Raw genomic sequence first — 111,725 nt, forward strand, 5'->3', positions numbered from 1 at the left:
GCACGAAACCGATCTTCATCGGCTGCCGGTGGGCTGTCAACAAGTTCCCGGATCGTCCAGGGTGGCCGCCGGCATCCTCCCGGCTGGTGGGAGCTAGTCCGCTCCGGCGAGGTGGGCGGTGTCGTTGACGGTGCGCACGGCGATGCCGCCGTCGGGCCACCGGTCCAGCACCGAGATGCCGGCGGCGTCCAGGAAGAGCCGGTGCAGGAAGGCGTCACCGGCCGCGAGCGCGTCGCGCAGCGCGAGCTTGATCGGCGAGACGTGCGAGACCACCACCACGGTCTCCCCCGGGTACGCCTCGACCAGCGCGTCCAACGCCCGGCGGGTGCGCTCGGCCACCGCCGCGAACGACTCCCCGTCCGGCGGAGCCACCCGGGTGGAGGCGAGCCAGGCGTCCATCTCGCCGGGCCACCCCTCGCGCACCTCGGCGAAGGTCCGCCCCTCCCAGGCGCCGAAGTCGCACTCGATCAGGTCGTCCGCGCGGCGTACCGGCACGCCGCCGAGCGCGGCGGCGATCGCCTCGGCGGTCGCCGTACACCGGGACAGCGGGGAACTGACCACTGCCGCGACCCTCGGCGCCAGCTCGGCCACCCGGGCGCCGGTGGCCCGGGCCTGGGCCCGGCCCCGGTCGGAGAGCGGCACGTCGCCACGACCGGAGTAGCGGCGCTGCTCGGTGTACTCGGTCTCGCCGTGCCGCACCAGGATCAACCGGGTGGCGGTGAAGCTCGGGCGCGGCTCCCAGGAGGCGGGGGCGGTGGCCGGGTCGGTGCCGGTGGTCCGCCCCGACGCGGCGCGGGCGGCCGCCTCGCGGGCCTGCTGCCGGCCCGCCGGCTCGGGGCCGGCCAGCTCGCGCGGGGGCTCCACCACACGTGGCGGCTCGACGGCCGGGGCCACCGGCGCGGCGCCGGCGGCGGCGTCCATCGCGGCGTTGGCCAGGGCGTCGGCGTGCCGGTTGCGCTCCCGCGGGATCCAGCTGAACCGCACCGCCGCGAACCGCTCGACCAGGCCCGCCGCCTGGGCGGCGAGCGGACGCAATCCGGGGTGCTTGATCTGCCAGCGGCCGCACATCTGCTCGACCACCAGCTTGGAGTCCATCCGGGCCTCCACCTCGGCGGCGCCCAGTTCGGCGGCGGCCGCCAGCCCGGCGATCAGCCCCCGGTACTCGGCCACGTTGTTGGTGGCCACCCCGATCGACTCGGAGCGCTCGGCGAGCACCTCGCCGGTGTCGGGGTCGCGGACCACCGCGCCGTAGCCGGCCGGGCCCGGGTTGCCCCTCGATCCACCGTCGGCCTCGACGACCACCACGCGCGGCGCCACGGGCTACAGACCGGACTCGTTGGTACGCACCATGATCCGCCGGCACTCCTCGCAGCGGACCACGTCGTCCGGGTCCGCCTTGCGGATCCGGGCCAGGTCGGCGCCGGAGAGTTCGAGCCGGCAGCCGCCGCACCGGCCGGCGGCGAGCAGCGCCGCGCCGAGCCCGGTGTCCTCGCGGATCTTGTCGTAGAGCTGCACCAGGTCGGCCGGGAGGTCGGCGGCGAGCGGCCGGCGGGCCGACTGCTTGAACTCCTCCTCCTTGCCGATCTCGGCCAGCGCCTCGTCCCGGCGCCGCTCGGTGGCGTCCCGCTGCTCCCGGGTCTCGGCCAGCCGGCGCTCCACGTCGTCGAGCACCGCCTGCGCGGTCTCCCGCTGCTCCATCAGCTCCAGCTCGGCGTCCTCCAGGTCACCCTGCCGGCGGTTGAGCGAGGCCAGCTCGTGCTGGAGCGCCTCCAGCTCGCGGGCCGGGCCGCTGCCGGCGGCGAGCCGCGCCTCGTCCTTGGCCTTGCGGGCCCGCACCTGGTCGATGTCCTTCTCCAGCCGGGCGATGTCCCGGTCCAGGTCGTCGACCGCCACCTGGGCGCGGACGCGCTCGTCCTCCAGCGCCGACAGCTGGCGGGCCAGCGCCTCCAGCTCGGCCCGCTCGGGCAGCGCGCGGCGGCGGTGGGCGAGCTGGGCGAGCGCGGTGTCGATCGCCTGGAGGTCGAGCAGGCGGCGCTGGACCTGGGGGTCAGCCTTCACGGTCGGGGCTCCTTGTCGTCCACCGCGGGTGGGGCGGCGTGTACGGTCCACGGGTCGGTGTCCAGGTCGGACACCAGCGTCTCGACACCCGGCGTCGCCCGCAGCAGGGCGGCCAGGTCGTCCAGCCACGGTCGTTCGGTCGCCCAGTGGGCGGCGTCCAGCAGCGCCGGCCCCTCGGCGGCGAGGTGCTCGCCGGCCGGGTGGTGGCGCAGGTCGGCGGTGAGGAACGCGTCCACCCCGGCGGCGGTCGCGTCGGCCAGGAAGGCGTCGCCCGAACCGCCGCTGACGGCGAGGGTACGCACCATCCGCCCGGGATCGCCCGCGGCGCGCACGCCCCAGGCGGTGACCGGGAGCACGGCGGCGGCGTGCCGGGCCAGCTCGGCCAGGGTCATCGGCTCCGGCAGCTCGCCGATCCGGCCGATCCCCCGCCCGGCGCCGTGCGCCGGTGACCCGGGCGCGGGCGGGTGCAGCGGGCGCAGCCCGGTCAGCCCGAACCGGGCGGCAAGCGCGTCGGAGACGCCCGGAGCGGCCACGTCGGCATTGGTGTGCGCGACGTACAGGGCAACGTCCGACTTGATCAACTGGTGGACGATCCGCCCCTTGTACGTGGTGGGCGCCACCGAGGAGACCCCGCGCAGCAGCAGCGGGTGATGGGCGACGATCATGTCGACGCCCGCGGCGAGCGCCTCGGCGACCGTCTCGGGCACCACGTCGACCACGCACAGCACCCGGCGTACGGGGGCGCAGGGCTCGCCCAGCACCAGCCCGACCCGGTCCCAGTCCTCCGCCCAGACCGGCGGGTAGCGCCGCTCCAGCTCGGCCACCACGTCGGCGACGGTCGGCGGAACTGCGGTTGTGCTCACGGCGGGCCAGCTTACCGGTACCCGGGCGGCCCGGGCGGATGCTCGGGCGCGGCGGTTGGTCAGGCCACTGCCGGGCCGACCCGGCAGAGCCGGTCGCGCACCGCGGCCAGCGGCAGCGCCCACGGGAAGGCGCTCAGGTGCCGCTCCCCGGTTCCGGGCGGGTGCAGCGGGACGACCTGGTCGCCGAAGAGCACCGTCACCCCCCACTCGGCGAGCCGCGCCAGGCCGCTGCGGAACGCCGGGTGGCGGGCCATCGCCGTGTTGGTGAACGGCACCGCGACCAGCGGCACCCCCAGGCCCTGCGCCTCGACCAGCAGGCCGAGCGCGAGGGTGTCGGTGATCCCGGCCGCCCACTTGTTGACCGTGTTGACAGTGGCCGGGCAGACGATCATGGCGTCGGCCGGCGGCAGGACGTCCGGGTCACCCGGGTTCTTGTAGTGGGTCCGCACCGGGTGACCGGTCTGCCGGGCCAGCGCGGCCCGGTCGACGAACTTCGCGCCGTCCGGCGTGGTGATCACGCAGACGTCCCAGCCGTCCTGCTGGGCCAGCTCGACGAGCCGGCCGACGTGGCGCGCCAGCGGCGATCCGCAGGCGATGACGTAGAGCACCTCGCGGCGCTCGGTGTGCTGCCGGCCGGTCATCAGACCGGCTCCGCGCTCATACCCCTACTCCCATGTGCTCAGCCAACTCCGCGATCGGAGAAGGCGGCGCACCACGTGTGCGACGCAGGATGTCGGACATCACCTCGTGGGCGATCGGCCGGCAGCGGATCTCGGACGGCGCCAGCCGGTCGCCGCGCAGCAGCATCTCCCCGGCGTTGGCCACGTCGCCGATCTGGGCGTAGCCGCGGGCGATGTCGAGCAGGTGGTGCGCCCGCCGCTCGGGCAGCAGCGCGTTGAACGCCGGTTCCGGGATGCGCTGGTGCACCTCGACCGCCCGGCCGCCGTCGCCCAGTTCGACGGCCGCCGCCGCCCGGTGCAGCTCGAGGTTGGTCGGCCCGAACGAGGTCCAGTAGTGGTTCTCGTCGCCACCGAGCAGCCGGGCCGCCTCCCCGGCGCCGTTGAGCAGGTCGTCGACGGTGGCCGAGTCGCCGATCCGGGACGCGGCCATGGCACCCTGCAGCAGCAGCATGCCGTAGACGGAGAGCCGTTCCGGGGAGGCGTCGTTGCTCCCGCCGGGGGCGAGCCGGTTGGCGATGGTGACGTTCAGCTCCAGCGCGGGACGGGACCGTCCCATCGCGGCCAGCGCGTTGCAGACCCGGGTGGTGGCGATGCCGGCGAGCAGTTGGTCGTCTGCGCGCTGGGCGACCGCCATGGACCGGTCGGCGGCGAGCCAGGCCAGGTCGCACTCGCCCAGCTTGCGCAGCACCGAGGAGGCGATCTGGTAGACCTGCCCGAGCAGGTGGGCCGCCTCGCGGGCCTGGTCGCCGCCGTAGCCGGCGTCCGCGGCCTGGGCGTCGCGCAGCAGCTTGGGCAGCGCCCGGGTGAGCATCCCGTAGCGGCCGTACTGGTAGGTGAGCCAGGCGTGGTTGACCGCCTTGCGCATGTCGGCCAGCGGCGGCGGGTGCGGCGCCGCGTCGAAGTAGGCGCTCATCGCGTCGTAGCGCTCCAGGGCGGCCCGGATCTCCTGGACCTCGACCTGGTCGATGCAGTTCAACGCGTCGGTACGCCGCTCCGGGTCCTTGCCGAGCAGCAGTTGCACGTCGACCTGGAGGATGTCGGCGATCTCGTAGACGACGGAGAACTTGTCGAGCCGGCGCACCCCGCGCTCGACCTTGTCCACCCAGCTCTTCGACTTGCCCAGCCGGTCCGCGAAGACCTGCTGCGACATCTTGCGCCGCCCGCGCCAGTAGGCCACCCGCCGCCCGATGGGTAACTCGTCCATCCCGTCCCTCCCCTGGTGCGACCCCCGGCCGTGGCCGGCTGACCCCCTCGCGGTTGCGGGCCCGCGGCAGGTCTCAGGTTTTCGCTGGTCGCACACTCTGTGCGTCAGCCGTACAGCCAGTCCTCGTAGTTTTCGTGCAACTTGCATCAGCCGTTCGTCAGCTCAACGATCGTGGGTTACGGCAGTGACGGTGTTCGACATGCGACCTGGGTGCCCGACCGGGCCCGCCGAGGGGAGATGGCACACATGTGGGGGAACGTCGGACCACGCGTCGTCCAACTGTCGCCGTTGGAACGGGTCCGGCTGCGCCGGGTGGCCGTCCGCTACGCACTGCACGGCTGGGAGGTGACCCCGGGCGCCTGCCTGGCGCGGAGCCGGTTCGTCTGCGGCCGCGCCGGCTGCCCCACGGTCGGCTGCCATCCCGCGCTGGAGAACTGGGAGCACGCGGCCAGCGCCGACCCGGCGCGGGTGGCCACCTGGTGGCGCACCCGGCCGCACGGCGTGCTGCTGCCCACCGGCCGGGCGTTCGACGTGCTGGAGGTCGCCGCGCACCTCGGCCGGCGGGTCCTCGACGCGGTGCAGACCCACCCGGCCGGCCTCGGCGTACGCGGGCCGGTGCTGGTGACCCCCACCGGCCGCTGGATGTTCCTGGTCCGCCCCGGCGACCCGTTGCGGCCGGAGCTGGACCACTGCTTCCAGGTGGTCCGGCACGGGCCCGGGTCGTGGATCCCCGCGCCGCCGACCCGGCTGCCCGAGGGCACCGTCCGCTGGGCCGTCGCCCCGGAACAGGCCCGCTGGCGGCTGCCCGACTCCTACCTGGTGCAGAACGCGCTGATCGACGCGCTGCGGGCCACCGGCGTGACGCTGACCTCGGAGCTGCTCCCCGGCCACCTCCCGTTGCCGCGCCGCGGGATGTGAACCCCGCCCGGGCAGCGTCGCCGGCCGGCCCGTCCTCGTTGCACAGGGCGACGGCGCAGACGCCAGGAGCGGGGGTTGCATGTCCACCGACGACACCACGCGCCAGCCGGACGGCACCGAGCCGCCCCGGCACAGCCGCCCGCGGTACCGCTGGGCGGGCACCCGGCCCGCCGGCGCCCGCCCGGGCCGGCCCCGGCCGGCCGGCTCCCGGCCCGCCGGCACCCACCGCCCGGCCCGCTGAGTCGCAGGCGGAGGCGGCGATCGCACCCGGCACCGGTCAGCCGGTCAGCCGGTCAGCGGGAGGCCGGCGGAGTGCAGCAGCCGGCCGTCCTCGGTGACGACCGCGTGCTGGTGCCCGGCGAGCCGGTCCAACCAGCCGATGCCGGCGACGCCCATCGCCACCGCCGCGGTGGCGTACGCGTCGGCGACGCCGAGGTCCGGCCCGACCACGGTGACCGAGCGCAGGCCGCTGGCCGGCACGCCCCGGCGGGGGTCCCGCACGTGCGCGCCGCGCTCGTACCCCCCGGAGGTGGCGACGGCCAGGTCGGTGCCGGTCAGCACCAGGCAGGTGGCCATCGGGTCCCACGGGTGCCGGACGCCGATCCGCCACGGCCGGCCGCTGGCCGAGCGCCCGCGCACCCGCACGTCCCCGCCGGCGTTCAGGCAGTGGTTCGCCGCGCCCGCGGCGAGCAGCCGGTCCGAGGCCACCTGCGCCGCCCAGCCCTTGACGTAGCCGGACGGGTCGAGCCGGCCGGTGGCGTACGCGTCGAAGAAGCCGTCGGTGGCGGCCCACAGGTCCGCGCAGCGCGCCAGCACGTCGCGCAGGTCGGCCGAGCCGTCGACGACCGCCAGCTCGCCCCGGTCCACCCGGCACACCTCGCTGTCCGGCCGGTACGTGCTGAACCGGGCGTCCACCTCGCGCAGCCAGCCGAACACCCCGTCGGCCAGCCCGGTCAGCTCGGCGGTGGGCAGGTCGTCGGCCAGGTCCAGGCTGATCGCCGTACCCATGACCTGCTCGACCCGGCGCAGCCCGGGCCGGGCCGGCGCGGCCGACACCTCAGCCGGCCCGGTCGAGGGCGGCCTGCAACGACCGCCGGTACGACTCGCTGGTGGCGGTGGCCCCGGAGACGGTGTCCAGGTCAGCGCTCTGCTGCTGCACCACCAGCCCGCCGGTGCCGCTGTACCGGTCGTCGACCTGCTCACTGCGCTGGTCGGACTGGGCCGTCTCCGCGGGCAGTTCCAGCGCCACCACGTTGACGATCCGCGACCCGGAGAGGGTGATCTGCACCTGGACGTTGCCGTACTCGTTCTCCACCACCGGCCCGGTCACCGTGCGGGTGCTCGGCTGCGCCGGCCTGCTGCTGGTCCGCGGCGCGGACGGGGTCCGGGTGCCGGCGCCGGGCCGGCTCGCGGGCGGGCGGGCGGTGGTGCGGGTGGGCCGGGGCGAGGCGGTGCCGCCGGCCGGTGTCGGTCGCGCTCCGGCCGTCGCCTCGGGGGGCGCCGAGCCGGCCCCGGGGGCCGCCGGCCGGCCGTCGACCGGCAGGCCCTGGGCGGCCACCTGGGTGGTGCCCGGCCCGCCCTTGAGCACCACCATCGCGGTGGTGCTGGCCGCCAGGCCGGTGATCGCGAGGAGTGCGCGGCGCATGGATGCCTCTCTACAGCTCGAACGTGGCGAGGTGGATCTGCCGGCTTGGCACGCCGGCCTGCCGGAGCACCCGGAGCGACTGCTCGACCAGGCCGGGCGGCCCGCAGAGGTAGACGTCCCGGCGGGCGACGTCGGGCACCAGCCGGCGCAGCCCGTCCGGGCTCATCACCTGCCGGGGGCCGGGGTCGTGGCGGGAGCCGATGACGTACCAGACGGAGACCTGCCGGGCCTGGGCCAGCCAGTCCAGCTCCCGGCCGAGCAGCACGTCGGCCGGGGTCCGGGCCCGGTAGATCAGCGCCGCGCCGGGCGGCAGCTCCTCCAGCATCGCCCGGATCGGGGTGATCCCGCTGCCGCCGGCGATCAGCAGGGCCCGCTCCCGGGTGCGGTGCGCGGCGGTGAAGGTGCCCGACGGCCCCTGCACCCAGACCCGGGTGCCCGGGTCGAGATCGCGCAGGTCGGCGGTGTGCGTGCCGACCACCTTGACGGTCAGCCGCAGCCACCGGCCGTTGGCCGCGGCGGAGACCGAGAACGGGTGGGACTGCCACCAGCAGCCCCGGGTGAGGAACCGCCAGCGGAAGAACTGGCCGCCGAGCAGCTCCATCCGGTCCAGCCGCCGGCCGGTCAGGTAGATCGAGATGGTGTCCGGGCTCTCCGCGACCACGTCGGCGACCTGCAACCGGTGCCGCAGGTTGAACGCCAGCGGGGCGAGCACCCGGCCCCCGAGCAGGGCGGCGACCACCAGCACGTACAGGGCGATCCAGAAGGTGCGCACCGGACCGGGGCGGAACAGCTGCGCGCCGTTGCTGAACTGGTGGCCGAAGCCGAGCAGCAGCACCGGATAGGCGGACAGGTGCAGGGCGTGCCACAGCTCGTACGGCAGGGCGGTGCGGATGGCCCGGATGCTGGTGAAGCCGACCAGCACCATGAGGCCGGCCGCGGCGAACGCGGACACCATGTCCTCGTAGTCGCGCAGCAGCACCCCCGCCTCGGTGAGCACCGAGTTGTCCTCCAGGCCGGCGTAGCCGACCAGGATCAGCGAGGTGTGCGCGAGCACCGCGACCAGCAGGGTGGCGCCGACGTCCCGGTGCCAGCGGGCCAGTTGCTCACCGCCGATCCACCGTTCCAGCACCGGCAGCCGGCTCATCATGAACACCTGCACCAGCAGCAGGTAGCCGGCGACCAGACCGGTGATCCGGCCGGCCGCGGTGAGCGCGGCGGCGGAGTCGCGCAGCGAGCCGGCCGGGGTGTCCAGCCACCAGGGCAGCACGCTGGCCAGCAGGCCGACCGCGAGCAGGGCGGCCAGCAGCCGCCGGCCGCCGGGTCCGCGCCGCGGCGGTACGTCCGCGGCCCGGCTCCCCGTCGTTCGCGACCGCGGGGCTCGCAGACCCGGCTCGCCCCTGGCGCTCACCGGCCGGCCGCCGTGCCGGGACGGGGTCCCGGTACGGCGGCCGGCGGCGTGCGGGCGGGCGTACGTCACGCGTACAGCTTCATCGGGGTGTACTTCTGCCGGGGGAAGATCTTCTCCACCTCCGCGTTGGTGAGCCCGAAGCGACCCTGCGCGACGGCTCCGTAGACGTTGAACATGTTGTTGTATTCGGGTACGTCGCCGGAGTCGAGATCGTTCAATCCGTTCCAGGTGCCGAGCAGCGAGCCGGCCAGCTTCCGTCCGGACAGGATGGTGACCACGCCGCCGTGGCCGTGGTCGGTGCCGCCGCCGTTGGAGGCGACCCGCCGGCCGAACTCGCTGGACACCATGATCGTCACGTCGTCGGCCTGGTCGCCGAGGTCGGTGAAGAACGCGGCCATCGCGTCGGCCAGCTCGGTCAGCCGCCGGTGCAGCTGGCCGCCGGCCCGGGTGCCCTGGTTCTCGTGGGTGTCGTAGCCACCCATCCCGACCGTGGCCACCCGGACGTTGGCGCCGCCCTTGATGAGCTGGGCGAGCTGCTGGAAGGCGCGGCCGACGCCCTCGTAGCGCACGCCCTCGGCCGGCTGGTACGGCTTGGCGGCCAGCTTCTGCGCGGTGGCCAGCGCGCCCAGGCCGGACTGCACGGCCTCCTCGACCGGGTGGTTGATCCCGGTGAACAGCCCCTTGATCGCCTTCTCGGTGGCGGCGCGGAACCGGTCGTCGCCGTTGAGCCGCAGCGAGCCGACGCTGTTCAGCGACAGCGCGCCGTTGGTGCCGACCAGCGAGCGGGGCAGCGTGCTGCCGATGCCGACGCTGCGGAACGCGGTGCCCTTGCCGAGCGCGTCGACCAGGCTGTCCAGCCAGCCCCGGCCACCGGTCTCGCCCGGCAGGCCGCCCAGGTTGCAGGCGTCCGCGGCCTGGAAGTGGCTGCGGGAGAGCCGCTCGTCGGAGACGGCCGGGACGAAGCCGAGCCGGCCGGACTTCAGCCACGGCTCCAGCGACTTGAACGCGCTGGTCAGCTTGAACCCGCGGCCCAGCGCCAGGGAGTCGTCGGCGAGCAGCAGGTCGGGGCGGGCCTTGGCGAGCACCGGATCGTCCGCCGGGGCCACCAGGCTCAGCCCGTCCAGCCCGCCGTAGAGGAAGACGTGGACCAGCGTGCCGGTCTTGGTGGCGGCGAACGACGCCGAGGTGGTGACGAACTGGGCGGTGGCCAGCGCGGTGGCGGTGGCGGCGGCGCCGGCGACGAAGGTGCGCCGGGTCACCCCCCGCCCGTCCTGCTGGGCCTCCTCCAGGTCCTCCAGCCGCCGGTAGCGGTCCCGCTCGGCGGCGTTCTCGGCGGCGACGACGTCGGCCTCCGCGCGCAGCAGCGCCTCGGCCGGGTTGTCGGCCAGCCGCCGCAGGTCGGGGCATTCGGGGTGCAGGGGGTACGAGTACACGGTCTTCTCCATCGAATGCCTCACCGGAGGTGGTGCTGGGGGGACGCGAGGATCGCCCGCGCGACGGCGGCGATGGCCCCGTTGAAGGTGGCGTCGACCCGGGTGCCGGCCGAGACGCCGGCCACGCCGAGGATCAGCGCCCTCTCCCGGGCCGAGAGCTTCTGCTGCACCAGCCGCTTGGCCAGCGCGTCCACGTACGCCCCGGCGGTGGCCGGCGGCTTGGCGACCAGCTTCTCCGGCCGGGTGTAGGTGAACGTGGTGCGGTAGCCGGCCAGCAGGTCGCCGGCCTCGTTCCAGCCGTTGACCATGGTGCCGGCGGAGGTCCACGCGACGTAGACGTCCGGGTAGCCGTCCGGGGTGGGCTGGCCCATCGGGTACTGGCCCAGCTCGCGCAGCTTGTCGTGGATCTGCCGCAGGCCGCGGGCGAACGGGGTGCGCTTGTTGTCGCCGTTGTCGTGCTTCGGCGACGCCTCCGGCGAGACGCCGAGGGTGCGGTAGGTGGCGACCAGGTACTCCATCGGCCGGCGCACCTTCTGCCCCACCGCCGCCCAGAACTCCGAGGAGCTGAACAGCGTCATCAGCACCGGCTTCACCATGCCCTTGTTGGCCGTGTACGTCTTGGCCAGCCGGTCCACCAGGGACTTGGGCGGGGTGTCCGAGACGAACCGGGTGGCCAGGCTCTGCGCCACGTACTTCGCGGTCGACGGGTGCAGCGCGAGGTAGGTCAGGTACGCGTCGATGGCCGCCTCGGCCTTCTTCGGGTCCTTCGAGTTGTTGGCGTGGGTGAAGCCGAGGATCTTCACCTTGCCGACGTAGTGCCGCTCCGGGCGGAAGACGTACTTGCCGTCGTTGACGCCCCGGCCGGTCTGGAGCAGGGCGGCCTGCCGGACGTCCTTCTCGGTGTAGCCGCCGTCCACGCCCACCGTGTACAGCTCGAGGTTCTCCCGGGCCAGGTTCTCGTTGACCGCGTCGGCCCGGGAGTCGTTCTGGTTCAGGTAGAGCAGCAGCGCGGGGTGCTTGTTGGCGGCCAGGAACATCTCCGGGTAGCTGCCCAGCGCGTGCGCCCGGACGACGTCCCGGTCGAACGAGGCCCGGTACACCTCGCCGCCGTCGAAGTCCGCCGCGACGTGCAGGAAGTCGTTCCAGAAGTCGACCATCACCTCGTACAGCTGGCGGTCGGACCAGATCTGCCGGGCGATGGTGGCCTCGACCACCTCCCGCTCCGGCTGGGCGCCCCGCTCGTTGAGCTGGTCGCGCTGGTCGCGCAGCTGCTCGGTGGAGAGCTTGAGGGTGGGCAGCTCGGCGAGCTTCAGCTCGGCCCGGGTCGGGGCGATCCTGTCGGGGTCGAGCTGCGCGCGCAGCCAGGCGTCGATGCCCTGCTCCCTGATGTCGGCGACCAGCTTGGGCGTGGCGCCGAAGGTGGCCCGCCGGGCGAGGTGCAGGACCGGGTCCTTGGCCAGCACCGTCTTGACGGTCACCGGGGTCTCCGCGGCGGCGGCCGCCGGCCCGGAGAAGGTCCGGCCGCCGGCCGGCGCGTTCCGCTTCAGCGCCTCGCCGGCCCGGGAGCCCATGTAGCTCTCGTTCTGCTCGGTGTAGGTGCGCACCGTGCTCGGCTGCTGGCCGCTGGGCCGGGCGGCGGTGCCGTCGGTGACCGCGGTGCCGGTCGCGTCGCCCACCGGCTCGTCGCCGAAGAGGCCGCGCACCTGCGGGGTCATCGCGAGGGCGGCGCCGCCGGCGACCACCGCGGCGGTGCCGCCGAGTGCGGCGAGCGCCTTGCGGCGACCGACCGGGCGACCGCGCTCCTCGTCGTCGTCCAGGTTGGGCAGTCCGCCGCCGCCGGTCTGCTGGCCGAAGCCGCCGTCGGGGCCGGTCGGCTGGCCGAGGCCGTCCGGACCGACCCACTGTGGTCCGCGCGGGGGGTACTCCGGTTGGAGGGAGCGGTGTCCGTGCGGGGTGGACGCGTCCGGCTCGCGGTATCCGGTGCTGGGGTGCTGTCGTGCGTCCCAGCCGCGGTCGTCCCACGGTCGCCGTGGTGGCACATTCTGGTCGGCCATGTACCAATCCCGATTTCTACCGTGCGCCGGCACGGCTGCGACCAGCGAGGGGTCGAGGTGCGGCGACTGTTGCCTGAGGGGGTTGCCCGGCAAGGTAGTGAAGGGGTCGGGCCGCCTCAAGGCGTGCCGTACGGCCCCAGGAGGGCACTTAAGACACCCCTCAGCGGCGCGCCGCCCGGCGGGTCCGGGGCCCGGCCGGTCCCGGAGGCCCGGAGCAGGGCCGACACGTCCCCCGCCGCCCCGGACGTAACGTTTCCGCCGTACGCGACGCTTTTAGCGCCGTTCAACGGCACAGGGAAACTTAAGGTCCGGATAAGCCTGTGCTGAGGTGTCCGGGAGGTGCTCGCCCGGGCGTCGGCTCCCCCCGCGTGACGGCCCCCGCGGTGCCCGCGCGGCGGGCCAAACTGGCAGCAGGAGGGGCGTGAGCCGCCGCCGCAACGGGTATGCCGCCGAACCGCTGAACGCGTGAGGGGAAGGCACATGCTCAGCAAAGAGGATCAGCGCAGGTTCGAGCAGATCACCCGTCACCTCCGGGAGAGCGACCCGGCGTTCTTCGCCCGGCTGGACAACCGGGCCCGGGCCCGCCGCAGCCGCTATCTGATGCTGTTGACCATCGTGCTGTGGGCCTCGCTGCCGGCGGCGACGGTGCTGGGCGGCCGGCTGGCCGGCGCGATCTGCGCGGTGGTGCTGCTGGCCAACGCCGCCGTGATGTGGCGGTACCGGCGCCGCTGGCTATGACCCGCCGAGGGCCCGGTAGGCCCGCCGCAGCCGTTCCACCAGCCCCGGCCCGCCGATGGCGGGCGCCGGCGGGCCGAGCTGGCGCAGCAACAGGTCCGGCCCGGTGGCCAGGCTCGGCGGCCGGTCGGGCAGCGGCACCGGCGGGAGCCAGAACCGGTCCACCGCCTCGGCCAGTGGGGTCGGCGGCAGGCCGGCCACCGCCCGGGCGGCGCCGACCGCCGGCACGTCCGCAGTGCCCGCCGCCGGTCCGGCCGGGGCCGGCGCGGCCACGCCGTCCGGCCTGGACGGTCGATCGCCGGCTGCGGCGTCGTCCGCTCCGCCGGCCGCGGCGCGCAGCGCACGCAGCCGGTCGAGCAGCTCGGCGCGGGCCCGGCCCCGCCAGTGCAGCAGCTGGAACGGATCGGCGTCGAACGCCTCGGCGAGCAGGTAGAAGGTCGCCGCCAGGTGCTTGCACGGCACGGCGAAGTCCGGGCAGCTGCAGCGCTGGTCCAGCTCGTCGATGCCGGCCGGGAAGAGCGGACGGCCGGCGGCGGTGAACAGCTCCTCCAGCTCGGCCGGCAGGTCACCGGCGAGCAGCCGGGCGCTGAAGAACGCCTGGGCGGCCAGGTCGTCCTCGATCCGGGCCCAGAGTGCGGCCGGGAACGGGGCCAGCGCGATGCGCACCTGGTACGGCTGCGCCCGGGAGCCCTGCACCACCGCGCTCACCACGCCGGGGGCGATGTCCAGGCTGACCACCTGGCCGGCCCGCGCGTACGACCGGCCGCGGGTCAGCCGGGTGCCGAGCGCGAACGACTCCAGCACCTCCAGGAAGCGCCGCGACCACCAGGACCGGCCGATGGCGCCCCGGGTGCTGCGGGCGCGCAGGCCGCCGTCGACCCGGCGGGGCCGGCCGTAGTCGGCGAACCGGCCCTGCGCTGTCTCGCTCACGGCACCGCTCCCCACCGCCGGGCGACGCCGTGCGGGGCGGTCACTGCTCCGCTCACTCCACCACCGCCCCGGCCTCCAGGCTGAACAGCTCGCGCAGCTGCGCGGTGGACAGTTCGGTGACCCACTGCTCGCCGGTGCCGACCACCCGCTCGGCCAGGCCGCGCTTGTCGGCGATCAGCGCGGCCACCTTCTCCTCCACCGTCCCGGCGCAGACGAACTTGCGTACCTGCACCCGGCGGCGCTGGCCGATCCGGAACGCCCGGTCGGTGGCCTGGTCCTCCACCGCCGGGTTCCACCACCGGTCGACGTGCACCACGTGGTTGGCGGCGGTCAGGGTGAGCCCGGTGCCGCCGGCCTTGAGCGAGAGCACGAACAGGGCGGGCCCGTCCGGCGACTGGAAGCGGGTGACCATCGCGTCCCGCTCGGCCTTGCCCACCCCACCGTGCAGGAACAGCACCTCCCGGCCGAACCGGGCGGCGAGCTGCCCGCGCAGCATGCCGCCGAACTCGGCGTACTGGGTGAACAGCAGGGCCTTCTCCCCCGCCGCGAGCACCTCGTCGAGGATCTCCTCCAGCCGGGCCAGCTTGCCGGAGCGCCCGGCCAGCGGCGAGCCGTCGCGCAGCAGCTGGGCGGGGTGGTTGCAGACCTGCTTGAGCCGGGTCATGGTGGCCAGCACCAGCCCGCGCCGTTCGATGCCGTCGCTGGACTCGATCCGGGCCATCATGTCGTCGACCACCGCCTGGTAGAGCGAGGCCTGCTCGGCGGTCAGGTTGCAGACCACCTCCATCTCCAGCTTCTCCGGCAGGTCGGAGATGATCGACGAGTCGGTCTTGAGCCGGCGCAGCACGAACGGGCCGGTGATCCGGCGCAGCCGCTCGGCGGCCTCGGCGTCGCCGTGCCGCTCGATGGGTTCGGCGAACCGCTTCTTGAAGGTGGCCGCCGGGCCGAGCAGCCCGGGGTTGACGAACTGCATGATCGACCAGAGGTCGGCGAGCCGGTTCTCCACCGGGGTGCCGGTGACTGCGATCCGGTGCCGGGCCGGCAGCGCGCGTACCGCCTCGGCCTGGCGGGTGGCGGCGTTCTTGATCGCCTGGGCCTCGTCCAGCACCACCCGGTGCCAGTCGATGCCGGCCAGGTCCACGGCGTCGCGGGCGGCCACCGAGTAGGTGGTGAGCACCAGGTCCGCGTCGTGCACGGCCGTGCCGAACCGCGCCCCCCGGGCCCGCTCGGCGCCGTGGTGCACGTGTACGCGCAGCCCGGGCGCGAACCGGGCGGCCTCCCGCTGCCAGTTGCCGACCAGCGACATCGGGCAGACCAGCAGGGTCGGACCGGCCTGCGGCGGGTCCCCGGCGAGCAGCGCGAGCAGTTGCACGGTCTTGCCCAGCCCCATGTCGTCGGCGAGCACCCCGCCCAGCCCGAGGGACTGGAGGAAGGCCAGCCAGGCCAACCCCCGCCGCTGGTACGGCCGCAGCGTGCCGTGGAAGGTCGGCGGCGGGTCGAGCGGGGTGAGCCGCCGCTCCACCGCGCCGGCGAGCAGGTCGCCCAGCGCGCCGTCGGCGGTCACCTCCAGCACCGGCAGCGCGTCGGGCTGCTCGGCGTCGGAGAGGCCGAGCCGGAGCAGGTCGGCCACGGTCAGCTCGCCGGCCGAGCGGAGCAGCCGCAGCCCGGCGGCGAGCCGCTTCGGGTCCAGCTCCACCCAGCGGCCGCGCAGCCGGACCAGCGGGGTCTTCAACGCGGCCAGCGACGCCAACTCGTCAGCGGTCAGCGGCTGGTCGCCGAGGGCCACCTCCCAGCGGTAGTCGACCAGGGCGTCCAGCCCGACCCCGCCGGCGGCGGTGGCCACCGTGCCGGGCGCGGTCCGGCTGCGCGCCTGCAACCGGGCGCCCAGCCGCGACGAGGGGCGCTGCCACCAGGAGGGCAGCAGCACGGCGAAGCCGGCGGCGTGCAGCACCGGGGCGCCCTCGCGGAGGAACCGGTGCGCCCCCTCCACGTCCAGCTCCAGCGCCTCCGGTGTGGCGGTGCGCAACGCGACGTCCAGCTCCGGCCAGAGCCGGCTGGCCCGGCCCAGCTCGGCCAGCAGGGTCTCCTGCGGGCTGTCCAGCCGGCCGGCCAGCCCGCCCACCGCCTGCTCGGCGCGCCAGACCTGCCCGGCCGCGACGTGCAGGCTCGGCTCGTCGGCCGCCTGGAGGCCGAACTCGACGCGCCAGTGGCCCTGCTGCGCCACGGTCGCCGCCGGGTCGGCGGGCACCACGACGACCGGCTCGGTGATCTCGTCGGCGGGCGGCTCGACCAGCCGGAAGCTGGCCCGCACCGAGCCACCGGCGGCGTCGCGCTGCCAGCTCTCCAGCTCGGTGCGGAGGGTGTCCAGGGCGGCCGGGTCGGCGGTGAAGTCCCGGCGCGGGCCGGTGAGCGCGGCCAGCCAGGCCGGCACCGCGCCGTTGCGGCGCACCCCCCGGGCCAGCGAGATCTCCCCGAGCGCCGCCCGGGCGGCCGCGTCGGTGAGCGCGTCGAGGGCCCGCGCGACCAGCTCGCCGGCCGGCAGCTCCGCCGTCTGGGGGCTCACCGGCCGGCGATCGGTGGCTCGCGGACCGTCCGGGGCGCGCGGGCCGGCGGGCGGGCGTACGGCCGGGTCGAGCCGGTCCACCCGGAGCACCGCGCGGGCGGCCGGGGGCAGGGCCAGCGCGAGCGCCCGGGCCCAGGCCGCGTCGGTGCCGGTGAGCAGCGGCCGCCACACCGCCCGGGCCCCGCTGCCGTCGCCGCCGGCGCGGTCGGGGCCGCCGGCCGGATCCGCCGCCCGGGCGGGCGGGTCGGCGAGGCCGGGCAGGACCCGGCCCCGGGTGACCAGGTCGGCGGCGAACTCGGCCAGCTCGGCGAGGTGCCGCAGGGTGGCGCCGGGCGCCGCGGCGGCCAGGTCGAGGCGGCGCAGCAGCGCCCAGGCGGCGTCCGGGGCGTACACCAGGACGGGGACCCGCCAGCCGGCGAGGGTGACCGCCCCGCGGGCCGGCGCCACGGCGGCGGTGCGGACCAGCTCCGGTGAGTCCAGCGGCGACCCGGCCCGGGTGGGCAGGGTGAGCAGTGCGGTGCCGAGGTCGGCGGGGTCGGCGCCCTCGGCCAGCGCGGCGGCCAGCGTGGCGTGGTCGGCGGCGAACGGGTGCGGGCGCTCCCGGGGGGCGCGGCCGGGCCGACGGGGCGCGTCGCCCGGCCGGGTGCTGTCCTCGGCCCAGACGGCGAGGCCGCCGTCCGGACCGTCGCCGGGCAGCCACGACCCGTGGATGACCAGCACTCGCTCCCCCTCGTCGACGCCCGGGCCCAGGATAGGCGGCCGGGGCAGGCTACCGTCGAACGCCATGTACGACCTGTTGGTGATCGGCGGCCTCGGGGTGGACGTGCGGGTGCGGGTGCCCGGGCTGCCGCTGCCGGCCGCCGACTCGGTGACCGTCGACCCGATCGACCTGCGGATCGGCAACACCGGCGCCGGGGTGGCCCTGGCCGCGCACGCGCTCGGCCTGCGGGTGGCGGTACTGGACGTGCTGGGCGCCGACCCGGCCGGGGACGTGGTCCGGGCCGCGCTGGCCCGCACCGGGGTGCACGCGGTGCTGGCCGACGCCCCGGCGGGCACCCGACGGTCGGTGAACCTGGTCGACCCGGCCGGCCGGCGGATGTCGCTCTACGACCCGCGGCCGTGGCGCGGGCCGGCCCCGTTCACCCCGGCCGAGCTGGCCGCGCTGGTGCGGGACGCCGCGCACGTCCACCTGTCGATCATGGATTGGACGCTCGACCTGCTGCCCGCGCTGCGCACCGGGCTCGCGCCGGGCGCCGCGGTCTCCACCGACCTGCACGACTGGGACGGCACCAACCCCTACCACCGCCCCTTCGCCGAGGCCGCCGACCTGGTCTTCGTCAGCGGCGTCCGGCTGGACGGGACCGCCGGTCCGGTCGCCGCCGCGCTGGCGCCGCGCACGGTGGTGGTGACCCGGGGCGCGGCCGGCGCCGAGCTGCACCCGGGGGCCCGGCCGGTGCCCCCCGCCGCGCCGCCGGCGCCGGTGCGGGACACCAACGGCGCGGGGGACGCCTTCGCGGCCGGCCTGATCGCCGCTCGGCTGCGCGGCGCGGCGCTGCCCGACGCGGCGGCGTACGCGGCCCGGGTTGCCGCCGCGGCCTGCACCCACGACGGCATGGAGTACCCGCCCGGCCTGCTGCCGTGCCCCTGACGGCCCGGCCACGCTGCTCCGGCCACGCTGCTCCGGCCACGTGGGCCGGGTCGCGGCCCGGGTCGCCGTCGACGGCGGCCCGGCTCAGAGCGCGCCGGTGCTGCCGTCGGTCAGCTCGCGCAGGACGTCGGCGTGCCCGGCGTGCCGGGCGGTCTCCTCGACCATGTGCACCAGGATCCAGCGCAGCGAGACCTCGCCCAGCTGCGGGTGCGGCACCACGTGGTCGAGCGGGAACCGGGCGGCCACCTCCCGGGAGCGGGCGCAGGCCCGCTCGTAGTCGGCGGCGAGCCGCTCGACGGTGTCCTCCCCGGTCAGCGTGAAGCTGGCCAGCGCCTCCTCCTCGGTGGTCAGGTAGACGTCCCCCGGGCCCGGCGCGAGCAGGCACGGGAACCAGTTCCGCTCCACCAGGGCGAGGTGTTTGAGCAGGCCGGCGAGGGTGGTCGCGGAGGGCACCAGCCGACGCGTGGCGTCGGCGTCGGAGAGGCCGCGCACCTTGCGCAGCAGCACGGCCCGGTGGAAGTCGAGGAAGGATTCCAGCACCGCCCGCTCGTCGCCCGTCCGGGCCAGCACCGGGCCGAGCGTGGGGTCGATCGAGATCTCCGCCATCGGCTGACGGTAGCCCCGCGACCGGCCGGTCCGCTGCCCCGCTATTCGCTGCGGGGGCGCGGTCGCCGGGGGCAGGATGGGCCCATGGCGACAACGGTAGAGATCCCCCTGGCGGGCGGGCCGGCCGACGGCGAGACGGTCACCGTCGAGCTGGACCCGAACGGCCGTCCCCCGCTGACCCACCACCACCTGGGTCCCGAGGGGTTGGCCCAGGCGGAGATCTACGAGTTGGAGACGGTCGGCGGCCGGGCCCGGGACTGGCGCTACTGCTGGCGCGGCCCGGCGGTGTGACGACCGCGACGCGCGGCCGGCGGCCGGCGGCGCTCAGGCGCCGACCCGGGCCAGGTTCCGGGCACGCAGGCTCTCCAGCACCGCGCGCGTGACCTGCGAGGTGCCCCGGGCCTGGTCGCACACCTCGGCCACCCGCCGGGCGGTGGCCTCGGACCGGTGTTCCCGCTCGTCCCAGAGCCGGTCCACCTCGGCCAGCAGCGGCCCCTCCACCTCCCGCTCCACACCGCGCAGCGCCGGCACGCCGAGCCGCTGGGCCAGGTCGAAGACCTTGCCGGCGTACGGCAGGGGCAGGAACGGCGTGCCCACCATGGCCGCGAAGATCAGGAAGTGCAGCCGCATGCCGACGGCCAGGTCGAAGTGGCGCATCAGGCCGAGCACCTGCTGGGGCGAGTAGGTGCCGTGCAGGATCCGGCCCCGCTCGGCGGCGATCATGTGGGACAGCACGCCGTGCGAGTGCCGGATGTCGTCCCGCTCCATCGGCACGAAGAGCACGTACGCGTCGACCCGGTGCACCAGGAAGTCGCCGATCTGGGCCAGCAGCCGGTGGTAGCCGTCCACGTCGAGCCGTTCCGCGGCCCGACCGGGCTCGCGCACGCTCATCCCGATCAGCCGCTTGCCGGCCGGCACCCCCTCCTCGCGCAGCAGGTGCGCCGGGAAGTCCTCCGGCTCCAGCAGGAACGCCGGGTCGGCGGTGACCGTGATCGGGTTGAGCAGGCCGGCCTCCTCCAGCACCATCCGGGACTCCTGGTCCCGGACGGTCACCTGGGTGGCGCTGGCCAGGGTCTCCCGCACCATCCCGGTGTCCACGCCCTCGCTGAGCGGCCCGACCCCGACCGCGTACGTCAGCAGCGGCAGGCCGCGCTCCTGGGCGACCCGGACCACCCGCAGGTAGCGGCGGGCCTCCTTGTCGTAGAGGATGCCGCCCCCGCCGAGGATCAGCAGGTCGAGCTGGGCCAGCACGAGCGCGGAGTCGGTGCGGCTGACCCCCTCCCACGGCACCGCCTCCACGTCCGGGTGGGCCACCCGGGTGTGTGCCGGGTTGCGGGAGAAGACGATGATCCGGGCGTTCGGCTCCTGCTCGCGCAGATCGGCGAGCAGCCCGGTGAGGATCGCCTCGTCGCCGAGGTTGCGACCGCCGTACGAGCCGAGCACACCGATGGTCAGTCCGGCGCCACGCGTCATCCGTCGCTCCTCCCCAGGTGCGTCCAGGGGGGTTTCCCGTTGCGCCCGGGAACAACCCTCGCCCGGTCAGCCCGCCGGGTCGATCGGCTTGGCCATCTGCCGCGGTGACCTGGAAGCCGAGGCTCTCGTGGACGGGACACCAAGGCGGAAACCACGCCGGCCGGGCCGAACCCGGCCGGCCGGGGTGGAGACACCAGACGAACGAGGCTGATACCTCTGAGTCATCAATATGCCGTGGAGGTATCGGGCTTGCGGGACGAGGTGCCCACCCGCGACGACACGCCGACCCGGCACGGCGCGACAGCGCGGCACGAGCGGCACCACATCGCGCGGAACCGGCACCGGGGATCGCGGAGGTGACGGTCCGCGCCGCCGGTAATCGGCTTGCCCGCCGGTCCCGATGTCGACCACGGTGGACCGGTGGAGAGCCTGACGAAGGGCCGGATCGGCTGGGCCGGCCTGCCCGACCACGTGCGCGCGGAGGTCGAGCGGATCCTCGGCGACCGGGTGGTCGAGGCGGTGTCGCAACCGGGCGGCTTCTCCCCCGGCACCGCCGACCGGGTGCGCACCGCCGGCGGCCGGCGCGCGTTCGTCAAGGCGGTGAGCCCGGCGCAGAACGACGTCAGCCCGCGGCTGCACCGCACCGAGGCCCGCAACACGGCGGCCCTGCCCGGACACGCCCCGACGCCACGGCTGCTCGGCCACTACGACGACGGCCACTGGGTCGCGCTGGTGCTCACCGACGTGGACGGCCGGCATCCGGTCACGCCGTGGCGGGCCGACGAGCTGGCCGTCGTGCTGGCCGCCGTGGAGACGCTGGCCGCCGCGCTCACCCCGAACCCGGTGCCACACGCGCCGACCGCCGCCGAGCACCTGGCGTACGACTTCACCGGCTGGCACCGGATCGCCGCCGACCCACCGCCGGGCCTGGACCCGTGGGTGGCGCAACGCCTGCCCGAGCTCTGCGCCGCAGCCGAGCGGGGCCTGGCCGCGCTGGACGGCGACACGCTCTGCCACGCCGACCTGCGCGCCGACAACCTGCTGCTCGACGCGGCCGGCCGGGTGACCGTGGTGGACTGGCCGTGGGCCTGCCGCGGGCCGGCCTGGCTGGACACCGCCCTGCTGCTGGTCAACGTCCGCCTGCACGGCGGGCACGACACCGAGGCGCTGCTGCGCCGGCTGCCGCTCACCGCCGACGTCGATCCGGCCGCCCTGACCGGCGTGTACGCCGGCCTGGCCGGCTTCTTCGCCGACGCCGCCCGCCGGCCGCCGCCGCCCGGGATCCCCACCGTCCGGGCGTTCCAGCAGGCCCAGGCCGACGCCCTGCTGCCCTGGCTGGCCCAGCGGATGCGCTGAACCTGTCGGTGGCCGGCGCTACCGTCCCCCCACCGGGCCGGCCGCGCGGACACCACCGGCGGCGGGGCAGACGGCACACGGCGAGGAGCCGACACGATGAGCGACGACGACATCCCGCGCGCGGCCGGCGCACCGGCCCGCGGCGCGTTGGCCGCGGCGGGCTGGACCCGCCTCTCCCAACTGACCGCGGTGACCGAGCGGGAGCTGCTGGCCCTGCACGGCGTGGGCCCCAAGGCGGTCCGGGTGCTGCGCGCGGCGCTGCGCGAGCGCGGCCTCGGCCTGGCCGGCGATCCACCCGGCACCGATCGCTGACCCGCCCGGCGTCGACCTCGCGGCGGACCTCCACCTGGTCAACCCCGGGCCGACCGACACCGACACCGACGCCAGCCCGGCGGACGGGCCGAACGCGGCGGCGGTCGGCGGCTTCACGGGCTGACCGGCGCGCCTGGCCCGCTGCGCCAGCCGGGCGTGGCGGTGCCGTGCCGCCGCGCCCGGCTCCGCCGGCGGATGTCCTGCCCGCGCTCGGCTCGGCGCCGTCAGCCGGGCGCGCCGGCCGGGTGGGTGAGGAACGGCAGCACGGCGGCCGGCAGCGCCGGTGAGCGGACGATGTCGTAGTGGGTCAGCCCGGGCAGCACCGCCAGCCGGGCCGCCGGCCGGCCGGCGCCGTCCCAGCCGGCGTCCCGGTGGCCGCCGCCGAGCAGCCCGAAGAACTCCGCCATGTGGGTCACCGGGATCGAGTCGGCGTCGGCGAAGACCAGCATCGTCGGCGCGGTCAGCGCGGCCACCTGCGCCGCCCAGTCGTACTCGCGCCGCAGCAGGGCGCCGGACTTCGCCCAGAGCGCCGGCCAGTCCTGCGGCCGGGGCGCGAGCCGCGCGTAGAGCAGGTGCGGCGGGGTGCCGCGCATCCGCTCGCCGACCTGCTCGTCGTGCTCCGCCATCGCGGCCAGCACCTCGGGATACCAGCCCCGCCGGCGGCACGGCGCGGAGACCACCACCAGCCGGCGGACCAGCGCCGGATGCTGGATCGCGGTACGCAGGGCGACCCCGCCGCCGAGCGAGTAGCCCATCAGGTCGGCCTCGGCCAGGCCGAGCCGACCGATCAGCGCGGCGACGTCGTCGGCCATCGACTCGTAGCGCAGCGGGCGGTCGATGTCGGCGGTGTGCCCGTGGCCCTGGAGGTCGACCCCGATCACCCGGCGTCGCTCGGCCAGCGCCGGCAGGATCTCGGCGAACGTCTCCACCGCGCCGTAGCTGCCGTGCAGCAGCACCAGCGGCCGCCCGGTGCCGTGCGACTCGTACCAGAGCCGCAGCCCGTTCACCTCCGCGTAGCTCACGCCGCCCCCGCCGTCGTCGGTCCCGATCCCACACCAGGGAAACGACGGCGACTACCGGTCGAGGTGCGCCAGCACCGCCCGGAGGGTCGCCGGGCCGGCGGGCAGCAGCGGCAGCCGTACCGCCGGGGTCGGGATGCGGCCCTGCGCGTGCAGGACGGCCTTGACCACCGCCGGGTTGGGCTCGGCGAACAATGCCCGTGACAGCGCCGCGAGGCGGTGTCCGAGGGGCCGGGCCCGGGCCACGTCGCCCGCCCGCCACGCGTCGATCAGCGCGGCGAACTCGGCGGTGGCGAGGTGGGCGGAGGCCAGGATGCCGCCGTGCGCGCCGAGGGCGAGCAGCGGCGCGACCACCGCGTCGTCGCCGCCGAGCACCGCGACGTCGGGTGGCAGGTCGGCGAGGAACTCGGAGGTGTCGGCGTCGATCCCGCCGGTTGCGTACTTGACCCCGGCGACGCCGGGCAGCCGGACCAGGCGGCGCAGCGCGTCCGCCGACAACGGCTGCCCGGTCCGGTACGGGACGTGGTAGGCGACCAGCGGCACCGGGCTCACCCGGGCCAGCTCGGCGAAGTGGGCGAGCACCCCCTCCGTACCGGGGCGGACGAACGGCGGCACCAGGCAGAGGGCGGCGGTCACCTCGGGCCGGTCGGCCAGCGCGCGCAGCGCCGCCACGCTGCTCGCGCCGACCAGCAGCGGCGCCGAGCGCTCCCGGCACACCCCGGCGACCACGTCGACCACCTCCCGGCGCTCCCGGTCGGTCAGCGCGCCGGGCTCCCCGGTGGTGCCGAGCGCGACCACCCCGGTGGCCCCGGCGTCCAGCACCTGGTGGGCGAGCGCGGCAAGCGCATCGGGGGCGACCGCCCCGGCGTCGTCGAACGGGGTGATCAGCGGAACGTACAGGCCGGTCAGTGTCATGCCTCCAGCCTGGGCCGGACAATTGTGCAGCACCAGTTCAGATTCCTGAACGGAAACGTAAGCTGAGCTGATGCTCGACGTCCGCCGTCTCCGCCTGCTGCGTGACCTGGCCCGGCTCGGCACCATCGCGGCCGTCGCCGAGGCCCACGCGTACACGCCCTCCGCGGTGTCCCAGCAGCTGGCGGCCCTGCAACGCCAGGCCGGCGTGCGGCTGCTGGAACGCGCCGGGCGGCGGGTCGCGCTCACCGCCACCGGGCAGGCGCTGGTCCGGCACACCGAGGCCGTCCTGGCCGCGCTGGAGGCGGCCGACGCCACCCTGGCCGCCGCGCGGGCGGGCCTGTCCGGCACCGTACGCATCGGCGCCTTCCCCAGCGCGGTACGCACCCTGCTGCCGGCGGCGCTGGTGACGCTGACCCGCGACCACCCGGCGCTCGACCTGATGGTCGCCGAACTGGATCCGGTCGCCGTGCCGGCCGCGCTGCGCGACCGTCGGCTCGACGTGGCACTGCTGCACGACTACGACATCGCGCCGGTCGAACCGGATCCGGCGCTCGAATCCACCCCGCTGCTGGACGAGACGGTGTACCTCGCGGTGCCGGCGGGGGCGGCCCCGGCCGGCGACGGTGACCCGGTGCGCGCCGCACAGGGGGCGGACTGGATCGTCGGCAGCCCCGGCACGCTGTGCCACACCGTGGCCCTGCACGCCTGCCAGCTGGCCGGGTTCCGCCCCACCGTGCGGCACCACGCCGACGACTTCACCGCCGTGCTCGCCCTGGTGGCCGCCGGTCAGGGCGTCGGTCTGGTGCCCGAACTCGCGGTCGGGCAGCCGGTGCCGCGGGTCCGCCTGCTGCCGCTGGCGGTCCGGCGGCGCACCCGGGTGGCGTACCGCAAGGGGGCGGGCGACCACCCGGCGGTCGCCGCCTGCGTACGCGCGCTGCGGGCCGCCACCGGCGACCTGCTGGCGGATCGGCCGGCACAATGACCGGCGGGACGCGACCAGCCGAGCAGCCGGAGGATCGGACGTGGACAGCGCGCCGTGGCGGACCGGGCCGGTGGCGGCCCTCGCCGAGGGCACCGGACCGGAACCGGTCCTGGACTACTACCTGATCCGCGCCCCGGCCGGCGGGATCGACGGGATCGTGGTCGAGGAGTTCGTCCGCGGCCCGGACCACTCGACCGTCGGCCTGGACAGCGCGGGCTGGACGGCCGCGGCCGGCCGCTGGTGGAGCTCCGCCGCGTTCAGCCAGCGCATGCGTGCCGACCCGGAGCTGCGCGCCCGGGTGACGCCGGTGCGCCGGGACACCGCGGCGGCGGTCCATCATCGGCTCGCCGGGGCACCGCTGCCCGCCGAAGCGGTGCTGCGCACCCGGTTCCGCGACCGCCAGCCGTTCGCCACGGCCGCGCCGCTGCGGCTCGGTCCGGCGGGCGCGCCCGACGGGTGCCACGAACGGCGGGTCTACCGGGTCCTGTTCGCCAAGGACCTGCCCGCGGACCGGCTGGCGGACCTGGCGACCCGTTGGGGGCCCGACGGCTGCCGCCCGGCCGGCCGGCAGCGGATCGGCGCGGACCGGTTCAGCTGGCAGCTCCGCCGGGTCGGCCGGGACATCGCCTGGGGTCTCGACCTGACCGTGCTGCTGGCGACCGCCGACGACACCGCCGTCGGGCCGGTGCTGCGCGAGCTGACCACCGCCGTACGCGAGCAGGGGCTCATCCCCGTGACTACCGAACGGTTCGCCTGACCGTCCCCGTACCGAGGAGTGCCCGTGCCGTACGTCTTCCTGCTCGCCGCCATCGCGGCCGAGGTCTTCGCCACCAGCACGCTCAAGGCGACCGAGGGGTTCAGCCGGCTCTGGCCGACGGTCGCCTGCCTGGCCGGCTACCTGGTCTCCTTCGCCGCGCTGTCACAGGCGGTCAAGGACATCCCGGTGGGCGTCGCGTACGCGCTCTGGTCGGCCCTGGGCACCGCGGCGATCGTGGCGATCGGCGCGGCGTTCCTGGGCGAGCCGATCACGCTGGTGAAGGTGGTCGGGGTCGGCCTCATCGTCGCCGGCGTGGTGACCCTCAACGTGGGCGGGGCGACGTCCCACTGACCGGGTGGGCTCGCCCGGCTAGGGGAGATCGAGGAGCTGCGGCGGGACCTCGCAGAGCAGCCCCACCGAATTCATCCGGTCGGTGAGCGGCTCGCCGTCGGCGGTCGGCGCCACGAAGTGCGGCCGGCCGCCGGCGGCGAGGTCGGCGGCGTACCGCTCGCGGGTCTGGACGAGCGTCTCCCAGTCGGCCAGCCACAGCGTGGTCGGGCGGTCGTCGGCGAGCAGGTCGGCGTCCAGTCCGCGTACCTGCGCCACCATGGCGGTCACCGCGGCGTTCTGCTCCCGGATCGAGCGCACCCGCGCGTCGACGGGGGCGCCGGGCGGCGCGGCCTTCGCCGCCACGGTGGCGCGCATCGTCGCGCACGCGCTCTCCGCCACCTCGCTGACCGGCGGATCGTCGATCAGCTCGGGCCGGTCGTGGTTCGCGTACGTCCAGAGACCGGCGCAGAACACGACGACGCCGCAGACCGCGCTCACGACGACCAGGCCGCCGCCGAGGACCCACCACCGCGCCGTGCCCCGCCTCGACCGCGGCGGCCCCGCGGCGGCCTCGGGCGGCGGGAAGACCGGCGGAAGGCTCACGCCTGCATCGTGTCGCTCCCTGCCGACGGCCGGTGTCAGTCGATCGGATCGACCCTGATGCTCACCTGGTCGCCGAGTTCGCGGAATCCGAGCCGGCGAGCGAGCCGGCGGGAGGGCTCGGGGCGGGCGCGCCACTGCGGCAGCAAGTCGTCGCCGAGGGCGTCCGCCACCGCCGCGGCGGCCACCGCGGCGGCGAGCCCTCGGCCCCGGAACCCCGCGCCGGTCAGCACGCCGAAATGGGCGACGGAGCCCGGCCACCGGCGGTAGCCGGCCGCCGCCACCACCCGGGAGCCCTCCCGTACGACGAAGACCGGCGAGGTCACGTCCCGGAGGCCGCTCTCCGCGGCCTCGTCAGCGGCGACCGCCGCGAGGAACGCGGCGAGATCCGGGTGCCCAGGCGGCAGCGGTGCCACGTCGGCCATGCCCGTCGCCGGCCGGAACTCGGGTTCGTCCAGGTAGGCCAGGGTGGCGGGACCGAGCACATCCCGAATTCCGGGGATGCCACGCCACCGCTGCGCAGCGACGGCGGACCGGGCGGACCGGTCGGCGAGCGAGTCGCGCAGGAAGCGGGCGGTGGCGGCGTCCGGCGCGGTGGCGAGGCCGGCGTCCCCCAGCACCACGACGCCCGCCCACCCGGGTGGGCACAGCCGCGAGTCGGCGGCCACCACCACCCGGACGCCGTCGGTGGGGAAGCCGGCCGGCACACCGGCCAGGTGCACCCAGAGGTCCTGCGCGCGACGCAGCAGGGTGGAACGCGCCATCGCCGCATCCTCCCCGGGCGCCGGCCCGCCGGCCACCGACTTTGTCGCACCGTTCACGGCGCGCCGCCCGGCGCTGGCAACATGCCTCCCGTGCGCACCGTCACCAGTGACCGTCTCGTGCTGCGCCCCTGGCGCGACGACGACGCCGACTTCCTGCTGGATCTGGAGTCGCGCTGGGAGGTCGTCCGCTTCCTGGGCGCGCATCCCACCACCATGACCACCCGCGACGACGCCCTCGCCTCGATCGGCCGGCTCGGCATGACCGGTCTCGGCCGTACGACCCGGTACTACGACGCCCCGCACGAACTCTTCGAGAAGCTGCCCGGCTGACCGGCGGGGCCGGGCGCCGCCCACCCGGGTCGGGGCGGGCAACGCTACGGCTTGTCGACCCACTGGACGTTGACCGGGCGCCGGCCGGTGCGGAGGAACCCGTGCCCCGCTCGCCGGGCCTCCTCCTCGGTGAGCTCGAAGGGTTCGGCGTCGTCGGTGGTGAACCACGGGTCGGCGTAGGCGTATTCGGCGTCGCCGGCCGTCTGGCCGGGTGGGGCGCCCGGCGGCACCGGCCCCCAGCTGAGCATGATCTCTTCCTCGTCCTCCCAGACCAGCGCGGAGCTGTCTCCCTGCAGGGTGATGTGCAGGCTCCGCACGCCGTCCTCGCTGACCAGCGTCACGCCGCCGGCCGGTGAGCCGTCGAGGAGGGCGTCGAGGTCGGCCGGGCCGGCCACGACACTCTGGGTGCCGTCGATCCAGGCGTGCAGCGGCGCGTTCACCGACCGGCCGGCGGTGGGGTCGCGCAGCCATTCCGGCAACCCGGTGAGCTGGTTGCCGGCCAGGTCCAACCGGGTGAGCGCGGTCAGGCCGCCGAGCGACTCCGGCAGCGCGGTGAGCTGGTTGCCGGTCAGCTCCAGCCGGGCGAGGGCGGTCAGCTCACCCAGCGACTCCGGCAGCACGGTGAGCCGGTTCTCGGTCAGGTCCAACCGGGTGAGAAAGGTCAGCTCGCCCACCCATCGCGGCAGCTCCGACAGCTGGTTGTGGGACAGGTCGAGCCAGGTGAGAGCGGTGAGCCGGGAGAGCGACTCCGGCAGCGCCCGCAGCTGGTTGCCGGACAGGCCCAGCCACGTGAGGGAGGTCAGGTTGCCGAGCGACTCCGGCACCCCGGTGAGCTGGTTGAAGCCCAGGCCCAGCCGGGTGAGGGCGGTGAGGTCACCCAACCAGTCCGGCAGTTCGGTGAGGTTGTTGCCGACCAGCAGCAGCTCGGTGAGGCCGGTCAGGCCGGCCAGCGACTCTGGCAGGGCCGCCAACGACAGGCGACTCAGATCCAGCGAGGTGGCGCCGCCGCGGCGGGCCGCCTCGATCCGGTCCTCAGCACTATGTTGCGGTTGCCCGGATGACGTCTCCACCACTCGTCAAGGTTCACATGAGCCCGACGGGCGACCGCCACGGGGGTCACCCACAGTGGATCGTCGCCGCCAGTGCCGCCGGCCGGCCGCTCTTCGACAGGTTGCATGCCGCCCTGCCGACGGAGGGGCCGGCTTCCAGCGCAGCGTGCCGGGGTTGAGCGGGTCGGTCATGTCGAGCACGATGTCTGCTCGGTCGAGCGGCCGTGCCTGCACGCGATACAACTCCTGCCCGGGCAGGTACCGGCCGCGGTACCGCTGCTCCACGGCAGCCGCCGAGCCGAACAGTTCGAGATCCCGTTCCAGGGCCCGCCGCACCGTCACCTCGGGCGCGACGTGTAGGTACAGCGCGACGTCCCAGTATTCGCGCAGTTCAGGGCGGAGCAGGAAGACGCCGTCGAAGACGACGATGGCATCCGCCGCGGCCCGCCGGTACGCCGGCGGCACTGGCTCGTCCGCTCGGTAGTCGTACGCGGCGGGACGGTAGCGCCCGTCGCCGCCGGGCCCCAGCGGGCGCAGGACCGAGCCGACGATGATGTCGTGGTCGAACGAGTCCAGGTAGTAGCCCTCGGCCGACAGGGAGCCGCGTTGCCGGCGCACGGCCTCCGGCCGATGGAAGCTGTCCACGCTCAGCCGGATCACTTCCCGCTGCTGGCTCAACAGGTGGGCCAGGTCATCGGAGAAGCGGGTCTTCCCGGCCGCGTCGGGACCGTCGACGGCCACCCGTAGTGGGTGTGCCACGCGGCGCCGCAGGAGGTGGTCCACCAGGCGCAGCAGCACCTGCTCACGTCGGTTCGGGCCCACCCGCCGCATGCTATGCCAGCGGTCCGGGCGGTCGCCGGCACGTCGCTCGCGGGGATAGCCACCCGCCGGGACGCGCCGTCGGTGTTCGTCAAGGCCGTCGACGGCGCTCCGGCCGAGGATGTCTTCGCCGCAGCGGAACTTTTGGGATGGTGTCGTATCAGAGCGCAGCCGTTCGTGGAACTGGTGTGCGGCGGCCGGCCGGACTGCCGCACGCGAGGAGTCGGGAGATGCCCCTCGTCCCGGACCGAGAGGAGACAATCATGACGGAGTACCTGATCACCTTCAACGATGAGTGGGTGCCCGAGCACACGGCGGAGCAGGTACGCGAGAAGAGCAGGGCCGGCCTGGCGGTGATCGAGGAGATGCAGGCCGACGGCGTCCTCATCTTCTCCAACGGTGGGCTCGACCGGTCTACCGCGGTGTGCAGTGTCGAGTCGGTCGACGGCAAGCCCGTCTTCACCGACGGCCCGTACGTCGAGACCAAGGAACACCTCGGCGGCTTCGCCGTGGTGGACGTGCCCGACGACGCGGCGGCGCGATACTGGGCCGGCCGGCTGGCGACCGCGCTCGACTGGCCGCAGGAGGTGCACCGGTTCCGAGGTCCCGGGCAGGCCCGGCGTAACGGCTCTGCGGAGAAGTGAGCGCGGTGCCCCGGTACCTGCTGTCCGTCTACGGACCGGCCGAGCGCACCGAGTCGAGCAGCCATGCCTCCCGGGACGCCATGGTGCAGGCGTTCGCTGGCACCGGCGCCTTCAACGAAAGACTCCAGCGCGACGGTCACCTCGTCTTCGCCGACGGCCTGGCGCCCGCGACGACCGCCACCACCGTCGACGGGCAGGGCGGGAAGCCGGCCCTCACGGACGGGCCGTACCTGGCGACGACGGAGCACCTCGACGCTTTCTGGGTGATCGAGGCGGCCGACCTCGACGTGGCCCTGGCGCTTGCCGCCGAAGGGTCGAGAGCGTGCCACGGCCCGGTCGAGGTGCGTCCCTTCCGGGCCGAGGAACCCCGTCGAGCACCGCTGAGGCCGTGAGCGATCCCACCGTCGAGCAGGTGATCACCCGGGTCCACCGCGAGGAGTGGGCGCGGGTGGTCGCCGGTCTCGCGCGCCGTTTCGGTGACCTCGACGTCGCCGAGGAAGCGACGGCAGAGGCGTTCCTGGCGGCGGCGGAGCGGTGGCCGCGCGAGGGCGTACCGCCCAACCCCGGCGGTTGGCTCGCCACCACCGCGACCCGCAAGGCGATCGATCGGCTCCGTCGCGAATCGCAGCGCGACGCCAAGCACCAGGCGGCCCGGATGGTGTACGACGACACCCCTCCTGAGCCGACCGGTCCGGTCGAGGACGACCGGCTCAGACTGGTCTTCACCTGCTGCCACCCCGCGCTCGCGATGGAGGCCCGGGTGGCGCTCACCCTGCGCCTGCTCGGCGGCCTCACCGTCCCCGAGATCGCCCGCGCCTTCCTGGTGCAGGAGACCACGATGGCGCGACGGATCACCCGCGCCAAGGCGAAGATCAAAGCGGCACACATTCCCTACCGGGTGCCCTCGGCCGACGACGTCCGCGAGCGGCTCGCCGGTGTGCTCGCGGTCGTCTATCTCGTCTTCAACGAGGGCTATCTCGCCAGCGCGGGAAACGACCCGGTGCGCGTCGACCTCACCGACGAGGCGATCCGCCTCGGCCGCCTGCTCCGAACTCTCCTCCCGGACGACGGCGAGGTGGCCGGCCTGCTTGCCCTGATGCTGCTCACCGACGCCCGGCGGCTGGCGCGCGTGTCCCGCACCGGAGAGCTGGTGACTCTCGGCGAGCAGGACCGCGTCGCATGGAACCGCACCCAGATCGCCGAGGGCGCCGCCCTGGTCCGCGAGCGGGTCAAGGCGGTGGCGGCCGGCGGTGACCCACCCGGGCGCTACCAGCTGCAGGCCGCGATCAACGTGGTCCACACGGCTGCCCCGTCCGCCCGGGACACCGACTGGTCCTCGATCGTCGCCCTCTACGGGCGCCTGGTGCGGCTCGACCCCTCACCGATCGTGCGGCTCAACCGGGCGGTCGCGGTCGCCGAGGTCGACGGTCCCGGGGTCGGGCTCGCCGAGATCGACCGGCTCGCCGCCGTCCTCGACGGCTACCACGCCTTCCACGCCGCGCGCGCCGACCTGCTGCGGCGGCTCGGGCGCGGCGGCGAGTCGCGGGCGGCCTACGACCGGGCCATCGGTCTTGCCGGCAACCCCGCCGAGCGGGCCTACCTCACCCGCCGCCGCGACCAGCTCGCCGGCTGATCGGCTCCGACGCGCGCTTGCGCTGTCGCAGCGCACGAGTTCTGCGGTGCGGTGTGCCGTCACCTGCTCCCGTCGGGCCCGTGCGGGGTCACCGCCGGGACCTCAGCACGGTGCGCAGCTGATCAGCGTCGATCTTAGGAAGACGTCGCCGACACGCAGGGTCGCGCGCTCGTCATGGGCGACGACGACCTCGACCTTCTCCACGTCGGCCATCGTCACGGGGAGGACCACCGACGTCACCCGGCTTGTCGCCCGCGCCCGGGCGGCTGACCGCAGCCCGCTGCCCGGCGGCCTCGTGCGCCGCCGACCGCTGACGGGTCGAGCGCCGCCTCGGTCCGCCGGGCCTCGGCACGCGGATCGTGGAGTCCGAGCGGCATGTCGTCGCGGTCGGTGACCTCCGTGGCCCGACTCCGTCAGGGTCGACGACGGAGCCGGGCGTTCACCTCAGTCTCCGGTGTCGGGCCGACCCTGACCGTCGTTCGCGCCCGGTCATCAGCGACCGCGCGCGCAGCGCCGCGTGATGCGGTCCGGGGCAGGGCCACCGTGCCCTCCGCCCCGGCTCGGGCCCGCGGCGGCGGCTCACCGCGGGACGAACGAGAAGTCCCGGTGCGTGCTGCGGTCGACCGGAATGCCGATCGTGACCCGGCGAGCGGTCTCCGCGTGGCTGGTGCCCAACCCTCTGGGCGAGGAGCCGTTCGGAACGAACGGGCACGGGCTGGCCGACGATGACCGGAGCCTGGACGGGCCAGGGGCTGTCGGGTGGGGTCGGGGCGAGCAGTTCCCGGCTCGGCTCCCACTTCAGCGCGAGCCGGTTGCGTTGGGCGATCAGCGGGTCGAGTAGGACGCGGGCGACGAGGGCAGCGGAGTTACGGAGGTAGCCGCACAGAAGGACCGGATCCAGGCACCGGACCGGGATGCGATCGTGGACGGTGACTCTGCTGGTGCGGTCGCAGGACACGCAGCCGACCAGGAGCCAGACGTCGACGAGTTTGCCGTTGGCACTGACCCGGAACGTCCCGTCGCCGGCGAGGCCGGAACGGCAGTGGACGCAGGCGAACGCGAGCAGGGGAAGGCGCGTGCGCCACACGGTCCAGGACAACACGATATGAGGACGCGTAGACATGATCTCTCTTCAGACCTGACGGAAGGCATGGGAAAGGAGTCGACGGCAACGTCGGCGACCGATGCGCGGGGAAGGTGTCAGTTCTAGAGAGCAGGCGGCGTCACGCGGGGTGAAGTCCTCTCGTGATGGGTCGGAGCAGCAGGTCCGGTGACAAGCTAGGGCGGGACGGCTCGGCGAGGCCACCGGTTTTCCTGGCGCCCAGCAGTGAGCGGCGGGTCTCGGGCCGGCGTGACAGCCCCCTGGTTAGCGGCCGAGCGAGCGGTAACGGAGGTGAAGGACGCCGTTTCGGAATCGACGCTCGTCGAGAAGCGCGAAGTCGGCGCGCACGCCAGTAGGCAGCCCCGGCTTGCCGCCTCCGACGGCCGCGGGCCAGACGAACAACTGGCACTCGTCAACCAGTCCAGCCCGCATGGCTTGCGCCGCCAGGTTGGCGCCGCCAATGGTGATGTCACTGCCGGCCGTCACCTTCAGCCGCTGTACGGCGGCCGGGTCGAAACGGCGCTCCAAGCTGGTGGCGGCCGTAGACACCGCGGTGAGAGTCGTGGAGTAGACGACCTTGTTCGCCGCCTGCCAGGCGCTCGCGAAGTCAGCCATGAGGCCGGACTGCGCGGCTAGCGCAGCGTCGGTTTCCCAGACGGCCATCGACTCGTACAGGCGCCGCCCGTAAAGGAAAGTACCCACCGACCGCAGGAGGTCGGTGGTGAACGCGAATACCTCCTCGTCGGGCGGGAACCAGTCGAAGGCTCCGCTGTCGTCCTCGATATAGCCGTCGAGCGACACATTGGTCACGTAGATCAGCTTTGCCATGCCTCTACCTTTCGGTCCCGATGGGGAGGTCACCTTCGCCCGCTGGCCGGTTGAGCAGCACGTCTGTTCCGGGATCGGGCAGGCGTCTCCCGCCTCTCGCCCGTTCCACGAACGACTCGGCCCGGATCCGACGCCATCCCGAGAAAAAGTTCCACGGGATCCTCGGCTGGCCGGTCGTCGAGCTGCTCGTCCGTAACGAACGCCCATTCCGCGAGCTCGCCGTCCCGGAAGGAGACGGCTGAGAGCTGGTGGGGCGGGAGTGTGCCGCGGGCTCTCGCGCTGCGCTACCTAGCCGCCGGGGATATACCAGTGCGACGAGCTGGGCGTTCCGCCGCACATCGTGCAGGCCATCGCCCGGCACGCCGATGTGACGATCACCCTGAAGGTCAACGCACGCCAGCCTCGACGCCATGCGTCAGGCACTGGCTGTCACGTGCCGCACCGTTAGTTTGGAAGGTGCCTTGATCTGCCGGCACGCGCTCGCGGCGGCACTGGTGATCGGGTGGCCTTCCTCCCGGACAGTCACGGCTCGGAGCTGGTAGGAGCTGCTGTTGACCCTTGTTGACCGACCTCACGGGCACGTAACGGGCATGACCGGCTCTCCGCCACCACCGACACCCTGTTCGTGATCGCCGCGGTTGTGCGGCCTACTGGTACGTCGGCGGCAGATACCGCTCCCGGCCGCTCTGCTCAATCGTCTTCGTGAACCCGGCCGCCTCCAGGATCGCAGCGAACTTAGCCCGTCTGCGTCGACGAATGGAGACCAAAAATAGGGTGACAGACATCAGCGCCGCCCAGGCGACGGCGGCGACAGCCGCGGCGGCGGTGGGGGGCGTCCCTCCTAGCCCGAGCCGCACACCGAGGATCGCGCACAGCACGGTGAGGACGACATAGAGGAGCCACGTTCGCTGCTTGTCGTCGTTCCAGCCCTCGAGGTCGTAGCTGATACGGGCCTTGAACAGATCCAGCACATCGGCAGGCACGGGGGGCAGTGCGCCCCCGGTGGAAGCATCCGGGTACTGCACTCGGTTCCGCTCGGCCCTTTCGCGGGCCTGCGGACGGGAGTCGGGTACGAAGAACAGCTGCGGTCCGTTGCGGTGTCGCTGCCGTGTGTCCGTGTACGCGTAACCGAATTGCTCGGCAACAGCGGCCATAAGGGCGAGTGAGCGCAACGTGGCCACCTGCTCGACCTCCACCGGCTGCCCGCCGGCCATCTTCCGCAACATTTTCCGCACGTGCCGCTGTCCCACCAGCGATCCCCCATCACATCGTTGATCAGACTCGCACAGCCTCTCGCCCGGGAAAGGCCGGAGGTCCATCCACCAGTGCCACGGTCTCGGTTTGAGCTGAGCCACCGTAGCGGGTTCGAGACGTGCCGCAGGGAAGCGGGCCGCCGGCGGCCACCCCTCCCCTCCCAGGTGAGCAGTTGACCTGACCCTGCTCCTATCGGCTACCCGCTGTTCCTGCTCATCGCCGCCGCCGGCCTCTCCCTCGCCGCGCAACTCGCGGTCGCCAAGCCCGGCATCTCCGGATGGCTGCTCTCGGCCGTTCCCGCCCTCGCCTTCATGGCCCTGGTCAAGCTCGTCCTCACCCCGGTCAAGGGCGACACCCCGCCGCCGGCTGCTGCACCGGCCGAACCGCTCCGCGCCCAGGTCACCGAGCCGGCACCGCCGGCCGCCATCACCGCACCCGAACCGACACCTATCGCCGCGCTGCGCGAGAAGGCCGGCTGCCCCGACGTCCGGCTACACGACCTGCGGCACACCGTCGTGTCCTTGCTGATGGGGCTGGGCGTTCCGGCGCACATCGTCCAGGCCATCGCCCGGCACGCCGATGCGAAGATCACTCTGAAGGTCTACTCGCACGCCAACCTAGACGCCATGCGTCAGGCACTCGGCAAGCTCGACGGGCGGCTCTCGTGAACACCGTTGCTGTCATCGGCCGGTTCTCTGATCTTGTGGCCGGCGTTGGTGCTGATGAGGTGGTGGGCGCGGCAGGTTTCGAACCTGCGACCCCTCGCTTGTAAGGCGAGTGCTCTCCCACTGAGCTACGCGCCCGGAACGCCCGTACGGGGCCGGAGGTTGGCAAGCTTACCCTGCCCGCCACCGGCCCGGTCGCACGGCGTGCCCGACCGGGTCAGGCCCCCGCGGCCTCGGCCAGTGCCTTGCGCCACGCCTGCTGGTCGCGCGCCTCGCCCGGGCCGTTGTGTTCGGCGAAGCGGACCACGCCGGCCTTGTCGATCACGAAAGTGCCCCGGTCGGCGAAGCCGGCGGTCTCGTTGAAGACGCCGTACGCCCGGGCGACCGCGCCGTGCGGCCAGAAGTCGGCCAGCAGCGGGAACTGGTAGCCCTCCCGGTCGGCCCAGACCTTGTGGCTGTAGACCGAGTCGACGCTGACGGTCAGCACCTGGATGTCGTCGTTGACGTAGTCGTCGAGGTTGTCCCGCACCTCGGCCAGTTCGCCCTGGCAGGTGCCGGTGAAGGCGAGCGGGTAGAAGACCACCAGCACGGTACGCCGGCCGCGGAAGTCCGCGAGCCGCACCTCCTGGTTGTTCTGGTCCTTCAGCACGAAGTCCGGCGCCTCGGCGCCCACCTCGATCGGCATGCCAGCTCCTGGGTTCGAAGTCGGGGTCGGCGCCCAGCCTGTCACACCCGGCGGCGGCCGGATCGGGCCGCCGGGCGGTGCCGCCGGCAGCCGCTGCCGGACGGGCGGGGTGTGCCTACTTCCGGCTCTTGGCGCCGCGACGCAGCACGAGCCGGGCGCCGCTCCAGTCCCGGCCGGCGTTGACGGTCGAGGTCTGCTGGAGGCCGGCGGTGGGTGCGGACTCGGCGATCTCGCTCGGCTCGACGTGCCCCTCGCGCCCCGCCTTGGGCGTGAGCAGCCACACGACACCGTTGTCGGCCAGCGGGCCGAGGGCGTCGACGAGGAGTTCGAAGAGATCACCGTCGCCGTCGCGGTACCAGACCAGCACCGCGTCGACCACCTCGTCGGTGTCCTCGTCGACCAGCTCTCCACAGCGGTCGGTCAGGGCGTCCCGGAGATCCTGGTCGACGTCGTCGTCGTACCCCATCTCCATGACGACCATCCCCGGCTCGATCCCGAACCGGTCCGCCAGGCTGCGTACCCCGTCGGCGGCCTGACCAGCGGTCGCGCTCACTGTCGCGTGCCTCCTCATCTCATCCCTGCCAGCGACGTCGGCGACGCCGTCAGGCAAAGTCCACACAGTTGTGGCTCCCCGCGCAAGTGGCGCACCGGGTGGAACGGAATTTACCGTGCCAGGAGCGTACGGGCACCCTGGGTAATGGCTTCCTCGGAGACCAGAACCTGACGTGCCGCCGGACCTAATGGTACAAACGAGTCAACTCCGGCAACTCGCCGCGCCGCCCCGACATATCCGGCATCGACCAGAGCGGCGATCACCCCCTCGCCGACCCCGCCGGAGCGGCGGGTCTCGTCCACCACCAGCACCCGGCCGGTCGCGGCCGCCTCCCGGATGATGTCCGCCACCGGCAGCGGCGCCAGCCAGCGCAGGTCCACCACCCGGGTGCCGATCCCCTCGTCCGCGAGCGTCGCGGCCGCGCGCAGCGACATCCGTACGCCGTTACCGAAGGTGATGATCGTGATGTCCTCGGCCGAGCCGACGCCGTAGACCCGGGCCCGCCCGATCGGCACGTGCCCGCTCACCCAGGCGCCCGGCTCGGGATAGCCGGCCAGCCACTCCCCGTCGCCCTCGGCGTAGAGGTCGCGGGTGTGGTAGAGCGCGATCGGCTCCAGGAAGACGCAGACGCTGCCGTCCACCGCCGCGCTGGCCAGGCAGGTCCGCAGCATGGGCGCGGCGTCGTCCGGCCGCGCCGGCACCGCGATCACCAGCCCCGGCACGTCCCGGAGTACGGCCACCGAGTTGTCGTTGTGGAAGTGCCCGCCGAAGCCCTCCTGGTACGCCAGCCCGGCCACCCGCACCACCATCGGATTGCGGAACGCCCCCTGCGAGAAGAACTGCATGGTGGCCGCCTCGCCGCGCAGCTGGTCCTCGGCGTTGTGCAGGTACGCCAGGTACTGGATCTCCGGCACCGGCAGCATCCCGGCCAGCCCGGCGCCCAGCCCGAGCCCGAGCACCGAGGTCTCGTCGAGCAGCGTGTCGAAGACCCGGGCCGCCCCGAACCGGTCCCGCAGCCCCTTGGTCACCCCGTACACCCCGCCCTTGGCGGCCACGTCCTCGCCGAAGACGGCCATCTGCGGGTGGTCGAGCATGCCGTCGGCGAGCGCGGCGTTGATGCTCTGCGCCAGCGTCAGCGGGCCGGCCAGCTCCGGCGGCTTGCCGCCGAACGACTCCGCCCGCGCGGCCGCGCCGGGGCCGCTGGCCCGGGCCGCCGCGTCGGCCACCGCCCGGGCCACCCGGACCGGCCGGCGGGGCGCGAGCGGGGCGACCACCTCGGCCGGGGCGGTCAGCTTCGGCTCGTCGAGCACCTCCTCGGCGATCCGCCGCACCCGCCAACCGATCTCGTCGTACCGGGCCAGCAGCTCCTCGCCGGTGGCCACGCCCGCCGAGACGAGCAGCCGCGCGGTGCCGACGACCGGGTCCCGCTCCAGGTCGGCGGCGATCTCCTCGGCCCCCCGGTACGCGGTCTCGACGTCCGCGCCGGCGTGCCCCATCAGCCGCACGGTGGACAGGTGCAGCACCGCCGGCCGCCGGTGCCGGCGCACCCAGGCGGCCGCCTCCGCCGCCACCTCGTACGCCCGCGGCAGGTCGGTGCCGTCCGCGGCGAAGTAGCGGATCCCCGGCCTGGCCTGCAACGCGGTGGCCACCCAGCCCTTCGGCGAGCGGACGCTGATGCCCAGCCCGTTGTCCTCGCAGACGAAGAGCACGGGGATGCGCAGGCCGGTGTGGTCGTACCAGCCGGCGGTGTTGAACGCGGCGGTGGCGCTGGCGTGGTTGACCGAGGCGTCACCGAAGGAGCAGACCACGATGGCGTCCGGCGGCCAGGGCGCGTGCTCGGCGCCGCCGCCGCTGCCGATCCGCACCCCGGTGCCGGTGCGCCGCCCGGCCAGGTCCAGCCGGCGCAGCCGTTCCACCGCCAGCCCCATCCCCACGGCGCGCGGCAGGTGCGAGGCGATGGTCGAGGTGGTCGGCACGACCGCCAGGTCGGCGCGGCCGAAGACCTTGTGCCGGCCGCCGGCGATCGGCTCGCGCGCCGAGGCGACCATCCCGCGCAGCACGTCCCGCGCCGCCTCGGCGTACCCCCGGGCGAACGGCCGGTCCCCGGCGGGCCCGGCGGCGTCGTCGCCGCTGGGCGCACCACCGGCGCCCTCGTCGCCGGCGGGGTCCTCGGCGGCGGCGGGGGTGTCCGCCACGCTGCCCGCCGGGCCGGTCGCGCCCGGCGCGCCGGCGGGATCGGGACCGGCGGTGGCCTGCGCGGCCCGGACGCAGTAGAACGCGCCGGAGCGGTAGTGCAGCAGCGCCGGATCGGTGGCCCGGACGGCGGCGGCGACCGCGGCGTTGCCCTCGTGGCCGGCCGAGCCGATCGTGTAGTACCCCTCGCCGAAGCTGCGCAGCCAGCGCCCGGCGAGGTCGAGCTGCCGGCTGGTGACCTGCGCGTCGAACAGGTCGAGCGCCTGCGCGCCGGTCAGCGCCGCGCCGTCGGTGACGGGCTCGGCCGGGTCACGCCGCTGCTCCGGCGCGGCCAGCGCGGCCAGGGCCTCCCGGAGCCGGTCGTCGAGATCTTGCGGGGTGGTCACGTCGGACAGCATTACCGACGGAAGGCCGGCTCGCCCAGTCGGACACGAACCGCGCGGGGCGGCTCAGTCGGTGCCGCAGCCCTCCGGGCAGCCGCCGTCGGAGACCTTCCAGACCAGGTCACGAAGGGTGGACAGCTCGTCGGTGGTGAGCCCCGCGAGCAGTCGGGAGTCGGACATCACCTCGTGCACCCGCTGCCGCATCCGGCGCCCGGCGTCGGTCACCACCAGGGTCTTCTGCCGCCGGTCGGCCGGGTCCACCCGGCGCCGCACCAGCCCGGCCTGCTCCAGCTTGTCGACCAGCGCGGTGACGTTGGAGCGGTCGCAGCGCAACTGTTCGGCGAGGTCGCGGGCGGGCAGCGGCCGGTCCGGGTCGAGCTCGTGCAGCGCCCGGGCGACCGCCGGGGTCAGCCCCAGCGCGGCGATCTCGACATCCTGGTAGTGCCGCAGGGCGGACGCCACGTGCATGATCCGCCGCACCGCGTCCCCGGCCACCCCGGAGCGCCGGTCCACGTCGGGCCCGGTGGAGGGAGCGGTGTGCTGCGCCATGCCGCCCATCCTACGTCCGGACGGATAGTTGATCATCTTTGTTGTCGCGCCGCTCAGGCCTCCGACCTCTCGGTTCTCGCCGTCCCCGGCCGCCGGGACGGCGCCTCGGCGGCTGCCCCGGGCCGCTGCCGCGCCGCGGTGACGCGCTCCTGCCGGGGCGATCCGCCGGGCCGGGCGGCCAGGGTGGCGGACGCCCGGCGTGAGCGGTGGGCGGCCACGGCGCCGGCCAGCAGGAGAGCCGCCGTCGTGGCGCCGGCCGTCCCGGGTGACCGGGACAGGTGCAGCCCGCCGAGGACCGCGACGCCCAGCACCGCGGCCAGCAGGGTGCCGGTGGAGACCAGCGCGGAGAGCGCGGCGGCGGCGCCGGTCGGCACGACGGCGGCCAGCCGGGCGACCAGCGGGCTGAACGCGGCGGCGTGCGCGGCGCCACCCACCAGCAGCACCGCGGCCGCGACCGGCCACGGCCAGCCCTCGCGGGACAGCGCGCCGACCGCGAGCACCACCGCCGCCAGCACCGGCGGACCGGCCACCGGGAGGACGTCGCGCCACCGCCGGGGCAGTCGCGGCACGCCCAGGCCGCAGAGGGCGAACCCGGCGGCGTACGGCAGGAAGGCCAGGCCGGCGGCGAGGGCGCTGAACCGCAGCCCGTCCTGCAACCAGAGGGTGAGGTTGAACAGGAAGCCGGCGTAGCAGCCCATCACTGTCGCAGCGGCCAGCAGGCCGGTCGCCACGCCGGGCAGCCGCAGCACTGTCACGTCGAGCAGCGGCGCCCCGCCGCGCCGGGCGAGCCGGTCCTCGTACCGCAGGAAGAGCCCGAGCCCGGCGGCGCCGGCGGCCGCCACGGCCGGCACCGACCAACCCGGCCAGCCCAGGTCCCGGCCGAGCACCAGGGGCACCACCAGGGCGAGCATCGCGGTGGAGAGCAGCAGCACCCCGGGCGGGTCGAGGGCCTCCCGCCGGCGCGGGTGCGTGGGCGCGGCGAGCACCCGCCGGCCGAGCGCCAGCAGCAGCACCCCGACCGGCACGTTGACCAGGAACGCCGCCCGCCAGGCGAGCCCGCCGAGGTCCAGGGTGACCAGCAGGCCGCCGGCGACCTGCCCGGCCGCGACCCCGAGCGCCAGGATCATCGAGTACGCCCCGATGGCCCGGGTCCGGGCCGCCCCGCTGAAGCGGGCCTGGATCAGCGTCAGCACCTGCGGCACCAGCAGGGCCGCGGTGGCGCCCTGGAGCACCCGGGCCGCCACCAGGCTGCCCGGCCCGGGAGCCAGCCCACAGGCGAGCGAGGTGACGGTGAAGCCGGCCAGGCCGAGCAGGAAGACCCGGCCCGGACCGTGCCGGCTGCCCAGCCGCGCGCCGGTGACCACCAGCACGGCGAAGGCCAGCGTGTAGCCGGCCAGCACCAGTTGCGCGAGCGCGGGCGGGCCGGCCAGGTCGGCCCGGATCGTCGGCGCGGCGACCGCGGCGATCGAGGTGTCCATCGAGGCCATCGCCTGCCCGGTCAGCAGGATGACGAGCAGCGCGGCAGGCCGCTTCGGGATCGGCTCGCTCATGCCGCCACGCTGCCGGCCGCCCGGGGTCGGCGTCTTGTCGATCCTTGCGGGCGCCGGCGCTGGCTACCCTGGCCGGCATGCGGACCAGCACCGTGCTGACCAGCCACCCGGAGTTCCGGATCCAGGCGGTGCGCTGCCGCGACGACCACACCCGCTGGTCGGCCCCCGAGCCGAACGGCGCGTACGGGATGGTGCTCACCCGCCGCGGCGGCTTCCGCCGGCACGGGCGCGGCGGCGAGGAGTTCGTGGACCCGACGGTGGGCTACCTGACGGTGCCCGGCGAGGAGGAGCGCTTCGCCCACCCGGCCGGGGGCGACGACTGCACCTCGCTGCACCTGTCGGAGCGGCTCTGGCGGGACCTCTTCGCGGACCGGCCGGCGCCGGCGGTGGTGCACGTCGACGCCCGCCTCGACCTGGCCCACCGGCTGCTGCTGCGGGCCACCACCCGGCCCGACCCGGACTTCGGCGCCGCCGAGCGGCTGGTCCGGCTGGTCGCCGGGGCCACCGGGCCGGCTCCCGGCGGGCCGGAGCGGGACCGGCCGTTGGTGGCCGCGGCCCGGGCGGCGGTACGCGACGGGGCGCCCGAGGCGGCCGGGCTGCTGCCGCTCGCCCGCGCCCTCGGGGTGTCGCCGTACCGGCTGAGCCGCTCGTTCCAGGCGCTGGTCGGGGTGCCGCTGACCCGGTACCGCAACCGGCTGCGCGTCGGGCGGGCACTCGACCTGCTCGGCGAGGGGGCCGACCTGGCGGCCGTCGCGGCGGAGCTGGGCTTCGCCGACCAGGCCCACCTGACCCGGACGGTCCGCGCCCAGCTCGGGCAGACCCCGGGCCGGCTCCGCCACCTGCTCCGCGACGGCTGACCCCACCCGGACTTCCGCATCGCGGCTTCCGCGTGTACTCTTCGTTCAGAACTTATTGAACATTTGGAACGAGGCGACGATGACGGAACTGACCGCCCAGCGCCGGTACGCCGAGGACGCCGCCGTCGTCCTCAGCGGGCTCGGGCTGCCGCCCGCGTACGGCAAGCTGCTGGGCTGGCTGCTGGTCTGCGATCCGCCGTGGCAGACCAGCGGCCAGCTCGCCGAGGGGCTCGGGCTCTCCAAGGGCTCGGTCAGCACCGGCATGCGGCTGCTGGAGACCAGCGGCCTGGCGCGTCGGGTGCCGGTGCCGGGCCACCGCGGCCACGCGTACGAGGTGCGGCCGGACGCGATCATCCGGATCGCCGCGGACGCCACCAAGTTCCGGGCGTTCCGGGAGCTGATGGAGCGCGGCCTGGCCGTCGTCGGCGGCGAGGACGCCCCGGGTACCGAGCGGCTGCGCGTCATGCGCGACTTCTACGCGTTCATCGAACGCGAGGTGCCCAAGCTCGTCGAACGCTTCGAGGCCGAGTACCAGGGGAAGGGAGAGGGCGATGGCTGAGCTTGCCATCGAGACGGAGAAGCTGGTCAAGACGTACGGCCGCAACCGCGGCCTGACCGGGCTGGACCTGCGGGTCGAGCCTGGCGAGGTGTACGGGTTCCTCGGCCCCAACGGAGCCGGCAAGTCCACCACCATCCGGCTGCTGCTCGACCTGATCCGCCCGACCAGCGGCCGGGTCAGCGTGCTCGGCGCGGACCCCCGCCGCGACGGGGTGGCACTGCGCCGCCGGATCGGCTACCTGGCCGGCGACTTCGTGGTCGACGGCCGGCAGACCGCCCGCGAGCTGCTGACCTACCTCGGCAACCTGCGCGGCGGGGTGTCCCGGGCCCGGATCGAGGAGCTGGCCGCCCGGCTCGACCTGGACCTCGGCCGGCGGATCAAGGGGTTGAGCAAGGGCAACCGGCAGAAGGTCGGCGTGGTGCAGGCGTTCATGCACCAGCCCGAGCTGCTCATCCTCGACGAGCCGACCAGCGGGCTGGACCCGTTCCTGCAACAGGAGTTCCTGTCCCTGGTGCGCGAGGCGCGGGCCGACGGGCGGACGGTCTTCATGTCCTCGCACGTGATGAGCGAGGTGCAGCAGACCGCCGACCGGGTGGGCATCATCCGCGAGGGCCGGCTGGTCACCGTCGCCCGGGTCGAGGAGCTGCGCGAGCAGGCCGTCCGCAAGGTCGAGATCCACTTCGACGACCCGGTCAGCGAGGCCGAGTTCCGGGACCTGCCCGGGGTCAGCGAGGTCACCGTCACCGGCACCACCCTGCGCTGCCGGCTCGACGGCCGGGCCGACGCGCTGGTCAAGGCCGCCGCCGGGCACACAGTGGTCGGGCTGCTCTCCGAGGAGCCGGACCTGGAGGAACTCTTCTTCGGCTACTACTCCCGCGAGGAGGGCACCCGTGTTGCTGCGTGACCCGTTCACCAAGGCGCTGCACGACGCGCGCCGGTCGCTGCTCGGCTGGACCGTGGCGATCGTCGCCGTCGGCGCGCTGTACGCCTCGTTCTGGCCGACCGTGCAGACGCCGGAGATGAAGGAGGCGCTGGCGGCGTATCCGGAAGGGGTGCTGGAGGCGTTCAACTACAGCGACCTCACCACCGCCGCCGGCTACCTGGGCAGCGCCGTCTACGGCCTGCTGGTGCCGTTGCTGGTGGCGGTCTTCGCCATCGCCGCCGGCACCCGCGCGGTGGCCGGCGACGAGGAGGCCGGCACCCTCGACCTGGTGCTGGCCCATCCGGTCAGCCGGGCCCGGCTCGCGCTGCTGCGTTTCGCGGCGGTGGCGGCCGGCATCGTCGCGGTGGCCGTCCTGCTCGGCCTGGTCATGGTCGCGCTGAGCGGGCCGGCGCAGTTCGACGGCATCGGCGCCGGCGGCTTCGCGGCGATGACCGTGCACCTCACCCTGTTCGGGCTGACCTTCGCCGCGCTCGCCTTCGCCGTCGGCGCGGCCACCGGGCGGCGGGCCGCGGCGCTCGGCGCGGGTGCCGCGGTGGCCGTGCTCGGCTACCTGGCGAACTCGGTCTTCCCGCAGGTGGAGGGGCTGGCCTGGGCGCGGGAGGTGTCCCCGTTCCACTGGTACCTGGGCGGCTCGCCGCTGGTCGACGGGGTGCAACCGGCCGGCGCGCTGCTGCTGCTCGGCGCCACCGTGCTGCTGGTCGCCGCCGGCACCGCCGCCTTCACCCGGCGGGACGTCGCCGTCTGAGCGACCGGGAAGGGCTCCTTGTTCGGCCGTTGGCGACGACGAGGAGCCCTTCCGGTCATCTGGCGGTCACCCGCGCTCGGGACGCTCCCCAGGTCGGCAAGAACCGGACTCTGGGGAGGAATTCGTGGCACTGTCCCGACGAACGATCCTGTTGAGCGGCGCGGCGGTCGGCGCGGCCGGCGCCGTCGGCCTACCCGCCGCGGCCGGCGCGCAGCCCGCCCCCGGCCCGGCGCCGGCCACCGGCACCCGCCGGCTGGCGTACCCGTTCACCCTCGGCGTGGCGTCCGGCGACCCGGACCACGACGGCTTCGTGCTCTGGACCCGGCTGGCGCCCGAGCCGCTGGCCGAGGACGGCCTCGGCGGGATGCCGGACCGGGTCGTGCCGGTGCGGTGGGAACTGGCCGCCGACGAGCGGTTCCGGCACGTCGTCCGGCGCGGGGTGGCCCGGGCGCGACCCGGGTCGGCGCACAGCGTGCACGTGGAACTGGACGGGCTGCTGCCCGGCCGGGAGTACTTCTACCGGTTCCGGGCCGAGGGCCACCTCTCCCCGGTGGGCCGGACCCGCACCGCGCCGGCCCCGTGGAGCATGCCCGCCGCCCTGGCCATGGGCTTCGCCTCCTGCTCCCAGTACGAGCACGGATACTTCACCGCCTACCGGCGGCTGGCCGAGACCGAGCCGGAGCTGATCCTGCACCTGGGTGACTACCAGTACGAGTACGCGCCGGACACGTACAACGCGCCCGGCGGCAACCCGCGTGACCACGAGGGTCCGGAGACCCGGACGCTGGCCAACTACCGGCAGCGGCACGCCCAGTACAAGACCGACGCCGACCTGCAGGCCGCGCACGCCGTCGCGCCCTGGGTGGTGGTCTTCGACGACCACGAGGTGGAGAACAACTGGGCCGACGAGACGCCCGAGGCGCCGGACCCGGAGTTCGCCGCGCGGCGGGCGGCGGCCTTCCAGGCGTACTACGAGAACATGCCGCTGCGCCGCACCTCGGTGCCGCGCGGCATCGACATGCAGCTCTACCGGCGGGTGCGCTGGGGGCGGCTGGCCACCTTCCACATGCTCGACACCCGCCAGTACCGCGACGACCAGGCCTGCGGGGACGGCTACCGCAACTGCGCCGCGGCCGCCGACCCGGCCCGGTCCATCACCGGGGCCGAGCAGGAGGCCTGGCTGCTGGACGGCTTCCGCCGCTCCGACGCCCGCTGGGACATCCTCGGTCAGCAGGTCTTCTTCGCCCAGCGGGACAACAACTCCGGGCCGCTGACCGTCACCAGCATGGACGCCTGGGACGGCTACGTCGCCTCGCGCGACCGGATCACCCGCGGCTGGCTGGCCGCCGGGGTCCGCAACCCGGTGGTGCTCACCGGGGACGTCCACGCCCACTGGGCCAGCGACCTGAAGCTCGACTACGCCGACCCGACCTCCCGGACCGTCGGCAGCGAGCTGGTCTGCTCCTCGATCACCTCGGGCGGGGACGGGGCCGACTCGGCCACCGGCTCGCACCCCTGGCTGGCGTTCAACCCGCACCTGCGGTTCCAGAACAACCTGCGCGGCTACGTCCGCACCACGATCACTCCCGGCCAGCTCACCGCCGACTTCGACGTGCTGCCGTACGTGAGCCGGCCGGGCGCGCCGGCGCACACCCGGGCCCGGTTCGTCATCGAGGACCGGGTGCCGGGTCTGCACCTGACCGCGGACCACCCGCTGCCGGCCGCCACCGCGCGCCGCTCGGCCGACGCCGTCGACGAGGGCCGCCGCACCGTCGACACGGAAACCACCCGCCCCTGACCACCCGCCGCCCGCCCCGGCTGCACGAACAGTGAACGAGTGGCCATTCCGCGCGGAATGGCCACTCGTTCTCGGTATGTGCTCGCGCGGCGGGTGGTGGGGCGGCGGGGCGGGGCGGGGTCAGCCGGGGAGGAAGGAGAGGCGGACCTTGCGGGACGGGTTGTCGCCGTTGGTGTCGACCAGGCAGAGCGACTGCCAGGTGCCCAGCGCCAGCCGCCCGTCCAGCACGGGCAGCGTCGCGTACGGCGGGAGGAAGGCGGGCAGCACGTGGTCCCGGCCGTGCCCGGCCGAGCCGTGCCGGTGCCGCCAGCGGTCGTCGGCGGGGAGCAGGTCCTCCAGCGCGGCGAGCAGGTCGTCGTCGGAGCCGGAGCCGGTCTCGATGATCGCCAGGCCGGCGGTGGCGTGCGGCACGAAGACGTGCAGCAGGCCGTCGCCCTGACCGGAGACGAACCGCTCGGCCTCGCCGGTGATGTCCCGGACGGTGGGCCGGGAGCCGGTCTGGACGCTGATCACCTCACTGCGCATACGTCGGATTCTGCCGCAGAGTGCGGTCAGTAGCTGCCGCCACCGCCACCGGAGTCGCCGCCCCCGCCGGACCAGCCACCGCCGGAGTCGCCCCCGCCCCACCAGCCACCGCCGGAGTCGCCCCCGCCCCACCAGCCGCCGCCGGAACCCGCGCCGGACCGGTCGCCGGCCGGGTCGTCCCGGCCGTGGTCGCGGTCGCCGTAGTCCGTGCCGACGTCCCCGGTGGGGCCGACGTACAGCGCGCCGGCCGCCGCGTCCTGCGGGCGGTGCCGGCCGCGCGGCCGCCGCGCGTCGCGGATCAGCCCGACCCCGAGCAGCGCCAGCGTGGCGCCGACCGCCGCGATCATGAACGCCGCTGGTGACACCAACCAGCCGGCCACCCCGCCGACCGCCGTGCCGACCACCCCGACGACGGCCATCGCCCCACCGAGCACCACCGGTCGCCATCTCATGCCGGCAGGGTAGGGCGGCCGGACAAGCCCGCCCGACGGGCGCTCGGCGGACTGCCCGCGGGCCCCACGGGCGGCCGGACGAGCCCGCCCGACGGGCGCTCGGCGGACTGCCCGCGGGCCCCACGGGCGGCCGGACAAGCCCGCCCGACGGGTGCTGGGCGCGACGGCCGGCGGGCCTCGCGGAGGGCCGCACGAGGCCGCCCGACGGGCGCGCGGCGCGACGGCCGGCGGGCCACCGGCCCGGCCTGGTCCGGCAGCGGACGGCGGTGTCACCGGGCCCGGATCGGCCCGGATCGGGTCCGAGCCCGCCGATTGCAGAAAGTTACCGGCGGGTACCTGTGTCGAGCGTCGCGTCTCGGGGCGGTGGACGTGACGGCAGGTGGCACAAGGGGGCAGGATGGCGCTAGAGACCTATCCCACACACAACCGAGGGAACGCCTGTGGCTACGGAACGCAAGCGCCCGGTGATCACCGCCGGTCTGCCGAGCCAGCTTCCGGACATCGACCCTGAAGAAACCAGCGAATGGGTCGAGTCGCTCGACGGTGTCATCGACGAGCGCGGGACCAAGCGCGCCCGCTACGTCATGCTGCGCCTGCTGGAGCGGGCCCGCGAGCGTCAGGTCGGGGTGCCGTCCCTGACCACCACGGACTACATCAACACCATCCCGCCGGAGCGCGAGCCGTGGTTCCCGGGGGACGAGCACGTCGAGCGGCGGATCCGGGCGTACGTCCGGTGGAACGCCGCCATGCTGGTGCACCGGGCGCAGCGCCCGGAGATCGGCGTCGGCGGGCACATCTCCACCTTCGCCAGCTCGGCCTCGCTCTACGAGGTGGGCTTCAACCACTTCTTCCGGGGCAAGAACCACCCGGGTGGCGGCGACCACATCTTCTACCAGGGTCACGCCTCCCCCGGCATGTACGCCCGGGCGTACCTCGAGGGCCGGCTCACCGAGCACCAGCTCGACGGGTTCCGCCAGGAGCTGTCCCACCCGGGCGGCGGCCTGCCGTCGTACCCGCACCCGCGGCTGATGCCGGACTTCTGGGAGTTCCCGACGGTCTCCATGGGCCTGGGCGGGCTGAACGCGATCTACCAGGCGCGGTTCAACCGCTACCTGCACCACCGGGGCATCAAGGACACCTCCGACCAGCACGTCTGGGCGTTCCTCGGCGACGGTGAGATGGACGAGCCGGAGACCCTCGGCGCGATCGGGGTGGCCGCCCGCGAGGAGCTGGACAACCTCACCTTCGTGATCAACTGCAACCTCCAGCGGCTGGACGGGCCGGTCCGCGGCAACGGCAAGGTCATGCAGGAGCTGGAGGCGTTCTTCCGGGGCGCCGGCTGGAACGTCATCAAGGTGGTCTGGGGCCGGGAGTGGGACCCGCTGCTCGCCGCGGACACCGACGGCGCGCTGGTCAACCTCATGAACACCACGCCGGACGGCGACTACCAGACCTACAAGGCGGAGTCCGGGGCGTACGTGCGGGAGCACTTCTTCGGCCGTGACCCGCGCACCCGCAAGATGGTCGAGCACCTCAGCGACGACGAGATCTGGAACCTCAAGCGGGGTGGCCACGACTACCGCAAGCTCTACGCGGCCTACAAGGCGGCGATGGAGCACACCGGGCAGCCGACGGTGATCCTGGCCAAGACGATCAAGGGCTGGACGCTCGGCTCGCACTTCGAGGGCCGCAACGCCACGCACCAGATGAAGAAGCTGACGCTGGAGGACCTCAAGACCTTCCGCGACCGGCTCTTCCTGGACATCCCGGACTCGGCGCTGGAGGAGAACCCGTACCTGCCGCCGTACTACACGCCGGGCGAGAAGTCCGACGAGATCGCCTACCTCAAGGAGCGGCGCCAGCAACTCGGCGGGTACCTGCCGTCGCGGCGTACCGAGGGCAAGCGGCTGACCATCCCCGGCCCGGAGCGGTTCTCCGACGTCAAGCGGGGCTCGGGCAAGCAGAAGGTGGCCACCACGATGGCCTTCGTCCGCCTGCTCAAGGACATCATGAAGGACAAGGAGTTCGGCAAGCGCTGGGTGCCGATCATCCCGGACGAGGCCCGCACGTTCGGCATGGACTCGCTCTTCCCGACCCAGAAGATCTACTCGCCGCACGGCCAGCGGTACACCGCCGTCGACCGGGACCTGTTCCTGTCGTACAAGGAGGCCATCGGCGGGCAGATCCTGCACGAGGGGATCAACGAGGCCGGCTCGGTCGCCTCGTTCACCGCCGCCGGCTCGTCGTACGCCACGCACGGCGAGCCGATGATCCCGATGTACATCTTCTACTCGATGTTCGGGTTCCAGCGCACCGCCGACGGGCTCTGGGCAGCCGCCGACCAGATGGCCCGGGGCTTCCTGCTCGGCGCCACCGCCGGCCGCACCACGCTCAACGGCGAGGGGCTCCAGCACGAGGACGGCCACTCGCACCTGATGGCCGCCACCAACCCGGCGGTGGTCGCGTACGACCCGGCGTTCGCGTTCGAGATCGCGCACATCGTGGAGAACGGCCTGCACCGGATGTACGGCGAGGCGCAGGAGAACATCTTCTACTACCTCACCGTCTACAACGAGCCGATCCTCCAGCCGGCCGAGCCGTCCGACGTCGACGTCGAGGGGCTGCTCAAGGGCATCTACCGCTACTCCCCCGCCCCGGAGGTGGGCGGTGACGCCCCGAAGGCCAACCTGCTGGCCTCCGGCACGGGCATGCAGTGGGCGCTGCGGGCGCAGCAGCTGCTCGCCCAGGACTGGGGGGTGGCCGCCGACGTCTGGTCGGTGACCTCCTGGACCGAGCTGCGCCGGGACGCGGTCGAGTGCGAGGAGCACAACCTGCTCAACCCGGGCGCCGAGCAGCGGGTCCCGTACGTCCAGCGGAAGCTGGCCGACGCCGACGGGCCGAAGATCGCGGTCAGCGACTGGATGCGCGCGGTACCGGACCTGATCGCCCGCTGGGTACCGGGGGACTACACCTCGCTCGGCACCGACGGCTTCGGCATGTCGGACACCCGGCACGCGCTGCGCCGGCACTTCCACGTCGACGCGGAGTCGGTGGTGGTGGCGACGCTGCGGCAGCTCGCGCTCCGCGGCGTGGTGCCGGCCACCGTGCCGGCCGAGGCGGCCAAGAAGTACGCCATCGAGGACGTCAACGCCGCCCCGGTCGGCGAGACCGGCGGCGACAGCTAGGCGGCACACGACGAAGGGCCCGGCGCGTTCGCGCCGGGCCCTTCGTCGTCCCCGCGACCCGAGAGCGGGGCAGGCGAGCAGGCGGTGGTCCGGCGTCCCTGGCGGGGACCCGGGCCACCGCCGTCGCGGGCGACGCCAGGACGGGCCCGGTCAGCCGACGGCGGCCAGGTCGGTCAGCCGGGCGAGCGAGTCCTCCAGGTCGGCGCCGACCCGACGCAGGCCGAGCCGGAGCAGGGCGGCCTTGACCGGACCGGCCGGCCAGCGTACGACGATGAGCCGCACGATCGTCCCGCCCTCCTCCTCGTCCGCGGTGAGCTGGACGTAGATCTCGGTGCGCGCCTCCGCCCGGGCACCGGCGCCCTTGGCGCGTTCGCGCCAGCCGATCAGGGTCGGCTCCTGATAGGCGATCACTTCGGCCTCATGCGCCGCGCCACGTCCGGCCTGGACCAGCTGCCGCCGTCCGAAGCCCTCCCCCGAGAGCACCTCGGCCGCGCGGACCCCCGCCAGCCAGGCCGGCAGTTGCTCGGCCCGCTGCACGACGTCCCAGACCGCTTCCATCGGCGCCGCCACGTGCGCACTGCGTTCCACGAGGATCATTTCCGTCTTCCTCCAGTGAGGACATCCCACGATATCGGCACTCTATGCACAAATTCGGACTTACCTGGACGGGTTTGGAAAAGACACGCCGAAAACCATTGCCTGACGAACGACCAGCGCCTATGGCGCATTCGCCGGGCGCGCCCTAGAGTCCCGAACACGTTTCGCGTTCACCGGGAGGGCGCATGCCGACCGAACCGCTGCCCGACTTCCCCGCCGGCTTCCGCTGGGGGGTCTCCACCTCCGCCTACCAGATCGAGGGCGGCGTCGGCGAGGGCGGCCGGGGACCGTCCATCTGGGACACCTTCGCGCACTCCCCCGGCCGGATCGTCGACGGCAGCACCGGCGACGTGGCGTGCGACCACTACCACCGGCACGCCGAGGACGTCGACCTGATGGCCGGCCTCGGCGTCTCCGCGTACCGCTTCTCCATCTCCTGGCCCCGGGTCCAGCCGGGCGGCACCGGCGCGGCCAACCCGGCCGGGCTGGACTTCTACGACCGGCTGGTCGACGACCTGCTGGCCCGCGATATCGACCCGGTCGCCACGCTGTTCCACTGGGACCTGCCGCAGCCGCTGGAGGACGCCGGCGGCTGGCTGAACCGGGACACCGCGCACCGCTTCGCCGAGTACGCCGACCTGACCGCGGCCCGGCTCGGCGACCGGGTCAAGCTCTGGATCACCCTCAACGAGCCGTTCGTCCACATGAGTCTCGGCCACGGCATGGGTGTGCACGCGCCCGGCCGGATGCTGCTCTTCGACGCCTTCCCGGTCGCCCACCACCAGTTGCTCGGCCACGGTCTCGCGGTCGGCGCGCTGCGCGCCCGCGGCACCAGCCCGGTCGCCATCGCCAACAACTACTCGCCGGTGCGGCTGGCCGGCGACACCGACGCCGACCGGGCGGCGGCGGCCGCGTACGAGGCGCTGCACAACCGGCTCTTCACCGACCCGCTGCTCGGCCGCGGCTACCCGGCCGGGCAGGACTTCGACGCCGGCGTGGTCCGCGACGGCGACCTGGCGGTGATCGCCGCGCCGATCGACGTGCTCGGGGTCAACTACTACAACCCCACAGCGGTACGCGCCCCGGAGGAGGGTTCGCCGCTGCCGTTCGACCTGGTGCCGCTGGACGGCTACCCGCGGACCGCCTTCGACTGGCCGGTCGCGCCGGACGGGCTGCGCGAACTGCTCGGCTGGCTGCGCGACACCTACCGCGACGACCTGCCCCCGATCGAGATCACCGAGAGCGGCTGCGCCTACGACGACGCCCCGGACGGCACCGGGCGGGTGCCCGACCCGGAGCGGATCGCCTACCTCGACGGGCACCTGCGCGCGGTCCGGGCCGCCCTCGACGACGGGGTGGACGTCCGGGGCTACTTCGTCTGGTCGCTGCTGGACAACTGGGAGTGGGCCGAGGGCTTCACCAAGCGCTTCGGCCTGGTGCACGTCGACTTCGACACCGGGGTGCGCACCCCGAAGTCCTCGTACGCCTGGTTCCGCGACGTGATCGCGGCCAGCCGCCGGACACCGGCGGCGTGACCACCGTCGACCCGACGCCGGCCTCGCTGCCGGCGGCGCTGGCCGAGCCGACCGTCCCGGTCCGGCGCGGCTGGATCGCGCTGATCTTCGCGGCCAACCTCGGCGTGTGGATGGCCTTCTTCACCCCGATCCAGGTGCTGCTGCCACAGCAGGTGGAGCGGATCGCGCCGGCCGACAAGGAGGCCGCGCTCGCCCTGGTCACCGGCCTCGGCGCGCTCGCCGCGGTGCTCGCCAACCCACTCGCCGGCGCGCTGTCCGACCGGACCTGCCTGCGCGTGGGCGGCCGGGAGTTCGGCCGCCGGCACGTCTGGACCGCGGGCGGGGCGCTGCTCGGCGCGGCGGCCCTGGCGCTGCTGGCCCAGCAGCGCACCGTGCTCGGGGTGGCGCTCGGCTGGGTCGCCGCCCAGGTCTGCTTCAACGCCATGCTGGCCAGCCTCACCGCCGCCGTGCCGGACCGGGTGCCGGTGACCCAGCGCGGCGGGGTCTCCGGCTGGGTGGGCATCCCGCAGGCGCTCGGGCTGGTGCTCGGCGTGGTGCTGGTGACCGCCGTGGTCACCGGCAACGCCGCCGGCTACCTGGCGGTCGCGGCGGCGGTGCTGCTGCTGGCGCTGCCGTTCACCCTGTTCACCACCGACGACCCGCTGCCCCGCGGGCACCGTCCGGCGCTGCGGCCGCGCGCCCTGCTCGCCTCGATGTGGGTCTCGCCCCGGGCCCACCCGGACTTCGGCTGGGCCTGGATCACCCGGTTCCTGGTCCAGCTCGGCAACGCCCTGGGCACCCTGTACCTGCTCTACTTCCTCACCGACCAGGTGCGGCTGGCCGACCCCGAGGGCGGCCTGCTGGTGCTGATCCTGCTCTACACGGCCGGGCTGGCCGCGACCGCGGTGCTGGCCGGCTGGCTCTCCGACCGCTCCGGCCGGCGGAAGGTCTTCGTGATCGCCTCCGGCGGGATCATGGCGGTCGCCGCGCTGCTGCTCGCCGTCGCGCCGGTCTGGCCGATGGCGGTGCTCGCCGCACTGCTGCTCGGCGCCGGCTACGGCGTCTACCTCTCGGTGGACGCCGCCCTGATCACCCAGGTGCTGCCCCGGGCCACCGACCGGGCCAAGGACCTCGGCGTGATCAACATCGCCAACTCCGCCCCGCAGGTGCTCGGTCCGGCGATCTCCGCCCCGCTCGTGGTGCATCTGGGCGGTTATCCGACGCTCTACGCGGTCACCGCGGCGGTCACCGTGCTGGGCAGCGTGCTGGTGGTGAAGATCCGGTCGGTGCCCTGACCCGCACCCCTGGCCGAATCCGGTGGCGGCCCGCCGTAGGCTGGGGGACGTGACGGTACGTGTACGCTTCGCCCCCTCCCCGACCGGTATGTTCCACGTCGGCGGCGCCCGCTCGGCCCTGCAGAACTGGATCTACGCCAAGCAGCAGGGCGGGGTGTTCGTGCTCCGCATCGAGGACACCGACGCGGCGCGGAACAAGCCGGAGTGGACCGAGGGCATCCTCTCCGCGCTCGACTGGATCGGCATCGAGCGGGGCAGCTACGAGGGCCCCTACTTCCAGTCGCAGTACGCCGGTGAGCACCGGGCCGCCGCCGCCCGGCTGTACGAGTCGGGCCGGGCGTACTACTGCGACTGCACCCGGGAGGCGGTGCAGGCCCGCACCGGCTCGCAGTACCAGGGCTACGACGGCTTCTGCCGCGACCGTGGGCTGGGCCCGGGCGAGGGCCGGGCGCTGCGCTTCCGCACGCCCGACGAGGGCGAGACGGTGGTGGTCGACCTGATCCGCGGCGAGCCCACCTTCGAGAACAAGCTGATCGAGGACTTCGTCATCGCCCGCGGCGACGGCTCGCCGGTGTTCCTGCTGGCCAACGTCGTGGACGACATGACCATGGGGATCACCCACGTGATCCGGGCCGAGGAGCACCTGCCGAACACCCCGAAGCAGCAGCTCCTCTGGGACGCCCTCGGGGTCAAGCCGCCGACCTGGGCGCACGTGCCGGTGGTGGTCAACGAGAAGCGGCAGAAGCTGTCCAAGCGGCGCGACAAGGTCGCCCTGGAGGCGTACCGGGACGAGGGCTACCTCGCCGCCGCGATGCGCAACTACCTGATGCTGCTCGGCTGGGCGCCCTCCGGCGACCGGGAGATCGTGCCCTGGTCGGTGATCGAGCAGGAGTTCCGACTGGAGGAGGTCAACCCCTCGCCGGCTTTCTTCGACGAGAAGAAGCTGCGCGCGTTCAACGGCGAGTACATCCGGGCGCTGCCGATCGAGGACTTCGTCGCGGCCTGCCAGCCGTGGCTGACCGGCACCGGCACCATCGCGCCGCCGCCGTGGCAGCCGGCGGAGTTCGACGCCGCCGCGTTCGCCGCGGTGGCCCCGCTGGCGCAGACCCGGATCGCGGTGCTCAGCGAGATCGTGCCGAACGTCGACTTCCTCTTCCTCGCCTCGCCGCTGATCGACGAGGCGGCCTGGGCCAAGGCGATGAAGGAGGGCTCGGCCGAGCTGCTGGAGGCGGCGACCGCGGCCTTCGAGGCGCTGGAGTCCTGGGACGCCGAGTCGCTCAAGGCCGCCCTGGAGGCGGTCGGCGCGGAGCGCGGGCTCAAGCTCGGCAAGGCGCAGGCCCCGGTCCGGGTCGCGGTCACCGGCCGTACGGTCGGGCTGCCGCTGTTCGAGTCGCTGGAGGTGCTCGGCCGCGAGCGCACCCTGACCCGGCTGCGCGCCGCCCGGGTCCGCCTGGTCTGATCCCGGTCGGCCCCCGGTCGCGGGGCGGAGCCGGTCGGCGAGGCGCCCCGCCGGTGGTGGCGTCAGCCCCGGGCCGACCGGCGCCGCAGCAGCAGGCCGGCGACCAGCGCGGCGAGCAGCACGGCCCCGCCGAGCGTCGCCCAGAGCCAGCCGCGACCACCCGACTCCGTACCCTCCTCGGCCGCCGGCACCGCGGCGACGCTGGCGCTGCCGCTCGGCGTCGCCGTCGGCGCGCCGGACGGCGACGCCGGTGGGACGGAGGCGGCCGGGGCGGTGGCCGACGCCGAGGGGTCGGCCGGCGTGCCGGTAATGAGGGTGAACCGGACCTCGCCGGAGACCGGGTGCCCGTCGCTGGAGGCCACCCGGTAGCCGACGATGTAGAGCCCCGCCCGGCCCGGCTTGAACGGCAGGCGTACCCGGTTGCCGGTGAAGGTCGGCGCGCCACCCAGCGCCGCCACGTTGTCCGGCCCGGTGACTGTGATCTTCGTCGTGGCCGGATCCGGCTTGGCCAGGAACCGCAGCTCGATCCGGGCCGGCGCGGTCGCCACCCGGGCGCCGTCGCGCGGATCGCTGCCGGTCAGCGAGTTGTGCGCGGCCGCCGGCGTCGCCGGCAGCAGGGACACGCCGAGCGCCACGCCGAACACCGCTGGCCAGGTACGCGCCACACGTGCGACCCTGCCCCCCATGAGCCCCTCCGCAAAGGTACGATCCGCCCGCTGATCAACGGCTGCCGCACATTAGTCGAGCCGAGATCGCAGATAGTTCCAAATACTGTTCCACCAGCTGCAACCGAGCGACGTTCCGCGGAGTCTCTGAGGTGGGTCCCGGCCTGTGGCCACGGTCACCTCCGTCCACCAACCACGCACGTGACCTGCAGCGAAGCCATCCATCGAACGGGGCGAGGAGGCGGCGATGGTCCGACGGATGAGGCGACTGGTCGCGGTACTGGTGGGCGGGCTGGCGGCGACGCTGGTCGCGGTGGCCGCGGCGGGGCCGGCGACGGCCGCCCCGAAGCCCCCGCCCGGGGTGGACATCACCGGGGACGGGCTGGCCGAGCCGCTGCGGCTGCGCGCCGAGTCCCACCCGCAGCACGTGGTCGCCGTCATCGACCAGGTCAGCTTCCTGCCCGGCATCGGGCAGAAGACCGGCCCGAAGGCGGCCGACCTCGGTCCGAAGTACACGGTCGTGGTGTTCGCCGGCGACACGCCGAAGCAGACGTACGACCTCTATCCCAAGGCCAAGGGCGGACCGCGGGTGTTCCGGCCGGCCAAGCAGCCGGACAACCGCAAGACCAGCGCGGGCTGGTTCCTCGGCCGGCTGTCCATGTCCGAGACGCTGCGCACCGCCGGGGTGCCGCTGGAGCGGGAGTTCGACACGGTCAGCGGCGGCGTCGGCGGCGGCGAGCGGGTGATCCCGGAGGACGCCCTCGACCCGGCCCGCGACATCGACGAGGCGCTCGGCGAGATGCAGCGCCTGCTGCTGCTCAACGGCGCGGTGGTGCTGGTGATCACCCTCGGTCTGGCCGGGATCGCGCTGCTGATCCGCCGCCGCACCAGCTGACCGCGGCGCGGGCCCGGCCCGCCAGCCGCGACCGCGCCGGGTCAGATTTCGAGCACCACCTTGCCCCGGACGTGCCCGGCCTGCACCAGCCGGTGCGCGGCCGCGGCCTCGGCCAGCGGGAACGTGCGTGCCACGTGGACGGTGAGCCGCCCGGCGTCGACCAGCCCGGCGAGCAGGCTCAGGTCCGCCGTCGACGGCTTGACGAACAGGTAGCTGCCGCCCAGCCGGGTGACGTGGTCCGGGTCGGCCGTGGAGACCAGCCGGGCCGGCCGGTCCATCAGCTGGGCCGAGACCTCCAGCGCGTCGCCGCCGAACAGGTCGAGCGCCACGTCCACCCCGTCGGGCGCGACCGCCCGGACCCGGTCCAGCAGGCCGTCGCCGTGGCTGACCGGCTCCGCGCCCAGCGACCGGACGAAGTCGTGGTTGGCGTCGCCCGCCGTGCCGATCACCCGCTGCGCGCCGAGGGCCCGGGCGAGCTGCACCGCCAGGTGGCCGACCCCGCCGGCCGCGCCGTGCACCAGCACGGTGTCGCCGCTACCGGTACGCACCGACCGGAGGGCCTGGTAGGCGGTGAGCCCGGCGAGCGGCAGCCCGCCCGCCTCGGCCCAGGACGCCCGCACCGGCTTGTCGGCCAGCGTCCGCTCCGGGGCCGGCACCAGTTCGGCGTACGTGCCGTGTTGGATGTCGTCGCGCCGGACGTACCCGACGACCTCGTCGCCGACCGCGAAGCCGGTCACCGCGGGGCCCACCGCGGCCACCACGCCGGCCGCGTCCCACCCGGGCACCAGCGGGAAGTGGCTGGGGAACGCGCCGGCCAGGTACCCCTCGCGCACCTTCCAGTCGACCGGGTTCACCCCGGCGGCGCGTACCCGCACCAGGACCGTGTCCGGGCCGACCGGCGGCTCCGGAAGCTCGCGCACGGCGAGCAGGTCGGCCGGCCCGTACGCGTCGATGGCGATCGCCCTCACGACCACCACGCTAACCGGCGGACGGCGCCCGCGAGGTCAGCACCAACGGTGCGGGGGCCGCTCCCGCCGGATCGCGCGTCGCGGCGGGCGGACCGGCCCGTGCCGGTGCGCGCCCGCCCAGCCGGGCAGGTCGCTGCGGCAACCCCCGGAGCCGGCCGGCTCCACCTCGCCCGGCAGGGCCGGCTCGGCCGCCCGCTGCCGGGGCACCGGCGGATCCTCGTCGGCCCGCTCGGCCTGGCGGCCCGGCTCGGCCGGCCCGCCGACCAGCCGGCGGTGGTGCTTGGCGACCGGCTGCTGCTCGTGGTGACCCGGCCGGCAGGGCTCGCCCTGGGCGCAGCCGTGGTCGGCCTCCCCGTGCGCCATCCCGGTCTCCTCACGCTCGCCGGCGCCCGCCGGTGCTGGCCCCGACGTGCCCTGCCACCGTACTGGCCGGGACCGACGAGCCGTGCAGCGCATACCCGGGTCAGCGGCGGGCCCGGCGCGGGAAGATCGTCTCCCAGAGCGGGAAGGCGACCAGCCAGATCACGATGGCGAGGGTGAGCTTGCCGATCCAGTTCGCCAGCTCGCGGGTCCGTTCCGCGTCGTCCACCCAGAGGATCGCGGCGCCGAGCAGCCCACAGGCGATCGCCCAGCCGACCAGGCCCTTGCCCCACTCCCGCCACTCGTACCGGGTCCGGGCCCAGCCGGCACGGGGCGGCTTCGCCGGCGGCGGGCCGCCGGCGAACCGGTGCGCGAACCGCTGGTCGGCCCAGCGGACCATCGAGTGGCCGAAGGCGACCGAGAAGCCGAGATAGGCGGCGGCCAGCCCGTGGGTGACGTCGGCGGTCGCGCCGCGCCGGAGGTCGACGGCGGTCGCCGCGAGCAGCACCAGGTCCACCAGCGGTACGCAGACCAGCAGCGCCGCGCCGAGCCGTGGCCGGCGCAGCGGATAGCGGGCCAGCAGCCCGGCGCCGAGCACCAGCCAGAACCCGATCTCACACGCGACGATGACCGCCACCAGCATCTCTGACCCTCCCGTTTCCTTCCGGTCACCAGCCTGGCCCGGCCGGCGGCCGGCGACCTCGACGGCGGAGAGGAGATCCGGCTCCATCCTTCGACGGACCCGCACCGCGGCCCTTCGACGGATCCGACCGGACGCCGGCCGGCGGGCCACGCCGCCGGGTCCAGCGGTCCGCGGCGGGCGTACCACCTTCGGTGGACGGGGGCCGGCGCGGCCTCCTCCACCGGTCGGAGCCCGAGCGGCCACGGCTGTGGTGGGATCGGTGCCATGCGACCGCCAGCGTGGCTCGGGCCCGGCACCCTCGGCCGCGACCTCGAGCTGGGCGGCGGATCGCTGGTCGGCGGCCTGGTCGTGCACGGCCTGGGCACGCAGCCGCAGCTGCCCTGGGCCCCGGACGTGCCGAAGGCGCTGTTCCTGCTGCCGCTGGTGGCGGTCTGCGCGGCGGTCGGGCTGCGCCGGGTCGCCAGCCGGGGCAGCCTGGCGCTCGGCACCGTGGCGGTGCTGGCCGACCTGGCGCTGGGTAGCTCGCTGGCGACCGTCCTGGTCTACACCCAGGTGGTCTACGACGCGTGCGTGTTCGGTTCCGCCCGGACCTGGCGCTGGCTGCTGCGGGTCACCGTCGGGCTGACTGTCCTCGGCGCGGTGCTCGGGGTGGTGCTGCTGGGAAACTGGCGCGGGGTGGGCGTCGGGGTGCCGGTGGTGCTGCTCGGGCTGCTGCCGGTGCTCACCGGGATCAGCGTCCGGCAGTACCGGGACCAGGCGGCGACCGAGCGCGCCCGCGCCGAACAGACAGCACGGCTCGTCGAGCTGGACCGGCGGCAGGCGGTGAGCGCGGAACGCGCCCGGATGGCCCGCGAGCTGCACGACGTGGTCGCCAACCACCTGAGCGCGGTGGCCATCCACGCCACCGCCGCGCTCTCCGTGGCCGGGCTGGACCGGGACCAGGTCGACCGGGCGCTGCGGGTGATCCGGGAGAACAGCGTGCAGGGGCTGGCCGAGATGCGCCAGATGATCGGGCTGCTCCGGGAGCCGGCGGAGGGCGGACCGGCCACGGACGCGACGGACGAGGCGACCCGGGCCCGGTTGAGCGAGGTGGACGCGCTGGTCAGCCGGGTTCGCGCCGCCGGGCTGACGGTCCGGGTGCAGCGGCACGGAACGCCCCGCGCGCTGCCGGTCGGGGTGGACCTGGCGGCGTACCGGATCGTCCAGGAGTCGCTGACCAACGCCCTCAAGCACGGTGCCGGCCGGGCCGAGCTGGTGGTCGCGTACGAGCCGGCGAAGGTGGTGGTGACCGTGACGAACCCGGTGCGCGCCGGCGGTGACTCGCTGGCCGGCGCGGGTGCCGGGTTGGTCGGGATGCGGGAGCGGGCGGTGCTGCTGCACGGCCGGTTCACCGCCGGCCCGGAGGACGGCGACTGGCGGGTCCGGGCGGAGCTGCCCACGGAGGCGACGCCGTGACCGGCCGTGCCGACGGCGTTCGGACGGGAGGGTGACGTGACCGAGGTGATCCGGGTGCTGCTCGCCGACGACCAGGCGGCGGTCCGGGCCGGGCTGGCGTTGATCCTGGCCGGGGCGCCGGGCGTCGAGGTGGTGGCCGAGGCGGACGACGGCGCCGAGGCCGTCCGGCTCTGCCGGGAACTCCGCCCGGACGTCGCGGTGCTGGACGTGCGGATGCCGCGGCTGGACGGCATCTCGGCCACCCGGGAGATCGTCGCCGACCGGCTCGCCGACGTGCTCGTGCTCACCACCTTCGACCTCGACGAGTACGTCTTCGGGGCGCTCCGGGCCGGGGCCGCGGGCTTCCTGCTCAAGAACACCGACGCCGAGGGGCTGGTGGCGGCGGTGCGGACGGTCGCCCGGGGCGAGGGGTTCATCGCCCCCGCGGTGACCCGGCGACTGATCACGGCGTTCGCGGCGACCGCTCCGGCCGCCTCCGCCGCCACCCGGGCGGCGGTGGCGGCACTGACCCCGCGGGAGCGGGACGTGCTGGCCTGCCTCGGGCTCGGCCTGTCCAACCAGCAGATCGCCGACCGGCTGTCGATGGCGGAGAGCACCACCAAGACGCACGTCAGCCGGATCCTCGCGAAGCTCGACCTGCGCAGCCGGGTGCAGGCCGCCATCCTGGCCCAGGAGCTGGGCCTGCCCGCTCCCCCGGCGGCCTGACCGCCGGGGCGGCGGGAAGCGCCTGGTCAGCGCATGTCAGGCTGGAGCCGTGGACGAGCCGGGCGAGATCGAGCTGTCGGCCACGCTGCGCCGGATCGAACGGGCGGCGGGGGCGCTGGCCACCGCCAGCGTGGCCCGGATGGACGAGACCCTGCCCTGGTTCCGCACCCTCCCGGCCGACCAGCGCTCCTGGGTGATGCTGGTGGCCCAGGCCGGCGCCCGCTCGCTGGTGCAGTGGCTGCGCGACGGCGGCGGCACCGCGGACAGCACCCAGGAGGTCTCCGACGAGGTCTTCGCCGCCGCGCCGCAGGCGCTGGCCCGGTCGATCAGCCTCCAGCAGACGGTCGCGCTGATCAAGGTGACCATCGACGTGGTCGAGGAGCAGGTCGCCCACCTGGCCGCGGAGGGCGAGGAGCAGCAGCTGCGCGAGGCCGTGCTGCGGTTCTCCCGGGAGATCGCCTTCGCCGCCGCCCGGGTCTACGCCCGGGCCGCCGAGTCCCGCGGCGCCTGGGACGCCCGGTTGCAGGCCCTGCTGGTGGACGCGCTGCTGCGCGGTGACTCGCCGGACGTGCTGGCCAGCCGGGCCGCCGCGCTGGGCTGGTCGGACGCGCCGCCGGTGGCGGTAGCGGTCGGCCGCTCCCCCGGCGGCGAGGTCTCCGCCGTCCTGCACACCGTCTACCGGCAGGCCCGGCGGATCGGCGCCGAGGTGATCGGCGGCGTGCACGGCGACCGGCTGGTGATCGTGCTCGGCGGCGCCGCCGACCCGCTCGCCGCCACCGGGAAGCTGCTCAGCGCGTTCGGGGACGGGCCGGTGGTGGTCGGCCCGGCGGTGCCCAGCCTGGACGAGGCCACCGAGTCGGCCCGGGCGGCGCTGGCCGGTTTCCGCGCCGCGCCGGCGTGGCCCACCGCGCCCCGGCCGGTGCCGGCGGGCGACCTGCTGCCGGAGCGGGCGCTGGCCGGGGACGCCGAGGCGCGCCGCCGGCTGCGCCACGACGTGTACGCGACCCTGGTCCGCGCCGGCGGCGAGCTGCTGGAGACGCTGGACGCCTTCTTCGCCGCCGGCGGGACGCTGGAGAGCGCCGCGCGGGCCCTCTTCGTGCACCCGAACACGGTCCGCTACCGGCTGCGGCGGATCGCCGAGGTCACCGGCTTCTCCCCGCTCGCGCCGCGGGACGCGTTCGCCCTGCGGGTGGCGTTGACCGTGGGCCGGCTCGACCCAGTGGTCCCGGTGGTCCCGAGTCAGACAATGGGTCCAGGCGTCGGTAAAACCGCACAGCCGGGCGATGACCACCGCCGATTTTTGTAGGATCCCTCCAAAGGTCCTAGTGTGGTTTGGTGGCGGTCGGCACAGCGCTACCCACGCGTATCCGGGAGAGTCTGTAGACGTGCTCGCCGTACTCTCTCCCGGCCAGGGTTCGCAGAAACCCGGCTTCCTGACTCCCTGGCTCGACCTGCCCGGTGCCGAGGCGCGGCTGCGCTGGTGGTCGGCGCTGGCCGGGGTCGACCTGGTGCACCTGGGCACCGCCGCCGACGCCGACGAGATCAAGGACACCGCCCGCACCCAGCCGCTGCTGGTCGCGGCGGCGCTGCTGGCCGGCGAGCACCTGCCGATGCACGACGTCGCGCTGACCGCCGGGCACAGCGTCGGCGAACTGGGCGCGGCGGCGCTGGCCGGGGTGCTCCCGGCGGAGGCGGCGATCACCCTGGCCGGGGTGCGCGGCCGCGAGATGGCCGCCGCCTGCGCGCTGGAGCCCACCGGGATGGCCGCCGTGCTGGGCGGCGACCCGGACGAGGTGCTCGCCGCGATCGAGGCGCACGGCCTGCACGCCGCCAACCGCAACGGCGCCGGCCAGGTCGTCGCCGCCGGTGCGGTGGAGAACCTGGACAAGTTCGCCGCCGAGCCGCCGGCCCGGACCCGGATCGTCCGGCTCCAGGTGGCCGGCGCGTTCCACACCCCCTACATGGCGCCGGCCGAGTCGGCGCTGGCCGCGGTGGCCGCCGGGATCACCCCGGCCGACCCGAACCGGATCCTGCTGTCCAACCTCGACGGGGCCGCTGTCAACCACGGCCGGGAGCTGGTGCAGCGGCTGGTCCGGCAGGTCACCGCGCCGGTCCGCTGGGACCTGTGCATGCGGACGCTGGCCGACCTCGGGGTGACCGGGGTGATCGAGCTGCCCCCGGCCGGCACGCTGGCCGGGCTGGTCAAGCGGGAACTCAAGGCCGCCGGCGCACCGGAGATCGTCACCGTGAACACCCCGGACGACCTGCCCGCCGCCCGGGACCTGATCGCCCGGCACGGGATGGCGCCGAGCCACGAACCGACCATCTCGTTCCGGGTGGTGGTGGCCCCCTCCGCCGGCACCTTCGCGCCCGCCGGGGGGCTCGCCGAGGGCGCGTCGGTCCGGGCCGGTCAGGTCATCGGCCAGGTCGCCACCCGGCAGGGGCCGGTCGAGGTGACCGCCCACGACAGCGGCCTGCTCACCGAGTGGCTCGCCCACCACGACGACCCGGTCGCCCCGGGCCAACCGCTCGCCCGCATCGGAGGACAGCACTGATGGCTGCCGGAAGCCGCATCGTCGCCCTGGGCCACTACCAGCCCTCCCGGGTGGTGACCAACGACGAGATCGCCCAGCTCGTGGAGACCAGCGACGAGTGGATCCGGGACCGGGTCGGCATCGTCACCCGGCGGGTCGCCGACGGCGAGACGGTGGCCGACATGGCCGCGGCCGCGGCCGGCAAGGCACTGGCCAACTCCGGGCTGACCGCCGCCGACATCGACCTGGTGGTGGTGGCCACCTGCACGTCGGTGGACCGCAGCCCGAACGTGGCCTGCCGGGTCGCCGCGAAGCTCGGCATCACCGCGCCCGGGGCGTACGACATCAACACGGCCTGCTCCGGCTTCGCGTACGCGCTGGGCACGGTCGACCACGCCATCCGGGCCGGCGCCTCGCGCAACGCCCTCGTCATCGGCGCCGAGAAGCTCTCCGACTTCACCGACTGGACGGACCGCTCCACCTGCATCATCTTCGGCGACGGCGCGGGGGCCGCGGTGGTCACCGCCGGCGCCGAGGGCGAACCGGCCGGGGTTGGCCCGGTGGTCTGGGGCTCGGTGCCGGAGAAGAGCGACGCGGTCCGCATCGAGGGCTGGCGGCCGTACATCCAGCAGGAGGGGCAGGCGGTGTTCCGCTGGGCCACCACCGAGCTGGCGCCGCTGGCCCTGCGGGCCTGCGAACGCGCCGGGGTGGACCCGGCCGAGCTGGCCGCGTTCGTGCCGCACCAGGCCAACGCCCGGATCATCGACGGCATCGCCAAGCGGCTGAACATCCCCGACGCGATCATCGCCAAGGACATCGTCGAGTCCGGCAACACCTCGGCGGCGAGCGTGCCGCTGGCCCTGTCCAAGCTGGTCGAGCGGCGCGAGGTGCCCTCCGGCGCCCCGGTGCTGCTGTTCGGCTTCGGCGGCGGCCTGACCTACGCCGGTCAGGTCGTCCGCTGCCCCTGAAGACCCCTCCGGCGCGCCAGCGCCGGAGTGACGGCCGGCGCCGCCGCCGTCGAGTGAATCCCCCGATGAGAGGAACCAACCGCAATGACCCGTGACGAGATCACCGCCGGCCTCGCCGAGATCCTCGAGGAGGTTGCCGGGGTGAACCCGGACGACGTGGCCGAGGGGAAGTCCTTCACCGACGACCTGGACGTCGACTCGCTCTCCATGGTGGAGGTCGTGGTGGCGGCCGAGGAGAAGTTCGGCGTCAAGATCCCGGACAACGAGGTGCAGAACCTGAAGACCGTCGGGGACGCCGTCAGCTACATCGAGGCGCAGTCCTGATCATGAGTCGTCCCGACGTCGTCGTCACCGGGCTCGGCGCGACGACCCCGCTCGGCGGGGACGTCGCGTCGACCTGGGACGCCATGGTCGCCGGCCGCTCCGGGGTGGGTGCGCTCACCCAGGAGTGGGCGGCACAACTGCCGGTCCGGATCGCCGCGCAGCTCGCGGTGGAGCCGTCCGAGGTGCTGGAGCGGGTCAAGCTGCGCCGGCTGGACCGGTCCGAGGCGATCGCCATCATCGCGGCGAAGCAGGCCTGGGCGGACGCCGGCCTGGCCGACTCCGGGCTGGACCCGGAGCGGCTGGCGGTCAGCGTCGGCTCCGGCATCGGCGGCGCCACCACCCTGCTCGCCCAGGACGACATCCTCGAGTCGTCCGGGCCGCGCCGGGTCTCCCCGCACACCGTGCCGATGCTGATGCCGAACGGTCCGGCCGCCTGGGTCGGGCTGGAACTCGGCGCCAAGGCCGGCGTGCACTCGGTGGCCAGCGCCTGCGCGACCGGTGCGGAGGCGATCGCGCTGGGGCTGGACATCATCCGCGCCGGCCGCGCCGACGTGGTGGTGGCCGGCGGCACCGAGGCGGTCATCCACCCGCTGCCGATCGCCGGGTTCGCCTCGATGCGGGCCATGTCGACCCGCAACGACGAGCCGGAGCGGGCCTCCCGTCCGTGGGACAAGGGCCGGGACGGCTTCGTGCTCGGTGAGGGCGCCGGGGTGGTGGTGCTGGAGCGGGCCGACCACGCCGCCGCCCGGGGCGCCCGGGTGTACGCGCGCCTCGCCGGGGCCGGGATCACCTCCGACGCGTACGACATCGTGCAGCCGCACGCCGAGGGCGAGGGCGCGATCCGGGCGATCGCGAAGGCCATCGCCGACGCGGACGTGGCCAAGCGCGACATCGTGCACGTCAACGCCCACGCCACCTCGACACCGGTCGGCGACATGCTGGAGATCGGCGCGCTGCACCAGGCGCTCGGCGACCACCCGGTGCTGGCGGCGACCAAGTCGATGACCGGTCACCTGCTCGGCGCGGCCGGGGCGCTGGAGTCGATCGCCACCATCCTGGCCATCCGGGACGGTGTCGTTCCTCCGACCATCAACCTCGAAGACCCGGACGACGGCCTCACCATGGAGGTGGCCGCCCACAAGGCGCGCCACATGGAGATCCCCGCGGCGTTGAACAACGCGTTCGGTTTCGGGGGCCACAACGTGGCTCTCGTCTTCGCGCGGGCCTGACCCACCGCCTGGGAGGCTGATGTGACCAGCACCGCCGTCGGCGCCGACACCTCGACAGTGGACCACCGCGACCCCGAGGTGCGGCTGCGGGCGCTCTTCGACGCCGGCTCGCTGCGCCTGCTGGCGCCCCGGGACGGCTCGGGCGTGCTCTGGGCGCGGGGCGAGATCGAGGGCACGCCGGCCGTCGCGTACGCCACCGACGCCACGCGGATGGGGGGCGCGATGGGCACCGACGGGTGCCGGCACATCGTCGACGCGATCGACACGGCGGTGCGGGAGCGGGTCCCGGTGCTCGGCCTCTGGCACTCCGGCGGGGCCCGGCTGGCCGAGGGCGTGGTCGCGCTGGACGCGGTCGGTCAGGTCTTCGCCGCCATGGTCCGGGCGTCGGGCCGGGTGCCGCAGATCTCCGTGGTGCTCGGTCCGGCGGCCGGCGGCGCCGCGTACGGGCCCGCGCTGACCGACATCGTGGTGATGAGCGGCGCGGGCCGGATCTTCGTGACCGGTCCCGAGGTGGTCCGCAGCGTCACCGGCGAGCAGGTCGACATGGAGCGCCTCGGCGGCCCCGAGCCGCACGGCCGGCGCTCCGGCGTGGTGCACGTGACGTGCGCCGACGACGAGGCCGCGCTGGCCGAGTCGCGCCGGCTCGCCGCGCTGCTGGGCCGCCAGGGCCGGCTCTGCCCGGACGACGTGCCGGCCGAGGGCGGGGAGGGCCACGACCTGGCCGCGAGGATGCCGGCCGAGGCCAACCGGGCGTACGACGTCAAGCCGGTGGTCCGGGCGCTGCTCGACGCCCCCGGCGTGGAACTGCACGCCAAGTGGGCGCCGAACATCGTCACCACGCTCGGCCGGTTCGCCGGCCGGACGGTCGGCGTGATCGCCAACAACCCGCTGCGCCTCGGCGGTTGCCTGGACGCCTCCAGTGCCGAGAAGGCGGCCCGGTTCGTGCGGATGTGCGACTCGCTCGGGGTGCCGCTGATCGTGCTCGTCGACGTCCCCGGCTACCTGCCCGGCCTCGGCCAGGAGTGGGACGGCGTGGTCCGGCGCGGCGCGAAGCTGCTGCACGCCTTCGCCGAGGCGGTGGTACCGCGGGTGACCCTGGTGACCCGCAAGGCGTACGGCGGGGCGTACATCGCGATGAACTCCCGCTCGCTCGGCGCGACAGCGGTCTTCGCCTGGCCCAACGCGGAGGTCGCGGTGATGGGCGCCAGCGCGGCGGTGAACATCCTGCACCGCAAGAAGCTGGCCGCCGCCCCCGCCGAGGAGCGGGAGGCGCTGCGTGCCCAGCTGATCGAGGAGCAGGTCCGGGTGGCCGGCGGGGTCAACCGGGCGCTGGAGATCGGCGTGGTGGACGACGTGATCAAGCCGGCGGAGACCCGGCGCCGGATCGCCGAGGCGCTCGCCGCGGCGCCGGCCGCCCGGGGCGCGCACGGCAACATCCCGCTGTAGCGGCGCTCCGACCGCCGCCCGTACCGTACGGGTCCGCGCTCGCGTCGGTCAGCCCTGGTTGCGCGGGTGGCGCTTCGCGGTGCGCTCGTTGCCCCGGCGGTAGTTGCCGGTCCACCGCGCCATCACCAGTTGCGGGTCGTCCTCGACCTCGGCGAGGAACTGGGCCGCCCGACCGCCCCGCAGGGTGCCGGCCGCCCGCCCGTTGTGGGTGATCACCACCGTGCCGTCGGCCCGCTCCACGTACCCGAAACCCTGTGCCGTTCCCATGCCGGCGAGGTTGTCACCCCGGACCCACCACCGCTAACGGTTTTCCGGGTTGACTCTCCAGCGGCTGGAGACAGGAGGCTGACCGGCGTGGACGACCGCACCGAACTGTTCACCATCGGGCAGCTCGCCCGCCGGACCGGCCTGTCGGTCCGGACCATCCGCTTCTGGTCCGACCTCGACCTGCTGCCGCCGACCGGCCGTTCGCCGGGCGGCTACCGGCTCTACGACGCGGCCGCCGTGGCCCGGCTGGAGCTGCTGCGCACCCTGCGCGAGCTGGGGATCGGCCTGGACGACGCGCGCCGGATCGTGGACCGGCAGAGCACCGTCCGGGACGTGGCGCGGGCGCACGCCCGGGCGCTGGACGCGGAGATCCGGACATTGCGGCTGCGCCGGGCGGTGTTGCGGTCGGTCACCCGACGTGGCAGTACGACCGAGGAGTTGAGACTCGTGAACGACCTGGCCCGGCTCTCCGCACGGGAGCGGCAGCAGATCATCGACGACTTCGTGGCCGAGGTGTTCGCCGGCGTCGACGGCCCGGCGGCCGGGCTGGCGCAGGCCATGCGGGCGCTGCCCGCGGACCTGCCGGACGAGCCCAGCGACGAGGAGGTGGACGCCTGGCTGGAGCTGGCCGAGCTGGTGGCCGACCCGGACTTCCGTCGCCGGGTACGCCAGATGGCGGTGGCCGGTGCCGGCGACGCGACGCCGCCCCCGCCGGAGCCGATGACGAAGCTGGAGCTGGCGCGCGCGGCGCTGGCCGCCGGCACCGACCCCGCCTCGCCGGAGGGCCGGGCGGTGCTGGACGAGATGGTGGACCCGACGCTCACCCCGCGGCAGCGCCGGGCGTTGGCCGACTCGATCGCCGCGTTCACCGACCGGCGGGTGGAGCGGTACTGGCAGCTGATCGGCGTGCTCAACCGCCGGCCGCCGTTCGAGCCCGCGGTGCCGGCCGTGGAGTGGCTGGTCGCCGCCCTGCGCGCGGCCGGCTGAACCGGCGCCGTACCGGGGGCCGGCCGGCCCCCGGTACGGCGTGCCGGTCGTCCCGCCACGGCGGGACGCGAACGGGATTGACGCCGGGTGCCCGTGCCGCTTTGATGAGGCCCGCTGAAGATCGTCAACGGGGGATGGACACCATGCACCGACGTACCCGCGCCGCCCTGCTGGCCGCGCTCACCCTCGGCCCGCTCGCCGGCTGCGCCGAGGACAAGGACCAGCCGGCGGCCGGCGGCTCGCCGTCGGCGTCACCGAGCACCACCGCATCACCGGTGGTCCCCGGGCCGCCCTGGCACGACGAGGTCGCCGCCGCACCCGCCGGCGTCCCGGTGGGCGGCAAGGGCACGCCCTGCGCGCTCCCGGTCACCTTCTCGCTGCCGGCGGGGTGGAAGGTCAAGGCCGTGAAGCCCTCGGCCGAGGGCGGCGACCTGGGTGTCGGTAACGCCACCCTGCTGTGCGAGCTCGACTCCCGGCCGGCCGGCGAACTGGGGTTCCTGCGGGTGTGGCGGGTCGACGGGGTCGCCGGCGGTGCCGAGGAGCACCTGAAGCACTTCGTCGGCGCGTACTCGCCGAAGGCGACGGGGGTGGAGTACCGGCGTCTCCGGGCCGGCACGCTGGACGCCGTCGAGGCGAGCTACACCGAGGACGGTGACCCGGACCGGGCCATCGCCCTGGCGTCCCTCTACGGCCCGATCGTGCTGAGCCTGGACGCGCCGGATCCGGCGGACCTGCTGCCGGCGTACCAGCTGGTCAAGCAGTCGGCCCGGATCAACCGGGACTGACCCCGCTCAGGCGGCGCAGGTGGTGGCGGGCAGGCCGGGCACCTTGACCGGGGACCGGCCGGACGGCTGCGCCTTGCCGGCCAGCACCCCGGCGAGCGCGGTCATCGACGCCCGGCTGGACGAGTAGGTGGCCAGCAGCGTCGGCGACTTCGCGCTCCCCAGCACGTACGGGGTGTCCATCGCCACCGTGACGGCGGCGTCGGCGCGCAGGTCGCCGGCGCCGTCGCCGTAGCCGACCAGGTGCACCACCGTCCCGCCGCGGGGCACCACCTTCACCCCGGCCGCGGTCAGCGCCTCGGTCAGCGCCGCCCGGGTGTGGTCGCGGCCGCCGGAGGAGGTGACCGTCACCGGGCCGCGGACGCCGCCGCCGCAGGTGCCGCGCAGCACCGTCACGGCCGCCGCGGCCAGCCGCTGGGCCGCCTCGCGGTGGGCCGGGGCGGCCAGCGTGGACAGCTCGGGGGCCGGCCGGTCGGCCAGCTTGAACTTCATGGTCAGCACCCGGGTTACCGCGTCGACCAGGCGGGCCCGGGGCAGCGAGCCGTCGCGCAGGGCGGCGAGCAGCCCGTCGTACGCCTGGCCGACGTTCGGCGGCATCAGGATCAGGTCGTTGCCGGCCTTGAGCGCCCGTACCGCGGCCTCCCCCGGCGACCAGCGCTTGGCCGGGGCCATGTTCATCCCGTCGGTGATCACCACGCCCTGGAAGCCGAGCTGGCCGCGGAGCACCTCGGTGAGCAGCTTGTGCGAGAAGGTGGCCGGGGTACCCGGGTCGACCGACCGTACGTCCAGGTGGGCGGACATCACGGCCATCGCCCCCGCGTCGATGCCGGCGGTGAACGGCGGCCACGCCCCGGCGGCGAGCGCCGCCCGGGACTGCTTGAGCACCGGCAGGTCCTTGTGGGAGTCGGTGGCGCTGTGGCCGTGCCCCGGGAAGTGCTTGACGGTGGCCGCCACGCCCGCGCCCTGCAGGCCGCGTACCGCGCCGCCGACCTGCGCCGCGGCCCGCTGCGGGTCGGCACCGAACGACCGGGAGCCGATCACCGTGCTGCGGGTGGCGAGCACGTCGGCGACCGGGGCGAAGTCCAGGTTGACGCCCATCGCGGCGAGTTCGGTGCCGGCGGCCTTCCAGGCGGCCTCGGTCAGCGCCGGGTCGCCGGCCGCGCCGGCGGCCAGCGCGCTGGGCAGCAGGGTGACCCCGTCGGTGATCCGGGTGACCACGCCGTACTCCTGGTCGGTGCCGATCAGGAACGGGGCCGCCCCGGTGGGCAGCTTGCCGGCGGCCGCGCGCAGCCCGGTGGTCAGCTCGCGGACCTGCCGCGGGTTGTCGACGTTGGTGGTCTCCTGGTTGCCGCTGGTCGGGTCGTCGGCGCTGAAGCCGACCAGGATCAGCCCGCCGAGCCGGTACTTCGCGACCATCTCGGCCGGGGTGTCCACCCCGGCCAGCGCCCGGTTGCCGGCCGCCGAGCCGGGCGAGACCTTGGTCGCCGCGTCCCCGTACGCGTAGGGCATCAGCACCTGGCCGACCAGGTCCTCGTCGGTGAGCGTGCCGACCAGGGCGGCCGCCCGGGCGGCGGGGTCCCCGGCGGGGACGGCGGTCGGCGTCGCCGCCGGCGCGGAGCCGCTCGCCGCCGGGGTGGGGCGGGGGCGGTCCGGCTTGTCGGCGCAGCCGGAGAGGAGCAGTGCGGTCAGTGCGGCGAGCGCGACGCCGGCACGTCGCGGAGATATCGACACGCGAGCCATCCCACCAGTTCGACGCTTATCGGGGCAACCCGACCCTACGCGCGCCGGTCCGCCGGGCGTCGCCGCGCCGGGGCGCGGAGCCCCGGCGCACGCGGGGGTCAGCCGACCCGGGTGAGCAGGGTCACCGGCGCGCCGTCCCCGGCGTACCGGTAGGGCTCCAGTTCGGCGTCCCAGGCGGTGCCGAGGGCCTTGTCCAGCGCGTGCGCCAGCGCCTCCGGCGCCCGGGCGCCGGCCATGATGCTGCGCAGCCGGTCCTCGCCGAGCTGGATGTCACCGGCCGCCCCGACCGTGGCCCGGAACAGCCCCCGGCCCGGTACGTACATGAAGCGTTCGCCGTCGGCGCCGGGGCTCGGCTCCTCGGTGACCTCGAAACGGATCATGGGCCACTGCCGGAGGGCAGCAGCCAGTTCGGCGCCCGTCCCCGGACGACCGGTCCACCCGCACTCGGCCCGGCGGGCGCCGGGATCGACGGGCTGAGCCGTCCACTGCAGGTCGACCGGCGCGGCAAGGACGCGCGCGATCGCCCACTCGACGTGTGAGCACACGGCGAGCGGGGTCGAGTGGACGTATACGACGCCACGCGTTGGCACGGTGACCTCCCGGAGTGCGAGGTGCGTCTTCCCCTACGACCTCGCCGATCCGAGTGGCTACTGGAACACATGATGACTGGTGTGACGGATGGTGCGCCAGGGAATCGGAAAATTCGCCGCCGGAATAGCCGGACGGGTGACCGCGGTTGAGCCTCTCGAACGCGATGACCAGCCAGGGATCGTGGTCGTGTACAGTTCCATCGGCGGCCTGTGCCGCGCACATCTTCCGCGGGCCGACGCCCCTTCCGGGCATCACCCGCACAGCCCCCGGACGTTCCGTCCTCCCGTACGTCTTGCAAGGAGTACCTCCGTGGCGAGCAACACCTCTAAGACCGCGCGCGCGTCCGTCCGGGCCGGCCAGGCTGGCCAGGGTGGCGCCCTCAGCGTGCTGGGCGAGTTCAAGTACGTCATCCCGCTCAACGGCGGCAAGCACGCCTACGTGCGGAACCTGACCAACGGCAAGACCGCGCACCTGCGCACCGACTCCGAGGCCTTCATCGAGGAGATCCGGGTGCTGGCCGCCGCCGGCCACGCCGCCAAGATCCGGGCCGAGCTGAACACCCTCAACGCCGCCCACCCGGGCGACGGCTGGGACGCCACCGAGAAGCGCCTCGTCGAGGCCGGCGTCTTCGAGGCCTGAGCCTCCCCAAGCACCACCCGGAAACGCCCGTCGGCACCCCCGACGGGCGTTTCCGCGTCCTCCCCCTCCCCCACCCCTTCCGGTGATCATGAGGTTGGCGGCGGTTTCCGAGATCGACTTCGCCGTCAACCTCATGATCAACGGGTCAGGGGGTGGGGTTGAGGAGGGTTACCTGGGCGGTGGAGAGGTCGTAGAGGGCGCCGACTACGTCCACCCGGCCCGCTGCCACGGGGGTGGCCAGGAGGTCGTCGGCGCGGAGTGCGGTCACGGTGCGGAGCACGTGGCGGCGGATCGCCATGGGGTGCGCGCCGGGGTCGTCGACGCCCACCTCCCGCACCGCGGGGGCGATCTGGTCGACCAGGTGGGCCAGCGAGCCGCCGGGCCGCCGCCCCTCGCGCACCGCGGCCAGCGCCGAGGCGACCGCCCCGCACCGCTCGTGGCCGAGCACCATCACCAGCGGTACGCCCAGTTCGTCGACGACGTACTCGATCGAGCCGAGCACCGCGCGGTCCAGCACGTGCCCGCCGGTGCGGATCACACAGATCGAGCCGAAGGTCTGGTCGAAGATCGCCTCCAGCGGCACCCGCGAGTCGATGCAGCCCAGCACCACCGCGTACGGCTGCTGGTCGCCGGAGGCGCTGGCCGCCGCGGCGGTCACGTCGTGGCCGTGGATCGGCTGGCCGCTGACGAACCGCCGGTTGCCGGCCATCAGCTCGGCCAGCGCGGCGCGCGGCGTCCCGCCGGCCGGGCGGCCCTCCGGCGAGGCACCACCGGCACGCGCCGTCCCGCCGGCCGGGCGGCCCTCCGGCGAGGCACCACCGGCACGCGCCGTCCCGCCGGCCGGACGGCCGTCCCAGGAGGCACCACCGGCACCACCGGCACCGCCGGTACCGGTCGGGGTTGTCCGCGGGGACCGCATGTCCCCCAGCTTGCTCGGGCCGGCCGCCCGACGGCGCCCGGTCGCGAATCTTCTTTCCGCGCGGTTGGCGTGGTGTCATGGCGGGTAGCCGGTGTTACCACCGGGTATCCCCGGTGTTGCGGAGCTGTGCGGCCCGGGGAGGTGGCGATGCCGGAGCAGTTGGACCTACGTCTACCCGACGACGTACGCCTGCACGTGGAGTGCACCGGCCCGGCCGACGCCGAGGTCACCGTGGTGCTGCTGCACGGCTGGACGCTGGACGGGCGCAGCTGGCACCGCCAGCTCGCCGCGCTGCGCGAGGCGGCCGGCGAGGCGGTGCGGGTGGTCACCTACGACGCCCGCGGGCACGGCCGCTCCAGCTGCATGGCGCTGCCCACCGCCACCCTGGCCCAGCTCGGCGACGACCTGGCGGCGGTGCTGGACGAGGTGGCGCCGACCGGCCCGGTGGTGCTGGTCGGGCACTCGATGGGCGGCATGACGGTGATGGAGTACGCCCACCGGCACCCCGAGCACTTCGCCGCCCGGGTCGCCGGGCTGGTCTTCGTCGCCACCACCGCCGAGGGGCACACGCACACCGCCTACGGCCTGTCGCCCCGGATCGCCCGGTTGATCCGGTTGGCCGAGACCACCGGAGCCGGCGTACTGGCCCGCTGCGGGTCCTGGCGGCCGCCGCGGGCGTTGCTGCGCGCGTTGCGCCCCAGCATCCGCTGGATGCTCTTCGGCGACCGCTGCGATGCGTCCGACATCCGCCTGGTCACCTCCGCGGTGGCCCGCGCCTCGCTGCGCTCGATCGGCGGCTTCCGGGCCTCCATCGGGGCGCAGCACCGGCTGGAGACGCTGGCCGCGCTCGCCCACCTGCCGGCCGCCGCGCTGGTCGGCGACCGGGACCGGCTCACCCCGCCGCCGTGCGCCGAGTCGATCGCCGCGGCGCTGCCCGCCACCGAGCTGACCGTCTGCCCCGGCGCCGGGCACATGCTGATGATGGAACGGCCGGAGGAGGTCAACGCGGCCCTGCTCGGCGTGGTCCGCCAGGTCACCGCCCGGCCGGCCGCCCCGACCGGCTGAGTCCGGCCGGCGGGTCGCCCCGCCCGGCCGTCGGGAACGGGTCACCGGGGTCACTGATCGCGTACGCCTCGGCCGCCGGTCGCGACGCTGCCGTACCCTCACCCGGTCAGCCCCGGCGCGCGGCCGCTCGCCCCGTCGCGGCCGCCCACCGCCGTCCGAGGAGTCCGAGCGTTGACCGACCAGACCACCCTGGAACAGGAGATCGCCGCCGAACAGCGGCATCTCGACCGGGTGTACGCCCGACTGGCGGAACTGCGCCGGTCCGCGGTCCGCGCCGAACGGGAGGGCTACCGGCTCGCCCGGGTGGGCAACTTCGGCGCGCTGGTGGAACGGGACGCGATGGTCTTCCACGCCGCCCAGCGCCGGCACGTGCTGGACGCCGAGCACGAGGGGCTGGTCTTCGGCCGGCTCGACCTGCGCGACCGCCAGGTGCTGCACGTCGGGCGGCTCGGCATCCGCGACGAGAACGCCGCCACCCTGGTGGTCGACTGGCGGGCCCCGGCCGCCGCCGCGTTCTACCAGGCCACCCCGGCGCAGCCGCTGAACGTGGTGCGCCGCCGCATGATCCAGTCGTCGGGCGAGCGGGTCACCCGGATCGAGGACGACCTGCTCGATCCGGCCGCCGCGCCGGCCGACATGGCGGTGGTCGGCGACGGGGCGCTGCTCGCCACCCTCTCCAAGGCCACCGGCCGGGGTATGCGCGACATCGTCGCCACCATCCAGCGGGAGCAGGACGAGGCGATCCGCTCCCCCGGCTCCGGCGTGACGATCGTGTCGGGCGGCCCGGGCACCGGCAAGACGGCGGTGGCCCTGCACCGCGCCGCGTACCTGCTCTACTCCGACCGCAGCCGGTACGCCGGCGGCGGGATCCTGGTGGTCGGCCCGTCCACGGTCTTCGTCGAGTACATCGCCTCGGTGCTGCCGTCGCTCGGCGAGGACACCGCCACCCTGCGCTCGCTGGGCAGCCTCTTCCCCGGGATGACCGCCACCCGCACCGACCCGCCCGAGGTGGCGGCGGTGAAGGGCTCGCTGCGGATGCGCCGGGTGCTGGAGCGCGCGGTCCGGGACGCGGTGCCGGACCAACCGGCCGAGCTGCGGCTGCTCTACCGGGGCGAGCTGCTCCGGCTGGAGCGGGCCGAGCTGGACGCCATCCGGGACCGCGCGCTGCCCCGGGGCGCCCGCCGCAACGAGGTGCGCCGGGCCGGCTTCGACGGCGTCTTCGCCGCGCTCTGGGCACAGGCCCGCCGGCTGAACATCGGCCGGCTGCCGGAGCAGCGCGCGTTCGAGGACGAACTGGCCGACCGCCCGGAGTTCCGGGAGTTCCTCAAGGCCTGGTGGCCCCGGCTGCACCCGCGGCACGTACTCGGCTGGCTGGCCGACCCGCAGCGGCTGCGCCGGTACGCCGGCGGCATCCTCTCCGGCCGGGAGATCCGGCTGCTCACCGCCGCGTACCGGACGCTGGACGGCGAGGGGCTGACGATCGCCGACGTCGCGCTGCTGGACGAGCTGGACGCGCTGCTCGGCCAGCCGGTGCGCCCGGCCCGGCCGAAGCGGGACCCGTTCCAGCTGGCCGGCGGGGTGCGCGAGCTGAGCACCTTCGCCGACCGGCAGCGGGCGGCCCGCGAGGCGGCCCGGCAGCGCCCGGAGGACTACCGGGAGTACGCCCACGTGGTGGTCGACGAGTCGCAGGACGTCTCGCCGATGCAGTGGCGCATGATCGGCCGGCGGGGCCGGCTGGCGTCCTGGACGGTGGTCGGCGATCCGGCGCAGACCGCGTGGACCGGCGACCCGCAGGAGCTGACCCGGGCCCGGGACCAGGCGCTGGGCCGGCGCAAGCGGCACCAGTTCACGCTCACCACCAACTACCGCAACTCGGCGGAGATCTTCGCGGTGGCCGCTGCCGAGATCCGCCGGCTCTATCCCGAGCTGCCGCTGCCCACCGCCGTCCGCTCCACCGGGGTCGACCCGGTCGAGCTGGTGGTGCCGGCGGCCGAGCTGGAGACCGCCGTGGTGGAGGCGGCCTCCGCGCTGCTCGCCGAGGTGGAGGGGACGGTCGGCGTGATCACCCCGGTGCCGCGCCGGGACGAGGTCGCCGGCTGGCTGGGCGGCCTGGGCGCCCCCCGGCTCCAGGTGGTCACCAGCCTGGAGGCCAAGGGCATGGAGTACGACGGGGTGGTGCTGGTCGGGCCGAGCGAGATCCGGGCCGATCCGGGCTCGGGCGTACGCACCCTCTACGTGGCGCTCTCCCGGGCCACCCAGCGGCTGACCACCATCGACCCGACCGGCTGAGCCCGAGGCGCCGGTCGCCCGGCCGGGTCCGCGTGGCCCCGACAGTTGCATACATAGCTATGTGAGCATATATTTGACCGGGTCCGGACGGGCGGCGGAGGGTGTTCGCGTGGGCGCAGGTCATGACCACCACCACGGGGCGGTGAACGCGGCCCACCATCACCGGGGGCGGCTCTGGGGCGCCTTCGGCCTGCTCACCGCACTGATGGTGGTGGAGGCGGTGGCCGCCTTCCGCACCGGCTCGCTGGCCCTGCTCTCCGACGCCGGGCACATGTTCACCGACGTGCTCGGCATCGGGATGGCCCTCGCCGCGATCACCGCCACCCGGCGGGCGACCGGCGACCCGCAGCGCACCTTCGGGCTCTACCGGCTGGAGGTGCTGGCCGCGCTGGCCAACGCCGTGCTGCTCTCCGGCGTCGCGGTCTACGTGGTGGTCGAGGCGGTACGCCGGTTCGGCGACCCGCCCGAGGTGCTGGCCGGCCCGATGCTGGTGGTGGCCGTCCTCGGCCTGCTCGCCAACGTGGCCGCCTTCGCGCTGCTGCGCTCCGGTGCCCGGGAGAGCATCAACGTACGGGGGGCCTACCTGGAGGTGCTCGGCGACCTGCTCGGGTCGCTCGGCGTGATCGGGGCGGCGCTGCTGATCGCGGTCACCGACTGGTGGTGGGCCGACCCGCTGGTGGCGGTCGGCATCGGCCTGTTCATCCTGCCCCGCACCTGGCGGCTCGGGCGGGCCGCGCTGCGCATCCTGGTGCAGGCCGCCCCGGAGCACCTCCAGGTCACCGCGGTGCACGACCGGCTGGCCGCGGTGCCCGGCGTGGCCGGCGTACACGACCTGCACGTCTGGACGCTCACGTCGGGCATGGAGGTGGCCTCGGCGCACCTGACCATGACTCCCGGCGCGGACGTCGGCCGGGTCCTCGCCGCGGCCCGCGCCGCCCTGCACGAGGACTTCCGGATCGAGCACGCGACGTTGCAGATCGAGCCGGGAGCGGCCCCCGGGGTCTGCGGGTCGGTTGAGTGGTAATGGAGCACAACCTTAAATCTGGGTGTGTATTGTGCCTCTATGCCGGATTTTCCCGTGACCACGCAGGCACCGTCAGTCACATCCGCTGCAATGGTCACGGTGGCACCGGTAGGCTCTGTTCCGGCCTCCGCCAGGCGGCACGCACCGGTGCCGGCGGCGGCCGCCGCCTAATCGCCCGACAAGGCGAGCCGGGGAACCATGTTCCTGGGGTGCATCCGCGTCAGCGGTAGGGATCTTCCGTCCCGAACCCGTCAGCTAACCCGGTCGGCGGCTGACGGAAGGACATCTGCATGCCAGTAGTGGCACCTGTACGACGTACCGTCGCCCGGATGGCGGCACTGATCGTCACCACTCTCGCCGTCGGCGTCGCCATCACGCCGGTCACCGCCGCACCGGCCGGCGCCGCACCACCCACCGCCGGCCTGCTCGCCGCCGCTCCCGGGCAGGACTCCGAGGGCGGCACCCCCGCCCTGCGGGCCCAGCTGGAGGCGGCCAGCAAGGGCTACCTGGACGCCAAGGCGGCGCTGGACAAGTCGGTCAAGCGGCAGAAGGACCTGGGCGTCCAGCTCCAGGCCACCGAGCGTGAGCTGGCCGAGCGCACCAGCAAGGTCGGCGAGATCGCCGGCGTGGCGTACCGCGCCGGGCGGCTCGGGGCGGCCTCGGCGCTGCTCAACAGCAACTCCCCGGAGGGCTTCATGGACCGGGCCGCCGCGCTCGACGCGGTCGCGGCCAACGAGGACCGGGCGCTGCGCGACCTCCAGGAGACCCGCGACGAGGCCAACCGGACCAAGCTCGCCCTGGACGGCGAGATCCGCGAGCAGCGCAAGCAGGTCACCCTGATGGCCAAGCGCAAGGAGCAGGCCGAACGGGCGCTGACCGTGGCCAACGCGAAAACCTCCGGCGACACCTCCAACCGGGGCACCTCCACCGCGACGGCCAAGCCGGCCCCGCGCAACTCCGACGGCTCCTGGCCGTCCGAGTCGTGCAGCGTCAACGACCCGACGCCGGCCAACGGCTGCATCACCCCGCGCACCCTGCACGCGCTGAACCAGGCCAAGGCGGCCGGCTTCACCCGGTACGTCTCCTGCTACCGCTCCGGCGGTTCCGGCGAGCACCCGAAGGGCCGGGCCTGCGACTTCGCGGCACAGAAGAGCGGCTTCGGCGGGGACGCCACCGGCGGGGACAAGACGTACGGCAACAACCTGGCCGCGTTCTTCATCAAGAACGCCGACCGGCTCGCCGTGCTCTACGTGATCTGGTACCGGCAGATCTGGCTGCCCAGCAGCGGGTGGAAGTCGTACAGCGGGGCGGGCGGCGACCCGTCCAGCGACCACACCAACCACGTGCACCTGTCGGTGTACTGACGCCCGGCCCCGGTGACCCGCCCCCGCGGCGGGTCACCGGGTACGCCGGACGGACGGGCCGCCACGCCCGGCGCTACGCCCCGGGACGTAGGCCGGGTGTCGTCAGCGGCCCGACGACCGCCGCCCGCCACGGCGGCACCATCGTCCGGTATGAGCCGACTCTCGCCTCCCGCCCGCAAGGCCCTGCTCACCCTGCACCTGGTCACCTCGCTCGGCTGGCTCGGCGTCGACCTCGTCCTGCTCGCGCTCGGCGTCGCCGTGCTGCGCGGCGCGGACCCGGCCGCCGTCTACCCGATCTCCGCGCTGGTCGGCACCGTGCTCTTCGCCCCGCTGAGCGTGGCCGTCTGGCTGGTCGGCGTGGCCAGCGCCCTGCTCACCCCGTGGGGCCTGCTGCGGCACCGCTGGGTGCTGGTCAAGTTCCTGCTCACCACCGTGATGACCGGGCTGGTGCTGTTCCAGCTCAGCCCGACGCTGCGGCACGCCGGGGAGGCCGGGGCGGCGTTCCCGGTGCGGGACCGGATCGACCTGGTGGTCGCCCCCTCGGTCTCCACCACCCTGCTCATCGTGGCGACCGTGCTCTCCACGTACAAACCGTGGGGCCGGCTGCGGCGGGCCACCGGCAGGCCCGCGCGGCGCCCGACCACGGCGGCGGTCCGCTGAGCCCGCGCGGGTCGCGGCGGGCGTCCGCCGACCGGCGGAGGTGGGGGACGCTCAGCCGGGGGCCGGCGGGTCGGCCGCGCCGCGGTCGAGCACCGCGCCGAGCCGGGCGGCCAGCCCCAGGTGGGCCGAGCGGGCCTGGCGGAAGGCGTAGCCGAACAGCGGCGCCGGCGCGGTCAGCGTGATCTCCACGTCGATCCGCACCCCGTCCGGCTCGGCCCGCAGCCGGGTGCGGTTGCGCACAGTGGTGGCGGGCCACTGCCGCGCGACGGTGACGATCTCGTCGGTGGCGGCGACCAGCACGTCCGCCCGGTAGGTGACCGGGAAGCGCAGCGGCCCGGCGGCCAGCCGGTCGGTGATCGCGTAGCTGGCCTGGGCGCCGGGCCGGGTCCGCACCCGCCGGACCCGGACGATCAACGGGTGCAGCTCCGCCTGCCGGGTCGGATCGGCCAGCAGCGCCGCCGCCTCCGCCACCGGGCAGCGGGCCTGGACGGTGTAACTGAAGGAATCCCGCTTGAGCACACCGTCTCCCCACCGTCACTGGTCGGACGATCGTCGCCCACCGCGGGCACGCCTGGCAACGCCCGGCGACACGCCAGCCGGACCGGGGGACGGCGGCCCGCCGCCCGGATACGGTCAGCTGATGAGGGATCACCGACCGTGTCGGCGACGGAGCGCGGAGCAGGGATGAACGAACACGTGATGGTCTTCGCGCCGACGCCGCGGCTGACGGTGACCGTGGACCAGCCGAGCGACCAGCCGGAGCTGCACCTGCACCCGGGCGGGCAGGGCGTCTGGCAGGCCCGCATGGTGATGTCGCTCGGCGTGGACGTGGTGCTCTGCACCGCGCTGGGCGGCGAGATCGGCCAGGTGCTGGAGCCGCTGCTGGTCAGCGAGGGCGTCGACCTCAAGGTGGTGGTCCGCGAGTCGGGCAGCGGCGGCTACGTGCACGACCGCCGCGACGGCGCCCGCCGGGAGATCGTGGACGTGCCCGGGCAGCCGCTGAGCCGCCACGAGCTGGACGAGCTCTACAACCTGGCGCTCGGCGAGGGGCTGCGCGCGCCGGTGAGCGTGCTGAGCGGGCCGAACGAACCGTCGCTGGTGCCGGCCGAGCTGTACCGGCGCTTCGCGGCCGACCTCGGCGCCAACGGCGCCCGGGTGGTGGTCGACCTGTCCGGCGAGCATCTCGCCGCGGTGCTGGACAGCGGCGTGTTCTTCCTCAAGGTCAGCCACGAGGAGCTGATCGCCGACGGGCGGGCCGCCGGCGCGGACGAGGAACAGCTCACCCGGGCGATGTACGACCTGCACGCCGGCGGCGCCGAGAACGTCGTGGTGAGCCGCGCCGAGCAGCCCGCGCTCGCCCTGGTCGACGGCGAGGTGTTCGAGGTGGAGATGCCCCGGCTGCAGGCCGCCGACCCGCGCGGCGCGGGAGACTCGATGACCGCCGGGGTGGCCGCCGTGGTGGCCCGGGGCGGCGACGTGCGGACCGCGATCCGTACCGGGGCTGCGGCCGGCGCGCTGAACGTCACCCGGCACGGCCTGGGCACCGGCCGGCTGGACTCGATCACCGGCCTGGTCGACCGGGTGCGGCTGGTGCCGGCCGGCAGCCGCCCGCAGGAGCGGACCACCCCGGACGAGCTGGCCGAGCGGGCGGCCGAGCGATGACGCTGCGGGTGCTGGTGACCAACGACGACGGGATCGCCGCGCCCGGCATCCAGGCGCTGGCCCGGGCGGCGGTGGACCGGGGGCTGGACGTGGTGGTCGCCGCCCCGCTGGAGGAGGCGAGCGGCACCAGCGCCTCGATGACAGCGGTGGAACGCGAGGGCCACGTGGTGGTCCAGGACCATCCGCTGCCGGAGCTGCCGGGGGTGCCCGCCTTCGGGGTCGGCGGCTCGCCCGGGTTCATCGCGCTGATCGCCGTGCACGGCGCGTTCGGCCCGCCGCCGTCGGTGGTGCTCTCCGGGATCAACCGGGGTGCCAACGCCGGCCGCGCGGTGCTGCACTCCGGCACCGTCGGCGCCGCCTTCACCGCCGCCGCGAACGGCTGCCGGGCGATGGCCGTCTCGCTGGACGTGCTCTCGGCCGGCGAGGCGACCGCCGCCAGTGGCGGCGCCGCGGTGGCCGCCGCCGCCCGGGTACGCGACGCCGAGCGGCACTGGGCGACCGCCGCCCTGGTCGCCCTCGACCTGCTCCCCCGGCTGACCGCCGGGCCGGTGGAGAGCGTGCTCAACGTGAACGCGCCGGACCTGCCGCCCGGCCGGCTGCGCGGGGTGCGCCGCGGCGCGCTGGCCAGCTTCGGTCAGGTGCAGATGACGGTGGCCGAGTCCGGGCACGGGTACGTGCGGACCTCGCTGGAGGAGCCGGGACAGTCGGTGCAGCCCGGCACGGACCTGGCGCTGCTCGCCGAGGGGTACGCCTCGGTGACGGCGATCCGCGCGGTCACCGAGGTGAGCGACATCGACCTCTCCGGCCTCGACGCGGCGGCCGAACCGGGCGGCTGAACGTCGCCGGCTCGCACTCCCGGATGCCCGGGCGCGGCGGGCCGGTCGGCCGCGTGGTCAGGCGCCGGGGAGGACCTCCGGGGCGGGAGCGCCGGCGTAGTAGGGCTCGGGGGCGCCGAAGAGACCGAGCAGGCCGGTGACCCAGAGCTGGCGGTGCACGAACCGGCTGGGCTCGGTGACGACCAGCTTGACGCCGCTGACCTCGGCGGTCTGGAAGCCGGCGACCATGGCGCTGATGCCGACCGAGTCGATGAAGGTGACCAGGCGCATGTTGAGCTCGATGCGGGTCGGCCGGCCCTTGGCCAGCACCTCGGCGATCGCCTCGCGCACCTCGTACGCGGTGTCGACGTCGATCTCGCCACGCGGGGCGATCTCGATGACACCACCGGACAGAACCGACTTCACGATCGACAGGCTCACGCGAGCACCTCCACTCGCCCGTCCGACGGGCGCCTCATCAGTACGCGGGCCGCGACCGAGAGTATTCCTCTCACGGCCTCGGTCGCCACCCCTCGGGATGAGCAATTCGCGGATCCGGGCATACCAAATCGCCCTTATCCGGACTTTTCGTATTCTATTTCCCCAACGATCGGCGGACGCCCACGCGTCGCCGTCCCAGGGTAACGGGCCGGCACCACCGCCGCCGAACTCCTCCGTGCCGGGCGCGCCCCCGTGCTTGCGGCCCCGCCGTTGCCCCCCGCGCCTAGCATCGGCGGGGAGGTAGCCGACTGCGACGGAGGAGACGATCGATGCTCAGGAGACTTGCCGCGCTGGCCGGGGTCGGCGCGCTGCTCGCCCTCGTCCTGGCCTGCGGGTTCGGTGGCGGCGGCGATGACGACGACGACGATGACGACTTCGCCCGCGGCCCGGCGGCGGTCGTGGTGCTGCGCTGACCACTGACCCGCGCCGGGCGTGACCGCCGGCAGCGGCCCGCCGCGTCCCCGCTCCCCGCGGTCCGCGTCGGGCCGCCCGGCCCGTCTCGGCGCAGTTCTTGCGGGCTGCGACGGCGCCCGTCCTCGCGGGCCGGGTCGGCGCCGGTCCTCGCGGGCCGCGTCGGGCCGCCCGGCCGGCCGCGGCGGCGGTGTCCCGTCGGGGCCGCCCGGCCGGCCGCGGCGGCGGTGTCCCGCCGGACGGCGGCGGGACGCCGGGCGCGCCGCCGGCGCCGGGCCGCGCGCCGGGTTTGCGCCGGCCACGGTCGGGGCACTGGCGATGGAGGCGAACCGTAACGCGCCGGACAGACGCCGGAGTCCGAAGTGGCCGGCCGACTTCGGCACCCCGAGGAGGTAACCACGATGTTCGGAACCAACCTGCTGGACCGCCGCAGCAAGCCCGAGCGCATCGCTGACCAGGCCTGGCAGCAGCTCGTCTCGGCGGTCAGCTCCGCCGGGGACAGCGTCCGCGACACCGCCCGGTCGGCCCGGCGGGGCGGCTCCGGGCTGACCGACGGGGCCGGCGACCTGGTGGGCTCCGCGGCGGACGAGGCCCGCCGCCGCGCCAGCCTGGCCTTCGACGCGCTCGCCGGCCGCCGGCCGGCGCTGCCCTGGACGCTGCTGATCGCGGCCGCGCTGGCCGGCGCGGCCATCGGCTGGGCCGCCGGCACCGCCGCCCGGGCGGCGGGCAGCCGCGACCGGGCCGCCGACGACATCGAGTTCGTCGACGTGGACCGGCCGAACTCCCCCGTCGGCCTGGACGGCTGACCCCCCCGGCACGGACCCTCCCGGGCCCCGGTCGACCACGGGTCGACCGGGGCCCGTCACGTCTCGGAATCCGGCCCCCGCCGCCCACCCCGGCCCACCCGGGCCCGCTCCCGTTCCCTCGAACAGAGCAGGAGTGGCCATCCCGCACGGAATGGCCACTCCTTCGGTGAACGTGCGTGGGCTGCGGCGGGGCGGGTCAGAAGGCGGTGATGTCGGTCGGGGCGCGCTCGGCGCGGCTGAGCGCCCGCAGCACCGCCGGCTGCCCGTGCCGGCGTACGGCGAGCCGGGCCAGCAGGGAGAGCACCGGGTCGATCACCTCGGCGGGCAGCTCCGGGGTGGGTACGCCAACGCTGACCGCGAGGTCGTCGGAGTGCACCGCGATCTCCATCAGCCGGGTGGTGAGGTAGTCGTCCAGGGTGAGCGACCACGGCCCCCGGGCCAGGTGCACCACCCGGTCCGCCGGCTGTGCCGGCAGCGCCTCGGCCAGCTCGCCCAGCGTGGTGGCGGCCCGGTCGACCAGGGCCGCCGGCCCGTCCGCCGCCGCCTCGTCGCCGGCCCGGCGGATGCCGACGTTGATCTCGTCGTCCAGCGAGGTCCCGATCCACCGGGCGGGTGCATAGTGGTCGAGCAGCCCGACCGGATCGCCGGGCGGGACCGGCTCGGCCAGCACCGTCGAGACCTGGAACAGCTGGCCGGCGAGATGGCCGGCCAGCCCGCCGACAGCGAACTCGGCCAGCGCGCTGGGCTCGTCCCACCGGGCCGCCACGGCCGGATCGGCGAGCAGGTCGAGCGCCGAGCGCGCGGCGGTCAGGTAGGCCGTCCTGATCGGACTCACGGGTGATCCCCTTCCCTCGTTCCGGCCACCGAGCCTAGGCGCGTCCCGAGGACTCCGCCGGTCCGGGCGACCCGGCCAGAGCCCGGGCCGCCGGGGCGCCGGACCCCTCAGGCCGCCCCGGCGGACCGGAGTCCGCGCCGCACCACCGGCGGCGGGCGCTCCGGGCCGCCCGCCGCCGGGGTCAGCGGCTGGTGCAGGTGATCGCGAGCGGTGGGCCGTTGGCGCCGGTCCAGCTGCCGAGGAAGCCGACGGTGGTGCTGGCGCCCCCGCCGAGTCCGCCGTTCCAGCCGGCGTCGCGGACCGTGACCGCCGGGCCGGTCTGGGTGTGCGTACCGCCCCAGAGCTGGGTGATCCGCTGGCCGTCGGGGAAGGCCCAGTCCACCGTCCAGCCGGTGATCGGTGTGGGGCGGGTGTTGCGGACCACCACCTCGCCCTGGAAGCCGCCCGGCCAGGAGCCGGTCACCCGGTAGCTGGCCGAACACCCGCCGGGCGGCGGGGTCACGGTCGCCGTCGGCGTCGGGCCGGTCGGGGTGGGCGTCGGGTCCGTCGGGGTGGGCGTCGGGTCGGTCGGGGTCGGGGTGGGGTCGCCGCCGAGCCGGTCGGCGACCAGGATGCCGCGGCCGTTGGTGCCGAGATAGACCCGGCCGTACACCCGGGGGTCGCCGGTGAGCGCGTCGCCGGCGTTGCCGTACTGGTGCTGGTCGTCGTTGATCCGGACCCAGCTCGCGCCGGTGTCGTCGGAGCGGAAGACGCCGTGCTGGCCGTCGACCGTGCCGAAGAGGTAGAGCGCCGGGTACGTCCGCCCGGGCGCGGCCTTGCCGAAGCCGACGTTGCCGGCGGCGCTCACGCTGCCCAGCCTGGCGAAGCTGGCCCCGCCGTCGGTGGACCGCCACAGCCCGCCCTCGCCGGCCAGCCACAGCTCGCCCGCCTTGCCGGGCAGCGCCTTCACCTTGGCGGTGGCGGGCAGGCCGGTGGCGGCCGAGGCGGTGAAGCTCGCCCCGCCGTCGGTGCTGACGTAGAGCCTGCCGCCGCTGAAGCCGTAGAACCGGTTCGGGTCGACCCGGTCGGACTCGACCGTCGCGTTGGCCGGGATGCCGGTCGACGCGGTCCACGAGGTGCCGAAGCCCACGCTGTGCACCACCGGCTGGCCGGCATCGCCCGGGGCCCAGACGAACCGGCTGCCGTCGGCGGCCGCGGCGACCGTGCCGCCGTTGTTGATCCCGGCCGGCTCGGTGCCCTGGAACCAGTTCGCCCCACCGTCGGTGGAGAACGCCACGTGGCTGTCGTTCGGGCGGTCCGCGTCGGTGAAGTTGCCGGCCCGCACCATCACCGCCGGCTTCGTCTCGGCGTAGTCGAGGCTGGTGGTGCTGGTGAAGGTGGGCTGGGTGAACATCATCGGCGGCACCGCGTCCAGGTCGCTGTGCCGGAAGCCGCCGATGTCGCCGAGCGCGCTGACCAGCGGCGCCCCGGACGGCGGGCTGACCAGGTCGAGCACCGCTGTCTCCTCCAGGCCCTTCACCATCGGCCGGATGGTGAACTGCCCGCCGGTGTCCCAGCGGGTGAGGTCGGTGCTGCCGTAGATGGTGGCGCCGGTGCCGTACAGGAAGCGGTTGCTGTCGTGCGGATCGATCTCCACCGACTCGTTCATCCAGCCGAGCTTCGGGGACTCCTCCGGCGGGGCGGGGTTGCTGCCGAAGGTCAGCCAGGGCACCGAGCTGACGTCCATGGTGTAGCGCTTGGTGCGGTTCGGGTAGCTGCTGAACTCCCAGATCCGGCTCCAGGTGGCGCCGCCGTCGGTGCTGCGCCAGAAGATCGCGTCCGGCCACCAGGAGATCTGGGTGGCCACCATCAGGGTGTTCGGCCGCTGCCGGTCGATGGTCAGCCCGCTGTAGCCGAAGTAGGCGTCCGCGCTGTCCGACGGGACCGGGCTGATCCGGGTCCACCCGCCGGTGGCACGGGAGAACTTCCAGACGTCGCCCTTGCCGCCGTCGTACGGGCCGCCGGTGTCGCTGGTCGCGATGTAGAGGAAGCCACCCACCGGGTCGACGACGCCCTTGTGCGCCAGGTAGCCGGTCGGCTGGCCGGGGATCCGCTCCCAGCTCGCGCCGCCGTTCGTGCTCCGGTAGACCGGGTTCTCCTTGTCCGCCACGCCGACGTAGATGGTCTGCGTGGCGGTGCCGGGCGTACCCGTGCTCTTGTCGAAGCTGACCCAGGTCAGGCCCTGGTTCTGGCCGTTGTAGCCGTTCGGATCGCTGGGGTCGGCCCGGTAGTTGCCGACGTTGGGGAAGTTCGCCACCCTCGCCCAGGTCGCCCCGAAGTCGGTGCTGCGCCACAGGCCGTTGCCGCCCTCGGCGGCGTAGTAGAGGGTGCCGTTCCGGTTGGGGTCGACGGCGAGCCGCTCGCCCATGCCCCGGCCGGGCATGTTCCCGCCGTTCTTGAACGGCAGTTCGGTGACCTGCCAGGTGGCGCCCTTGTCGGCCGAGCGCAGGATGGCACCGTTGTTCGGGTCCCAGTCGTTGGTGTACATGCCGACCGCCGCGTACACCCGGTTGGTCTGCACCGGATCGGTGGCGACGCTGACCACGCCGTTCCAGCCCCACCTGTCGGCACCGATCCAGTCCAGCAGCGGGGTCCACGACCGGCTGCCCTGCTCCCAGCGGTAGAGCCCGCCGATGTCGGTGCGCGCGTAGATCAGGTTCTTCTCGGTGGGGTTGAAGACGATCCCGGGGACGAAGCCGCCGCCGTCGATCCGGACGTTCTTCCAGTCGTACGCCTCGGCGGCCGGCGCGGAGCCGGCGGCGGTGAACGGCACCGCCACCACGGCCGCGGTGGCGGCCAGCGCGGACACCACCGCGCCGACGAAACTTCTCCGCATCTGCGGTCCTCTCCAGGGGGACGCCCGGAGACGCGCGGGTGGCGCGCCCGGGGACGAGCGACGTGCGCAACGGCGGAGCTGCCCCTGCTCCGCTGCCCGGCACGACGGCTCCCGCACCCGAGGAACGCGCTCACCCTAACCGATCTACCGGGCCGGATGGAAGCGCTCCCACAGCGCGGATCCGGATAACCCCGGTCGGGTGAGGGAGCCTCATCCCCGGCGGCGGCAGGATCGGGGACGGCGTGACGTACGCAGGCCCGCCATCTCGGGGAGGAGTGAACATGGCCATCACCACGATCACCCGTACCGACCAGGACATCCAGTCGGCCGTCCTCGACGAGTTGACCTGGGAGCCCCGGGTGCAGCCGCACGAGATCGGCGTGACCGTCTCGGAGGGCGTGGTCACCCTCACCGGCCGGGTGGACAGCTACGCCAAGAAGTGGGCGGCCGAGCGGGCGGCGCACCGGGTGACCCGGGTCCGCGCGGTCGCCAACGACCTGGCCGTGCAACTGAGCACCGGCGCCGAGCGGGCCGACCCGGACCTCGCCGCCGCGGCCGGCCACGCGCTGGAGTGGGACGCCTTCGTGCCGCTCGAGCAGCTCGACGTCACCGTCTCCAACGGCTGGGTGACCCTGCACGGCGAGGTGGAGTGGGAGTACCAGCGACGGGCCGCCGAACGGGCGGTCGCCCGGCTCACCGGCGTACGCGGGGTGAGCAACGGGATCACCGTCCGCCCCGACGTACGGCCGGACGGGCACCTGCTCGCCGAGCGGATCGTCGACGCGCTGGCCCGCAACCGGGCCACCGAGGCGGAGCGGATCACGGTGCGGGTGCACGGCGACACGGTGCTGCTCGGCGGCCTGGTCCACTCCATGCCCGAACGCGCCGAGGTGGAGCGGATCGTCTGGTCCGCGCCCGGCATCCGGGAGGTGCAGAACCACATCGCGGTCGCTCCCGTACTCGGCTGAGCCGCCGGGGGTCCCGGCCGGGCGCCGAACCACCCGTCGCGGGTGAGCCGCGCTCACCCCGTCCGGGACCAGGCTGGGAGCCATGACTGAGCCGAACGGGCTGATCCGACCCGGGCGCGCCGTGCCCGGGTCCGCCGGCGATCGGGGGGTCCGATGACCACGCCACTTCAGGTCACCGCCCGGTTGCGCACCCCCGTGACCGAGCACGACCACGTCCGCGGACCGGTGGACGCACCGGTGACCATCGTCGAGTACGCCGACTTCCAGTGCCGGTTCTGCGGCGCCGCCTACCGGAACCTGACCGAGCTGCTCCGCCAGCGGGCGGACACGGTCCGGCTGGTGTACCGGCACTTCCCGATCGCCAACATGCACCCGTACGCGGAGAGCGCCGCCGAGGCCACCGAGGCGGCCGACCGGCGCGGCCGGTTCTGGGCCATGCACGACTGGCTCTACGAGCACCAGGACCAGCTCGACCCGGTCCACCTCTCGCTCGGCATCGAGCAGCTCGGCCTGCCGATCGACGAGGTGCGCGCCGAGGTGGACCGGCAGGCGCACGGTGACCGGGTGCGGCGGGACTTCGTCAGCGGCATCCGCAGCGGCGTCAACGCCACGCCCACCCTCTTCATCAACGAGGTCCGCCACGACGACGCCTACGACCTGGCCGACCTCCTCACCGCGGTGGACGCCGCCGCCAATCCCTGAGCCTCTCCCCTCCTGTCGATCGAGAGCCCTGCGTCGACCGTGACGCAAGTCTCTCGATCGTCTGTGCGGGCGGGGTCAGATGAGGCGGAGTTCGCGGGCCCGCCGGACCGCCTCGCGCCGGCGGGTCGCGTCGAGCTTGCGGTAGATGTTGCGGACGTGGGTCTTCACCGTGTTGACCGACAGGGACAGCTCGCTGGCGATCTCCACGTTGGACAGGATGCTCTGCAGGTAGCGCAGGATGGTCAGCTCCCGCTCGGTCAGCGGCTCGTCCAGCGCCGTCGCGGCCGGCTCGGCCGCCGCCCGCCCGGTCGGCTCGTCGGCGCCCCGGACCAGGTCGCTGACCGTCGGCCAGTGCGCGGTGCCGGCGTCGAGGTGCGCGGCGAGCAGATCGCGCACCCCCGGCTCGGCGCGGGTGAAGACCCGCCGGTAGCCGTCCGGCCCGGCCAGGTCGAGCGCCGCCTCCAGCAGCCGGCCGGCCCGCCGCTCGTCCCCCGCCCGGCGGGCCAGCACCGCGTCGAGCACCGCGGCGTCGAGGCGTACCGGCAGCGGCCAGTCGGCCGCCTCCGGGGCCTGCCAGTCCGGCAGCAGGTGCCCGGCGCCGCGTGGATCGTCGGCGCGCAGCTCGACCCGGGCCAGCGCCACCGCCAGCACCGGGTCGGCCTGCTCGCGTACCCGGCCGGCGAGCAGTTCGCGGGCGGTGTCCAGGTCACCCCGACCGCTGCGCAGGTCGGCCTCGGCGGCCAGCAGCCAGTGCGTCGGCTGGACGGCCCGGGGCCGGTCGGCCAGCCGCTCCCGGGCCTCGGCCAGCAACCGCAGCCCGGCGCCCGGGTCGCCGGCGTCGCGCCGCAGGTATGCCCGGCACAGCGCCGCCAGCGCCGCCACCGTCGGCTCACCGGTGGTCGCCGGCGCGGCCAGCCCCAGGTTCGCCTCCGCCTCCTCCGGCTGGTCGCGGTGCAACGCCACCAGCGCCAGCGCCAGGTACCCGTGGCCGCAGTCCAGCCGGCAGGCCCAACCCTGGCAGGGCGGCAGGGCCAGCGCCGCCCGGGCGGCGTCCTCGGCCGCCCGCAGCTCGCCCCGGGCCGCCCGCAGCAGCGCGGAGCGGCTGGCACAGACCAGCTCGGTACGCGGCCGGCCCGCCTCCCGCGCCGCCGCCAGCGCCCGACCGAAGCCGGCGGCGGCGGCCCGCAGGTCCCCCTCGGCCAGGTCGACCAGGCCGACCGCGGTCTCCGCGACCGCCCGCACGTCGGCGTCCTCACTCGCGTCGCCGCGGGGCGCGGCGCCGGGCATCCCGGCGTGCGTCCGGGTGGCGAGCAGCCGGGCCGCTGCGGCGCGTACCTCCCGGTGGTCGCCGGCCAGCCGGGCCAGGGCGAGTTCCAGCGCGGCGACCAGGCGCAGGAACCGCTCCCGGCGCGGGGCGGGCAGCGTCGGGGCGTGCTCGGCGGCGAGCCGCAACCGCTCGGCGGCGGCCGTCCGGTCCCCGGCGTGCGCCCGCTCCGCGGCGCCGGCCAGCGCCAGCTCCGGGTCCCGGGCCACCGCCTCGGTCGGTGGGACGACGGGCGCCGGCCCGCCCGGGGCGTCCCGGTCGTACGGGGCCAGCTCCGGCCAGCGGGTGACGAACAGGTCGCTGGCCGTGCCCCACTCGCCGGCGGCCAGCGCGTGCCGCAGCCCGTCGGCCGGCCGGCCGTTGTCGGCGTACCAGCCGGCCGCCCGCCGGTGCAGGTCGCGCAGCTCGTCGGCGGGCAGCCGGGCCAGCTCGGCGTGCAGCAGGTCGGCCAGCAGCGGATGGCAGCGGTACCAGGGCGGGCGGCTGTCGTCGCGGCGCAGCGGCCCGCCGGCACCGGCCAGGGCGGCCAGCGTCGGCTCGGTGTCGGCGCGGCCGGTGAGCGCGTCGGCCAGCCCGGCGCAGACGGCGTCCGCCACGGCGGTGCGCCGCAGCACGTCCTGTGCCTCGGGGTCCAGCCCGGCGAGCACCTCCTCGCGCAGGTAGCCGGCGACGTCCGGCTGGTCGCCGCCGAACTGCTCCACCCAGCGCGCCGGGTCCGGCTGGCCGCGCAGGGCCAGCGCGGCGAACCGGAGCGCGGCCGGCCAGCCCCCGGTCCGCTCCCGCAGCCGGCGCACCCCGGCCGCCGGCAGCACCACCCCGTGCGCGGTGAGCAGGTCGGCCACCTCGTCACCGGTGAAGGCCAACTCGTCCGGGCCGAGCTCGGTCAGCTCCCCGGCCAGTCGCCACCGGTGCACCGCCAGCGGCAGCCCGGCCCGCGCGCCGACCACCAGCCGCAGCCGCTGGCCGGCGTGGCGGAGCAGGAACTCCAGCCCGGTCAGCGCGGCCGGGTCGGTGATCCGGTGCAGGTCGTCCACCACCAGCAGCACCGGCCGGTCCCGGGCGGCGAGCGCCGCGGCCAGCAGTTCCAGCTGGTCCGGGCGGGGCGGCCGGTCGGGCACCGGAGGCTCGGGCGCGTCCCCGGCCGGGCCGGTGGCCGCCCGCAGCGCCGCCGCCAGGTAGGACCAGAACCGGTCCCCGTCGTCGCCGGCCTCCACCGACAGCCAGGCGGCCCGGAGCGGTTCGCCGTCCGGCGCGCCGTCCCCGGCCGCGCCGAAGTCCCCCGGCGCGGCGCCGGCCGGCAGCGCCTCCCGCGCCCCCTCGGCCGCCGCGGTCACCGGGCCACCCTCCGCCCGGTCCGGCCCGGCGTCACCGGCCGCCCGGCACCACGAGGCGAGCAGGGTGCTCTTGCCCCAGCCGGCCGGCGCGGAGACCAGGGTGACCGGGCCGCCGGTCCCGGCGTCCAGGGCGTCCAGCAGCCGGGGACGCAGCAGCACCGGATCGGGCAGCGCGGGCGGACGCAGCCGGGACGCCAGCAGGGGTGTGCCGGCCGGGGCTCGCACCGCCGCCGCGACCACGGTTCGGCTCTGCTGCTCCGGCATCCGGCCCCACCCCCACGGACGCGTCCACTCCCCCAGGTCCTGCGGCGGCCGGTTACCCGGCCGGGACCGGTTCACCCCTTCCGGGGGAGCCGGCTTCACCCGTCCCCGGCCCACCCTGGGGATACGCGGGCGGCCGGCCGCGCGTGACCGGCCGCCCGCCGGTGCGTTCCGGCCGTCGCCCGGCACCGAGGCCGCCGGGCGTGGCCGGCGCGGGAGCGGTGACCGGTGGGACAGGGGGTGCGGGACAGGTGGGACCGATCGCACGGCTGGCCGGCGGCGGGATAGCGCTCGGCGCGGCGGCGGCCGGCGCGGCGGCGGTACGCGCGCTGACCGCGCCGCGCCCGGTCGGCTGGCCGGACGGCGGCGACGGGCGGCGGGCGCGCTGGCAGGTGGTGACCGTGGACCGCCCACCCGGCCAGGTGCTCCCCGAGGGGCGCTGGCCGGAGCCGCTGCGCCGGCTCGGCGACGCGGTGCAGGTGCGGGTCCGCCCCGCCCCCGGCGACCGGGGCACCGAACTCGCCGCCCGGCCCCGCCCCGGTGCCGGGCCGCCGCCGGGGCTCGCCGTCCACCTGGTCGGCGACGACCCGGGGCGGCTGGTCCGGCGGGCGCTGCGGCAGGCCAAGCAGCTCGCCGAGACCGGCGAGGTGCTCCGCCCCGACCGCGACGCGCTGGACCGGCCGGCGGTGACGCCGGAATGAGGGCGCTGTGCTGGATGGGCGCCGGCGAGCTGGCGGTACGGCAGGTGCCCGACCCGGAGCTGCGCAACGGCCACGACGCCATCGTCCGGGTCCGGCGCAGCGCCGCCTGCGGCGCCGACCTGTCGCTGCTCGCCGGGCGCGGGCCGGCGGTCGGCGAGGTGCTCGGCCACGAGTTCGTCGGCGAGGTGGTCGAGGTCGGTCCCGAGGTGCGCCGGCACCGGGTCGGCGACCGGGTGGTGGTCTGCTCCTCTGTCTCCTGCGGCAGCTGCTGGTACTGCCGCCGCGAGCTGCACTCCTGCTGCGACAACGGCAGCACCGACCCGGAGGCGGGCGAGGCGGCCTGGGGGCACCCGGTCGCGGGCTGCTTCGGCCAGCCCCGGGCGCAGGGCGGGTTCGCCGGCAGCCACGCCGAGTACGTCCGGGTGCCGTACGCCGACGTCGGGGCGTTCGCCGTACCGGAGCCGGTCAGCGACGACCGGGCGCTGTTCGCCTCGGACGCCGCGCCGGCCGGCTGGATGGGCGCCGACCTGGGCGGGGTCCGCCCCGGCGACGTGGTGGCGGTCTGGGGTGCCGGCGCGGTCGGCCAGGTCGCCGCGCGGGCGGCGCGGCTGCTCGGCGCGGAGCGGGTGGTGGTGGTCGACCGGCACCCCGACCGGCTGCGCGCCGCCGAGCGGCACGCCGGCGCCGAGACGCTCGACTACCGCCGTGTCGACGTCGCCGCCGAGCTGCGCGACCGCAGTGGCGGCCGGGGGCCGGACGTGTGCGTCGACGCGGGCGGCGCGGCCGACGGGGCCCGGTCGCTGGGCGACCGCCTCACCGGCGCGCCGCCCCGGCCGGCGGCGGTCCGCGAGGCGGTGCACGCCTGCCGCAAGGGCGGCAGCGTGGTCGTGCTCGGGGCGCACCCCGCCGTCGTCGACCGGTTCCCGCTCGGCATGGTCACCGCCAAGGGGCTGACCGTGCGCGGCGCCCGCCAGCACGGGCCGCGCTACATCCCGATGCTGCTGGACCGGATGGCCCGCGACGAGCTGCGCACCGAGTACCTGGCCACCCACCACCTCCCCCTGGACCGCGCCCCCGAGGCCTACACCCTGCTCCGCACCCGCGCCGAAGGCTGCCTCCGCCCCGTCCTCCACCCCACCCCCTAACCCACCCACCCCCCTCCCCCACCCACCCCACCCACCCACCCCACCCCCTCCGCCCACCCCGTTGATCATGAGGTTAATACCGGCAAAAGGGGCGGGCGGCGCCGCTAACTTCATGATCAACCGAGAGTTGGCGGGTGGGTTGGCGGGTGGGCCGGCGGGGTGGGCGGGGGGGTGGGGTGGGTGGGAGGATCGGGGGGTGGGTGAGGGGCGGGAATTCGATCTGGTGCTGGTCGGGGCTACCGGGTTCACCGGGGGGCTGACCGCCGAGTATCTGGCGCGGCATGCGCCGGAAGGGCTGCGGTGGGCGCTGGGCGGGCGCAACCCGGGGAAGCTGGCGGCGGTCCGCGAGCGGCTCGCCGCCGTCGACCCGGCGCTGGCCACGCTGCCGCTGCTCACCGCCGACGTCACCGACCCGGAGTCGCTGCGCGCGGTGGCGGAGCGCGCCCGGGTGGTGGCCAGCACGGTCGGCCCGTACGTGCACCACGGCGAACCGCTCGTCGCCGCCTGCGCCCGGGCCGGCACCGACTACCTGGACATCACCGGCGAACCCGAGTTCGTCGACACCGTGTACCTGCGCCACCACGCCGAGGCGGTCCGCGCCGGAGCCCGGCTGGTGCACGCCTGCGGGTTCGACTCCGTCCCGCACGACCTGGGCGTCTGGTTCACCGTCAAGCACCTGCCGGCGGACACCCCGATCACCGTGGACGGCTACGTCCGGGCCGGTGGCCGGTTCTCCGCCGGCACGTACCACTCGGCGCTCACCGCGTTCTCCCGTACCGCGCAGGCGTCCCGGGCGGCCCGGGAGCGGCGCGCGGTCGAGCCGCGCCCGGCCGACCGCCGGGTCCGCGCCGTGCCCGGCCGGCTCGGCCGCTCCCCCGAGCTGCGGGTCTGGGCCGTGCCGCTGCCCACCATCGACCCGCAGGTGGTCCGCCGCTCGGCCGCGGCCCGGCCGGAGTACGGCCCGGACTTCCGCTACCGGCACTTCGCCGCGGTGCGGCGGCTGCCCACGGTGCTCGCCGGCGCGGCCGGGCTGGCCGCCGTGGTCGCCCTGGTGAAGCTGCCGCCGACCCGGCGCTGGCTGTTCGGCCGGCTCGCCTCCGGGCAGGGACCGACGCCGCAGCAGCGGGCGAAGTCCTGGTTCCGGGTCCGGTTCGTGGGCACCGGCGGCGGTCGCCGGGTGGTGACCGAGGTGGCCGGCGGCGACCCGGGCTACGACGAGACCGCCAAGATGCTCGCCGAGTCGGCGCTCTGCCTGGCGCTGGACGATCTGCCGCCGGCCGCCGGCCAGCTCACCCCGGTCGCCGCGATGGGCGACGCGCTGCTGGACCGGCTGACCCGGGCCGGGCTGACCTTCCGGGTGCTGGACGGCCCGACGGCGGCTTGACCCTCGACCTGGTTGAGACGACAGGATCATCGGCCGTGGAGAGCGACCTGCGCAGCATCGGCGAGCTGGCCCGGGCCAGCGGGCTGACGGTGAGCGCGCTGCGGTTCTACGACTCGGCCGGGGTGCTGGTCCCCGCGCTGGTCGACCCGGTCACCGGCTACCGCTGGTACACCGACGACCAGGTGGCGCCGGCCCGGCTGGTGGCCGGGCTGCGCCGGGTCGGCATGCCGGTGGCCGAGATCGCGCGGGCGGTCCGCGCCGAACCGGCCGCGGTGCACCGGCTGCTGGACGCGCACCTGCGCCGGCTGGAGGACGGGCTCGCCGACGCCCGCCGCGAACTCGCCCGGATCCGCACCCTTGTCGATCCCGCGGAGCAGCCGATGTTCACCCGCCTCGTGCTGGCCCGCGCCGACCTGGCCCGCGCCATCGACGCCGTCCGCTTCGCCGTCGGCGACGACCCCGCGCTGCCGGCGCTGGCCGGCGTGCTGTTCGACGTCGAGCCGGACGGAATCCGGCTGGTCGCCACCGACCGGCACCGGCTGGCCGTGGCCCGGGTCGGTGGCCGGCCGGACGGCCCGCCGGTGCCGGCGCTCGCCCCGACCGGCTTCGTCGACGGGGTCCGGGCCCTGCTCGACACCGGCGAGGGGAGCACCGCCGAGGCGTGGCTGACGGTGGCCGGCGACACCATCTCGGTCTCGGTGGCCGGGCGCGCCGTCGAGGGCACCGCCCTGGCGTACCAGTTCCCGGACTACGCCCGGCTGCTGCGCCCGCTCGTCGGCGGGTCCCCGGCGCACCGGCTGACCGTCGACGTGGCCGCCCTGCGCGCCGCGCTGACCAGCCCGGACGCCCCGGTCGTGGCGTGCGGGCACGACGGTGTCGAGCGGGCCGTGACGGTGCTCGGCCCGGACGACCGGGGCGGGGTGCGGCTGCTCGGCGCCGACGAGCTGACCGACGACCCGGACGCGTTCCGGGTCGGGGTCAACGGCGGCTACCTGCTCGACGCGCTGGACGCCGCCGGTCGGGCGCAGCTGGTGCTGGAGCTGGACGACCCGGTCGCCCCGCTGGCCGTCCGCCGGCCGGACGACGCCGACTCGTTCTCCGTCCTGATGCCGGTGCGGCTCTGACCGTCTCCGGTCCCGCCCGGGGCGCGCGGGGCCGCGACGGTAGCATCTGGAGGTCCACCTGACGTCCGGACGGAGGCGTACGGAGCAGCATGCTCGACATGGAGTTGATCCGGAAGGATCGGGACGCGGTGGCGACCGCGCTGGCCAAGCGGCTGGACCCGGCCGAGGTGACCCGCGCGCTGGACGAGCTCCAGCAGCTCGACCAGCAGCGCCGCGGCCTGATCACGGAGATCGACGGCGAGCGCCAGCGCCGCAAGGCCGAAGCCCGCGCGTACGCGGAGGCGAAGCGGGCCGGCCGCGAGCCGGAGGTCGCCGCACCCGAGGCCGGCCGCAAGCAGCTCGCCGAGCTGGAGGCCGAACTCGACGAGGTGCAGGCCCGGCTGCGCGACCGGATGAGCGAGCTGCCCAACCTGCCCGCCGACGACGTCGTCCCCGGCGGCAAGGAGGCCAACCGGGTCGTCCGCACCTTCGGCGAGCCGCCGGCCATCGAGCAGGTCCGCGACCACGTGGAGCTGAGCCGGGCGCTCGGCCTGGTGGACCACGAGCGCGGCGTCAAGCTCGGCGGTTCCGGCTTCTGGATGTACACCGGCCTGGGCGCGCGGCTGGAGTGGGCGCTGCTCAACTGGCTGATCGAGCAGAACATCACCGCCGGCTACGAGTTCCTGCTCCCGCCGCACCTGCTGCTGGACAGCGCCGGCTTCGCCGCCGGCCAGTTCCCCAAGTTCTACGACGACGTCTACCACCTGGACCGGCAGTCCGCCCCGCGCGGGCAGTTCCTGCTGCCCACCGCGGAGACGGCGATCCTCGGCGCGTACCAGGACGAGATCCTGGAGACCGCGAAGCTGCCGCTGAAGGCGTTCGCCTACACCCCGTGCTACCGGCGCGAGGCGGCCGGCTCGCACTCGGACGAGCGCGGCACCGTGCGCGGCCACCAGTTCAACAAGGTGGAGATCTTCCAGTTCACCCTCCCGGAGCAGGCCGACGACGCGCTGGCGGCGATGGTCGGCCACGTGGAGAGCCTGGTCGAGAAGCTGGGCCTGCACTACCAGACCAGCCTGCTGGCGGCCGGCGACGCGAGCGCCTCGATGAAGAAGACCCTCGACATCGAGGTGTGGATGCCGAGCACCGGCAAGTACAAGGAGGTGTCGTCGGTCTCCTGGGCCGGCGACTACCAGGCCCGCCGGGCGGCCATCCGCTACCGGGAGCCGGGCGGCAAGCAGACCCGCTTCGTGCACACCCTCAACGGGTCCGCGCTGGCCACCAGCCGGCTCTTCCCGGCCATCCTGGAGCAGTTCCAGCAGGCCGACGGGTCGGTGCTGGTCCCCGAGGTGCTCCGCGACCGGCTCGGCACCGACCGGCTCACCCCGGTCCGCTGACTCCGGCCAGCGAGACCGCCACGCCCGCCGGGACGGCCGGTACCGACGCCGCCGCTGGGGTGCGCACCCCTGCCTCCAGGCGTGATACCGCACAGTCATATCGATGACTGTGCGGTATCACCCTCCGGCCGACAATCGCCGACCGGCGCTACCGGCGCCACGGCGGTCGGGGTCGCGGGCGCCGGACCAGCCGGGGCCGGCGCCACGCCGGCCGGTGCATCCCGGTGCCGGGCCGCCGCGCGGGCGGCGAGCCGGAACAGCAGCAGCGCGGCCAGCACCGCGGCGAGCCAGGCCGGTCCGATCGCGTCGAGCGCGGTGACCAGCGCCCGCTGCACCCGACCGGCAGCCGCCACCACGGGATCGGCCAGCGCGTCCCGGCGGCCGGTGGCGAGGCGCGCCTCGTACCAGCCGTACCAGGCGACGTAGCCGCCGGCGAGCAGCAGCACCAGGCCGCTGAGCCGGGGCACCACCGCGCCGGCGGCGCGCAGCCGGGCCACCAGGTGGCCGCGCAGCAGCGCCACGCCGAGCGCGGCCACCGCGACCACCAGGCCCATCCCGAGGGCGTACGCGACGAAGAGCGCCAGCCCGCGCGGCGTGGACCCGGCCTGGAGGCTGGTCACCACGGTGGCCAGGAACGGCGCGCTGGCGCAGCCCAGCGACGCCACCGCGTACGCCATGCCGAACAGCGTCATGGAGACCCAGGAGCGGGTCAGCCGGGGCGCCCGGGCCAGTGGGCGGAGGGTGGGCAGTCCCCGGCCCGCGAGCAGCCAGCAGCCGAGCGCCACCAGCAGCAGCCCCAACGCGACGGTGAGCCAGGGCAGCCGGGGGCGCAGCCAGCCGGCGAGCGGCGCCAGCGCCAGCCCGAACGCGCCGAAGACCAGCACGTACCCCAGGGTCAGCCCGGCGGCCGCGGTGAGCGCGCGGCCGACCGCGCCCCGGCTGTCCGGGGCGCCGGCCACCAGCAGCGACAGGTACGCCGGCAGCAGCGCGAAGCCGCACGGGTTGACCGCGCCGAGCATGCCGGCGGTCAGCGCCAGCAGCAGCGGGGTAGCCATCAGCCGGCCAGCGCGGCGACCCGCCGGGTGAGGTCCTCGCCGTCGAGGAAGCCCTGGTGCACCACCCGACCACTCCGGTCGATGATCACGAAGGTGCTCTGCTCGACCACCTCGAACCGGCGCCACAGCGCGCCCGCCCGGTCGTCCAGTTGCGGCGTCCCGGCCAGCTCGAACTCGGTGACGAAGTCCTTCATGGCCCGCTGCTCGCCGAGCCCGGCCACCCCGACGACGGGCACCGTCTCCCGGTACTTCGGGGCCACCTCGGCGACCGTCCACGCCTGACTGGCGCAGGTGGCGCACCACGGCGCCCAGAACCAGAGCACCACCGGCCGGCCGGCCAGCGCGGCGCCGGAGAACGCCGCCCCGTCCAGGGTCCGCGCGGTGAAGGCCAGGGTGTCCGGCACCGGCGCCGCCGCTGCCGACCCGGTGGGCGGCGGCGCGCTCGGGCCGGAGGGCGACGGCGCGGTCCCGCCGGTGCCGGCGGCCGGCTCGGCCGGATCCGCCCCGGCCGCGCAGGACGCCACACCCACCAGGGCGGCGAGCAGCAGGGCGAGCGGGCCGGCCGCCCGACGCCGGGTGCGGCGGCGGGACCGCCCGGACCTGACCGATCGGCACGGCGTCCGCATCCCGTCTCCCTTCGCAGCTGGCTACTCGGCCCTGGCCAGCCGCAGGGCCAGCTCGGGGCAGACCTTGACCGCCTTCAACGCGCCCTGGCGCAGCCAGGTCGGCACGGGGGTGGACGGGAAGGCGGGGTATCCGTTGGCGTCCAGCCGGATGAAGTCGGGCACCACGTGGGCGCAGAGCCCGTGCCCGTCGCAGCGGGACCAGTCCAGGGTGAGCTTCTGCGGGTTGGGATCGGGCGCGCCGGGCAGCCCCATCACGCCCTTGACCCGGCGGCCGCAGCCGTCGCCGGTGGTGTGCAACCGCAGGTCCTCGGCGAAGACCTCCATCGCGGAGAGGGCGAACCGGGCCGTACCGTCGGGGTGGCTGCACGCGCCGCGGCCCTTCACGTCGCCGGCGGCGGCCCGCACCACCTCCACCGGCGCGCTGCCGGAGACCGCCAGGTCGACCGCGCGGGCCAGGTCGGGCAGGCCCATCCGGCACGGGCCGCACTGCCCGGCGGACTCGCCGGCCAGGTAGCGGACCACCTGGGCGGCCTCGCCGAGCGGGCAGGTGTCCGGGCCGAGCGGGACGACGATGCCGGCGCCGAGGGTGCCGCCGACCGCGGCCAGCCCCGTGCGGGAGATCTCCGCCCGGTCGGCGGCCTCCTGGGTGATCCACTTGCCGTGGTAGCCGCCCATCAGGATGCCGGGGCCGTCCGGCACCTCGCACAGGTCGAGGATCTCCCGCAGCGGGGTGCCGGCGGCGCACTCCACCACCGCCGGGCGCTTCGCCGCGCCGGTGACGGTGAGCAGCACGGTGCCCGGCTCGTCGTCGGTGCCGAGCGCCGCGTACTCGTACGGGCCGAGCCGGGCCGCGACGGCCAGTTGGGCGTACGTCTCGGCGTTGGAGAGCAGGGTGGGCAGCCCGCCGACGCCGGAGTCGCTGGAGCGCTTCTTGGTGCCGGGCGGGATGTGCGGCAGGCCGTTGATCCCGTTGACCAGCGCGCCGCCCTCGCCGGAGATGAACCGGTGCGGCACGGTGACGACGGTGGTCGGCACGGGCATCCGCCGCTCCTGCAACGCCTCGGTCAGCGACTCCTTGCCCACCCCGTCATCGGCGATGCCGATCACGATCTCGTCGGCGTCCAGCGCGTACGCGGCCAGCGCGGCGCCGTCGAGGATGAGGTGCGGGGCCCGGGTCAGCAGCACCTTGTCCTTCCAGCTGGCCGGCTCGCCCTCGGTGGCGTTGACCACCACCACGGCGGTGAGGTCCTGCCGCTCGCAGGACTCCAGCACGGCGCGGAGCTTCCTGGCGAACGGGAAGCCGGCGCCGCCCTTGCCCTTGAGCTGGATGCCCTCGGCGAGCCGCAGCAGGTTGGCCGGTTCCATCGGCCCGATCGGCCCGTGCACCTCCTCGTGGGCGAGCAGGTCGAGGCGGCCGAACTCGGCGAAGCCGGCGGTGAGCCGGGGCTCGCCGACGCAGGCCACCGCGGGCACGGTGGTGCGCGTCATCGCGCCTCACCCCGCAGCCCGGCCCAGTACGCCCCGTCCACCGCGTCGGCGTTGGCCCGGCGCCGGCGGCGACTCTCCTTGGCCTCCCGGCGGGCCCGCCGGGAGGCGAGGTCGACCAGGGTCGGGGTGTCGTCGGCCGGCACCTCCTCCGGGACGTACCGGGCCGGCGGCCGCCAGTAGTCCGGCTCCTCCGGCACGTCGTCCTCGACGCTGTGCCGCCCGCCGCCGCTGCGCGGCGCCGCGGAGATCGGCCCACCCGAGATCGGCCCACCGGAGATCGGGCCGGCCGACACCGGGCCGGCGGAGATCGGGCCGGCGGAGATCGGGCCGGCGGAGATCGGCTCGGTGGCCTCCCAGCGGCGCGGGCTGTCCCACGGCTCCTCCGGCTCGTTGGAGCGGGGCGGCACCGAGTACCGGGTGCCCGCCTCGGCGTCGACCCGGGACCGGCGGCTGACCCGTCCGCTCTCCTCGTCGCCCCGGCGGCGGCGGCCGGTCGGCGCCAGCTCCTCGTCGTCCCGGACCCGCCGGCCGGTCGGCGCCAGGTCCTCCGCGGTGCGCCGGCGGCGGCCGGTCGGGGTCAGCTCCTCGTCCCGGCGGCGGCCGGCCCGGGCCGGTTCCCCGGCCCGGCGGGACCGCCGCTCGGCGGGCGCCGGCTCCTCGCCGCGACGGCGGGTCGCCCGCCGCTGCGGCTCCTCCTCCCGGCGGCGCCGGGCGGTCGGCTCCAGCTCGTCCTCGCGGCGGCGGGCCACCGCTTCGCGCTCCCCGGTGCGGCGACGGCGGGCGACCGGCGCCAGGTCCTCGTCGCGGCGGCGGGCCGGGCGGACCGGTTCGCGCAACGACCCCGGCTCGGGCACCACCGGCACGGTGAACCGCTCCGGGTCCCGCCGCTTGGCGCCCGGCGCGGCCCAGGTGCCGGCCAGGGTGGTCTCCGCCCAGCTGCTGTCCCGGCCGGCGCCGTCGGCGCGACGGCGGGACAGGCCACCGAGCAGCGCCCGGCCCCTGCCGTCCTCGGCCGGTCGGGCGGCCAGGGCCTGGTTCATCGCGGCGGCCTGGTGCTGCTCCCGGCTGCGCCGCCCGAACGTCACCGAGAGCCGCACCAGCAGTGCCAGCACGACCAGCAGCACGCAGGCGAGGTAGCTGAGCACCACCCAGGACTTCGCCGGCCGGCCGGCGTTGAGCCCGTGCAGGATGGCGAACGGCCAGGAGAGGTACGCCGTCGAGTGCAGCGCCCGCCACAGCCACTTCGGACCGACCCCGGCGAACCGGGCCCGGACGATGCCGGTCCAGAGCACACTCACCATGAGCAGCCCGGCCACCGTGCCGAGACCGACGTAGAGCCCGCCGCCGCCGACGAACGGCACGATCGCGTCGGTGCTCGCCGCCCGGCCGGTGGCCACCTTGGTCAGCACGTGGAAGAAGAGCCCGGCGACGCCGAGGATGCCGGTGGCCCGGTGCGCGGACTGGAGCAGCACCCGGTGCCGGATCAGCAGCACCAGCCGGTCGGTGGCGAGCAGCCCGAGCATCACGGTGAGGCTCAGCGCCACCAGGGCGATCACGCCGGCGAAGAACTCGGTGAAGAAGAAGCCGTAGGCGTACGCCGTCTGGCCGGCCCCGGTGAGCATCGTCCCCGCCCACAGCGCGGCGATCGCGGACACGGTCAGCACGGCCGTCGCGGACCGGGACCGGGTGCGCACGCCCCGGCTGGTGCTGGTGGTCCGGACGGTGGCCGGTTTCTGGTTCTGCTTGACCCGGGCCATCTGCTCCTCGATCGTCTCGCGGCGGCGCACCGCCGGCCGACCTGCTCCCCCATCGAGTACGGAGCGACGGCGTGGTCGGATCACCGACCCGGGAAAAAATTCCGGCCCGGTTGTCGAACCGTCCGGCCACCGGCCGCGTGTAGCGACGGCCACCCTCGACGGCCCGCGAAGAATAGTGACGAATTTCCATGCGTTGACAGCCGCTGCAACGCGCTTGTAATCTTTCCGAAATATTTCACCCCTGGTTGCAAGATTCGGGCAGCCGAGGGATTCCGCTCCCCCGCACCACCACCCCGTCCCCCGCACCCCGTCAGGAGTTCCGATGCATCGACGTCGATGGCACTCGGCGCTGCTCGCCCTCGGTGTGATCGCGAGCGTGCTCGTCCCCACCACCGTGACGGCACCCCCGGCCGTCGCCGCACCGGCCGGCACCAAGAAGGTGATCGTCCAACTCTTCGAGTGGAACTGGACCTCGGTGGCCAACGAGTGCCGGACCACGCTGGGCCCCAAGGGCTACGGCTGGGTCCAGGTCTCCCCGCCGCAGGAACACGTCCGCGGCGCCCAGTGGTGGCTGGCGTACCAGCCGGTCAGCTACCGGATCGAGTCCCGCAAGGGCACCCGCGCCCAGTTCAAGGCCATGGTGGACGCCTGCCACGCGGCCGGCGTCAAGGTGATCGTGGACGCGGTCGTCAACCACATGTCCGGGCAGGACAACGGCGGCACCGGCTGGGCCGGCTCGTCGTACGGGCACTACGACTACCCGGGCATCTACCAGTACCAGGACTTCCACCACTGCGGCCGCAACGGCGGCGACGACATCGCCAACTACGGCGACCGGTGGGAGGTGCAGAACTGCGAACTGGTCAACCTGGCCGACCTGAGGACCGAGTCGGACTACGTCCGGGGTCGGCTCGCCGGCTACCTCAACGACCTGCTCTCGCTCGGCGTCGACGGCTTCCGGATGGACGCCAGCAAGCACATGCCGGCCGCCGACATCGCCGCGCTGCGCAGCCGCCTCTCCCGGCCGGTCTACCTGGTGCAGGAGGTCATCCACGGCGCCGGCGAGCCGATCCAGCCGGGCGAGTACACCGGCAACGGCGACGTGCACGAGTTCCGCTACGGCAAGGACCTGGCCCGGGTGTTCCGCTCCGAGCGGCTCGCCTACCTGCGCAACTTCGGGGAGGGCTGGGGCCACCTGCCCAGCGGCGTGTCGGCGGTCTTCGTGGACAACCACGACACCCAGCGCGACGTCGGCGGGGTGCTGACCTACCGCGACCGGGGAACTTACGCGCTGGCCAACGCGTTCATGCTGGCCTGGCCGTACGGTTCGCCGACGGTGATGTCCAGCTACACCTTCAGCCAGCGCGACCAGGGCCCGCAGCAGGACGGCTCCGGCCGGACGCTCGACGTGACCTGCTACTCCGGCTGGGAGTGCGAGCACCGCTGGCCGGTCATCGCCAACATGGTCGGCTTCCGCAACGCCACCGAGGGCGCCGGGGTCGCCAACTGGTACGACAACGGCAACAACCACATCGCGTTCAGCCGAGCCGGCAAGGGCTACCTCACGGTCAACGACGAGGACCACGCGATCACCGGCCGCTCGTACCACGCCGGGCTGCCCGCCGGCCGGTACTGCGACGTCATCCACGGCACGTTCAGCAACGGCTCGTGCAGCGGGCCGGTGGTCACCGTGGACGGCAACGGCTGGTTCGCCGCCGACATCCCCGCCCATGACGCGGTCGCCATCCACGTCGGCGCCCGCCTGAGCTGACCCCCCACCTCCTCCAGGGACCCCCGTCCGGCCGATTTACCGGCCGGACGGGGGTCCTGCCATTACAGTCTCTTTGTGCCGTTTGACCGAATAACCACGTACCGCTGGATCCGCCGGGTGGCCACCGCCGTCGGCGTGTCCGCGCTGCTGGCGACGGCCGGCGCGACCGGCTGGGCGCTCACCCCGGAGCCGGTGCCGCCGCCGGTCGAGCAGGCGGCCCCCGCCGAACCGGACCCCACCGCCCCGGCGCCGAGCCCGACGCCCGAGGAGACCGTGCCGGTCGCCGCGCCCGCGCCGGACGACCTGCCGGTGGTCGACTACGACCCGGCGCCCCGCGGCTTCCCCGCCGACCCGGCCGCGGCGGACCCCACCCCGCTCACCGAGGGGCTGCACCCGACCCGCCGGATCGCCGCGTACGACGCGCCGGGCGGCCGGCCGCTGGCCTTCCTGGCCCCGACCATCCGCGGCGTCGAGCTGACCATGCCGATCGCCCAACGCCGCGCCGGCTGGACGGCGGTGCTGCTCCCGTCGGCCAACCGCCGGCTCGCCTGGCTGCCGCCCGGCGGCTTCACCACCGTCGAGCTGCGCGACCAGCTCGTGGTCGAGCGCCGGGCGCACCGGCTCACCTGGTACCGGGCCGGCCGGGCGGTGCGGTCCTGGGAGGTCAGCCTGGGGCAGCGGGGGCAGGAGACGCCGCTGGGCCGGACGTTCATCCTGGGCCGCACCCCACCGCCCCAGCACGTGTACGGCGGGGTGGACATCTTCGCCCTCGGCGCGGTGCCGGACGACCCGAACTCGGTGCCGGCCAGCCTGCGCGGGGCGCACATCGGCCTGCACAGCTGGTACCACGACGGCGAACTGGGCCGGAACACCACGAACGGCTGCATCCGGCTGACCCGCAGCGGCCAGCGGGAACTGCTGGCGGAGGTGCGGACCGGCAGCGCGGTGGTGGTGGTCGACCAACTGCCCGCCCCGCCGCCGACCGCCTGACCCGCCCGAGCGCGCCGGGAATCGCCGGCGGCCGGGCGGGTAACCGCAGGTCCGGACGCCACGACACCGGGAGGGACGCCATGGCCAGCGCGCCGCAGGGACCGGTCGACACCGTCGTACTCATCCACGGGCTCTGGATGACCTCGCGCAGTTGGGAGCGGTGGGCCACCCGGTTCGCCGGGCGCGGGCTGCGGGTGCTGACCCCGTCCTGGCCGGGCATGGAGGGCGAGGTCGAGCAGTTGCGGGAGGATCCCGCCCCGATCGCCCGGCAGCGCCTCGCCGAGATCGTCGACCACTACGACCGGATCATCCGGGAGCTGCCCACCGCACCGGTCATCATGGGGCACTCGTTCGGCGGCCTGATCACCCAGTTGCTGGTCGACCGGGGCCTCGGCGCGGCGGCGGTGGGCGTGCACCCGGCCGCGGTGAAGGGGGTGCTCAAGTTGCCGTTGAGCACCCTGCGCTCGGCTTTCTCTATCCTGCACAATCCGGCCAACCGGAACCGGGCGGTGCCGTTCACGCCCGACGACTTCCACTACGCCTTCGGCAACACCCTCAGCCGGGAGGACTCCGACCGCGCCTGGCAGCGGTACGCGGTGCCGGGCGCCGGGCGGGTGCTCTTCGAGGGGGCGTTCGCCAACCTCGACCCGAACTCCCCGGCCGAGGTGGACACCCGCCGCTCCGACCGGGCGCCGCTGCTGCTGATCGCCGGCGGGGTCGACCACGTGGTGCCGGCCACCGTGGTCCGCTCCAACGCGGCGCTGTACCAGAAGTCGCGGGCGCTGACCGCGTACCACGAGTTCCCCGGCCGCTCGCACTTCACGGTGGGGCAGCCCGGCTGGGAGCAGGTCGCCGACTACGCGCTGGACTGGGCGCTGCGGGCCGCGGCGCTGCCGCGTGAGCAGACCGTGGCCAGCGAGACCCCCCGCCCCTGACCACGGGGTCGCGGTGGAACGGCCCGGCACCGACCTACCGGGCGGGTGACGCCGGCCGCAGGCCGCGCAACGCGGCGTCCACCACCTGGTCGGCGTACTCGGCGGTGAGCGGGCCGGTGCGCTGGAGCCACCGGTTCAGGATCGGGCCGAACAGCAGGTCGACGGCGACGTCGAGGTCGACGTCCTCGGCCAGTTGCCCGGCGCGGCGGGCGGCGCGCAGGCGCTCCTTCTTCAGCTCGCGCAGCGGCCCGTCCAGCCGCTCCTGGTAGGCGGCGGCCAGGGCGGGATCGTGTACGACCTCCGTGTGCAGGGCCCGCATCGGCTGGTCGTAGCGGGGGTCGTTCAGTTCCTCGACGGTGGCCCGCAGCACCGCCTTCAGGTCGGCCGCCAGGTCGCCGGTGTCGGGTAGGGCCGCTAGGGCCGCCTCGCCAACGTCCTGCCCGTCGGTGGTCAAGGTCAGGAACGCGTCGAAGAGCAGGGCACCCCTGGACGGCCACCACCGGTAGATCGTCTGCTTGCCCACGCCGGCGGCGGAGGCGATGCCCTCGATGCTGAGCTTCGCGTAACCCAGCTCGCTGACCAGGTCGAGGGCGGCGGTGAGGATGGCCCGCCGCGCCGCCTGGCTGCGACGGCTGGAATCGGGAGCGACCTTCTGCGTGGGCACGGACCGAATCTAGCAGCAAGAGAGACGAGACGGTCCGTCTTGACATCCCGGCACGGCCGGGTATTGTCATCCTCGCAACCGAGACGAGACGGTTCGTCTCGCAACGAAGGGAGTCCCTCCATGGAGGCCTCAGGCACCGCCCCATCCCGGGTCTGGTTCATCACCGGCGCGAGCCGTGGCCTCGGCCGCGCGTTCACCGAAGCGGCGCTCGCCGCCGGTGACCGCGTCGTCGGCGCGGCCCGGGACGTCTCACCACTGGACGACCTCGCCGCCCGGCACCCCGACCGCCTGCTCGCCCTGCGCCTCGACGTCACCGACCGTCCGGCGGTCGTCGACGCCGTCGCCGAGGCGGTGCGGCACTTCGGCCGGCTCGACATCGTCGTCAACAACGCCGGGGCCCTGTTCGCCGGCATGGTGGAGGAATTCACCGAGGAGCAGGCCCGCGCCCAGATGGAGCTGAACTTCTTCGGCGCGCTCTGGGTCAGCCAGGCCGTCCTGCCGCACCTGCGCGCCCAGGGCGGCGGCCACCTCGTCCAGATCTCCAGCATCGGCGCGCTCGGCGGCTTCCCCAGCACCGGGCTCTACAGCGCCAGCAAGTTCGCCCTGGAGGGCATGAGCGAAGCCCTCGCCGCCGAAGCGGCCGCCTTCGGCGTCAAGGTCACCATCGTCCAACCCGGCGGCTACTGGACCGACCTCTACACCAGCAGCACCGCCACCACCCCCAACCCCGCCTACGACCCGCTGCGCGAGGAACTGGCCAAGCAGTGGGCCGAAGGATCGGTCGACAGCGAACCCCGGCTGGCCGCCGAGGCGCTGATGAAGCTGGTCGCCAGCGACAACCCCCCGCTGCGGCTGCTGCTCGGCAGCATGGTCTACGACGTCGCCGTCGACATCACCCAGCGACGCCTGGCGACCTGGGCCGAGTGGGAAGAGGTCAGCCGCGCCGCCGAGAAGGCGGTCCCGGACCCGCGCGCCGAGCTGAGCTGACCGGTGGCCGCTCCGCCGCCGAGTCGGTGGCCTGCCCGGTCACCGGCCCGGCGCGGGCCGAGCGACCGCCGGGTCCGGCGGCCGGGGGGCGAGCCGCGGCGGCGCGCCGATGGGCGGCGGCGGGCGGACCGGCTCGGCGCGCGTGATCGTGGTTCGGCCGCCCCGGTCCCGTTTCTGGCATGGGGACGGGATGCGGGGGTATCACGGAAACATGAGGGCGAGCTTCCGGCTTGGCCGGATCGCGGGCGTACCCGTCGGGGTCAACTGGAGCGTCCTGGTCATCTTCGCGCTGATCGCCTGGGGGCTGTCGGCCAACCAGTTCCCCCGGGCCTACCCCGGCGAGCCGGTGGCCGCGTACGTGCTGGCCGGACTGGCCGCCGCGGTGGTCTTCTTCCTCGGCCTGCTCGCCCACGAGGTGTCCCACGCGATCGTGGCCAAGCGCAACGGGCTGGCCGTCGAGGGGATTACGCTCTGGCTCTTCGGCGGCGTGGCCGAGCTGAAGGGCGAGGCCAAGGACCCCGGCGCGGAGCTGCGCATCTCCGGGGTCGGCCCGCTGGTCAGCCTGGTGATCGGGCTCTTCTTCGGGGCCATCGCCGTGCTGCTCGCCCTGGTCGGTGAGGACGGGCTGCTGCTCGGCGCGATGTCCTGGCTGGCCGGCATCAACGTGCTGCTGGCCGTGTTCAACGTGCTGCCGGCCGCGCCGCTGGACGGTGGGCGGGTGCTGCGGGCGGCGGTCTGGAAGTGGACCGGGGACCGGACGAAGGCGTCGGTGGTGGCCGCCCGGGCCGGCTGGGTGCTCGGCGCGCTGCTGATCGGCCTGGGGCTGTGGCAGTTCCTGGCCGGCGTCGGCTTCGGCGGGCTCTGGCTGGCCCTGATCGGCTGGTTCCTGATCGGCGCGGCCGGCATGGAGGAGCGGCAGGCCCGGCTGGGCAGCGCGCTGCGCGGGATCCGGGTGGCCGACGTGATGACCCCGCAGCCGCAGACCGCGTCGGGGCAGATGACGGTGGCCGACTTCGTGGACCACTACCTCTTCGCGTACCGGCACTCGGCGCTGCCGCTGACCGAGGAGGGCCGGCCGGTCGGGCTGGTCACCCTGGACCGGGTCCGCGGCATCCCGGCCGACCGGCGGACCGGCACCACGCTGGCCGAGGTCTCCTGCCGGGCCGACGAGCTGGTGCTCGCCTCCCCCGACGAGCAGCTCAACGACCTGCTCCCCCGGCTCAGCGAGTGCGCCGACGGCCGGGCCCTGGTGGTCACCGAGGGTCGCCTGGTGGGCATCGTCTCCCCCAGCGACATCAGCCGCGCCGTCCAGCGCGGCAGCATGCGCGACGACCTCGCCCGCCGCTGACCTCGTGATCGCCTGTCGCTGAGCCGGCCCGACCTGCCCCCGATCAGACGATCACGGGGACCGGTCAGCGGGGGAAGTACGCGTCCAACGGGTCGGTGTGGAACGTGGCCCGGGGGTCGAGGCGACGCAGGAGAGCGGTGAAGTCGGCGTACCGGGGGTAGGCGGCGGCCACCGCGGCCGGGGCCAGCTCGAACACCTTGCCCCAGTGCGGGCGCGGCGCGAACGGGGCGAGCCGCTCCTCCACCGCGGCCACCACCGGCAGCACCGCCGCCGCGTCGGCGATCCAGGTGAAGTGCACGGCGAGGCTGTCCCGGCCCTGGTTCGGGCTGAGCCACAGCTCGTCGGCGGCCACCGTACGCAGCTCGCAGACCTGGAGCACCGGAGCGATCAGGTGGGCGACCTCGTCCAGCGCGGCCAGCGCCTCGGCCGCCGCCGCGCGCGGCAGGTGGTACTCCGACTGCAACTCCTCCCCGCTGCTCGGGGTGAAGCCGAGCCGGAAGTGCGGCAGCCGCTCGTGCCACGGGCCGGGCTCGCCGAGCTGGGCCGTGCAGTTCTCCGCCGGCATGCCGGGCACCGGGTGCCGGGGCCGGTCGGCCGCCGTCGTACCCAGCCAGTCCGCCGGGGGCGGCGGCTGGTCCGCGCGCTGCTTGCGCCAGACCTCCCGCAGCCGCGGCGTCCGCCAGTCGGTGAAGACGCTGACGCTGTACGCCGAGTCGAGCGCCGCGTCCAGTGCCTCCCGGGGCAGGTCGAGCCGGACGTACTGGCGCAGGTCGAAGGTGGGCACCACGTCCAGGGTGAGCCGGGTGACCACGCCGAGCGCGCCCAGCCCGACCACCATGCCGGCGAAGTCCTCGCTCGACCGGTCCACGGTCAGCAGGTCGCCGTCGGCGGTGACCAGTTCCAGCCCGGCGACCGCGGTGGCCAGGTTGCCGATCGTCGGGCCGGAGCCGTGGGTGCCGGTGGCGACCGCGCCGGCCACCGAGATGTGCGGCAGCGAGGCGAGATTGGCCAGCGCGTACCCCTGCCTGTGCAGGAGGGCGGCGAGGTCACCGTAGCGCGTCGCCGCCGGCACGGTCACGGTCCGCCGCTCCGGGTCCAGCCGTACGTCGGGCGGCAGGCCGGCCAGCGAGACCAGGTCGCCGGTGGTGTCGCCGAGGCGGTTGAAGGAGTGGCCGGTGCCGACCACCCGGACCCGTTCGCTGCCGGCCACCAGCCGGCGCAGCTCGTCCACCGACTCCGGCCGGTGGTACCGGCGGGCGGCGTAGCGCACGTTGCCCGCCCAGTTCCGGCGCGGCACCCCCGGTCCCGTCACGCGGTCGGCCTCCGTTCGGTGGACTGGTCGCCGGCCAACGCGCCGCTCAGCGTGGCCAGGGCCGCGTCGACCTGCGAGGTGCTGTAGCCGCGCCCGGCGACCGGGAGACCCTCGGCCCGGGCCCGCTCGATCTCCGAGCGGGCGGCCTGCCGCTCCAGCGTGCCGCCCCAGACCAGGGCGTCCTGGCCGCGCCGGATCAGCGCGTCGACCCGGTCCGGTTGGTAGCCGCGCAGCCCGACGGTGAAGTCCGGGGCGCCGAAGGCGGCCTGGCGCAGCCCGAGCACGTCGACGAAGCGGTCCCCGCCGTACCGCGACAGGGCCGCCGCGATCTCCGCGGGCCGCTCCCGGACCCGGTCGAGATCGAGCAGTTCCACCGCGGCCCGCCCGTCACGCGGGTGGTGCCCGGTGGCCGGCAGGCCGAGCGCGGTCCCCGCCGCCGGCACCAGCAGCAGCCGGGGCGAGGTGGGCCGGCCCTGCGCGGCCGGCGGCTGGTCCAGGGCCAGCGCGTCGATCTCGTGCCAGCGGATCAGCCGGCGCAGCTTCGGCAGCCGTACGGTCAGCCCGTCGGCACCGATGGCGAACCGGAACGGGCGCAGCAGCCCGGCCAGCACCACGCCGCCGAGCAGCACG

107 protein-coding genes, 1 tRNA gene, 2 pseudogenes and 1 riboswitch (2 of these 111 running past the window's edge) are annotated in these 111,725 nt (G+C 75.0%); of the genes and pseudogenes, 57 read left to right on the plus strand and 53 right to left on the minus strand.

The features are described from left to right. From SM577_RS02075 to SM577_RS02100, 6 genes are all read right to left on the minus strand, one after another. Positions 1–19: the 5' end (the start) of a putative leader peptide gene (locus SM577_RS02075; RefSeq protein ID WP_368050408.1), read on the minus strand. The gene continues 77 nt to the left of window position 1, outside the view; only the first 19 of its 96 coding nucleotides appear in the window; its start codon is at positions 17–19; its stop codon lies beyond the left edge, outside the window. A 74-nt stretch (positions 20–93) separates the two neighbouring features. Continuing rightward, positions 94–1,317, minus strand: a complete 1,224-nt coding sequence (locus SM577_RS02080; protein WP_474582107.1) for a bifunctional RNase H/acid phosphatase — start codon at positions 1,315–1,317, stop codon at positions 94–96. A 3-nt stretch (positions 1,318–1,320) separates the two neighbouring features. Next, entirely contained in the window at positions 1,321–2,058 is a 738-nt protein-coding gene (locus SM577_RS02085; RefSeq protein WP_302918809.1) for a zinc ribbon domain-containing protein, read from the minus strand. Then, positions 2,055–2,885, minus strand: a complete 831-nt coding sequence (locus SM577_RS02090) for a Nif3-like dinuclear metal center hexameric protein (RefSeq protein WP_474586219.1) — start codon at positions 2,883–2,885, stop codon at positions 2,055–2,057. Before SM577_RS02090 ends, SM577_RS02085 begins: the two co-directional genes overlap by 4 nt. Positions 2,886–2,980: 95 nt before the next feature. Then, positions 2,981–3,562 (minus strand): flavoprotein, encoded by a 582-nt coding sequence (locus SM577_RS02095; RefSeq protein WP_474586144.1) that lies wholly within the window; start codon positions 3,560–3,562, stop codon positions 2,981–2,983. A gap of 16 nt (positions 3,563–3,578) precedes the next feature. After that, entirely contained in the window at positions 3,579–4,805 is a 1,227-nt protein-coding gene (locus SM577_RS02100; RefSeq protein WP_302918811.1) for a helix-turn-helix domain-containing protein, read from the minus strand. 237 nt (positions 4,806–5,042) lie between these two features. Between SM577_RS02100 and SM577_RS02105 the strand changes: the two genes are divergently transcribed. After that, on the plus strand, positions 5,043–5,723 hold the full coding sequence (locus tag SM577_RS02105; protein WP_302918812.1) for a bifunctional DNA primase/polymerase: 681 nt from the start codon (positions 5,043–5,045) through the stop codon (positions 5,721–5,723). A gap of 79 nt (positions 5,724–5,802) precedes the next feature. Then, positions 5,803–5,964 (plus strand): hypothetical protein, encoded by a 162-nt coding sequence (locus SM577_RS02110; RefSeq protein WP_302918813.1) that lies wholly within the window; start codon positions 5,803–5,805, stop codon positions 5,962–5,964. A gap of 44 nt (positions 5,965–6,008) precedes the next feature. Here the strand turns inward: SM577_RS02110 and SM577_RS02115 are convergent, their stop codons facing one another. Genes SM577_RS02115 through SM577_RS02135 form a run of 5 tightly spaced genes read right to left on the minus strand, consistent with a single transcriptional unit; the run spans position 6,009 to position 12,263 of the window. After that, positions 6,009–6,731 carry an FAD:protein FMN transferase gene (locus SM577_RS02115; protein ID WP_474586220.1) on the minus strand — a complete coding sequence of 241 codons (723 nt, stop codon included), beginning with the start codon at positions 6,729–6,731 and terminating at the stop codon, positions 6,009–6,011. A gap of 49 nt (positions 6,732–6,780) precedes the next feature. After that, on the minus strand, positions 6,781–7,368 hold the full coding sequence (locus SM577_RS02120) for an FMN-binding protein (RefSeq protein ID WP_474582106.1): 588 nt from the start codon (positions 7,366–7,368) through the stop codon (positions 6,781–6,783). A gap of 10 nt (positions 7,369–7,378) precedes the next feature. Continuing rightward, positions 7,379–8,845, minus strand: a complete 1,467-nt coding sequence (locus tag SM577_RS02125) for a ferredoxin reductase family protein (protein ID WP_474586145.1) — start codon at positions 8,843–8,845, stop codon at positions 7,379–7,381. Then, a complete protein-coding gene (locus tag SM577_RS02130; RefSeq protein ID WP_302918817.1) occupies positions 8,842–10,221 on the minus strand; it encodes a DUF1501 domain-containing protein in 1,380 nt (459 codons plus the stop codon). The genes SM577_RS02125 and SM577_RS02130 overlap by 4 nt, the downstream gene beginning before the upstream one ends. Positions 10,222–10,229: 8 nt before the next feature. Then, a complete protein-coding gene (locus SM577_RS02135; protein ID WP_474586146.1) occupies positions 10,230–12,263 on the minus strand; it encodes a DUF1800 domain-containing protein in 2,034 nt (677 codons plus the stop codon). A 480-nt stretch (positions 12,264–12,743) separates the two neighbouring features. On the opposite strand from SM577_RS02135, the gene SM577_RS02140 reads away from it, so the two are divergent. Next, on the plus strand, positions 12,744–13,001 hold the full coding sequence (locus tag SM577_RS02140) for a DUF3040 domain-containing protein (RefSeq protein WP_302918819.1): 258 nt from the start codon (positions 12,744–12,746) through the stop codon (positions 12,999–13,001). Here SM577_RS02140 and SM577_RS02145 read toward each other — a convergent pair. Both SM577_RS02145 and SM577_RS02150 read right to left on the minus strand, forming a co-directional pair. Then, positions 12,996–13,928, minus strand: a complete 933-nt coding sequence (locus SM577_RS02145) for an SWIM zinc finger family protein (protein ID WP_474586147.1) — start codon at positions 13,926–13,928, stop codon at positions 12,996–12,998. The genes SM577_RS02140 and SM577_RS02145 overlap by 6 nt on opposite strands. Before the next feature lie 52 nt (positions 13,929–13,980). After that, positions 13,981–17,211, minus strand: a complete 3,231-nt coding sequence (locus SM577_RS02150) for an SNF2-related protein (protein ID WP_474586221.1) — start codon at positions 17,209–17,211, stop codon at positions 13,981–13,983. Positions 17,212–17,275: 64 nt separating this feature from the next. On the opposite strand from SM577_RS02150, the gene SM577_RS02155 reads away from it, so the two are divergent. Then, a complete protein-coding gene (locus SM577_RS02155; protein ID WP_474586148.1) occupies positions 17,276–18,139 on the plus strand; it encodes a carbohydrate kinase family protein in 864 nt (287 codons plus the stop codon). An 84-nt stretch (positions 18,140–18,223) separates the two neighbouring features. On the opposite strand, the gene SM577_RS02160 is transcribed toward SM577_RS02155, so the two are convergent. Beyond that, entirely contained in the window at positions 18,224–18,745 is a 522-nt protein-coding gene (locus SM577_RS02160) for a DinB family protein (protein ID WP_302918823.1), read from the minus strand. 84 nt (positions 18,746–18,829) lie between these two features. On the opposite strand from SM577_RS02160, the gene SM577_RS02165 reads away from it, so the two are divergent. After that, positions 18,830–19,036 carry a hypothetical protein gene (locus SM577_RS02165; RefSeq protein WP_302918824.1) on the plus strand — a complete coding sequence of 69 codons (207 nt, stop codon included), beginning with the start codon at positions 18,830–18,832 and terminating at the stop codon, positions 19,034–19,036. A gap of 33 nt (positions 19,037–19,069) precedes the next feature. Here the strand turns inward: SM577_RS02165 and SM577_RS02170 are convergent, their stop codons facing one another. Beyond that, on the minus strand, positions 19,070–20,218 hold the full coding sequence (locus SM577_RS02170) for a polysaccharide pyruvyl transferase family protein (RefSeq protein ID WP_302918825.1): 1,149 nt from the start codon (positions 20,216–20,218) through the stop codon (positions 19,070–19,072). Positions 20,219–20,638: 420 nt separating this feature from the next. On the opposite strand from SM577_RS02170, the gene SM577_RS02175 reads away from it, so the two are divergent. Continuing rightward, positions 20,639–21,574 (plus strand): phosphotransferase, encoded by a 936-nt coding sequence (locus tag SM577_RS02175; protein WP_474586149.1) that lies wholly within the window; start codon positions 20,639–20,641, stop codon positions 21,572–21,574. A 96-nt stretch (positions 21,575–21,670) separates the two neighbouring features. Next, entirely contained in the window at positions 21,671–21,886 is a 216-nt protein-coding gene (locus tag SM577_RS02180) for a helix-hairpin-helix domain-containing protein (protein ID WP_474582099.1), read from the plus strand. 224 nt (positions 21,887–22,110) lie between these two features. Here SM577_RS02180 and SM577_RS02185 read toward each other — a convergent pair whose 3' ends face one another. Together SM577_RS02185 and SM577_RS02190 are read right to left on the minus strand one after the other, a co-directional pair. Next, positions 22,111–22,908 (minus strand): alpha/beta fold hydrolase, encoded by a 798-nt coding sequence (locus tag SM577_RS02185; protein WP_302918828.1) that lies wholly within the window; start codon positions 22,906–22,908, stop codon positions 22,111–22,113. 51 nt (positions 22,909–22,959) lie between these two features. After that, positions 22,960–23,820, minus strand: a complete 861-nt coding sequence (locus tag SM577_RS02190; protein ID WP_474586150.1) for a 4-hydroxy-tetrahydrodipicolinate synthase family protein — start codon at positions 23,818–23,820, stop codon at positions 22,960–22,962. A gap of 70 nt (positions 23,821–23,890) precedes the next feature. Between SM577_RS02190 and SM577_RS02195 the strand changes: the two genes are divergently transcribed. Genes SM577_RS02195 through SM577_RS02205 form a run of 3 tightly spaced genes read left to right on the plus strand, consistent with a single transcriptional unit; the run spans position 23,891 to position 25,910 of the window. Further along, positions 23,891–24,802 carry a LysR family transcriptional regulator gene (locus tag SM577_RS02195; protein ID WP_302918830.1) on the plus strand — a complete coding sequence of 304 codons (912 nt, stop codon included), beginning with the start codon at positions 23,891–23,893 and terminating at the stop codon, positions 24,800–24,802. A gap of 40 nt (positions 24,803–24,842) precedes the next feature. Continuing rightward, the gene (locus tag SM577_RS02200) at positions 24,843–25,559 is read left to right on the plus strand and encodes a hypothetical protein (protein ID WP_302918831.1); all 717 of its coding nucleotides are present in this window, start codon (positions 24,843–24,845) and stop codon (positions 25,557–25,559) included. Positions 25,560–25,583: 24 nt separating this feature from the next. Then, complete coding sequence (locus SM577_RS02205; protein ID WP_474586151.1) at positions 25,584–25,910, plus strand: DMT family transporter; 327 nt, start codon at positions 25,584–25,586, stop codon at positions 25,908–25,910. Between the two features lie 18 nt (positions 25,911–25,928). On the opposite strand, the gene SM577_RS02210 is transcribed toward SM577_RS02205, so the two are convergent. Both SM577_RS02210 and SM577_RS02215 read right to left on the minus strand, forming a co-directional pair. Then, positions 25,929–26,492: a hypothetical protein gene (locus tag SM577_RS02210; protein ID WP_474586152.1), complete on the minus strand. Its 564-nt coding sequence runs from the start codon at positions 26,490–26,492 to the stop codon at positions 25,929–25,931. A gap of 35 nt (positions 26,493–26,527) precedes the next feature. Next, positions 26,528–27,253: a GNAT family N-acetyltransferase gene (locus SM577_RS02215; protein WP_474586153.1), complete on the minus strand. Its 726-nt coding sequence runs from the start codon at positions 27,251–27,253 to the stop codon at positions 26,528–26,530. A 90-nt stretch (positions 27,254–27,343) separates the two neighbouring features. Between SM577_RS02215 and SM577_RS02220 the strand changes: the two are divergent. Further along, positions 27,344–27,505: pseudogene (locus tag SM577_RS02220) on the plus strand (GNAT family N-acetyltransferase); the annotation flags it as partial. 122 nt (positions 27,506–27,627) lie between these two features. Here SM577_RS02220 and SM577_RS02225 read toward each other — a convergent pair. Beyond that, positions 27,628–28,656, minus strand: a complete 1,029-nt coding sequence (locus SM577_RS02225; protein WP_474586154.1) for an Imm1 family immunity protein — start codon at positions 28,654–28,656, stop codon at positions 27,628–27,630. 3 nt (positions 28,657–28,659) lie between these two features. Then, entirely contained in the window at positions 28,660–29,430 is a 771-nt protein-coding gene (locus SM577_RS02230; RefSeq protein ID WP_474586155.1) for a nucleoside/nucleotide kinase family protein, read from the minus strand. A gap of 284 nt (positions 29,431–29,714) precedes the next feature. Between SM577_RS02230 and SM577_RS02235 the strand changes: the two genes are divergently transcribed. The 3 genes from SM577_RS02235 to SM577_RS02245 are packed head-to-tail and all read left to right on the plus strand — an operon-like array spanning position 29,715 to position 31,728. After that, the gene (locus SM577_RS02235) at positions 29,715–30,095 is read left to right on the plus strand and encodes a YciI family protein (protein WP_302918839.1); all 381 of its coding nucleotides are present in this window, start codon (positions 29,715–29,717) and stop codon (positions 30,093–30,095) included. Positions 30,096–30,100: 5 nt separating this feature from the next. Next, positions 30,101–30,487 (plus strand): YciI family protein, encoded by a 387-nt coding sequence (locus SM577_RS02240; protein WP_474586156.1) that lies wholly within the window; start codon positions 30,101–30,103, stop codon positions 30,485–30,487. After that, positions 30,484–31,728: an RNA polymerase sigma factor gene (locus tag SM577_RS02245; RefSeq protein WP_474586157.1), complete on the plus strand. Its 1,245-nt coding sequence runs from the start codon at positions 30,484–30,486 to the stop codon at positions 31,726–31,728. The genes SM577_RS02240 and SM577_RS02245 overlap by 4 nt, the downstream gene beginning before the upstream one ends. A gap of 439 nt (positions 31,729–32,167) precedes the next feature. On the opposite strand, the gene SM577_RS02250 is transcribed toward SM577_RS02245, so the two are convergent. From SM577_RS02250 to SM577_RS02260, 3 genes are all read right to left on the minus strand, one after another. Further along, positions 32,168–32,851: a DUF1062 domain-containing protein gene (locus SM577_RS02250; protein ID WP_474586158.1), complete on the minus strand. Its 684-nt coding sequence runs from the start codon at positions 32,849–32,851 to the stop codon at positions 32,168–32,170. A gap of 243 nt (positions 32,852–33,094) precedes the next feature. Continuing rightward, positions 33,095–33,658 carry a dihydrofolate reductase family protein gene (locus tag SM577_RS02255; RefSeq protein WP_302918844.1) on the minus strand — a complete coding sequence of 188 codons (564 nt, stop codon included), beginning with the start codon at positions 33,656–33,658 and terminating at the stop codon, positions 33,095–33,097. A 647-nt stretch (positions 33,659–34,305) separates the two neighbouring features. Beyond that, positions 34,306–34,908 (minus strand): hypothetical protein, encoded by a 603-nt coding sequence (locus SM577_RS02260; RefSeq protein ID WP_474586159.1) that lies wholly within the window; start codon positions 34,906–34,908, stop codon positions 34,306–34,308. 189 nt (positions 34,909–35,097) lie between these two features. On the opposite strand from SM577_RS02260, the pseudogene SM577_RS02265 reads away from it, so the two are divergent. Then, a pseudogene (locus SM577_RS02265) lies at positions 35,098–35,580 on the plus strand (tyrosine-type recombinase/integrase); the annotation flags it as partial. Between the two features lie 60 nt (positions 35,581–35,640). Here the strand turns inward: SM577_RS02265 and SM577_RS02270 are convergent. From SM577_RS02270 to SM577_RS02295, 6 genes are all read right to left on the minus strand, one after another. Beyond that, positions 35,641–35,715, minus strand: a tRNA-Val gene (locus SM577_RS02270). A gap of 79 nt (positions 35,716–35,794) precedes the next feature. Next, on the minus strand, positions 35,795–36,262 hold the full coding sequence (locus SM577_RS02275; protein ID WP_474586160.1) for a peroxiredoxin: 468 nt from the start codon (positions 36,260–36,262) through the stop codon (positions 35,795–35,797). A 115-nt stretch (positions 36,263–36,377) separates the two neighbouring features. Beyond that, on the minus strand, positions 36,378–36,815 hold the full coding sequence (locus SM577_RS02280) for a DUF3052 domain-containing protein (RefSeq protein WP_088992571.1): 438 nt from the start codon (positions 36,813–36,815) through the stop codon (positions 36,378–36,380). Between the two features lie 110 nt (positions 36,816–36,925). After that, the gene (locus SM577_RS02285) at positions 36,926–39,406 is read right to left on the minus strand and encodes a transketolase C-terminal domain-containing protein (RefSeq protein ID WP_474582083.1); all 2,481 of its coding nucleotides are present in this window, start codon (positions 39,404–39,406) and stop codon (positions 36,926–36,928) included. 51 nt (positions 39,407–39,457) lie between these two features. Further along, positions 39,458–39,940, minus strand: a complete 483-nt coding sequence (locus tag SM577_RS02290) for a MarR family winged helix-turn-helix transcriptional regulator (protein ID WP_302918848.1) — start codon at positions 39,938–39,940, stop codon at positions 39,458–39,460. 53 nt (positions 39,941–39,993) lie between these two features. Further along, a complete protein-coding gene (locus tag SM577_RS02295; RefSeq protein ID WP_474586161.1) occupies positions 39,994–41,490 on the minus strand; it encodes an MFS transporter in 1,497 nt (498 codons plus the stop codon). A 77-nt stretch (positions 41,491–41,567) separates the two neighbouring features. On the opposite strand from SM577_RS02295, the gene SM577_RS02300 reads away from it, so the two are divergent. From SM577_RS02300 to SM577_RS02320, 5 genes are all read left to right on the plus strand, one after another. Continuing rightward, positions 41,568–42,347 (plus strand): AraC family transcriptional regulator, encoded by a 780-nt coding sequence (locus SM577_RS02300; RefSeq protein ID WP_474586162.1) that lies wholly within the window; start codon positions 41,568–41,570, stop codon positions 42,345–42,347. Positions 42,348–42,426: 79 nt separating this feature from the next. Then, positions 42,427–42,906: a GbsR/MarR family transcriptional regulator gene (locus tag SM577_RS02305; protein ID WP_302918851.1), complete on the plus strand. Its 480-nt coding sequence runs from the start codon at positions 42,427–42,429 to the stop codon at positions 42,904–42,906. Further along, positions 42,899–43,810, plus strand: coding sequence for an ABC transporter ATP-binding protein (locus tag SM577_RS02310; protein ID WP_474582080.1), 912 nt, complete (start codon positions 42,899–42,901; stop codon positions 43,808–43,810). The genes SM577_RS02305 and SM577_RS02310 overlap by 8 nt, the downstream gene beginning before the upstream one ends. Continuing rightward, positions 43,797–44,594, plus strand: coding sequence for an ABC transporter permease subunit (locus SM577_RS02315; RefSeq protein ID WP_474582079.1), 798 nt, complete (start codon positions 43,797–43,799; stop codon positions 44,592–44,594). Before SM577_RS02310 ends, SM577_RS02315 begins: the two co-directional genes overlap by 14 nt. A gap of 124 nt (positions 44,595–44,718) precedes the next feature. Next, on the plus strand, positions 44,719–46,392 hold the full coding sequence (locus SM577_RS02320) for an alkaline phosphatase D family protein (RefSeq protein ID WP_474586163.1): 1,674 nt from the start codon (positions 44,719–44,721) through the stop codon (positions 46,390–46,392). Positions 46,393–46,512: 120 nt separating this feature from the next. Here the strand turns inward: SM577_RS02320 and SM577_RS02325 are convergent, their stop codons facing one another. Next, positions 46,513–46,917 carry a YjbQ family protein gene (locus SM577_RS02325; protein WP_302918855.1) on the minus strand — a complete coding sequence of 135 codons (405 nt, stop codon included), beginning with the start codon at positions 46,915–46,917 and terminating at the stop codon, positions 46,513–46,515. 26 nt (positions 46,918–46,943) lie between these two features. After that, positions 46,944–47,369 carry a hypothetical protein gene (locus SM577_RS02330; protein ID WP_474586164.1) on the minus strand — a complete coding sequence of 142 codons (426 nt, stop codon included), beginning with the start codon at positions 47,367–47,369 and terminating at the stop codon, positions 46,944–46,946. A gap of 440 nt (positions 47,370–47,809) precedes the next feature. On the opposite strand from SM577_RS02330, the gene aceE reads away from it, so the two are divergent. Next, positions 47,810–50,554 (plus strand): pyruvate dehydrogenase (acetyl-transferring), homodimeric type, encoded by a 2,745-nt coding sequence (aceE, locus tag SM577_RS02335; RefSeq protein WP_302918857.1) that lies wholly within the window; start codon positions 47,810–47,812, stop codon positions 50,552–50,554. 150 nt (positions 50,555–50,704) lie between these two features. On the opposite strand, the gene SM577_RS02340 is transcribed toward aceE, so the two are convergent. Next, positions 50,705–51,151 (minus strand): SRPBCC family protein, encoded by a 447-nt coding sequence (locus tag SM577_RS02340; RefSeq protein WP_302918858.1) that lies wholly within the window; start codon positions 51,149–51,151, stop codon positions 50,705–50,707. Positions 51,152–51,336: 185 nt separating this feature from the next. On the opposite strand from SM577_RS02340, the gene SM577_RS02345 reads away from it, so the two are divergent. The 3 genes from SM577_RS02345 to gltX are packed head-to-tail and all read left to right on the plus strand — an operon-like array spanning position 51,337 to position 55,419. Next, complete coding sequence (locus tag SM577_RS02345) at positions 51,337–52,686, plus strand: GH1 family beta-glucosidase (protein WP_474586165.1); 1,350 nt, start codon at positions 51,337–51,339, stop codon at positions 52,684–52,686. After that, complete coding sequence (locus tag SM577_RS02350) at positions 52,683–53,960, plus strand: MFS transporter (RefSeq protein ID WP_302918860.1); 1,278 nt, start codon at positions 52,683–52,685, stop codon at positions 53,958–53,960. The genes SM577_RS02345 and SM577_RS02350 overlap by 4 nt, the downstream gene beginning before the upstream one ends. A 49-nt stretch (positions 53,961–54,009) precedes the next feature. Further along, entirely contained in the window at positions 54,010–55,419 is a 1,410-nt protein-coding gene (gene gltX / locus SM577_RS02355; protein WP_474586166.1) for a glutamate--tRNA ligase, read from the plus strand. 62 nt (positions 55,420–55,481) lie between these two features. Here the strand turns inward: gltX and SM577_RS02360 are convergent, their stop codons facing one another. After that, on the minus strand, positions 55,482–56,084 hold the full coding sequence (locus tag SM577_RS02360) for a copper resistance CopC family protein (protein WP_474586167.1): 603 nt from the start codon (positions 56,082–56,084) through the stop codon (positions 55,482–55,484). A 247-nt stretch (positions 56,085–56,331) separates the two neighbouring features. Here SM577_RS02360 and SM577_RS02365 point away from each other — a divergent pair, with 247 nt between their 5' ends. Then, positions 56,332–56,979: a hypothetical protein gene (locus SM577_RS02365; protein ID WP_302918863.1), complete on the plus strand. Its 648-nt coding sequence runs from the start codon at positions 56,332–56,334 to the stop codon at positions 56,977–56,979. A gap of 41 nt (positions 56,980–57,020) precedes the next feature. Here the strand turns inward: SM577_RS02365 and SM577_RS02370 are convergent, their stop codons facing one another. The 3 genes from SM577_RS02370 to SM577_RS02380 all read right to left on the minus strand — a co-directional run bounded on the left by SM577_RS02370 (position 57,021) and on the right by SM577_RS02380 (position 58,950). Beyond that, positions 57,021–57,947 carry an NADP-dependent oxidoreductase gene (locus SM577_RS02370; RefSeq protein WP_474586168.1) on the minus strand — a complete coding sequence of 309 codons (927 nt, stop codon included), beginning with the start codon at positions 57,945–57,947 and terminating at the stop codon, positions 57,021–57,023. Between the two features lie 36 nt (positions 57,948–57,983). Then, positions 57,984–58,310 (minus strand): hypothetical protein, encoded by a 327-nt coding sequence (locus SM577_RS02375; protein ID WP_302918865.1) that lies wholly within the window; start codon positions 58,308–58,310, stop codon positions 57,984–57,986. Positions 58,311–58,410: 100 nt separating this feature from the next. Beyond that, a complete protein-coding gene (locus SM577_RS02380; RefSeq protein ID WP_474586169.1) occupies positions 58,411–58,950 on the minus strand; it encodes a hypothetical protein in 540 nt (179 codons plus the stop codon). A 264-nt stretch (positions 58,951–59,214) separates the two neighbouring features. On the opposite strand from SM577_RS02380, the gene SM577_RS02385 reads away from it, so the two are divergent. The 8 genes from SM577_RS02385 to SM577_RS02420 all read left to right on the plus strand — a co-directional run bounded on the left by SM577_RS02385 (position 59,215) and on the right by SM577_RS02420 (position 67,611). Beyond that, entirely contained in the window at positions 59,215–60,405 is a 1,191-nt protein-coding gene (locus SM577_RS02385) for a sensor histidine kinase (RefSeq protein ID WP_474586170.1), read from the plus strand. Between the two features lie 45 nt (positions 60,406–60,450). Beyond that, the gene (locus SM577_RS02390) at positions 60,451–61,110 is read left to right on the plus strand and encodes a response regulator transcription factor (protein WP_474586222.1); all 660 of its coding nucleotides are present in this window, start codon (positions 60,451–60,453) and stop codon (positions 61,108–61,110) included. A gap of 22 nt (positions 61,111–61,132) precedes the next feature. Next, positions 61,133–62,416 carry a PucR family transcriptional regulator gene (locus SM577_RS02395; RefSeq protein WP_474586223.1) on the plus strand — a complete coding sequence of 428 codons (1,284 nt, stop codon included), beginning with the start codon at positions 61,133–61,135 and terminating at the stop codon, positions 62,414–62,416. A 79-nt stretch (positions 62,417–62,495) separates the two neighbouring features. After that, on the plus strand, positions 62,496–63,665 hold the full coding sequence (locus SM577_RS02400; protein WP_302918868.1) for an acyltransferase domain-containing protein: 1,170 nt from the start codon (positions 62,496–62,498) through the stop codon (positions 63,663–63,665). Continuing rightward, positions 63,665–64,612 carry a beta-ketoacyl-ACP synthase III gene (locus SM577_RS02405; RefSeq protein WP_302918869.1) on the plus strand — a complete coding sequence of 316 codons (948 nt, stop codon included), beginning with the start codon at positions 63,665–63,667 and terminating at the stop codon, positions 64,610–64,612. Before SM577_RS02400 ends, SM577_RS02405 begins: the two co-directional genes overlap by 1 nt. An 84-nt stretch (positions 64,613–64,696) precedes the next feature. Then, positions 64,697–64,936 (plus strand): acyl carrier protein, encoded by a 240-nt coding sequence (locus SM577_RS02410; protein ID WP_007072348.1) that lies wholly within the window; start codon positions 64,697–64,699, stop codon positions 64,934–64,936. A gap of 2 nt (positions 64,937–64,938) precedes the next feature. Beyond that, positions 64,939–66,165: a beta-ketoacyl-ACP synthase II gene (gene fabF, locus SM577_RS02415; protein ID WP_302918870.1), complete on the plus strand. Its 1,227-nt coding sequence runs from the start codon at positions 64,939–64,941 to the stop codon at positions 66,163–66,165. Between the two features lie 21 nt (positions 66,166–66,186). After that, on the plus strand, positions 66,187–67,611 hold the full coding sequence (locus SM577_RS02420) for an acyl-CoA carboxylase subunit beta (RefSeq protein ID WP_302918871.1): 1,425 nt from the start codon (positions 66,187–66,189) through the stop codon (positions 67,609–67,611). Between the two features lie 48 nt (positions 67,612–67,659). Here the strand turns inward: SM577_RS02420 and SM577_RS02425 are convergent, their stop codons facing one another. Next, on the minus strand, positions 67,660–67,878 hold the full coding sequence (locus SM577_RS02425; RefSeq protein WP_302918872.1) for a hypothetical protein: 219 nt from the start codon (positions 67,876–67,878) through the stop codon (positions 67,660–67,662). Positions 67,879–67,965: 87 nt separating this feature from the next. Between SM577_RS02425 and SM577_RS02430 the strand changes: the two genes are divergently transcribed. Continuing rightward, positions 67,966–68,865 (plus strand): helix-turn-helix domain-containing protein, encoded by a 900-nt coding sequence (locus SM577_RS02430; RefSeq protein ID WP_474582072.1) that lies wholly within the window; start codon positions 67,966–67,968, stop codon positions 68,863–68,865. Positions 68,866–69,008: 143 nt separating this feature from the next. Next, on the plus strand, positions 69,009–69,650 hold the full coding sequence (locus SM577_RS02435) for a lipoprotein (RefSeq protein WP_302918874.1): 642 nt from the start codon (positions 69,009–69,011) through the stop codon (positions 69,648–69,650). A 6-nt stretch (positions 69,651–69,656) separates the two neighbouring features. On the opposite strand, the gene SM577_RS02440 is transcribed toward SM577_RS02435, so the two are convergent. Then, the gene (locus SM577_RS02440) at positions 69,657–71,387 is read right to left on the minus strand and encodes a glycoside hydrolase family 3 protein (RefSeq protein WP_474586171.1); all 1,731 of its coding nucleotides are present in this window, start codon (positions 71,385–71,387) and stop codon (positions 69,657–69,659) included. Positions 71,388–71,485: 98 nt separating this feature from the next. Continuing rightward, on the minus strand, positions 71,486–71,977 hold the full coding sequence (locus tag SM577_RS02445; protein WP_088992547.1) for a DUF3145 domain-containing protein: 492 nt from the start codon (positions 71,975–71,977) through the stop codon (positions 71,486–71,488). Positions 71,978–72,287: 310 nt separating this feature from the next. Here SM577_RS02445 and SM577_RS02450 point away from each other — a divergent pair, with 310 nt between their 5' ends. Next, positions 72,288–72,617, plus strand: a complete 330-nt coding sequence (locus SM577_RS02450) for a hypothetical protein (RefSeq protein ID WP_088992546.1) — start codon at positions 72,288–72,290, stop codon at positions 72,615–72,617. 145 nt (positions 72,618–72,762) lie between these two features. Here SM577_RS02450 and SM577_RS02455 read toward each other — a convergent pair whose 3' ends face one another. Next, positions 72,763–73,326, minus strand: coding sequence for a carbonic anhydrase (locus SM577_RS02455; RefSeq protein ID WP_302919639.1), 564 nt, complete (start codon positions 73,324–73,326; stop codon positions 72,763–72,765). A gap of 357 nt (positions 73,327–73,683) precedes the next feature. Here SM577_RS02455 and SM577_RS02460 point away from each other — a divergent pair, with 357 nt between their 5' ends. The 5 genes from SM577_RS02460 to SM577_RS02480 all read left to right on the plus strand — a co-directional run bounded on the left by SM577_RS02460 (position 73,684) and on the right by SM577_RS02480 (position 79,938). Continuing rightward, positions 73,684–74,601, plus strand: a complete 918-nt coding sequence (locus SM577_RS02460; protein WP_474582070.1) for an alpha/beta fold hydrolase — start codon at positions 73,684–73,686, stop codon at positions 74,599–74,601. Between the two features lie 171 nt (positions 74,602–74,772). After that, the gene (locus tag SM577_RS02465; protein WP_474582069.1) at positions 74,773–76,890 is read left to right on the plus strand and encodes a HelD family protein; all 2,118 of its coding nucleotides are present in this window, start codon (positions 74,773–74,775) and stop codon (positions 76,888–76,890) included. Positions 76,891–76,999: 109 nt separating this feature from the next. Next, a complete protein-coding gene (locus SM577_RS02470; protein ID WP_302918878.1) occupies positions 77,000–77,914 on the plus strand; it encodes a cation diffusion facilitator family transporter in 915 nt (304 codons plus the stop codon). Between the two features lie 154 nt (positions 77,915–78,068). Next, positions 78,069–78,200, plus strand: a riboswitch (cyclic di-AMP (ydaO/yuaA leader). Between the two features lie 4 nt (positions 78,201–78,204). Next, a complete protein-coding gene (locus SM577_RS02475) occupies positions 78,205–79,278 on the plus strand; it encodes a coiled-coil domain-containing protein (RefSeq protein WP_474586172.1) in 1,074 nt (357 codons plus the stop codon). 150 nt (positions 79,279–79,428) lie between these two features. Beyond that, positions 79,429–79,938 (plus strand): hypothetical protein, encoded by a 510-nt coding sequence (locus SM577_RS02480; RefSeq protein WP_302918880.1) that lies wholly within the window; start codon positions 79,429–79,431, stop codon positions 79,936–79,938. A 51-nt stretch (positions 79,939–79,989) separates the two neighbouring features. On the opposite strand, the gene SM577_RS02485 is transcribed toward SM577_RS02480, so the two are convergent. Then, on the minus strand, positions 79,990–80,457 hold the full coding sequence (locus SM577_RS02485; protein ID WP_302918881.1) for an SRPBCC family protein: 468 nt from the start codon (positions 80,455–80,457) through the stop codon (positions 79,990–79,992). A gap of 165 nt (positions 80,458–80,622) precedes the next feature. Here SM577_RS02485 and SM577_RS02490 point away from each other — a divergent pair, with 165 nt between their 5' ends. Together SM577_RS02490 and surE are read left to right on the plus strand one after the other, a co-directional pair. Next, a complete protein-coding gene (locus SM577_RS02490; protein WP_474582068.1) occupies positions 80,623–81,600 on the plus strand; it encodes a 1-phosphofructokinase family hexose kinase in 978 nt (325 codons plus the stop codon). Continuing rightward, complete coding sequence (gene surE / locus SM577_RS02495) at positions 81,597–82,436, plus strand: 5'/3'-nucleotidase SurE (RefSeq protein WP_302918883.1); 840 nt, start codon at positions 81,597–81,599, stop codon at positions 82,434–82,436. The genes SM577_RS02490 and surE overlap by 4 nt, the downstream gene beginning before the upstream one ends. Before the next feature lie 57 nt (positions 82,437–82,493). Here the strand turns inward: surE and SM577_RS02500 are convergent, their stop codons facing one another. Then, entirely contained in the window at positions 82,494–82,856 is a 363-nt protein-coding gene (locus SM577_RS02500; protein ID WP_088992538.1) for an STAS domain-containing protein, read from the minus strand. A gap of 329 nt (positions 82,857–83,185) precedes the next feature. On the opposite strand from SM577_RS02500, the gene SM577_RS02505 reads away from it, so the two are divergent. Together SM577_RS02505 and SM577_RS02510 are read left to right on the plus strand one after the other, a co-directional pair. Continuing rightward, on the plus strand, positions 83,186–83,329 hold the full coding sequence (locus SM577_RS02505; RefSeq protein WP_302918884.1) for a hypothetical protein: 144 nt from the start codon (positions 83,186–83,188) through the stop codon (positions 83,327–83,329). A gap of 399 nt (positions 83,330–83,728) precedes the next feature. Then, positions 83,729–84,133: a hypothetical protein gene (locus SM577_RS02510; RefSeq protein ID WP_088992537.1), complete on the plus strand. Its 405-nt coding sequence runs from the start codon at positions 83,729–83,731 to the stop codon at positions 84,131–84,133. Positions 84,134–84,329: 196 nt separating this feature from the next. Here SM577_RS02510 and SM577_RS02515 read toward each other — a convergent pair whose 3' ends face one another. Both SM577_RS02515 and SM577_RS02520 read right to left on the minus strand, forming a co-directional pair. Beyond that, positions 84,330–84,968: a maleylpyruvate isomerase N-terminal domain-containing protein gene (locus tag SM577_RS02515; RefSeq protein ID WP_302918885.1), complete on the minus strand. Its 639-nt coding sequence runs from the start codon at positions 84,966–84,968 to the stop codon at positions 84,330–84,332. A 181-nt stretch (positions 84,969–85,149) separates the two neighbouring features. Further along, positions 85,150–87,843 (minus strand): cellulose binding domain-containing protein, encoded by a 2,694-nt coding sequence (locus SM577_RS02520; protein ID WP_474586173.1) that lies wholly within the window; start codon positions 87,841–87,843, stop codon positions 85,150–85,152. 281 nt (positions 87,844–88,124) lie between these two features. Between SM577_RS02520 and SM577_RS02525 the strand changes: the two genes are divergently transcribed. Both SM577_RS02525 and SM577_RS02530 read left to right on the plus strand, forming a co-directional pair. After that, positions 88,125–88,811, plus strand: coding sequence for a BON domain-containing protein (locus SM577_RS02525; RefSeq protein ID WP_302918887.1), 687 nt, complete (start codon positions 88,125–88,127; stop codon positions 88,809–88,811). Between the two features lie 153 nt (positions 88,812–88,964). Next, a complete protein-coding gene (locus tag SM577_RS02530) occupies positions 88,965–89,513 on the plus strand; it encodes a DsbA family protein (RefSeq protein WP_302918888.1) in 549 nt (182 codons plus the stop codon). A gap of 75 nt (positions 89,514–89,588) precedes the next feature. On the opposite strand, the gene SM577_RS02535 is transcribed toward SM577_RS02530, so the two are convergent. Then, positions 89,589–92,510 (minus strand): winged helix-turn-helix domain-containing protein, encoded by a 2,922-nt coding sequence (locus SM577_RS02535; RefSeq protein ID WP_474586224.1) that lies wholly within the window; start codon positions 92,508–92,510, stop codon positions 89,589–89,591. Between the two features lie 206 nt (positions 92,511–92,716). On the opposite strand from SM577_RS02535, the gene SM577_RS02540 reads away from it, so the two are divergent. From SM577_RS02540 to serS, 5 genes are all read left to right on the plus strand, one after another. Further along, positions 92,717–93,133, plus strand: coding sequence for a hypothetical protein (locus tag SM577_RS02540; RefSeq protein WP_474586225.1), 417 nt, complete (start codon positions 92,717–92,719; stop codon positions 93,131–93,133). Then, positions 93,130–94,278 (plus strand): alcohol dehydrogenase catalytic domain-containing protein, encoded by a 1,149-nt coding sequence (locus SM577_RS02545; RefSeq protein ID WP_474586174.1) that lies wholly within the window; start codon positions 93,130–93,132, stop codon positions 94,276–94,278. Before SM577_RS02540 ends, SM577_RS02545 begins: the two co-directional genes overlap by 4 nt. Before the next feature lie 196 nt (positions 94,279–94,474). Next, on the plus strand, positions 94,475–95,662 hold the full coding sequence (locus tag SM577_RS02550; RefSeq protein WP_474586175.1) for a saccharopine dehydrogenase family protein: 1,188 nt from the start codon (positions 94,475–94,477) through the stop codon (positions 95,660–95,662). A 47-nt stretch (positions 95,663–95,709) separates the two neighbouring features. Next, positions 95,710–96,786 carry a DNA polymerase III subunit beta family protein gene (locus SM577_RS02555; RefSeq protein ID WP_474586226.1) on the plus strand — a complete coding sequence of 359 codons (1,077 nt, stop codon included), beginning with the start codon at positions 95,710–95,712 and terminating at the stop codon, positions 96,784–96,786. A gap of 89 nt (positions 96,787–96,875) precedes the next feature. Then, positions 96,876–98,162 (plus strand): serine--tRNA ligase, encoded by a 1,287-nt coding sequence (gene serS, locus SM577_RS02560; RefSeq protein ID WP_474586176.1) that lies wholly within the window; start codon positions 96,876–96,878, stop codon positions 98,160–98,162. Between the two features lie 95 nt (positions 98,163–98,257). Here the strand turns inward: serS and SM577_RS02565 are convergent, their stop codons facing one another. From SM577_RS02565 to SM577_RS02580, 4 genes are read right to left on the minus strand one after another with little or no spacing between them, the layout of a single operon-like run. Further along, a complete protein-coding gene (locus SM577_RS02565) occupies positions 98,258–99,217 on the minus strand; it encodes a cytochrome c biogenesis CcdA family protein (RefSeq protein WP_474586177.1) in 960 nt (319 codons plus the stop codon). Next, positions 99,217–99,843, minus strand: coding sequence for a TlpA family protein disulfide reductase (locus SM577_RS02570; RefSeq protein WP_474586178.1), 627 nt, complete (start codon positions 99,841–99,843; stop codon positions 99,217–99,219). Before SM577_RS02570 ends, SM577_RS02565 begins: the two co-directional genes overlap by 1 nt. 21 nt (positions 99,844–99,864) lie before the next feature. Beyond that, entirely contained in the window at positions 99,865–101,331 is a 1,467-nt protein-coding gene (locus SM577_RS02575; RefSeq protein ID WP_474586179.1) for an NADH-ubiquinone oxidoreductase-F iron-sulfur binding region domain-containing protein, read from the minus strand. Then, positions 101,328–103,118: a hypothetical protein gene (locus SM577_RS02580; protein WP_474586180.1), complete on the minus strand. Its 1,791-nt coding sequence runs from the start codon at positions 103,116–103,118 to the stop codon at positions 101,328–101,330. The genes SM577_RS02575 and SM577_RS02580 overlap by 4 nt, the downstream gene beginning before the upstream one ends. Before the next feature lie 292 nt (positions 103,119–103,410). Here SM577_RS02580 and SM577_RS02585 point away from each other — a divergent pair, with 292 nt between their 5' ends. From SM577_RS02585 to SM577_RS02595, 3 genes are all read left to right on the plus strand, one after another. Beyond that, a complete protein-coding gene (locus tag SM577_RS02585; protein ID WP_474586181.1) occupies positions 103,411–104,859 on the plus strand; it encodes an alpha-amylase in 1,449 nt (482 codons plus the stop codon). Positions 104,860–104,934: 75 nt separating this feature from the next. Then, a complete protein-coding gene (locus SM577_RS02590) occupies positions 104,935–105,849 on the plus strand; it encodes a L,D-transpeptidase family protein (protein WP_302918899.1) in 915 nt (304 codons plus the stop codon). A gap of 80 nt (positions 105,850–105,929) precedes the next feature. Further along, on the plus strand, positions 105,930–106,784 hold the full coding sequence (locus SM577_RS02595; RefSeq protein WP_474582060.1) for an alpha/beta hydrolase: 855 nt from the start codon (positions 105,930–105,932) through the stop codon (positions 106,782–106,784). Positions 106,785–106,818: 34 nt separating this feature from the next. On the opposite strand, the gene SM577_RS02600 is transcribed toward SM577_RS02595, so the two are convergent. Next, a complete protein-coding gene (locus SM577_RS02600) occupies positions 106,819–107,448 on the minus strand; it encodes a TetR/AcrR family transcriptional regulator (protein WP_474586182.1) in 630 nt (209 codons plus the stop codon). Positions 107,449–107,568: 120 nt separating this feature from the next. Here SM577_RS02600 and SM577_RS02605 point away from each other — a divergent pair, with 120 nt between their 5' ends. Both SM577_RS02605 and SM577_RS02610 read left to right on the plus strand, forming a co-directional pair. Then, positions 107,569–108,435, plus strand: coding sequence for an SDR family oxidoreductase (locus tag SM577_RS02605; RefSeq protein WP_474586183.1), 867 nt, complete (start codon positions 107,569–107,571; stop codon positions 108,433–108,435). 211 nt (positions 108,436–108,646) lie between these two features. Beyond that, positions 108,647–109,783, plus strand: coding sequence for a site-2 protease family protein (locus SM577_RS02610; protein WP_302918903.1), 1,137 nt, complete (start codon positions 108,647–108,649; stop codon positions 109,781–109,783). A gap of 64 nt (positions 109,784–109,847) precedes the next feature. On the opposite strand, the gene SM577_RS02615 is transcribed toward SM577_RS02610, so the two are convergent. Both SM577_RS02615 and SM577_RS02620 read right to left on the minus strand, forming a co-directional pair. After that, positions 109,848–111,080, minus strand: a complete 1,233-nt coding sequence (locus SM577_RS02615) for an FAD-binding protein (protein WP_474582109.1) — start codon at positions 111,078–111,080, stop codon at positions 109,848–109,850. A gap of 11 nt (positions 111,081–111,091) precedes the next feature. Continuing rightward, a protein-coding gene (locus tag SM577_RS02620; protein ID WP_474582057.1) for a hypothetical protein crosses the window boundary here: on the minus strand, positions 111,092–111,725 show its 3' portion. The gene runs 164 nt beyond the window's last position; 634 of the gene's 798 nt are visible here — the last part of the coding sequence; its start codon lies beyond the right edge, outside the window; its stop codon occupies positions 111,092–111,094.

It is taken from the genome of Micromonospora desertarenae (genome assembly GCF_056150265.1).

Excerpts from the sequence above, each read along its gene's own strand:
- SM577_RS02365 (WP_302918863.1), top strand. The coding sequence starts at position 56,332 with ATGGTCCGACGGATGAGGCGACTGGTCGCGGTACTGGTGGGCGGGCTG.
- serS (WP_474586176.1), top strand. The coding sequence starts at position 96,876 with ATGCTCGACATGGAGTTGATCCGGAAGGATCGGGACGCGGTGGCGACC.
- SM577_RS02180 (WP_474582099.1), top strand. The coding sequence starts at position 21,671 with ATGAGCGACGACGACATCCCGCGCGCGGCCGGCGCACCGGCCCGCGGC.
- SM577_RS02520 (WP_474586173.1), bottom strand. The coding sequence starts at position 87,843 with ATGCGGAGAAGTTTCGTCGGCGCGGTGGTGTCCGCGCTGGCCGCCACC.
- SM577_RS02410 (WP_007072348.1), top strand. The coding sequence starts at position 64,697 with ATGACCCGTGACGAGATCACCGCCGGCCTCGCCGAGATCCTCGAGGAG.
- SM577_RS02290 (WP_302918848.1), bottom strand. The coding sequence starts at position 39,940 with ATGGCGCAGCACACCGCTCCCTCCACCGGGCCCGACGTGGACCGGCGC.
- SM577_RS02545 (WP_474586174.1), top strand. The coding sequence starts at position 93,130 with ATGAGGGCGCTGTGCTGGATGGGCGCCGGCGAGCTGGCGGTACGGCAG.
- SM577_RS02295 (WP_474586161.1), bottom strand. The coding sequence starts at position 41,490 with ATGAGCGAGCCGATCCCGAAGCGGCCTGCCGCGCTGCTCGTCATCCTG.
- SM577_RS02100 (WP_302918811.1), bottom strand. The coding sequence starts at position 4,805 with ATGGACGAGTTACCCATCGGGCGGCGGGTGGCCTACTGGCGCGGGCGG.
- SM577_RS02195 (WP_302918830.1), top strand. The coding sequence starts at position 23,891 with ATGCTCGACGTCCGCCGTCTCCGCCTGCTGCGTGACCTGGCCCGGCTC.
- SM577_RS02525 (WP_302918887.1), top strand. The coding sequence starts at position 88,125 with ATGGCCATCACCACGATCACCCGTACCGACCAGGACATCCAGTCGGCC.
- SM577_RS02585 (WP_474586181.1), top strand. The coding sequence starts at position 103,411 with ATGCATCGACGTCGATGGCACTCGGCGCTGCTCGCCCTCGGTGTGATC.
- SM577_RS02215 (WP_474586153.1), bottom strand. The coding sequence starts at position 27,253 with ATGGCGCGTTCCACCCTGCTGCGTCGCGCGCAGGACCTCTGGGTGCAC.
- SM577_RS02435 (WP_302918874.1), top strand. The coding sequence starts at position 69,009 with ATGCACCGACGTACCCGCGCCGCCCTGCTGGCCGCGCTCACCCTCGGC.
- SM577_RS02095 (WP_474586144.1), bottom strand. The coding sequence starts at position 3,562 with ATGACCGGCCGGCAGCACACCGAGCGCCGCGAGGTGCTCTACGTCATC.
- SM577_RS02460 (WP_474582070.1), top strand. The coding sequence starts at position 73,684 with ATGCCGGAGCAGTTGGACCTACGTCTACCCGACGACGTACGCCTGCAC.
- fabF (WP_302918870.1), top strand. The coding sequence starts at position 64,939 with ATGAGTCGTCCCGACGTCGTCGTCACCGGGCTCGGCGCGACGACCCCG.
- SM577_RS02190 (WP_474586150.1), bottom strand. The coding sequence starts at position 23,820 with ATGACACTGACCGGCCTGTACGTTCCGCTGATCACCCCGTTCGACGAC.
- SM577_RS02510 (WP_088992537.1), top strand. The coding sequence starts at position 83,729 with ATGTTCGGAACCAACCTGCTGGACCGCCGCAGCAAGCCCGAGCGCATC.
- SM577_RS02120 (WP_474582106.1), bottom strand. The coding sequence starts at position 7,368 with ATGCGCCGCGCACTCCTCGCGATCACCGGCCTGGCGGCCAGCACCACC.
- SM577_RS02610 (WP_302918903.1), top strand. The coding sequence starts at position 108,647 with ATGAGGGCGAGCTTCCGGCTTGGCCGGATCGCGGGCGTACCCGTCGGG.
- SM577_RS02305 (WP_302918851.1), top strand. The coding sequence starts at position 42,427 with ATGACGGAACTGACCGCCCAGCGCCGGTACGCCGAGGACGCCGCCGTC.
- SM577_RS02385 (WP_474586170.1), top strand. The coding sequence starts at position 59,215 with ATGCGACCGCCAGCGTGGCTCGGGCCCGGCACCCTCGGCCGCGACCTC.
- SM577_RS02380 (WP_474586169.1), bottom strand. The coding sequence starts at position 58,950 with ATGCTGGTGGCGGTCATCGTCGCGTGTGAGATCGGGTTCTGGCTGGTG.
- SM577_RS02575 (WP_474586179.1), bottom strand. The coding sequence starts at position 101,331 with ATGACGCGCACCACCGTGCCCGCGGTGGCCTGCGTCGGCGAGCCCCGG.
- SM577_RS02135 (WP_474586146.1), bottom strand. The coding sequence starts at position 12,263 with ATGGCCGACCAGAATGTGCCACCACGGCGACCGTGGGACGACCGCGGC.
- SM577_RS02300 (WP_474586162.1), top strand. The coding sequence starts at position 41,568 with ATGCGGACCAGCACCGTGCTGACCAGCCACCCGGAGTTCCGGATCCAG.
- SM577_RS02565 (WP_474586177.1), bottom strand. The coding sequence starts at position 99,217 with ATGGCTACCCCGCTGCTGCTGGCGCTGACCGCCGGCATGCTCGGCGCG.
- SM577_RS02605 (WP_474586183.1), top strand. The coding sequence starts at position 107,569 with ATGGAGGCCTCAGGCACCGCCCCATCCCGGGTCTGGTTCATCACCGGC.
- SM577_RS02455 (WP_302919639.1), bottom strand. The coding sequence starts at position 73,326 with ATGGCCGGCAACCGGCGGTTCGTCAGCGGCCAGCCGATCCACGGCCAC.
- SM577_RS02130 (WP_302918817.1), bottom strand. The coding sequence starts at position 10,221 with ATGGAGAAGACCGTGTACTCGTACCCCCTGCACCCCGAATGCCCCGAC.
- SM577_RS02155 (WP_474586148.1), top strand. The coding sequence starts at position 17,276 with ATGTACGACCTGTTGGTGATCGGCGGCCTCGGGGTGGACGTGCGGGTG.
- SM577_RS02255 (WP_302918844.1), bottom strand. The coding sequence starts at position 33,658 with ATGGCAAAGCTGATCTACGTGACCAATGTGTCGCTCGACGGCTATATC.
- SM577_RS02170 (WP_302918825.1), bottom strand. The coding sequence starts at position 20,218 with ATGACGCGTGGCGCCGGACTGACCATCGGTGTGCTCGGCTCGTACGGC.
- SM577_RS02375 (WP_302918865.1), bottom strand. The coding sequence starts at position 58,310 with ATGGCGCACGGGGAGGCCGACCACGGCTGCGCCCAGGGCGAGCCCTGC.
- SM577_RS02275 (WP_474586160.1), bottom strand. The coding sequence starts at position 36,262 with ATGCCGATCGAGGTGGGCGCCGAGGCGCCGGACTTCGTGCTGAAGGAC.
- SM577_RS02310 (WP_474582080.1), top strand. The coding sequence starts at position 42,899 with ATGGCTGAGCTTGCCATCGAGACGGAGAAGCTGGTCAAGACGTACGGC.
- SM577_RS02160 (WP_302918823.1), bottom strand. The coding sequence starts at position 18,745 with ATGGCGGAGATCTCGATCGACCCCACGCTCGGCCCGGTGCTGGCCCGG.
- SM577_RS02405 (WP_302918869.1), top strand. The coding sequence starts at position 63,665 with ATGGCTGCCGGAAGCCGCATCGTCGCCCTGGGCCACTACCAGCCCTCC.
- SM577_RS02110 (WP_302918813.1), top strand. The coding sequence starts at position 5,803 with ATGTCCACCGACGACACCACGCGCCAGCCGGACGGCACCGAGCCGCCC.
- SM577_RS02165 (WP_302918824.1), top strand. The coding sequence starts at position 18,830 with ATGGCGACAACGGTAGAGATCCCCCTGGCGGGCGGGCCGGCCGACGGC.
- SM577_RS02425 (WP_302918872.1), bottom strand. The coding sequence starts at position 67,878 with ATGGGAACGGCACAGGGTTTCGGGTACGTGGAGCGGGCCGACGGCACG.
- SM577_RS02105 (WP_302918812.1), top strand. The coding sequence starts at position 5,043 with ATGGCACACATGTGGGGGAACGTCGGACCACGCGTCGTCCAACTGTCG.
- SM577_RS02330 (WP_474586164.1), bottom strand. The coding sequence starts at position 47,369 with ATGAGATGGCGACCGGTGGTGCTCGGTGGGGCGATGGCCGTCGTCGGG.
- surE (WP_302918883.1), top strand. The coding sequence starts at position 81,597 with ATGACGCTGCGGGTGCTGGTGACCAACGACGACGGGATCGCCGCGCCC.
- SM577_RS02475 (WP_474586172.1), top strand. The coding sequence starts at position 78,205 with ATGCCAGTAGTGGCACCTGTACGACGTACCGTCGCCCGGATGGCGGCA.
- SM577_RS02250 (WP_474586158.1), bottom strand. The coding sequence starts at position 32,851 with ATGTCTACGCGTCCTCATATCGTGTTGTCCTGGACCGTGTGGCGCACG.
- SM577_RS02140 (WP_302918819.1), top strand. The coding sequence starts at position 12,744 with ATGCTCAGCAAAGAGGATCAGCGCAGGTTCGAGCAGATCACCCGTCAC.
- SM577_RS02325 (WP_302918855.1), bottom strand. The coding sequence starts at position 46,917 with ATGCGCAGTGAGGTGATCAGCGTCCAGACCGGCTCCCGGCCCACCGTC.
- SM577_RS02345 (WP_474586165.1), top strand. The coding sequence starts at position 51,337 with ATGCCGACCGAACCGCTGCCCGACTTCCCCGCCGGCTTCCGCTGGGGG.
- SM577_RS02595 (WP_474582060.1), top strand. The coding sequence starts at position 105,930 with ATGGCCAGCGCGCCGCAGGGACCGGTCGACACCGTCGTACTCATCCAC.
- SM577_RS02505 (WP_302918884.1), top strand. The coding sequence starts at position 83,186 with ATGCTCAGGAGACTTGCCGCGCTGGCCGGGGTCGGCGCGCTGCTCGCC.
- SM577_RS02340 (WP_302918858.1), bottom strand. The coding sequence starts at position 51,151 with ATGATCCTCGTGGAACGCAGTGCGCACGTGGCGGCGCCGATGGAAGCG.
- SM577_RS02440 (WP_474586171.1), bottom strand. The coding sequence starts at position 71,387 with ATGGCTCGCGTGTCGATATCTCCGCGACGTGCCGGCGTCGCGCTCGCC.
- SM577_RS02530 (WP_302918888.1), top strand. The coding sequence starts at position 88,965 with ATGACCACGCCACTTCAGGTCACCGCCCGGTTGCGCACCCCCGTGACC.
- SM577_RS02235 (WP_302918839.1), top strand. The coding sequence starts at position 29,715 with ATGACGGAGTACCTGATCACCTTCAACGATGAGTGGGTGCCCGAGCAC.
- SM577_RS02115 (WP_474586220.1), bottom strand. The coding sequence starts at position 6,731 with ATGGGTACGGCGATCAGCCTGGACCTGGCCGACGACCTGCCCACCGCC.
- SM577_RS02285 (WP_474582083.1), bottom strand. The coding sequence starts at position 39,406 with ATGCTGTCCGACGTGACCACCCCGCAAGATCTCGACGACCGGCTCCGG.
- SM577_RS02570 (WP_474586178.1), bottom strand. The coding sequence starts at position 99,843 with ATGCGGACGCCGTGCCGATCGGTCAGGTCCGGGCGGTCCCGCCGCCGC.
- SM577_RS02490 (WP_474582068.1), top strand. The coding sequence starts at position 80,623 with ATGAACGAACACGTGATGGTCTTCGCGCCGACGCCGCGGCTGACGGTG.
- SM577_RS02480 (WP_302918880.1), top strand. The coding sequence starts at position 79,429 with ATGAGCCGACTCTCGCCTCCCGCCCGCAAGGCCCTGCTCACCCTGCAC.